This is a genomic window from Porphyromonas gingivicanis JCM 15907, assembly GCF_000614585.1.
GTDB lineage: Bacteria > Bacteroidota > Bacteroidia > Bacteroidales > Porphyromonadaceae > Porphyromonas > Porphyromonas gingivicanis.
The window spans coordinates 230,686-346,028 of sequence record NZ_BAKX01000003.1; the positions used below are offsets into that span (position 1 = coordinate 230,686).

104 protein-coding genes, 1 tRNA gene, 10 pseudogenes and 1 riboswitch (2 of these 116 only partly in view) are annotated in these 115,343 nt (G+C 41.6%); of the genes and pseudogenes, 53 read left to right on the plus strand and 62 right to left on the minus strand.

The genetic code is table 11. The features are described 5' to 3' along the window. From rfbD to JCM15907_RS04795, 9 genes and pseudogenes are all read left to right on the plus strand, one after another. Nucleotides 1–23, plus strand: the end of a protein-coding gene (rfbD, locus tag JCM15907_RS04755) for a dTDP-4-dehydrorhamnose reductase (protein WP_025842920.1). It extends 907 nt beyond the left edge of the window; 23 of the gene's 930 nt are visible here — the last part of the coding sequence; the start codon falls outside the window, past its left edge; the stop codon is at nt 21–23. A gap of 212 nt (nt 24–235) precedes the next feature. Beyond that, a complete protein-coding gene (locus tag JCM15907_RS04760; protein WP_025842921.1) occupies nt 236–673 on the plus strand; it encodes a SoxR reducing system RseC family protein in 438 nt (145 codons plus the stop codon). Further along, a complete protein-coding gene (locus JCM15907_RS04765; RefSeq protein WP_025842922.1) occupies nt 670–1,581 on the plus strand; it encodes a Fe-S cluster domain-containing protein in 912 nt (303 codons plus the stop codon). The genes JCM15907_RS04760 and JCM15907_RS04765 overlap by 4 nt, the downstream gene beginning before the upstream one ends. Nucleotides 1,582–1,624: 43 nt before the next feature. Then, complete coding sequence (rsxC, locus tag JCM15907_RS04770) at nt 1,625–2,956, plus strand: electron transport complex subunit RsxC (protein ID WP_025842923.1); 1,332 nt, start codon at nt 1,625–1,627, stop codon at nt 2,954–2,956. A 27-nt stretch (nt 2,957–2,983) separates the two neighbouring features. Continuing rightward, nucleotides 2,984–3,988 (plus strand): RnfABCDGE type electron transport complex subunit D, encoded by a 1,005-nt coding sequence (locus JCM15907_RS04775; protein WP_025842924.1) that lies wholly within the window; start codon nt 2,984–2,986, stop codon nt 3,986–3,988. Further along, nucleotides 3,985–4,668, plus strand: coding sequence for an RnfABCDGE type electron transport complex subunit G (locus tag JCM15907_RS04780; RefSeq protein ID WP_025842925.1), 684 nt, complete (start codon nt 3,985–3,987; stop codon nt 4,666–4,668). The genes JCM15907_RS04775 and JCM15907_RS04780 overlap by 4 nt, the downstream gene beginning before the upstream one ends. Then, nucleotides 4,665–5,255 (plus strand): RnfABCDGE type electron transport complex subunit E, encoded by a 591-nt coding sequence (locus JCM15907_RS04785; RefSeq protein WP_025842926.1) that lies wholly within the window; start codon nt 4,665–4,667, stop codon nt 5,253–5,255. The genes JCM15907_RS04780 and JCM15907_RS04785 overlap by 4 nt, the downstream gene beginning before the upstream one ends. Before the next feature lie 27 nt (nt 5,256–5,282). Beyond that, nucleotides 5,283–5,854, plus strand: a pseudogene (rsxA, locus tag JCM15907_RS10785) (electron transport complex subunit RsxA). Nucleotides 5,855–6,635: 781 nt separating this feature from the next. Then, nucleotides 6,636–6,709: transfer RNA gene (locus tag JCM15907_RS04795), tRNA-Arg, on the plus strand. Nucleotides 6,710–6,973: 264 nt separating this feature from the next. Here JCM15907_RS04795 and JCM15907_RS12990 read toward each other — a convergent pair. The 21 genes and pseudogenes from JCM15907_RS12990 to murI form a co-directional block, all read right to left on the minus strand. Then, nucleotides 6,974–7,135, minus strand: a complete 162-nt coding sequence (locus JCM15907_RS12990; protein WP_159099914.1) for a hypothetical protein — start codon at nt 7,133–7,135, stop codon at nt 6,974–6,976. Nucleotides 7,136–7,253: 118 nt separating this feature from the next. Further along, nucleotides 7,254–8,855, minus strand: a complete 1,602-nt coding sequence (gene mutL / locus JCM15907_RS10795; protein ID WP_051522385.1) for a DNA mismatch repair endonuclease MutL — start codon at nt 8,853–8,855, stop codon at nt 7,254–7,256. 4 nt (nt 8,856–8,859) lie between these two features. Beyond that, the gene (locus JCM15907_RS04805; RefSeq protein ID WP_025842927.1) at nt 8,860–9,111 is read right to left on the minus strand and encodes a hypothetical protein; all 252 of its coding nucleotides are present in this window, start codon (nt 9,109–9,111) and stop codon (nt 8,860–8,862) included. Then, entirely contained in the window at nt 9,108–11,105 is a 1,998-nt protein-coding gene (locus tag JCM15907_RS10800; protein WP_081773798.1) for an OstA-like protein, read from the minus strand. The genes JCM15907_RS04805 and JCM15907_RS10800 overlap by 4 nt, the downstream gene beginning before the upstream one ends. A 118-nt stretch (nt 11,106–11,223) precedes the next feature. Then, on the minus strand, nt 11,224–12,615 hold the full coding sequence (locus JCM15907_RS04815) for a peptidylprolyl isomerase (RefSeq protein ID WP_081773799.1): 1,392 nt from the start codon (nt 12,613–12,615) through the stop codon (nt 11,224–11,226). Between the two features lie 37 nt (nt 12,616–12,652). Then, on the minus strand, nt 12,653–14,821 hold the full coding sequence (gene recQ / locus JCM15907_RS04820; RefSeq protein WP_025842930.1) for a DNA helicase RecQ: 2,169 nt from the start codon (nt 14,819–14,821) through the stop codon (nt 12,653–12,655). A gap of 32 nt (nt 14,822–14,853) precedes the next feature. Beyond that, nucleotides 14,854–16,107 (minus strand): ATP-dependent Clp protease ATP-binding subunit ClpX, encoded by a 1,254-nt coding sequence (gene clpX, locus JCM15907_RS04825; protein WP_025842931.1) that lies wholly within the window; start codon nt 16,105–16,107, stop codon nt 14,854–14,856. A gap of 21 nt (nt 16,108–16,128) precedes the next feature. Continuing rightward, nucleotides 16,129–16,820: pseudogene (clpP, locus tag JCM15907_RS10805) on the minus strand (ATP-dependent Clp endopeptidase proteolytic subunit ClpP). Nucleotides 16,821–17,255: 435 nt separating this feature from the next. Next, nucleotides 17,256–18,514: pseudogene (locus JCM15907_RS10810) on the minus strand (hemolysin family protein). Between the two features lie 48 nt (nt 18,515–18,562). Then, complete coding sequence (lptC, locus tag JCM15907_RS12215) at nt 18,563–18,853, minus strand: LPS export ABC transporter periplasmic protein LptC (protein ID WP_051522386.1); 291 nt, start codon at nt 18,851–18,853, stop codon at nt 18,563–18,565. Nucleotides 18,854–18,870: 17 nt separating this feature from the next. After that, nucleotides 18,871–19,167 (minus strand): hypothetical protein, encoded by a 297-nt coding sequence (locus JCM15907_RS12995; protein ID WP_051522387.1) that lies wholly within the window; start codon nt 19,165–19,167, stop codon nt 18,871–18,873. 54 nt (nt 19,168–19,221) lie between these two features. Next, on the minus strand, nt 19,222–20,589 hold the full coding sequence (locus tag JCM15907_RS04845; RefSeq protein ID WP_025842932.1) for a tetratricopeptide repeat protein: 1,368 nt from the start codon (nt 20,587–20,589) through the stop codon (nt 19,222–19,224). A gap of 58 nt (nt 20,590–20,647) precedes the next feature. Next, on the minus strand, nt 20,648–21,352 hold the full coding sequence (locus JCM15907_RS12225; protein ID WP_051522388.1) for a BamG-related protein: 705 nt from the start codon (nt 21,350–21,352) through the stop codon (nt 20,648–20,650). Continuing rightward, nucleotides 21,349–21,951: a BamG-related protein gene (locus tag JCM15907_RS12230; protein WP_051522389.1), complete on the minus strand. Its 603-nt coding sequence runs from the start codon at nt 21,949–21,951 to the stop codon at nt 21,349–21,351. The genes JCM15907_RS12225 and JCM15907_RS12230 overlap by 4 nt, the downstream gene beginning before the upstream one ends. Further along, entirely contained in the window at nt 21,923–22,396 is a 474-nt protein-coding gene (locus JCM15907_RS13655; protein WP_081773801.1) for a type III pantothenate kinase, read from the minus strand. The genes JCM15907_RS12230 and JCM15907_RS13655 overlap by 29 nt, the downstream gene beginning before the upstream one ends. Beyond that, nucleotides 22,351–22,686 (minus strand): type III pantothenate kinase, encoded by a 336-nt coding sequence (locus JCM15907_RS13660; RefSeq protein WP_025842934.1) that lies wholly within the window; start codon nt 22,684–22,686, stop codon nt 22,351–22,353. Before JCM15907_RS13660 ends, JCM15907_RS13655 begins: the two co-directional genes overlap by 46 nt. Before the next feature lie 35 nt (nt 22,687–22,721). Continuing rightward, a complete protein-coding gene (gene lipA, locus JCM15907_RS04865; protein WP_025842935.1) occupies nt 22,722–23,579 on the minus strand; it encodes a lipoyl synthase in 858 nt (285 codons plus the stop codon). 56 nt (nt 23,580–23,635) lie between these two features. Next, nucleotides 23,636–25,462, minus strand: a complete 1,827-nt coding sequence (locus tag JCM15907_RS10830; protein ID WP_306305476.1) for a S9 family peptidase — start codon at nt 25,460–25,462, stop codon at nt 23,636–23,638. A 50-nt stretch (nt 25,463–25,512) separates the two neighbouring features. Then, complete coding sequence (locus JCM15907_RS13845; protein ID WP_306305477.1) at nt 25,513–25,809, minus strand: hypothetical protein; 297 nt, start codon at nt 25,807–25,809, stop codon at nt 25,513–25,515. A 67-nt stretch (nt 25,810–25,876) separates the two neighbouring features. Next, entirely contained in the window at nt 25,877–26,314 is a 438-nt protein-coding gene (locus tag JCM15907_RS04875) for an META domain-containing protein (protein WP_025842936.1), read from the minus strand. 50 nt (nt 26,315–26,364) lie between these two features. Beyond that, nucleotides 26,365–27,198 carry a glutamate racemase gene (murI, locus tag JCM15907_RS04880; protein ID WP_036885501.1) on the minus strand — a complete coding sequence of 278 codons (834 nt, stop codon included), beginning with the start codon at nt 27,196–27,198 and terminating at the stop codon, nt 26,365–26,367. Between the two features lie 676 nt (nt 27,199–27,874). Between murI and gap the strand changes: the two genes are divergently transcribed. The 3 genes from gap to cdd all read left to right on the plus strand — a co-directional run bounded on the left by gap (nt 27,875) and on the right by cdd (nt 30,674). Beyond that, nucleotides 27,875–28,879: a type I glyceraldehyde-3-phosphate dehydrogenase gene (gap, locus tag JCM15907_RS04890; protein WP_025842938.1), complete on the plus strand. Its 1,005-nt coding sequence runs from the start codon at nt 27,875–27,877 to the stop codon at nt 28,877–28,879. A 220-nt stretch (nt 28,880–29,099) separates the two neighbouring features. Then, nucleotides 29,100–30,122, plus strand: coding sequence for a phenylalanine--tRNA ligase subunit alpha (gene pheS, locus JCM15907_RS04895; RefSeq protein WP_025842939.1), 1,023 nt, complete (start codon nt 29,100–29,102; stop codon nt 30,120–30,122). 69 nt (nt 30,123–30,191) lie between these two features. Next, nucleotides 30,192–30,674: a cytidine deaminase gene (gene cdd / locus JCM15907_RS04900; protein WP_025842940.1), complete on the plus strand. Its 483-nt coding sequence runs from the start codon at nt 30,192–30,194 to the stop codon at nt 30,672–30,674. Between the two features lie 174 nt (nt 30,675–30,848). On the opposite strand, the pseudogene rsmA reads toward cdd, so the two are convergent. Continuing rightward, nucleotides 30,849–31,673 (minus strand): annotated as a pseudogene (rsmA, locus tag JCM15907_RS10835) (16S rRNA (adenine(1518)-N(6)/adenine(1519)-N(6))-dimethyltransferase RsmA). A gap of 153 nt (nt 31,674–31,826) precedes the next feature. On the opposite strand from rsmA, the gene JCM15907_RS10840 reads away from it, so the two are divergent. From JCM15907_RS10840 to JCM15907_RS05010, 21 genes and pseudogenes are all read left to right on the plus strand, one after another. Then, complete coding sequence (locus JCM15907_RS10840) at nt 31,827–32,846, plus strand: lysylphosphatidylglycerol synthase transmembrane domain-containing protein (RefSeq protein ID WP_051522390.1); 1,020 nt, start codon at nt 31,827–31,829, stop codon at nt 32,844–32,846. A 12-nt stretch (nt 32,847–32,858) separates the two neighbouring features. After that, entirely contained in the window at nt 32,859–34,313 is a 1,455-nt protein-coding gene (locus JCM15907_RS04915; protein WP_025843006.1) for an aminoacyl-histidine dipeptidase, read from the plus strand. Nucleotides 34,314–34,338: 25 nt separating this feature from the next. After that, a pseudogene (gene fabD, locus JCM15907_RS10845) lies at nt 34,339–35,225 on the plus strand (ACP S-malonyltransferase). Between the two features lie 25 nt (nt 35,226–35,250). Next, entirely contained in the window at nt 35,251–36,201 is a 951-nt protein-coding gene (trxB, locus tag JCM15907_RS04925; protein ID WP_025842941.1) for a thioredoxin-disulfide reductase, read from the plus strand. Nucleotides 36,202–36,300: 99 nt separating this feature from the next. Next, complete coding sequence (locus JCM15907_RS04930) at nt 36,301–37,368, plus strand: tetratricopeptide repeat protein (protein WP_025842942.1); 1,068 nt, start codon at nt 36,301–36,303, stop codon at nt 37,366–37,368. Nucleotides 37,369–37,409: 41 nt separating this feature from the next. Next, the gene (locus JCM15907_RS04935; RefSeq protein WP_025842943.1) at nt 37,410–38,291 is read left to right on the plus strand and encodes a nucleoside phosphorylase; all 882 of its coding nucleotides are present in this window, start codon (nt 37,410–37,412) and stop codon (nt 38,289–38,291) included. Nucleotides 38,292–38,405: 114 nt separating this feature from the next. Further along, nucleotides 38,406–38,675 (plus strand): 30S ribosomal protein S15, encoded by a 270-nt coding sequence (gene rpsO / locus JCM15907_RS04940; RefSeq protein ID WP_025842944.1) that lies wholly within the window; start codon nt 38,406–38,408, stop codon nt 38,673–38,675. A 524-nt stretch (nt 38,676–39,199) separates the two neighbouring features. Next, nucleotides 39,200–40,441 carry an S-adenosylmethionine:tRNA ribosyltransferase-isomerase gene (locus tag JCM15907_RS04950; protein WP_242396799.1) on the plus strand — a complete coding sequence of 414 codons (1,242 nt, stop codon included), beginning with the start codon at nt 39,200–39,202 and terminating at the stop codon, nt 40,439–40,441. Between the two features lie 22 nt (nt 40,442–40,463). Next, complete coding sequence (locus JCM15907_RS04955; protein ID WP_025842946.1) at nt 40,464–40,676, plus strand: heavy-metal-associated domain-containing protein; 213 nt, start codon at nt 40,464–40,466, stop codon at nt 40,674–40,676. A gap of 2 nt (nt 40,677–40,678) precedes the next feature. Beyond that, nucleotides 40,679–41,526: pseudogene (panC, locus tag JCM15907_RS10850) on the plus strand (pantoate--beta-alanine ligase). Further along, nucleotides 41,523–42,617: a glycoside hydrolase family 10-like protein gene (locus tag JCM15907_RS12245; protein WP_051522391.1), complete on the plus strand. Its 1,095-nt coding sequence runs from the start codon at nt 41,523–41,525 to the stop codon at nt 42,615–42,617. Before panC ends, JCM15907_RS12245 begins: the two are co-directional and overlap by 4 nt. Further along, entirely contained in the window at nt 42,605–43,111 is a 507-nt protein-coding gene (locus tag JCM15907_RS12250) for a hypothetical protein (protein ID WP_148297463.1), read from the plus strand. Before JCM15907_RS12245 ends, JCM15907_RS12250 begins: the two co-directional genes overlap by 13 nt. A gap of 16 nt (nt 43,112–43,127) precedes the next feature. Continuing rightward, nucleotides 43,128–44,261, plus strand: coding sequence for a radical SAM family heme chaperone HemW (gene hemW, locus JCM15907_RS04970; protein ID WP_025842947.1), 1,134 nt, complete (start codon nt 43,128–43,130; stop codon nt 44,259–44,261). 40 nt (nt 44,262–44,301) lie between these two features. Continuing rightward, nucleotides 44,302–44,985, plus strand: a complete 684-nt coding sequence (locus tag JCM15907_RS12255) for a proline and serine-rich protein 1 family protein (protein WP_025842948.1) — start codon at nt 44,302–44,304, stop codon at nt 44,983–44,985. An 86-nt stretch (nt 44,986–45,071) separates the two neighbouring features. Then, on the plus strand, nt 45,072–45,542 hold the full coding sequence (locus tag JCM15907_RS04980; RefSeq protein ID WP_025842949.1) for a thioredoxin family protein: 471 nt from the start codon (nt 45,072–45,074) through the stop codon (nt 45,540–45,542). A 73-nt stretch (nt 45,543–45,615) separates the two neighbouring features. After that, a complete protein-coding gene (gene tpx / locus JCM15907_RS04985; RefSeq protein WP_025842950.1) occupies nt 45,616–46,122 on the plus strand; it encodes a thiol peroxidase in 507 nt (168 codons plus the stop codon). Nucleotides 46,123–46,301: 179 nt separating this feature from the next. Next, nucleotides 46,302–47,318 (plus strand): M28 family peptidase, encoded by a 1,017-nt coding sequence (locus JCM15907_RS04990; protein WP_051522393.1) that lies wholly within the window; start codon nt 46,302–46,304, stop codon nt 47,316–47,318. A gap of 2 nt (nt 47,319–47,320) precedes the next feature. Next, complete coding sequence (locus JCM15907_RS04995; protein WP_025842952.1) at nt 47,321–47,752, plus strand: SufE family protein; 432 nt, start codon at nt 47,321–47,323, stop codon at nt 47,750–47,752. A gap of 3 nt (nt 47,753–47,755) precedes the next feature. Beyond that, nucleotides 47,756–48,658, plus strand: a complete 903-nt coding sequence (locus JCM15907_RS05000) for a DUF2156 domain-containing protein (protein WP_025842953.1) — start codon at nt 47,756–47,758, stop codon at nt 48,656–48,658. A gap of 16 nt (nt 48,659–48,674) precedes the next feature. Continuing rightward, complete coding sequence (locus JCM15907_RS12260; RefSeq protein WP_025842954.1) at nt 48,675–49,298, plus strand: GNAT family N-acetyltransferase; 624 nt, start codon at nt 48,675–48,677, stop codon at nt 49,296–49,298. A gap of 128 nt (nt 49,299–49,426) precedes the next feature. After that, nucleotides 49,427–49,678: a hypothetical protein gene (locus JCM15907_RS05010; RefSeq protein ID WP_025842955.1), complete on the plus strand. Its 252-nt coding sequence runs from the start codon at nt 49,427–49,429 to the stop codon at nt 49,676–49,678. A 244-nt stretch (nt 49,679–49,922) separates the two neighbouring features. Here the strand turns inward: JCM15907_RS05010 and JCM15907_RS05015 are convergent, their stop codons facing one another. The 16 genes from JCM15907_RS05015 to thiS all read right to left on the minus strand — a co-directional run bounded on the left by JCM15907_RS05015 (nt 49,923) and on the right by thiS (nt 66,366). Beyond that, a complete protein-coding gene (locus tag JCM15907_RS05015; RefSeq protein WP_025842956.1) occupies nt 49,923–50,627 on the minus strand; it encodes a phosphatase PAP2 family protein in 705 nt (234 codons plus the stop codon). Between the two features lie 7 nt (nt 50,628–50,634). Further along, nucleotides 50,635–51,366 (minus strand): SH3 domain-containing protein, encoded by a 732-nt coding sequence (locus JCM15907_RS05020; RefSeq protein WP_159099915.1) that lies wholly within the window; start codon nt 51,364–51,366, stop codon nt 50,635–50,637. A 50-nt stretch (nt 51,367–51,416) separates the two neighbouring features. Beyond that, nucleotides 51,417–53,150, minus strand: coding sequence for a BatD family protein (locus JCM15907_RS05025; RefSeq protein ID WP_159099916.1), 1,734 nt, complete (start codon nt 53,148–53,150; stop codon nt 51,417–51,419). Between the two features lie 113 nt (nt 53,151–53,263). Further along, nucleotides 53,264–53,950, minus strand: coding sequence for a tetratricopeptide repeat protein (locus JCM15907_RS05030; protein ID WP_025842959.1), 687 nt, complete (start codon nt 53,948–53,950; stop codon nt 53,264–53,266). Next, a complete protein-coding gene (locus JCM15907_RS05035; RefSeq protein ID WP_025842960.1) occupies nt 53,950–54,966 on the minus strand; it encodes a vWA domain-containing protein in 1,017 nt (338 codons plus the stop codon). Before JCM15907_RS05035 ends, JCM15907_RS05030 begins: the two co-directional genes overlap by 1 nt. Nucleotides 54,967–54,978: 12 nt before the next feature. Beyond that, a complete protein-coding gene (locus JCM15907_RS05040) occupies nt 54,979–55,956 on the minus strand; it encodes a vWA domain-containing protein (protein ID WP_025842961.1) in 978 nt (325 codons plus the stop codon). Next, complete coding sequence (locus JCM15907_RS05045; protein WP_025842962.1) at nt 55,953–56,240, minus strand: hypothetical protein; 288 nt, start codon at nt 56,238–56,240, stop codon at nt 55,953–55,955. Before JCM15907_RS05045 ends, JCM15907_RS05040 begins: the two co-directional genes overlap by 4 nt. A gap of 23 nt (nt 56,241–56,263) precedes the next feature. Then, nucleotides 56,264–56,929 (minus strand): hypothetical protein, encoded by a 666-nt coding sequence (locus JCM15907_RS05050; protein WP_025842963.1) that lies wholly within the window; start codon nt 56,927–56,929, stop codon nt 56,264–56,266. Nucleotides 56,930–56,934: 5 nt separating this feature from the next. Beyond that, the gene (locus tag JCM15907_RS05055; RefSeq protein ID WP_025842964.1) at nt 56,935–57,816 is read right to left on the minus strand and encodes a DUF58 domain-containing protein; all 882 of its coding nucleotides are present in this window, start codon (nt 57,814–57,816) and stop codon (nt 56,935–56,937) included. A 33-nt stretch (nt 57,817–57,849) separates the two neighbouring features. Next, nucleotides 57,850–58,845: an AAA family ATPase gene (locus tag JCM15907_RS05060; RefSeq protein WP_025842965.1), complete on the minus strand. Its 996-nt coding sequence runs from the start codon at nt 58,843–58,845 to the stop codon at nt 57,850–57,852. 373 nt (nt 58,846–59,218) lie between these two features. Next, nucleotides 59,219–60,379, minus strand: coding sequence for a dicarboxylate/amino acid:cation symporter (locus tag JCM15907_RS10870; RefSeq protein ID WP_036883401.1), 1,161 nt, complete (start codon nt 60,377–60,379; stop codon nt 59,219–59,221). A gap of 14 nt (nt 60,380–60,393) precedes the next feature. Beyond that, complete coding sequence (gene thiH / locus JCM15907_RS05075; protein WP_025842967.1) at nt 60,394–61,503, minus strand: 2-iminoacetate synthase ThiH; 1,110 nt, start codon at nt 61,501–61,503, stop codon at nt 60,394–60,396. 39 nt (nt 61,504–61,542) lie between these two features. Then, the gene (locus tag JCM15907_RS05080) at nt 61,543–62,313 is read right to left on the minus strand and encodes a thiazole synthase (RefSeq protein WP_025842968.1); all 771 of its coding nucleotides are present in this window, start codon (nt 62,311–62,313) and stop codon (nt 61,543–61,545) included. Nucleotides 62,314–62,338: 25 nt separating this feature from the next. Continuing rightward, nucleotides 62,339–64,321, minus strand: coding sequence for a thiamine phosphate synthase (gene thiE, locus JCM15907_RS05085; protein WP_025842969.1), 1,983 nt, complete (start codon nt 64,319–64,321; stop codon nt 62,339–62,341). A 20-nt stretch (nt 64,322–64,341) separates the two neighbouring features. Beyond that, entirely contained in the window at nt 64,342–66,111 is a 1,770-nt protein-coding gene (thiC, locus tag JCM15907_RS05090; protein ID WP_025842970.1) for a phosphomethylpyrimidine synthase ThiC, read from the minus strand. Nucleotides 66,112–66,165: 54 nt separating this feature from the next. Then, nucleotides 66,166–66,366, minus strand: coding sequence for a sulfur carrier protein ThiS (thiS, locus tag JCM15907_RS05095; RefSeq protein ID WP_025842971.1), 201 nt, complete (start codon nt 66,364–66,366; stop codon nt 66,166–66,168). Between the two features lie 111 nt (nt 66,367–66,477). Continuing rightward, nucleotides 66,478–66,587: riboswitch (TPP riboswitch) on the minus strand. A gap of 302 nt (nt 66,588–66,889) precedes the next feature. On the opposite strand from thiS, the gene JCM15907_RS05105 reads away from it, so the two are divergent. Together JCM15907_RS05105 and JCM15907_RS05110 are read left to right on the plus strand one after the other, a co-directional pair. After that, nucleotides 66,890–67,855, plus strand: a complete 966-nt coding sequence (locus JCM15907_RS05105; RefSeq protein WP_025842973.1) for an ROK family protein — start codon at nt 66,890–66,892, stop codon at nt 67,853–67,855. A gap of 45 nt (nt 67,856–67,900) precedes the next feature. Next, nucleotides 67,901–68,662: an SDR family oxidoreductase gene (locus JCM15907_RS05110; RefSeq protein ID WP_025842974.1), complete on the plus strand. Its 762-nt coding sequence runs from the start codon at nt 67,901–67,903 to the stop codon at nt 68,660–68,662. A 109-nt stretch (nt 68,663–68,771) separates the two neighbouring features. Here JCM15907_RS05110 and JCM15907_RS13665 read toward each other — a convergent pair whose 3' ends face one another. Beyond that, entirely contained in the window at nt 68,772–68,906 is a 135-nt protein-coding gene (locus JCM15907_RS13665; RefSeq protein ID WP_277906961.1) for a hypothetical protein, read from the minus strand. Between the two features lie 258 nt (nt 68,907–69,164). On the opposite strand from JCM15907_RS13665, the gene JCM15907_RS05120 reads away from it, so the two are divergent. Then, a complete protein-coding gene (locus tag JCM15907_RS05120; RefSeq protein WP_025842975.1) occupies nt 69,165–71,531 on the plus strand; it encodes an ATP-dependent helicase in 2,367 nt (788 codons plus the stop codon). Between the two features lie 31 nt (nt 71,532–71,562). Here JCM15907_RS05120 and JCM15907_RS05125 read toward each other — a convergent pair whose 3' ends face one another. From JCM15907_RS05125 to aspS, 15 genes and pseudogenes are all read right to left on the minus strand, one after another. Then, nucleotides 71,563–72,171, minus strand: a complete 609-nt coding sequence (locus JCM15907_RS05125; protein ID WP_025842976.1) for a 4'-phosphopantetheinyl transferase family protein — start codon at nt 72,169–72,171, stop codon at nt 71,563–71,565. Nucleotides 72,172–72,179: 8 nt separating this feature from the next. Further along, nucleotides 72,180–73,529: a gliding motility-associated protein GldE gene (gene gldE, locus JCM15907_RS05130; RefSeq protein WP_025842977.1), complete on the minus strand. Its 1,350-nt coding sequence runs from the start codon at nt 73,527–73,529 to the stop codon at nt 72,180–72,182. Between the two features lie 20 nt (nt 73,530–73,549). Beyond that, nucleotides 73,550–73,915 carry a single-stranded DNA-binding protein gene (locus JCM15907_RS10875; RefSeq protein WP_036883932.1) on the minus strand — a complete coding sequence of 122 codons (366 nt, stop codon included), beginning with the start codon at nt 73,913–73,915 and terminating at the stop codon, nt 73,550–73,552. 86 nt (nt 73,916–74,001) lie between these two features. Then, nucleotides 74,002–74,712 carry a DNA alkylation repair protein gene (locus JCM15907_RS12265; protein WP_025842978.1) on the minus strand — a complete coding sequence of 237 codons (711 nt, stop codon included), beginning with the start codon at nt 74,710–74,712 and terminating at the stop codon, nt 74,002–74,004. 22 nt (nt 74,713–74,734) lie between these two features. After that, nucleotides 74,735–75,550 (minus strand): purine nucleoside phosphorylase I, inosine and guanosine-specific, encoded by an 816-nt coding sequence (locus JCM15907_RS05145; protein ID WP_370664411.1) that lies wholly within the window; start codon nt 75,548–75,550, stop codon nt 74,735–74,737. 10 nt (nt 75,551–75,560) lie between these two features. Next, nucleotides 75,561–76,841: an amidohydrolase family protein gene (locus tag JCM15907_RS05150; protein WP_025842980.1), complete on the minus strand. Its 1,281-nt coding sequence runs from the start codon at nt 76,839–76,841 to the stop codon at nt 75,561–75,563. 4 nt (nt 76,842–76,845) lie between these two features. Beyond that, a pseudogene (locus tag JCM15907_RS10885) lies at nt 76,846–78,198 on the minus strand (dipeptidase). A gap of 57 nt (nt 78,199–78,255) precedes the next feature. Then, on the minus strand, nt 78,256–79,152 hold the full coding sequence (locus JCM15907_RS05160) for a hypothetical protein (RefSeq protein WP_148297465.1): 897 nt from the start codon (nt 79,150–79,152) through the stop codon (nt 78,256–78,258). Continuing rightward, nucleotides 79,071–81,491 (minus strand): UvrD-helicase domain-containing protein, encoded by a 2,421-nt coding sequence (locus JCM15907_RS05165; RefSeq protein WP_025842982.1) that lies wholly within the window; start codon nt 81,489–81,491, stop codon nt 79,071–79,073. Before JCM15907_RS05165 ends, JCM15907_RS05160 begins: the two co-directional genes overlap by 82 nt. A gap of 11 nt (nt 81,492–81,502) precedes the next feature. After that, nucleotides 81,503–82,615, minus strand: coding sequence for a 4-hydroxythreonine-4-phosphate dehydrogenase PdxA (gene pdxA, locus JCM15907_RS05170; protein ID WP_025842983.1), 1,113 nt, complete (start codon nt 82,613–82,615; stop codon nt 81,503–81,505). A 17-nt stretch (nt 82,616–82,632) separates the two neighbouring features. Beyond that, entirely contained in the window at nt 82,633–83,706 is a 1,074-nt protein-coding gene (locus JCM15907_RS05175; protein ID WP_025842984.1) for a DUF4837 family protein, read from the minus strand. A 22-nt stretch (nt 83,707–83,728) separates the two neighbouring features. Then, nucleotides 83,729–85,177, minus strand: coding sequence for a tRNA lysidine(34) synthetase TilS (tilS, locus tag JCM15907_RS10890; RefSeq protein WP_051522395.1), 1,449 nt, complete (start codon nt 85,175–85,177; stop codon nt 83,729–83,731). A 106-nt stretch (nt 85,178–85,283) separates the two neighbouring features. Further along, complete coding sequence (locus JCM15907_RS05185; protein ID WP_025842986.1) at nt 85,284–86,051, minus strand: zinc ribbon domain-containing protein; 768 nt, start codon at nt 86,049–86,051, stop codon at nt 85,284–85,286. A 10-nt stretch (nt 86,052–86,061) separates the two neighbouring features. Continuing rightward, nucleotides 86,062–87,159 carry a Nif3-like dinuclear metal center hexameric protein gene (locus tag JCM15907_RS05190; protein ID WP_025842987.1) on the minus strand — a complete coding sequence of 366 codons (1,098 nt, stop codon included), beginning with the start codon at nt 87,157–87,159 and terminating at the stop codon, nt 86,062–86,064. Between the two features lie 15 nt (nt 87,160–87,174). Beyond that, nucleotides 87,175–88,924, minus strand: a pseudogene (gene aspS / locus JCM15907_RS10895) (aspartate--tRNA ligase). 554 nt (nt 88,925–89,478) lie between these two features. On the opposite strand from aspS, the gene metK reads away from it, so the two are divergent. After that, a complete protein-coding gene (gene metK / locus JCM15907_RS05205) occupies nt 89,479–90,771 on the plus strand; it encodes a methionine adenosyltransferase (RefSeq protein ID WP_025842989.1) in 1,293 nt (430 codons plus the stop codon). Between the two features lie 288 nt (nt 90,772–91,059). On the opposite strand, the gene JCM15907_RS05210 is transcribed toward metK, so the two are convergent. The 7 genes from JCM15907_RS05210 to JCM15907_RS05235 form a co-directional block, all read right to left on the minus strand. After that, nucleotides 91,060–93,186 carry a M3 family metallopeptidase gene (locus JCM15907_RS05210; protein ID WP_025842990.1) on the minus strand — a complete coding sequence of 709 codons (2,127 nt, stop codon included), beginning with the start codon at nt 93,184–93,186 and terminating at the stop codon, nt 91,060–91,062. Nucleotides 93,187–93,213: 27 nt separating this feature from the next. Continuing rightward, nucleotides 93,214–93,453: an exodeoxyribonuclease VII small subunit gene (gene xseB / locus JCM15907_RS05215; RefSeq protein ID WP_025842991.1), complete on the minus strand. Its 240-nt coding sequence runs from the start codon at nt 93,451–93,453 to the stop codon at nt 93,214–93,216. Nucleotides 93,454–93,494: 41 nt separating this feature from the next. Beyond that, nucleotides 93,495–94,205, minus strand: a complete 711-nt coding sequence (gene mnmC2 / locus JCM15907_RS05220; protein WP_036885504.1) for a tRNA (5-methylaminomethyl-2-thiouridine)(34)-methyltransferase MnmC2 — start codon at nt 94,203–94,205, stop codon at nt 93,495–93,497. A gap of 4 nt (nt 94,206–94,209) precedes the next feature. After that, a complete protein-coding gene (locus tag JCM15907_RS12270) occupies nt 94,210–94,407 on the minus strand; it encodes a hypothetical protein (protein WP_051522396.1) in 198 nt (65 codons plus the stop codon). Beyond that, on the minus strand, nt 94,404–95,711 hold the full coding sequence (locus tag JCM15907_RS10900; RefSeq protein ID WP_051522397.1) for a hypothetical protein: 1,308 nt from the start codon (nt 95,709–95,711) through the stop codon (nt 94,404–94,406). The genes JCM15907_RS12270 and JCM15907_RS10900 overlap by 4 nt, the downstream gene beginning before the upstream one ends. Nucleotides 95,712–96,014: 303 nt before the next feature. Beyond that, nucleotides 96,015–97,325, minus strand: coding sequence for a DUF2851 family protein (locus tag JCM15907_RS05230; RefSeq protein WP_081773802.1), 1,311 nt, complete (start codon nt 97,323–97,325; stop codon nt 96,015–96,017). 29 nt (nt 97,326–97,354) lie between these two features. Next, nucleotides 97,355–98,440 (minus strand): mannose-1-phosphate guanylyltransferase, encoded by a 1,086-nt coding sequence (locus tag JCM15907_RS05235; RefSeq protein WP_025842994.1) that lies wholly within the window; start codon nt 98,438–98,440, stop codon nt 97,355–97,357. A 449-nt stretch (nt 98,441–98,889) separates the two neighbouring features. Here JCM15907_RS05235 and dnaK point away from each other — a divergent pair. The 4 genes and pseudogenes from dnaK to JCM15907_RS13355 all read left to right on the plus strand — a co-directional run bounded on the left by dnaK (nt 98,890) and on the right by JCM15907_RS13355 (nt 103,582). Continuing rightward, a pseudogene (gene dnaK / locus JCM15907_RS10905) lies at nt 98,890–100,793 on the plus strand (molecular chaperone DnaK). Nucleotides 100,794–101,003: 210 nt separating this feature from the next. Beyond that, nucleotides 101,004–101,558 (plus strand): helix-turn-helix domain-containing protein, encoded by a 555-nt coding sequence (locus JCM15907_RS05245; protein ID WP_025842995.1) that lies wholly within the window; start codon nt 101,004–101,006, stop codon nt 101,556–101,558. 12 nt (nt 101,559–101,570) lie between these two features. Further along, nucleotides 101,571–102,832: pseudogene (locus tag JCM15907_RS10910) on the plus strand (tyrosine-type recombinase/integrase). Between the two features lie 327 nt (nt 102,833–103,159). Next, on the plus strand, nt 103,160–103,582 hold the full coding sequence (locus JCM15907_RS13355) for a hypothetical protein (protein ID WP_242396801.1): 423 nt from the start codon (nt 103,160–103,162) through the stop codon (nt 103,580–103,582). 82 nt (nt 103,583–103,664) lie between these two features. Here the strand turns inward: JCM15907_RS13355 and JCM15907_RS05260 are convergent, their stop codons facing one another. Then, nucleotides 103,665–104,135, minus strand: coding sequence for an HU family DNA-binding protein (locus JCM15907_RS05260; RefSeq protein WP_025842996.1), 471 nt, complete (start codon nt 104,133–104,135; stop codon nt 103,665–103,667). 412 nt (nt 104,136–104,547) lie between these two features. Between JCM15907_RS05260 and JCM15907_RS05265 the strand changes: the two genes are divergently transcribed. The 12 genes from JCM15907_RS05265 to JCM15907_RS05310 all read left to right on the plus strand — a co-directional run. After that, complete coding sequence (locus JCM15907_RS05265; RefSeq protein ID WP_025842997.1) at nt 104,548–104,904, plus strand: helix-turn-helix domain-containing protein; 357 nt, start codon at nt 104,548–104,550, stop codon at nt 104,902–104,904. Nucleotides 104,905–104,918: 14 nt separating this feature from the next. Next, a complete protein-coding gene (locus tag JCM15907_RS05270) occupies nt 104,919–106,124 on the plus strand; it encodes a virulence-associated E family protein (RefSeq protein WP_370664409.1) in 1,206 nt (401 codons plus the stop codon). A 296-nt stretch (nt 106,125–106,420) separates the two neighbouring features. Continuing rightward, nucleotides 106,421–107,242, plus strand: a complete 822-nt coding sequence (locus JCM15907_RS05275) for a DUF8464 domain-containing protein (RefSeq protein ID WP_242396803.1) — start codon at nt 106,421–106,423, stop codon at nt 107,240–107,242. Between the two features lie 128 nt (nt 107,243–107,370). Next, entirely contained in the window at nt 107,371–107,733 is a 363-nt protein-coding gene (locus tag JCM15907_RS05280; protein WP_025843000.1) for a MobC family plasmid mobilization relaxosome protein, read from the plus strand. After that, entirely contained in the window at nt 107,723–108,559 is an 837-nt protein-coding gene (locus JCM15907_RS05285; protein WP_025843001.1) for a relaxase/mobilization nuclease domain-containing protein, read from the plus strand. The genes JCM15907_RS05280 and JCM15907_RS05285 overlap by 11 nt, the downstream gene beginning before the upstream one ends. Nucleotides 108,560–108,687: 128 nt before the next feature. Further along, on the plus strand, nt 108,688–109,410 hold the full coding sequence (locus tag JCM15907_RS05290; RefSeq protein ID WP_025843002.1) for a hypothetical protein: 723 nt from the start codon (nt 108,688–108,690) through the stop codon (nt 109,408–109,410). Nucleotides 109,411–109,529: 119 nt separating this feature from the next. Then, nucleotides 109,530–109,724 carry a helix-turn-helix domain-containing protein gene (locus tag JCM15907_RS05295; RefSeq protein ID WP_025843003.1) on the plus strand — a complete coding sequence of 65 codons (195 nt, stop codon included), beginning with the start codon at nt 109,530–109,532 and terminating at the stop codon, nt 109,722–109,724. A 42-nt stretch (nt 109,725–109,766) separates the two neighbouring features. After that, nucleotides 109,767–110,921 carry a hypothetical protein gene (locus JCM15907_RS13360; RefSeq protein WP_242396805.1) on the plus strand — a complete coding sequence of 385 codons (1,155 nt, stop codon included), beginning with the start codon at nt 109,767–109,769 and terminating at the stop codon, nt 110,919–110,921. Beyond that, entirely contained in the window at nt 110,897–111,769 is an 873-nt protein-coding gene (locus JCM15907_RS13365; protein WP_242396806.1) for a hypothetical protein, read from the plus strand. The genes JCM15907_RS13360 and JCM15907_RS13365 overlap by 25 nt, the downstream gene beginning before the upstream one ends. 26 nt (nt 111,770–111,795) lie before the next feature. Next, on the plus strand, nt 111,796–112,947 hold the full coding sequence (locus JCM15907_RS13370) for a hypothetical protein (RefSeq protein WP_242396808.1): 1,152 nt from the start codon (nt 111,796–111,798) through the stop codon (nt 112,945–112,947). A gap of 188 nt (nt 112,948–113,135) precedes the next feature. After that, on the plus strand, nt 113,136–114,602 hold the full coding sequence (locus tag JCM15907_RS05305) for an RNA-binding domain-containing protein (protein WP_025843004.1): 1,467 nt from the start codon (nt 113,136–113,138) through the stop codon (nt 114,600–114,602). A gap of 42 nt (nt 114,603–114,644) precedes the next feature. Then, on the plus strand, nt 114,645–115,343 hold the beginning of the coding sequence (locus JCM15907_RS05310; protein ID WP_025843005.1) for an RNA-directed DNA polymerase. 816 nt of this gene lie beyond the right edge of the window; the window shows 699 of its 1,515 coding nt (coding positions 1–699); the start codon lies at nt 114,645–114,647; the stop codon falls past the right edge of the window.

Consider the following 115,343-nt stretch of genomic DNA (forward strand, 5'->3'; position numbering starts at 1 on the left):
TCTCATTGTTGGATGATATCTAATAAAAATGAGGGTTAAGAGAGGTGAATACCTACTAATATTTATCTCTTTGGTGTAACTTTCTTCATAATCCTTAGGTATTTTTTGTTTTCATGTATGGGTGGTTATGCTGTGAAGTTGGGATTTTTTCTTTGATAGGTGTATTCTAAATAGATATTTATACCTACTTTTGTGGAGTCTAAGAGTTATTATTGTAAAAAGCTTTGTATAAGCGATGAGTCAAGACGTTTTAGAACAGAGGGCTATCGTCTCTCGTGTGCGTGATGCTTACGTAGTTGTTACTGTTCAGCAGAAGAGTGCTTGTAGTGGTTGTCATGCAGCAAGTGCGTGTTCTTCGGCAGACTGTAAAGAACGAGAGATAACGGTCTACTCTCCCCAAGGAAACTTTGAGATTGGCGAGCCCGTTATTCTTAAAGGGCAGTATGCTATGGGTCGCTTGGCTGTTTTTTTGAGCTTTGTAGTTCCTTTGATTATAACTCTCGTAGTTGCCCTTTTGGCAAATTATGCTTTCCATTATTCTGAACTTAACACCGCTTTCTTGACCCTTGCCAGTGTGGGGGTTTATTATGGTGTGCTATCTATGTTTCGGTCTGTATTGAAGCGTAAGTTTGTTTTCACAATAGAGAAAATTCATTCAAACGATAATATATGATACTAACTGCGATTGTGCTGGGCGTGATAGCCATTGTCAGTGCACTACTTCTTTATTTCGTATCGAAGAAATTCGAAGTGTATGAAGACCCTCGTATTGGAGCCGTATCCGAAGTTCTCCCTCAGGCCAACTGTGGGGGATGTGGTTATCCAGGATGTAGCGGTTTTGCTGCTGCATGCGTTGGAGCTTCCTCTTTAGATGGTCTCTTCTGTCCCGTGGGAGGAGCGGCTGTTATGGGGCAAGTAGCAGATATTTTAGGAATGTCTGCTGGGGCTGCCGAACCTATGGTAGCTGTTGTACGCTGTAATGGTACTTGTGAGGCTCGTCCCAAAGTTAACGAGTATCAGGGTGCTAAGAGTTGTAAGATTGCTTCTGTACTCTATTCAGGAGAAACAGGCTGTTCTTTTGGTTGCTTAGGATTAGGAGACTGTGCGCTTTCTTGTGATTTCGATGCTTTGCATATGAATCCTGTTACAGGACTGCCTGAAATTGACGAAGAGAAATGTACCTCTTGTGGAGCTTGTGTAAAGGCTTGTCCTAAGATGATTATAGAGCTTCGCAAGAAAGGACCTAAAGGACGTCGTGTGTTCGTCTCTTGTGTGAATAAGGATAAGGGTGGAGTAGCGATGAAAGCATGTAAGAGTGCTTGTATCGGTTGTGGAAAGTGTCAGAAGACATGTCCGTTTGAAGCGATCACTGTAGAGAACAATGTTGCATACATCGACTTTAACAAGTGTCGTTTGTGTCGTAAATGTGTGGCTGTTTGTCCTACTGGAGCTATTCATGAGACTAACTTCCCTCCTCGTAAACCTGAAGTACCTGCTGAGCCTAAAGCAGAGGCTCCAGCTCCTCAGGTGCCAGTAACTCCTCCAGCGCAACCATCAGATGCGCCTGTAGCTAATGCGTGATAACAGTAAATAATCAAAAAACGATCATATTAGTATAAATACTATGCAGAGGACTTTTCGTATAGGGGGAATTCATCCTCCCGAAAGTAAAATGTCAGCAGGCCGTCCTATCGAGGTATTGCCTATTCCTAAGGTGGCAGTTATTCCTTTAGGACAGCATATCGGTGCTCCTGCACAGGCTGTTGTTGCAAAAGGAGATGAGGTTAAGGTGGGAACGCTTGTTGCCAAAGCTGGGGGATTTGTTTCTGCCAATATCCACTCTCCAGTATCTGGTAAGGTTGCTAAGATTGACACCATCTTTGACTCAAGTGGTTACAAGAAACCTGCTATATTCATAAATGTAGAGGGCGACGAATGGGAAGAATCTATTGACCGCTCTACTACTATAAAGAAGGAGTGCGCTTTAAGCCCAAAAGAAATTGTAGATAAGATTGCCGAAATGGGTATCGTTGGTATGGGGGGAGCTACATTCCCAACCCATGTCAAACTTTCTCCTCCTCCAGGTCAAAAGGCAACTGTTCTCATCATAAACGCCGTAGAGTGTGAGCCGTTCCTTACCAGTGACGATGCTTTAATGAGAGAGCATGCAGAGGAAATCATGATAGGTTGTTCTATTATCATGAAAGCCATTGGTGTTCAAGAAACACTCATTGGTATTGAGGTGAATAAGCCTGAAGCTATCCAAGAAATGGAGCGTGTGGCAAGTGCTTACTCTGGCATCAAAATTATTCCTTTGAAGAAGAGGTATCCTCAAGGAGGAGAAAAACAATTGATAGATGCTGTTATACGTCGCCAAGTTTCCAGTGGAGCTCTTCCCATATCTACAGGAGCGGTGGTGCAGAATGTCGGTACTGTTTACGCTGTTTATGAGGCTGTTCAAAAGAATAAACCTCTTGTTGAGCGTATTGTAACTGTTACAGGAGATACTTTGGCTAATCCTTCTAACCTCTTGGTACGTATGGGGACTCCTATGATTGACTTAATCAACCATGCGGGGGGAATGCCTGAAGATACGGGTAAAGTAATAGGAGGTGGTCCTATGATGGGACGTGCCTTGGTCAATACAGATGTCCCTGTAACCAAGGGCTCTTCTGGTCTATTGCTCTTAAGCCGTAAGGCTACTGCTCGTAATGAGATGAGAGACTGTGTGCGTTGTGGTAAGTGTGTGGGTGTATGCCCTATGGGACTTAATCCTGCTTTCCTTATGCGAGACACAGTTCTTAAAAATTGGGATGGCTGTGAGAGTATGAATGTAGTGGATTGTATCGAGTGTGGGTCTTGTAGTTTTACTTGCCCCGCAGATCGTCCTCTCCTGGACTATATTCGTATCGGGAAACAGACTGTTATGGGTATTATGCGTGCTCGTAAACAATAAGCAACTCTACAAATAAATTTTCTCACAATGGAAAATAGAATGATAGTATCGCCTTCACCGCATATTCATAGTGGTGATAGCATCAGTAAAAATATGTACGGAGTGCTTATTGCACTGGTACCAGCGTTTTTGTTTTCGGTATACCAATTTGGATGGAACTCCCTTTTAGTTACCGCTATTTGTGTGCTCACTTGCTGTTTCTCGGAGTATTTTATTACAACCTTTATGCTCCGTCGTAAGAACTATATTTTCGATGGTTCTGCTATTCTAACAGCTGTACTTTTGGCCTTCAATCTTCCAAGTACTTTGCCTTGGTGGATTGTGATAATAGGTTCTTTTATCGCTATTGCTATTGGTAAGATGGCTTTTGGAGGTTTGGGGAACAATATCTTCAACCCAGCTTTGGTAGGTCGTGTATTTCTTTTGATAGCTTTTCCTGCTCAAATGACTACTTGGCCTGTAGCATCTCACCTCGCTAAGGTAGTAGACGGAGAGACTATGGCTACTCCTCTCTCTTTTATGAAAGAGGCTATTAAGGGGACTGAAGGTGCTTTGGAGCAAATCCCAAGTTCGTTAGATCTTTTCTTGGGGCTTAACCCTGGTTCTATGGGAGAAATTTCTGCCATAGCTCTTTTGATAGGTCTTGTGTATATGTTGGTGCGTAAGATTATCACTTGGCACACTCCTATATCCATTTTGTTAACGGTATTTGTGTTTAGTGGCATTCTTTACTTAGTCAATCCATCTATATATCCCTCTCCTGTTACTCATTTGCTTACTGGAGGTCTTATGTTAGGTGCTATTTTTATGGCTACTGACTATGTGTCATCTCCTATTACTCATAGTGGACAACTTGTTTATGGGGTATGTATTGGCTTGCTGACTGTGATTATTCGTACTTGGGGTGCTTATCCAGAGGGTATGTCTTTTGCCATTCTTATAATGAATGCCTTTACCCCAATTATCAACCTATATTGCAAGCCCAAGCATTTTGGAGAAAAAGTTAAGAAAGTAAAGGAGGCAACGAAATGAAAAAGTTAGCATCTACATTCCCTAATATGCTTCTTTCACTCACTCTTATATGTCTTATAGTGGGTGCGATACTTGGAGTTATGAATGAGGTTACTAAAGACCCCATAGCTGCCACAGAGTTAAAAAACAAAACAGAAGCTATCAAACAGGTTGTTCCTGAGTTTGACAATGCCCCTCTTGATGAAAAAGTTGAAGTAGAGTTAGAGGGCGAAACTGAAAAACTCACCGTTTATCCAGCCAAAAAGGGTGGTACAGTAGTGGGATATGCAGTACAGTCTTACTCTGGTAATGGTTTTTCTGGTCGTATTGATGTAATGGTAGGTTTCGATGCTGCTGGTATTATTAAAGATTTTTCTGTCTTAAAGCATTCCGAAACTCCAGGTCTTGGTGCTAAGATGCAAGAATGGTTTCATTTGGACAATCTCTCTGCTACTTCTATCCGCAAGATATCTGGGGTAGATATGAGTGCAGAAGCCCCTCTTGTGGTTAGTAAAGATGGAGGTAAGGTCGATGCTATTACTGCTTCTACCATAAGTAGTCGTGCTTTTCTTGATGCTATCAATAGGGCTTATAAGACTTACCAAAAGGTTAGTGGGGGAGTTACAACCACTTCTGCAGAAGAAGCTATTATGGAACAAACCACTACAACTACACTTGTAGAGAAAGGAGCTGAACAATGAATAAGTATATACAAACCCTTACAAATGGGATTATTAAGGAGAATCCGACTTTTGTCCTTCTCCTCGGTTTATGTCCTACATTAGCCACTACAACTTCTGGAATAAACGGGATGAGTATGGGATTGGCTACAACGTTTGTTTTGATTTTTGCCAACTTGGTAATCTCATTGCTTAAAAAGTTAATTCCAGATGCGGTACGTATCCCAGCTTTTATTGTGGTAATTGCGGGCTTCGTAACGGTTCTCCAGTTACTTATTAAGGCTTTTTTACCCTCGTTAGATGCGAGCTTAGGGCTTTTTATCCCATTAATTGTTGTTAACTGTATTGTATTAGGACGTGCAGAGTCTGTTGCATCAAAGCAGAATCCAATTATTTCTATCCTTGATGGTATTAGTATTGGTTTGGGCTTTACATTGGCTCTTACAGTGTTGGGTGCTATTCGTGAGTTATTAGGCTCGGGTAAAGTATTCGATATGGTACTCTTCCCCGATTCTTATGGAGCTTTAACTTTCATTCTTCCTCCGGGAGCTTTCTTGGTATTGGGATGTCTGATTGCTCTCTTCAATGTGGTAACAAAGAAATCTTGATGTTGCACTTTTAATTGATATTCTATTATGCATTATATAATGATTGTCATAGCAGCGATATTTGTTAATAACGTTGTACTGTCTCAGTTCTTGGGGATTTGCCCTTTCTTTGGGGTTTCTAAGAAGATAGACACCGCTGCTGGTATGGGGGCTGCCGTAACTTTTGTTTTGGCAATAGCACTATGGTAACCTTTTTGATTAACAATTACGTATTGGTTCCTTTCAATATAGGTTTCCTCCAAACTATTTCGTTCATCTTGGTTATTGCCTCTCTTGTACAGATGTTGGAAATGGTTTTGAAAAAAGTTTCTCCTCCTTTATATCAAGCATTAGGGGTTTTCTTACCCCTTATTACCACTAACTGTTGCGTATTGGGGGTAGCGATATTAGTTATCCAGAAGGATTATAATTTCGTTGAAAGTCTTGTTTATTCGATTGCTACGGGATTAGGGTTCTTTTTGGCAATGGTTGTATTTGCGGGGATGCGTGAACAACTCTCCTCTGCCAATCTTCCTAAGGCAATGAAGAATGTTCCTATTGCTATGATCTCTGCAAGTATATTGGCTATGGCGTTTATGGGCTTTAGCGGAGTTGCATAAGTAGCATTTTACGTTAATAATTGTACGAAGGCGACTTCTCATCCGTGCAAGGATGGGGAGTCGTCTTTTTCTTTTCCCAAAAAACTTTCTCTTGGCTTTTGAGTGAAGAGTATTTCTTCTAAGGAGGTTGATGGATTTTTTGTGAAAACTATCGTCTGAAAAGAGTATAAGAGGAAGCCCTAAAAACTTCGATAAGGTTCGGAAAGGAGGGGATATATTGCTTCCCTTTCTATAAGGCTTGTATACCTATCGCAGCACATTTCTAAAGATAGTAGTAAAAAGCATTACTCTAATGGTATAGGTAATTGGAATGAAAAGGTATAATCCTTTTGAGAGTTTGCTCGGATGGTTTCAAAAGTTTGCACGGAAGGTTCGGGGAGTTTACAAGGATGGTTGGAGAAGTTTGTACGGAGGGTTTTGCGGGTCTATATGGAGGATTTAAGAGGACAACGTATTACAACAGCAGGAAGATAACACTACCTTGCCAGTACTTATATCTCTTTCCTTGTATTTTTTCTTGTCAAAAAACTTTGGTGAAAAATAATGATTCTGAGAGTTCTCCTATGCAGTGTGTTCAATCAGCAAGCAGTTTTACGAGGGAAAAAAATAATCGTTCTGTGGATTCTTCCAATGAGGATTCTTTCGTTGTCTTTTGGATACTCTGAGAAAGGAGGACTTTTGATAAGAGGGAAGAAAGAGTAAAAAGAGCGAGATATAGCGGTGTATGCTGTTTTTTGTTTAACAAAAAAGTCTTACCTTTGCAAGCGGATTTGGAAATCTTGGTCAGGTAGCTCAGCTGGATAGAGCAACTGCCTTCTAAGCAGTCGGTCTCGGGTTCGAATCCCGACCTGATCACTTTTCCTCCAAAAGATTTCTTCCTATTTTTCTTTCCCCTTTAGTTGGGGATTTTTTTGTATGCAGACTCTGGTTGGGATAGTGTCGTTAGATTGGGAGAGAGAGTTATGAAAATCTCGCACATTACATACTCACTACGTTATCATTTAGGTTTCCCATCTGTGTATACCCTTCTTCCTACCATTTCAAAGGCTTTTAATGCAGGCTTTCTACTTATTGTTCTGTACGACTGTTGTGGTTACTATATTCTGTATAGTTTTTCTGTTAGAAGAGTTTTTTGATTTCTTCTTCGGAGAAAAGATGAATAATCTTTTGCCCCGTAGGGGTATAGGTATTCTCTATACAAGAGAAGAGTTGAGCTATAATCTCCTCAGCTTCTTCCGTTGAGCGTAAAGGCTTAAAAGCTCCTCTCTTTTCTTGTGCCATGCAGAAGCCATAACATCTATTAGTTCATCCGTAGAAAAATCTTGCTTGCCGAGCATGGAAGAGATAGCTTGCTCGATAATATCTCTAGCATGGTTCTCTACAGATAGAGGAGCGGTATTTATGGAGTATTCGCCTTTTCCCAAAGGCTGATTTCGAAACCCAAAGAGTCTAATTGAGGGATTATTTTCTCTATCTGTGCTTCCTCTCGAATAGGAAAACTACACACCTCTGGGGTCAATAGCTGAGAGGTTTGTAGAGATTGATTTTTATCTTTTAATTGGCGTAATATATCCTCATAGACAATGCGTAGCTTGGCTCTGTGTGCATCGATAAACACCACCCCTCTCAGTAAAGAAGTAACTATGTAACGCTCTCCATACAGAAAACAATTCTGCTTTTTAGAAGCATAATTAGGTTTCAAAGATTCACTGTTGGACTCCAAAGCCGTTTGTTGGTCTTGAGAAAATAGAGGGGAAGAGAGAGGGGGTGTTCCAGAAGTGCTTCTATTGCTCTCGAAGGAGCGAAACATATCTTGCCAACTTATTCGAGAAGAGTTCCCTTTCGGTTTATAACTTGCAGATGTTTCTTGAGGTAAATTGCTGCTCTCTAAAAATGGATCATAGCTGGGGTCAATCGTGGTATCTGGGGCGGGTAGTATCTCTTCAGAGTGCCCTTCATAGATAGGTATATCCACTACATTTTGAGGATTGAAGTCAATCATTGGAGTTTCCATTTTTAGATTGAGCGTTTGTCGGATAACGATAGCTAAAATCTTAAAGATAGCTTGCTCATCTAAAAACTTTATCTCCGTTTTGGTTGGGTGTATATTGACATCTATTCGAGAGGGGTCTATGGTAAAGTTTATGAAGTAGTTGGGATATGTGTTAGGAGGTAGTAATTGATCATACACAGAGCTTACCGCCTTATGGAAGTAAGGGTGCTTCATAAACCGTCCATTGACAAAGAAGTATTGTTCGGGATTGCGCTTTTTAGCACCCGAAGGATGACAAACAAAGCCATCAATCGTTGCTAATTCGTTTTTAAAAGTAATGGGGATAAGAGTCTTTTCTAAATGCTTCCCCAAGGCATCTGCCAAACGCCTTAATTGGGTTGTTTTGGGCAAATCTAAAATAGGGACTCCATCCGAAAGGAAAGAGAAAGAAATAGAAGGGTATATAAGTGCTATTCGTTCAAACTGCTCCTGTAAGTGTCTTAATTCAGTGGCATTGGTTTTGAGAAAGCGACGGCGTGCAGGCACATTAAAGAAGAGATTACGCACGGTAAACGTACTTCCCACAGGGGCTACCGTTGGTTTGGACGATACAACTTCAGAGCCATTGATGCAGAGTAAAGTACCCATTTCATCAGAGTCTCGGCGGGTGAGTAATTCCACCTGTGCTACGGAGGCAATAGAAGCTAATGCCTCTCCTCTAAAACCCATGGAGTGGAGCGAAAAAAGGTCTTCTACTGAAGCTATCTTACTGGTAGCATGTCGCTCAAAAGCCATACGAGCATCCATTGGAGACATACCGCATCCGTTGTCGCTGACGCGTAACAAAGCTCGTCCTGCTTCCTCTACCTCTACTCGTATCTGAGTAGCTCCAGCATCGATAGCATTTTCTACTAATTCTTTGAGAACCGATGCTGGGCGTTGGATTACCTCTCCTGCCGCTATTTGGTTGGCAATGCTCTCGGGGAGCACTCGTATGATTTCGCTCATAGACTTATCGATAAAATAGATACCAAATGAGAACTCCCAAGAGGAGGAGTACGACGAGTATTTTCAAAACTTCATTCCAACGATTCAGTCCCGATATACCTTTTTCCTCTTGTCGTGAGAGGTGGGTCATATTTTGGGTTAGCGCATCGTGGATTTCTTCTGCAAATCGCTCTTTACGAGAAGAGGTATCCTCCTCATCCATTTCTGTAACATCTGTCTCTTCCTCATCGGGGGGGAGCTCTCCGTTTCGAATCATTTCCCGTCGGATGGCTTCGATACGCTTTTTTCGTGCCTCCTTAGAGGGATTCCAGTAGATGGGAGTGTGCTGAAATTGTCTCGGTTTTCGATTGCCGTAGAAGAAAAAGAGTCCCATAGTTTTGATAAAGGATTATTTTTTAGTAACTGTTCGTAAGAGGGTGCTTGCCAAGGCTGGTTTTGCTCTTCGAGTCTACGAACATAAATAGGAAGAGTAGAGGGAAGAGGTTCTTTCTCCCCAGGTGAGGAAGAGAGAGAAGAGATAGAATCATTGGGGATTGTAGTGTACAAAGCAATTTGATTTTCCAACATTTCATAGGCATTCTTCGCTGCATGTGCCCCGCTGAAACGACTTAAATCACTTAAACTTTTAGGAGTGTAGGGGATAGGAGTACCCAAAGAATCTCTCTCTATTTGGAAAATATCTTCAGAAGATTGAGGGCGCAGAGAAGATTTCCATGACAAGCCTGAGAGAAGAGCAATATCGGGAGTAACCTGTTCGATAGGATATATTTTCCCCTCTACAGCACCATTCCAGATAGTCTTTCGAAGTGTGTCTTGATCTATGTAGGAGATAATTTGGGGTGCTTTGATATGTCCAAGTGCGTAATAACGCTTAAGAGCTTCTTGCTGGGCATAGTAGATCATTTCTGCGTTACCATGTACTTGCACCTCTCGAACGGTGCTATCAGCAAAAAAGGTTAGAAGAGAATCCCCCTTTAGTTGCTCGTATTTATCCTTTTCTATCTCTCGCATCACTTTCGCATTGGGAGAGGCCAAACTTCTATCCAAAGAGTCGGCGATGAAATATATTTTTATCGTATCTCCTTCTACTTGTGTTTGCTCTTGCCAGAGTATGGGTGTTTTATATAAAGTTAATGTAGAGTCGAGCGTGAAATAGCGTGCCGAGTCTGCCACAGCTTGAATATCTCTTCGGAAAAGGCGTACATTATGGTAAGCTCTACTGAGTCGAATATCCTCTTTCCCTCTCTTTACTTGGATGCTTTCCAACGTATCTGCCCCCATATAGAGTGTGTCGGGGCGAGAGTAGTCGGTTAGAGATGCTCGTTGAGTGGTAAAAGCATACTCTTTCTTTTCATCATAATAGCCATACTCCCCTTGTAGAATCGCTTTGTTTATAGTATCAGTCAAAACCATATTACCAAAAGACTCTGCAAACTTTTCCTTTCGGTCGTAAAGAAGAGAATCTCCTGTTATAGTTCCTCTTTTTTGATATACAACGGAGCGATCTAAAAGAATACCAACATCTTTATCTGTATCGTAAACTCCTCGAGTACTTTCTATGTGTCCTGAGTCAGACTGTATAGTAGTAGGCCCTTGAAAGTAGGCAATTTTAGAATTAGTATTATATCGAAGATAATCTGTATTGAGAGTAAAGTCGGGATGCGTTAGCTCTACCATATTTCTAAATATGGCTTCATTGAGTCGAGGTGTATATTCTCCGTAGATAGAAGTGAGAGTATTGAGAGAGTCTACTATAGTTCCCGTATCAAAATAGTAACCAACATTAAGATTTCGATCGTAGTCGAGACTATCTGTATATAGTACTGCTGTCGAATTTCTTAATTCGACGGTATTCCGAAGCTGGGCTATTTTGGTATTCCCATCATAGAAAAGATACTTTGCTGTAATAGAAATCGTATCTCCCTCTGTTATCCTAATTGTTCCGAATGCTTCAAATTGATTTTCTTCTTCTTTCAAATAGGCACTGTCGCACTTCATAATCCAGCTTTGATGGCTCAGCTGGACATTGCCAAGCAGTTTCTGAATCCCGGGGGCATTCGCAGCATCATATTCCAAGACATCGGAATAGTCAAGAGCAATGCGATGCTCCTCTTGCTGCTTTTGAATAGGGGGAGGAGTAGATGCTAAGAGAAGTGAAAAAAAAATCAACGATAGGCACAGAAAGATGACACCTCTGTGAAAAGCTGTGGGGAGGGTAGCAGACGAAGATGACGATTTATTTTTCCCCATGGGCAAATTTGGACTTTGGATCTTGTCGGATAAGAACCTTACTTATAATAATATGCCTTTGTTTGTTGTACTCAAGAGGGTATTCATCTCTGTTGAGAGAGACACATTTTTCATCTTCTTATTTATTCTCATGTACCCATCCTGGATATTTGAAAGTACAATTACGATATTTTTCGTTTACTTCAACGAAAGTTTTTTTCTGTTGAGTTTTCACCCACTCGTCAAGCACTTTATTTCTTTTGCTTTCCAATGCCATGGCCTTGATAGCTTGAAAGTCCATTTGCAAATTAGCTCTGTGTGCTTCGTCGCGATTTTTGAGCTTAACGAGTACAACCTCCTTATTCCCTTTATCATTAATCATTATAAAGGGGCGAGAGATTTCACCTACACGCAAATTAGCTATCTGCCTACTGATATCTTGAGGTAAGTCTTCCATAGAGAAGAGAGAACTTCCTGCAAGGGTACTCTGATAGTTTTCGTTTATGAGAAGACCATTATTGTTGATTGTCTTCTCATCTTGTGAATATTCATCCACAGCCTTCTCGAAAGAGATTTCGGACTTAGTTATCAAAGAACCTATGCTATCAAGTTTCATAACCTCTCTTTCGAGTGCTTCATTAGCTACTTCAGGACGTAGGAGAATATGACGGAAGTTAATTAAGTCGCCTCTTTTCTCAATGAGTTGTACAATGTGATATCCTTCTTCTGTTTTGATAACTTGAGAAACCCTATTAGGGTCATTTAGTTCGAATACTACTCTTGCAAACTCCGTTTCAAGACTGGTCTTGGGAACAAAACCATATTCTCCACCTTGTGTCGCTGTTCTATTGTCTTGAGAATAGAGCCTTGCTAATGAGGAAAAGGTACTTTTCCCACTGCTGATATCGGCACTAAAGGCTCTTAAGCGCTCCTTGATACGGTCTATTTCTGAGAGGGAAACATTCGGCATTCGTGCTATTTTTTGTACCTCTACCTGTGTGGGAACAAAAGGAATAGAATCGGCAGGAAGAGAGTTAAAGTAACTCCTTATCTCGGAGGGAGAAACTGTCAGATTGGAGGCTATCTTTTGTTGCATAGAGCGTACAATCTCGTTGTTCCGCACCATACGTTTTCTATCCTCTCGTATCTGTGCCAAGTTTTTCCCGAAATACTCCTCGAGCTTTTCTTTAGAGCCTATCTGCCCAATCATCCCTTGTATATCCGACTCTACAAAGCGAGTAACAGAAGACTCATCTACCGTTATGCTATCAATCTTCGCTTGATTGAGAAAAAGCATCTGTACTGCCAACTGCTCGGAAATAAGACAATCGAGATCATCTTGCACTCGCATACCCTCAGATAACATACGCATCTTCTGATACTCTACATCGGAGTGCAAAATGGGTTCATCGCCCACCATCCATACTACTTCATCAACGATATTGCTTTGAGCTTGTAGGCTAAAGCAAGAAGCTATGGTAAGTAGGCCACCCATTGCAATACTTATCACTTTTTTGTAGCTGTTACTCATAATAGGGTACGAATGTTTGTTACTTTTTTCGAGTTGTTTAGTTAGCCTGCTCGGAGATAAATTTGATGCGGATGAGCCTTAGTTCTTCTAAAGAATATACATCTCCGAATTCATCGGCTACGGCATCAATTTGATCGGATTCTGAACTTTTGAGGAAGTCATATACCTCTTTGACATCATCATCGCTCATAAGCTCGTAGATGATATAATCAATGTTTATGCGAGTGCCAGAGTAAACAATCTGTTCTATTTCGGTCAAAAGCTCCTCAATATCAAGATTGTTAGAAAATCCAATCTCTTCCAAAGGAATACGTCTATCTAACTGCTGAATAATAGAGATTTTTACCTTGGACTTATTAGCCACAGTACGCACTCTAAAGTCCATAGGACGCTCTATCTCATTATCCTCTACGTGCTGTCTGATGAGACGCAAAAACTCCTCTCCATAACGGCTTGCTTTGCCTGCACTTACTCCGGGAATGTTTTGCAATTCCTCTTCGGTGATAGGATATAGCGTAGCCATTGCCTTGAGTGTAGCATCTTGAAAGACCACATAGGTGGGTACTTTGTGCTGAGCGGCTACATTTTTACGAAGGTCTTTCATCATAGAGAAAAGCTCTGGGTCTGCTGCTTCGCCAGAAGCGTCCTCTTTTGCCACAAGCTCTTCTTCTTCGTCTGAGTCTATTACTATCTCAAACTTTGTAGGTTTTTTGATAAACTTCTTTCCCTTGGCGGTAACTCCGAGTAAGCCATAATTTTCGACTCCTTTCTCTATAAACCCACCTATAAGAGCTTGGTTGATGATATTCTCCCATGTTTCGGCATCGGTTTCCTCACCTTGCCCAAAACACTCTAATTGGTCGTGCCCAAACATTTCAACATCGGCAGTGGTAACACCTCTTAGGACGTTGATTACATGATCTCCCTTACATTTCTCCTTTAGAGCGAGTATAACCTCTAAGGCACTTTGTAATAATTCGGTTGCTTCAATTTTCTTTTTTGGCATTGTACAATTATCGCAATTTCCACAATTATCTTTATCATACTCTTCTCCGAAGTAGTGTAGTAGCAATCGTCTACGACACACTGCAGACTCTGCAAATGTAGAGGTTTCAGAGAGAAGTTGCTTACCTATTTCTTGCTCCGATACAGGTTTATTTTGCATAAACTTCTCAAGTCGCTGCATATCTTTGGTACAATAGTAAGCTATGCAAAGCCCCTCACCTCCATCTCGTCCTGCACGCCCTGTCTCTTGGTAATACCCTTCGAGACTCTTGGGCATATCATAGTGTATTACATAGCGTACATCGGGTTTATCAATGCCCATACCAAAGGCTATAGTAGCTACAATTACTTTACACTCTTCGCTCAGGAAAGCATCCTGATTGACCGCCCTTTCTCGAGCATCCATACCCGCATGGTACGGAAGGGCTTTAATCCCATTGGTCTGAAGAAGCTCGGCAAAAGTAGTTACTTTATTTCGGCTCATGCAATAGACAATACCACTTTTTTCGGGATTTGATAGAATAAATTTTATGATGTCCCTATCAATGTTCTCTGTTTTAGGGCTTATCTGATAAAAAAGATTCGGTCTATTAAAGGAAGACCTAAATATTGTAGCCCCGTGTATATTGAGAGTTTTGATAATATCATGCTCTACTTTGGGGGTTGCCGTGGCTGTGAGAGCTATAATAGGGCGTTTGCCAATTACTTCTATAATAGGGCGTATTTTTCGGTATTCGGGACGGAAGTCATGCCCCCACTCTGAAATACAGTGAGCCTCATCAATAGCGTAGAATGATATGGGGATGCTTTGTAGGAAAGTAGTATTCTCCTCTTTGTGCAAACTCTCTGGCGCAACGTAGAGTAACTTAGTAGTTCCTCGGCTAATATCTCTGCGCACAGCCTCTAACTGAGCCTTAGAAAGTGATGAGTTGAGGAAGTGTGCAATACTATCATTTTTACAATAGCTTCGTATAGCATCGACTTGATTTTTCATCAGAGCTATCAGAGGAGAGATGATAATAGCTGTCCCTGATGATATGAGTGCAGGGAGTTGGTAGCAAAGACTTTTCCCTCCACCTGTGGGCATCAAGACAAAAGAGTCCTTACCCTCCAGTAAGTTGGTAATTATGGCTTGTTGATTGCTTTTAAAAGTATCAAAGCCAAAATGATCTTTTAACTGAGTAAGCAACTCTTGATTCATGATTCTTCTCGGGGTAGGATGAATATAAAGTCTTAATTACGAATGTGTAAAACAGTACTATGTTTTTCGGCATAGTCTCGAGTGATGACCAACTCCTTGACATTTCCACCTGGTAGAGAGTACATAGCTTCCATCATAATGGTTTCTACTACGGAGCGTAGTCCACGAGCACCCAACTCCTCTTTGATAGTCTTGTCTACGATATACTCCAAAGCTTCATCTTCGAATGAGAGCTTGATGCCGTCCATCGCAAATAACTTGGTGTACTGACAAATAATAGAGTTCTTAGGCTCGGTAAGGATACGTTTAAGGGTAGAACGCTCCAAGGGATCTAAATAAGTGAGTATAGGAAGTCGTCCTAAAATCTCAGGGATTAATCCGTAAGAACGTAAGTCTTGATGAGAAACGTACTGTAAAAGATTCTTTGTGTCAATTTGGGTACGTTCGCCATCATTTTGAAATCCCACATAGCGTGTGTTGAGACGATTGGCTATTTTTCGTTCTATGCCATCAAAAGCCCCTGCACATATAAAGAGGATATGACGAGTATTGACCTGAATAAATTTTTGGTCAGGATGCTTGCGCCCTCCTGCTGGGGGAACGTTGATAATGGAGCCTTCGAGGAGCTTCAGTAATCCTTGTTGTACCCCTTCGCCACTCACATCTCTCGTAATAGAAGGATTATCACTTTTACGAGCAATTTTATCTATTTCATCAATGAAAACGATGCCTTTCTCGGCCGCTTTCTCGTCATAGTTACAGGCTTGAAGTAGGCGGGTAAGAATGCTCTCAATATCTTCTCCTACATATCCAGCTTCAGTGAGTACCGTTGCATCTGCAATAGCAAAAGGCACATCTAACATACGGGCAATGGTTTGGGCTAAAAGCGTTTTTCCTGTACCCGTAGGTCCTACCATAATGATGTTACTCTTTTCTACTTCTATATCATCTTCTTGAGGAGGCTGTAGAATGCGTTTATAGTGATTGTAAACAGCAACAGAAAGATACTTTTTAGCATCTTCTTGTCCCACCACATATTGGTCTAAAAAGGACTTTATGTTTTGAGGGCGAGGTAGCTGACTGAAATCTAATTTAGCAAGAGCAGGGTGCTCTTCCGTTGTTTGTAACATTTCAGGTCCTAAGGCTTGGCGTATTGCTTTGCCTATTTGTAGCACACAGTCGGAGCAGATGGCAGTAGGCTCGTCTCCCTTGACGAGTATGGGTACCTCCTCTTCGCTTCGACCACAAAAACTACAGTGTGAACCTGTTTTCTTTGATTTTGCCATGTTTGTTGAACGATAGCTTGTTTAAGCCTCTTTTTTCTTAGGAGTTAACACTTGATCTATCATGCCATATTCAAGAGCTTCGGTAGCGGTCATCCATTTGTCACGGTCGCTATCCTTTGCAATTTGCTCAATAGTTTTTCCCGAGTGGTCTGATATAATCTTGTAGAGTTCTTCTTTAACCTTCAATATCTGTCGGGTAGCAATCTCAATATCACTTGCTTGTCCCTGCATTCCACCTAAGGGCTGATGTATCATCACACGAGAGTGGGGTAGAGCATAACGCTTGCCTTTGCTCCCAGCTACGAGCAACACGCTGCCATAGAAGCTGCCATACCTGTACAAATGGTAGAGACATCACATCCGATATATTGCATCGTGTCGTAAATACCGAAACCTGCATATACTGATCCCCCAGGAGAGTTTATATAGATAGAAATATCCTTGCCTGGGTCTGTGCTATCCAAGAAAAGTAGTTGCGCTTGGATAACGTTGGCTGTATAGTCATTTATCTCTGTACCCAAGAAGATGATACGGTCCATCATTAGGCGAGAGAATACATCCATTTGGGCTACGTTGAGCTGGCGTTCTTCAATGATTGTAGGAGAAATGTATCCACCACCTCCTCCGCAAGAAGTTATATATTGATCTACTACACTCTTACTTAAGCCTAACTTTCCAGAGGCAAAGTGTTTGAACTCATTTTGTAGTGTCATAATTGCTATTTTGACTTTAGTTGTTATTCTCTTTTGTCTTTATAAAACAAACAATAGGGCTTTTTAGAACCCCCTTTGGTTTTGATTCATACTATTTATGGTCTATTCCATTCGCTTTTCGATGCTGTTTTCAGAAAGACTCTATAAGCAAAGATAATACTTTATTGTCGTTTTATCTACTCTTTTATAGCCCTTTATTGCTTTGATAAGTGCTAAGAAAAAAGGGGAGGGCAACAACTTCAAAAACGATAGAGTCGTTGTCCTGTAACCCATATAGTAAACAGTTAAAAGGTATAATGGTTTTCGATGAAAGGTATAATGGTTTTCAAGAAAAGGGTTAATGGTTAGCGAGCGTGGTTACTTCGGTGAAGAACAGAAACATCTGAAAAGATATTTATAGAAAGAATTTCGAGGCACCCTCTCTATTTTATAAGGTTACTTATCCTTCTCTAAAATAGAGAGTTTAATTAGTTCTATACGAGTAGAAGTACAACGAAGTATCTTGAAAGAGAAATTGTCTACTACAACGACTTCTTTAGTGTTAGGGATGTCTCGATTATAGTGAAGAATGAGTCCTGCCAAAGTATTGTACTCGTCACTCTCGGGAAGCCCCAACTCAAATCTTTCATTGAGTTCGTCTATTTCGCTACGTCCGCTTATGATATAGGTGTTGTCGTCGATCTTTCGTTCTACGAGCTTTTTTCTGTCGTGTTCATCTTCTATATCTCCGAATATCTCTTCTACCAAATCTTCTAAGGTAATGATACCCGATGTGCCTCCCATTTCATCTATAACGATGGCAATAGACTTTTTGCGCTGCATAAGTTGCTTCATCAGTTTATGCCCATAGGTACTATCGGTACATAAATAGCGGACTGCATTCTCTCCTGCCAATCTTTGCCCTTAAATATTTCCGAACAGTGTATATAGCCCACTACATCGTCTATGCTTTCTTTATAGACGATTACCTTAGAAAGCCCTGTGCTTATAAAGATATTGGTTAATTCTTCGAGACTGGTTTCCAAAGAGCAAGCCACAATTTCATTACGAGGTATCATGCAGTCTCGGGCACGTACATCTGAGAAGTCAATAGCGTTTTGAATGATTTTGACCTCTGTATCCAAAGAACCGAAAGAACCATCGGAGGAGAAACTTTCGCTCAAATAGTGATCCAAGTCGATTGTTGTAAGTTGTGCGTGAGGGATAGACTGGTTCCTTTTACCCATAAGATAGAGGATGCCTTGCGATAGCTTGGTACATAGGATGCTTATAGGATACAGCAAAAAATAGCTAAACACTATTGGCAAGGCGAGGTGGCGCATAACCCCATTAGGGTCTTTTTTGAATTGAGATTTGGGTAAGTATTCGCCAAAAACAATAATAATAAGGGTAGAAAGAATGGAGTTTACTAAAAGAAGAATCCCATCTGAAGTAATAAATCGTTGCAATATCGGATCTAAAACCTGAGACATAAACAGCCCATACATAACGAGAACAATGTTATTACCCACAAGTATCGTAGTTATGTAGTTGTTCGGATTGCGAAATAGGATAGTGAGCATACGCCCCGTCAATCCACCTCTATTTCTATCCAACTCGATACGGAGTTTGTCGCTCGTCAGATAGGCTATCTCCATTCCCGAAAAGAAGGCAGAAAGGATAAGCAGGATAATGATGTAGATTAGAATATATATGTTGTCGGACACCACGGTTCTATTAACTTATTTTCAAAAGTAAGCAACTTATTCGGAACTTTCCTCCTCTTCCTTTAGTTTCATACTTCCTCTACTGTGGTAGAAGGTGTATTTAGAGAAGTCTTGATTGGCAGAAAAATGACTCCCTTTGAGTACTTTGTCTTTTGTGATAATCGTTACAGTATCATCGGAATATATAATGTTATCTCCCTTTTTCCAGTTGAGGGTTCGGGCAAAGAATTGGTCCCCATCCAAATTTATGACAGAGATGTTGCCGATGAGATTCCAAACTTCTTCCTCTGTATAATAGTAGGCGGTGTCCGCTTGTATTTGAGCCAAAAAATTTCTATTGCTATCTATTTTTTCGGATATAAACCCCGATGGGAAGTACCAGTACGGACGAGGAGCTTTACTATAGATGTACACTCTTTAGCCTTGAGTCGATAGCGAGTTTCTCCAGAGTCTGAAACGAGTACATCGACATCTTTTGTAAGCATACTATAGGCAGAATCTACCGAAAATCCATGTTCCGATGTAGTCGCCTTCTTATTGCCACAACTCATAGATGATAGCAATAAAAAAATAGCTAAAGTACCTAACCATTGATGGATAGATACTTTAGCCAAAGAGAAAAATATATTCGTTCTTCTCATCTATAACAGAGGTATTGACTAATGCCTGTAATAACCTCTACAAAATGTTTTTGTTTAACGAATTACGGTGCTTTCGCCAATCCAACCTCCTACATAGAAGCTCTTGCCTGACTCTAACTCTGGGTGCATAAATACGTCTGTAGAGGAGGGGAGTGAGCGACGATAAGAAGCGATAAGCTGTGAAGCTTCAGTTGCTACCTTAGGATCTATGGAGCGAGCTTTTTCCAACTTGTCGATAACTAAGTAGTACACGCAACGCTGTCTAATAGCATCTCCTGGGAAAATGCTTGATGCAGAGGCTGCATACATTTTGGCTATCAAAATGAGAGGACTACCCATAGATGGGTTTTCTGCCATAGCCTTGTTACAGAACTGACGTGCTTGAGAGTAATTGCGTGTATTCATTTGCATAACAGCCATGGTGTAATAGCAACTTGCCTTAATGTTTTTGTCGGAGGTCAAAGAGATAGCTTGCTCAAGGTAATTCATCGCTTCGGTATTACGGTTACTATTCATTGCCTCTTTGGCCAATCCTAATGCTGCGGCAGCTGTAGGCTTGATAGCGAAAAGATATTTACTAGCTTGGAAATAGATAGGGTCTTTTTCACAATCGGCGCTACGGAACATATCTAACATTGCTTGCAAGAAAGAGATATTATCCTTGTTAGCCTCCAAATCTTTACCATAAATCTTTACCAGAGTCTTACAGTCTGCCAATCCGCTCTGAGCGAAAAGAGCATCAAGCTGCCCCTTAAGGCTTCTAAGGTACTCTAATTGTACAGTGTCTCCTCCTTGTTCTGCTCTCTCTACAGCTTTTTCCATGAGATCATTGCCCGCCATATAATCTTTGATATACTGCTGGTGCCAAGACTCGTTGCCAATAGCTTTGTTCAAAGAAGAGAAGACATTGAAGTAAACAGCTTTAGGGTCTGCACTTTCCCCCATTTGTTCTACAATAGGCTTAGTCCAAGAGTAAATCATGTTATAATCTACCTTGTTCTTGTCTACCCAATTGAGATAATCCGTAATCTTACTTGAGGTAATCCAATCTATTCCATACTTGGGATCATTACCAAAGTACTTGGCACGAGTATCGTAAACCTCTAAGAGCTCTTTAAGTAACTGCTCTTTTTGGGTAGCATCTGTTGTATTTTGTAGTTCCCAATTAAGAATCCGTACACCATAGATATAGATATTCTTGGTAGAAGCAGGACATTCCTTGTAAGCCGACTGCCAGTAAGAGCGAGCCTCTTTGAAGTTGCCTTCTTTGGCGTAAGAGGTGAAAAGGCTTATGTTCTCTCGGCATTTGATACTGTCTTGTCCTGTACCAAAAGGAGTATTTGTTTCTACTCCTGTTTGAGCATATCCCATTAATGAATAAGCCAACAATGTGGCGGAAAAAAGCATTTTAATACGTTTCATTAGTATTATTCCTTTCTTATTGTTTTTTTGAACCATCTGCCTTTTGAGGGCAGTCCTTTTAATCTAACTTAATCTTACGGAACCAGCCTTCGTTAAAGCGAAGTCCCACGGTAAAACGGATATAGTTCTCGTGAACCCATTCCTTAGTCAAAGGCATGAGATGACCATAATCGAGGGTTAAATCCAAGAAAGATCTTCTATCTACCATAGGGATTCCCACTCCCAATGATATCCCTCCTTTGTAGTATCCGCTCAAACTCTTTCCCGTGGGTAGTTGAAGATAAGAATTTTCAGCAGAAAAACCTCCTCTATACTCGATTTTTTTCCAAAAAGAACGATCCGAAGCATCGGGGGTATAGGCTATTCCCATGCCAGCTTGCCATTGATTTTGCACTTTATAGGTTTCTTTTTCGAGAATCGCTCCCTGCCAAAAGTTGTATTGTAAATCTGCAGTGAACAGTAACTTCTGATTGACCTCATAGGCAACACCTGCTCCTAACTGCATAGGTACTTTATAGTCACTGTTAGAACTAACAGAGTCAGAACTAATGATATTCTTTGGCACACCTGACTGTAATACACTTTCTTGATGTATAGCTACGCTTTTCAAAGGAAGCGAAGGTGTGTAAGTAATGCCCAATGTTAGTTTGTCAGACTTTGCGATTGGCATAGTGTACTGCATCCCCACAGAGCCCTTGAATCCAGAAAGTCTCAATGCATCGAAGAAAAGTGTGTTATAAGACGATGAGGTGTTGTAACTCACTGTTTGTATATGCTTGAGTCTCCGAGAAGAAAAGAGGCATTTATTCCAATAGAAAAGCCCTTGAAAGGAGCGAAAGCTGTACCTAAATAAAATTCGTTGATAGTTCCATTCCCACTATAATCAACGGAATATTTTTGTTTGGCATTAGTTCCAATTGGTTGAGTACTACCGAAACGATATCCTACAGAAGAGTAGGGCATAACTCCTGCACTCACTGCCATCCATTTGGTTACGGGGAAAAGCATGCTGAGATACTCAAAGTTACCTAAAAGACGACTATCGCTCTTATTATTCTCGGCAAACCAAGAGAAGCCAATGCTCGAAGAGAAGTCCATAATGAACGTTTGGGAGTCGACAGCAATATACGAAGCTGGATTTTTGGGGTTAATATGTCCTTTGGAACTAAGAGCAATACCTGTGTTACCTAAGCTACGAGAAGTGTTGGAAGCTGATTGCGATAGAGAACCAATTCCAAATCTTGTATAGGGAGACTCGGTACTATTGTTTTGAGCCTTGATAAGAGGCGAGAAAAGCAACGCCACCGCCCAAAAAGAGAGTATATACGAGAGCTTAGTGCTCAAACTGTGCTTTTTGTACATTGTATTCTAATAATTTATCTAACCCTTTCATTACAAGGTTTGGTTCTACAAAGGTCACACTTTTTAGTTTATCAGCAAAATAGGGGGCATAACCTCCTGTTAGCAATACTGTATACAATGGATGTTGATCTTTTATTTTACGGCAATATCCTTCGATTTCAAATAGAATTCCATCCATAATGCCTGCTAAGATAGCTTCTTCGGTGGTGTTACCGAGGTCTTTGTAGGCGATAGCTAACTCTACCTGTGGCAGTTTAGCTGTTGCCTGATGTAACGATATACTCCTAGTTAAAGGTCCAGGAGAGATATTTCCTCCGAGGTAGACCCCAGCCGAAGAGATGCGTTCGTAAGTGATAGCTGTGCCTATATCTATAACTAATATCTCATGCCCTTTAGGAGCTATCTCGTAGCTCCTACAGCTAAGGCAATGCGATCTGCTCCTAATTGTCTTCGATGATAGCGAATCTCCTTTAGCGGGATTTCGGTTTTCTCATCAAGATATAGAAAGAAGGAGCAACGCTCTCGAAGAAATTCAATAACTCGACTTTCAGAAGTCCCTACTGCACTATACAGAGCCCTGAGAGAAACATTGGATGGCACATCGCATAGAGAAGCCAAATCAGACTGCGAAAGCTCTCGAAACAGTATTTGTTCCGACAACTTTCCATCATCCGAAAGAGTAACCTTACAGTAGGTGTTGCCCCTATCTATCAGTATGTTTCGAGTGCGAAGCATATTGTACCGATTATTGATACTCTTAACAGAAGGTTTTACTTCTTGATAATGTGCTGCTCAGCATGATAGGAAGAGCGTACCAAAGGAGCACTTTCTACATGGGTAAACCCTTTACTCATAGCTATCTCTTTGAGGTAGTCGAAATACTCAGGTGTAAGATATTCTACTACAGGGATGTTCTTTCGACTCGGTCTAAGATATTGTCCTATCGTGAGGATGCTAACTCCTTTTTCTCGAACATCGTCCATCAGTTGTATAATCTCTTCTTCTTCTTCTCCCAAGCCTAACATAAGTCCAGTTTTAGCAGGGATGCCTGACAGGGCTATGCGCTGCAAAACAGCAAGACTTGTATCATAAGTCGCTACACTGCGAACAGATGGAGTTAGTCTACGTACAGTTTCCATATTATGCGATATAACCTCTGGTTGAGCTGCTATAATCTTGTCGACCATAACTAAATCTCCTCTAAAGTCTGGAATTAAAACTTCGCATGTTACTCCTGGGTTCAGCTTCTTGATAGCAAGAATAGTTTGTACCCAATGCTCAGCCCCTCCATCAGGGAGATCGTCTCTATCTACACTGGTAATGACGGCATGTTTTAGCTTAAGCGTTTTCACACTCTCGGCAACGGCTTGAGGTTCGTTGGGATCTAAAGGAAGAGGACGTCCTGACTCGGTGTTACAAAAGCGACAGCTACGAGTGCAGATATTACCACCAATCATAAAAGTAGCAGTACCTCGACTCCAACACTCTCCTTGGTTGGGACAACGACCACTACTGCAAATAGTGTGTAGACAGTGACCTTCTATAACTTGGCGCGTAGTACCATACGTGACACTACCGCCCATTTTGATGCGAAGCCACTCTGGTTTTTTTACAAAGTTACTGGGCATAATACCTTATAGTGTAGAAAAGATGTTTGGTTATTATAGGTTTTTCTTTAAGAAGTCTATTTTCTTCTTGTAAAGATGTTGGCGTGTGTTTCCGCCATAGATACTATGGTCTTTGTCGGTATAAATAGCATTTCAAAAGGAATATCATGCTGTACCAATACTTCTACAAAATCCATGGCGTTTTGAAGATGCACATTGTCATCCGCACCTCCATGTACGATGAGAAGATTCCCTTTTAAGTTCTTAGCCATGTGCAGAGGAGCTCCCTTGGTATAGCCATCAGGGTTTTCTTGAGGAGTACGTAGATAACGCTCAGTATAGATAGTATCATAATAACGCCAATCGGTTACAGGAGCTACCGATATACCTGCTTTGAAAACGCCTTCACCTCGACACATCGTGAGAAGTGTCATATAACCTCCAAAGCTCCATCCCCATATACCAATTCGAGAAGCATCGACAAAAGGTAGTTTCCCAAAGGCTTTGGCTGCTGCTATTTGGTCATCGGATTCAAGAATGCCCAGTTGCATATAGGTACACTTCCTCCATTCCCTACCTCTTGAACCTGTACCTCGACCATCTACACAAGCCACAAGATATCCCTCTTGGGCGAGGTAGTACTCCCAGCCCATACTGAAACGATCTAAAACTTCTTGAGAGTCGGGACCGCTGTACTGTACCATAAGAAGAGGGTACTGTTTGTTAGGGTCAAAGTCTTTGGGCTTCTGCATCCAACCATTGAGAGTAATGCCTCCGCCAATTTCTAACTGAATGAATTCTTTAGGAGCGAAGCGATACTCTTTGATACGCTTTGCCAAATCTTGGTTTTCTTCAAGCATACGGAGTTGTTTGCCATCTTTACTGCTGTGGATAGAGTATTGATGGGGGGTATCTGTGTTGCTAAAAACGTTGAGGAAATGGGTAAAGTCGCTACTAAAAGTAGCATCATTTATTCCGCTCTTACCTGCTAAAACCTGTATTTTACCCGAAGGAGTAACCTTCAAAATTCGGCGTTGTGTAGCTTTTACATCTGCTGCTTGGTAGTAGATATTGCCTTGCTTGTCGGCTCCATAAAGAGTCAAAACATCGTAAGCCCCCTTGGTAAGTTGCGCTTTCTTTTCGCCAATGGGAGAGTACTGATAGATATGCGCATAGCCATCCTTTTCGCTAACCATGGTAAAGCCTTGTTGAGAGATAATAAGGCTACGCACCCACTCGGTCTTTATGTAAGCCTCGTCAGTGTCTCTTAAGGCTTGTTGCGCTACAAGAGTAGCAGGGTTAACCATAAAGAGTTTGAAGTCGTTTTGATGTCTATTGAGAGTGAAAACTGCTAACCCATTCTTGATAGGTGTAAACTCAATACGAGGCAGATAAGTTTCCTTATCAACAGGTAAAACTACTTGGCGAGCTACCTTTTGATTGATATTATAAACAAAGAGAGAGACATCGGAGTTTTTTTCACCAGCCTTAGGATATTTGTAGGTATAGTTTACGGGATACAATCGCTTTCCATAGAGAGGCATATCGTAGGCTTTTACTGCCGACTCATCAAAGCGTACATAGGCAAGATAATTATTGTCAGCACTCCAAGAGAGTAACTTGGTGGAGCCCAACTCCTCTTCATATACCCAATCGGTAGCTCCATATATAATTTCATTCTTTTTACCATCAGTAGTAACCTGTATCTCACTATCGAAGTCAAACTTGTGGATAAAGATGTTATTATCTCGAACAAAGGCTACCATACGACCATCTGGACTGAAGGTCGGAATCATAATCAACCCCTCTTTAGAACTGAGAGGCGATAAACGATTTCTACGAACATCATAATGGTACACCTTAGAGCGAGAAGAGTGACGATATATCTGCTCTGTCTCGGTCATGAGCAACATGTGGTTCCCCCCCGGAGCTATGATATAGTCATCAATATGCTTTATGGAGCATCCGTTTGTTGGGCGAGGTCGAACAAAACCCTTACCTCCCTGCCGGTAGCAAACTCAGACTGGGTTATCCTTGTCCTTTCGTAATTCAACTCTGTATAGTAACGTCCATCATCCATAGAGCGGAAGCCTCTACCTGCATGCTTGTACGCAAAATGCCAATTCGTAATCTCCTCAATAGAAAAAGGTTTACTGCCATTTTGAGCTGTAGCTGTTTGAGGCAACCATGTTCCCAAAGAGAGTATAAAAATAGAGACAAGTGAAGTAAAAAAGTTTCTGGACTTTAACATAATGTTTTTCTGATGCTAATATGGATGATTCCAATAACGTTACTAAAAGTTTATCCCCGAATTGTTATTAGCGCTTTAGTACAATAACAGGTTGTTTATCATTCTTATCCTTGTAAAGAAATGCCTCTTGTCCTTTTACATAAATATAGGTAATAGACTCAAGCAAAGCGTAGTATTCGGTTTCAAATCCATTACCAGGGCATCCGACTAGGGTAGAAAATACATCTTTAATTTTTATAGTCCCTGATGTTTTGAGTGTAAAAGGAGCACCATAGCTATTACAGATTGCTTTTCCTCCTATACGCATCTCTTTAATATCAAAGTTTATAGTCATAGGCTCTTCGCCCAAAAATTTGTTTCCATTGATATGGGTTACTTGCCAATCTCCTGCTATTTCTTCCAGAGAAGCTCCATTATGATTCATTTTACAAGCGCAGGAAGTTAGTAGTACAAATGTTGCGACAGTGGCAAGTAGTAAAAAAAACACTTTCTTATTAGTTTTCATAGTTGATGGATATTATTTAGTGAATGATTTTAGTGTAATAACATACAGAGTTAGTCTATGATGATTTGCTCAGCGAGGATAGACTCTTGTAGAAAAACAGAGGCTTTTTCGACGAATTTACTTTCTTGCTCGGTACTAAGATAACGTGTAGTACCTTCTTTAGAGAGTCTCTGTTCCATATCACGGTGTCTTAATAAATAATCTTTCAGAGAGGTTGCTACGTATTCTCCCTGTGCTACAATATGAACGAAAGAGGGAAGATATTGTTGTATTTTCTCTCGCAAAAGAGGGTAGTGTGTACAACCTAATACGATTGTGTCAATAGCTCTATCTTTAGATAAAAGAGCCTCCAAATGTTTGCGAACAAAGAAGTCTGCACCAAGGCTATTATACTCTCCATTTTCAACAAGAGGCACCCACATAGGACAAGCCTCTTCATGCACTACGAGAGAGGGGAATAGCTTGCCTATCTCTATGGGATAGCTATGACTCCCCACGGTACCTTCTGTAGCCAAAATACCTACATGCTTGGTACTACTTAATTGATCTATAATCTCTATGGTAGGACGTATAACCCCCAATACTCTTCGAGTAGGATCTTCCATGAGAGGCAAATCTTGTTGCTGTATAGAACGAAGAGCTTTGGCAGAGGCTGTATTGCATGCCAAAATAACCAAGGGACAACCGAAAGAGAATAATTTCTTTACCGCTTGGAGGGTAAACTTATAGACAATTTCAAAAGAACGACTTCCATAAGGCGAACGAGCATTATCTCCCAAATAGAGATAGTCATACTGAGGCATCACTTTACGTATTTCGTTAAGGATGGTAAGTCCGCCATAACCTGAGTCAAATATGCCAATAGGGGCCTTCTGTGATAACATTCTATTGATGCCTGCTCTTTTTCGGCTCTCAAAGTTACTATTTTTCTTGAGAGCGGAGTAGTTTCTTAGTAGCGATTTATCTCTGATTGTCTGAAAAGAGGGCTGTTATTTTGCTTAAGAGAGTTCATTATTAAGTAGCTATTAATCTTTGAAAGGGAACTCATATTTCCTTTCGACTCTAACATTTATTCTCCTCAAGTGCAATATTCCACTTTTGACAAAACATCTGGGAACTATTGTATTAGCTTCAAAAACACTTTTGTAACAAACTTCTTCTGTGAAGTATTTGAAAGGTATAATGGTTGAGTGAGAAACCATTATACCTTTTGTCATTAACCTTTAACCCTTACACTTGTAACCATTAACCCTTTTGAAAAAATCCATTTGACTTTTTTGTTATGTGAAGGAGGTGTTAGCCTTTCTTCTCTTCGATATGCTCTTCAGAAAAGAATCTTTCTAACGAAAGTATGGTCAATTCAATATTGTTGGCTACCTTTGCGGTAGCTTCACGGGGAGGGTATTTACAAAACTTCTTTTGTAAGATGTAAAGCAACTTTTATACCTCTCTTTTATCCATTGTAGGTGGGTAGAGTGGTGGCTTGTGAGAGTTCTTTTCCGTGTAGTCAGCACACTATGCTTATTAAACAATTCAAAATAGTAAATATAAGGTATCGCTATGATTAAAGTAGGGATTAATGGATTTGGCCGTATTGGCCGTTTAGTTTTTAGAGCTTCTCTTCTTAGAGATGACGTAGAGGTGGTAGCAATCAACGACTTGATTGATGTAGACTACATGGCTTACATGCTTAAATACGATTCTGTACATGGACGTTTCCAAGGTACTGTACGTGTAGAAGATGGAGTCTTGGTTGTAAATGATAGAAAAATTCGCGTTACAGCTCAGACAGACCCTGCTTTGATTAATTGGGGAGCTGCTGGTGTCGAGTATGTAGTTGAGTCTACAGGGCGTTTCCTTACTAAAGAGCTAAGTGAAGGCCATATTAAAGCAGGGGCTAAATATGTAGTGATGTCTGCGCCTTCTAAAGACGATACTCCTATGTTCGTAACAGGAGTAAACTTGGATACCTATAAAAAAGGTACTCAATTTGTTTCTAACGCTTCTTGTACAACCAACTGCTTGGCTCCTTTGGCCAAGGTGTTGAATGATAACTTTGGTATTGAAATGGGATTGATGACTACCGTACACGCTGCTACAGCTACACAGAAGACTGTAGATGCTCCCAGTCAAAAAGACTGGCGTGGTGGTCGCTCTGCTATTGGCAACATTATCCCTTCTTCTACGGGGGCTGCTAAGGCTGTAGGTAAAGTTATTCCTGAACTCAATGGAAAACTTACGGGGATGTCTTTCCGTGTACCTACCATGGATGTCTCGGTAGTAGACCTTACCGTGGCTTTGAAAAAGCCTGCTACCTATGCGGAGATTTGTGCTGCTGTGAAGAAAGCATCAGAAAACGAACTCAAGGGCATCTTAGGCTATACAGAAGAAGAAGTGGTTTCTACCGATTTCACTTCTGACCCTCGCACTTCTATCTTCGATGCTAAGGCTGGTATCGCTCTTAACGATAAGTTTGTAAAGCTTGTTTCTTGGTACGATAATGAGTGGGGATATTCTAACAAAGTTCTCTGCCTCATTGCCCACATGGCAGAAGTAAACAAATAATATATAACATCAAGAGGGGGCTTACCGAAGTGTAATACATAGGGCAAGCTCCCTCTTTTCCTTTTATAGACTCTTCTTTTATAGGAGAGAGAAAAAGCCTTCTTATGACTCCTTTGGGGAAAAACTTTTATTAAGAGATATGCAGTGAGGTGTTAGCCAGCATTGTAGAAAAGGAGCTGGGAGGGATTAATGTAGAATTTTGCAAGCAAAATAGGAACTCGTGTCTTTAATAGAAAAAGTACGTGGCGTTATCGCCGAAGTGGAAAATTTGAAAGCACAACGCTTAGATGAGGTTGAGGCTTTACGGATTCAGTTTCTCAGTAAAAAGGGAAAAATACAAGCTCTTGTAGAGGAGTTTAGAGATGTACCCAGAGAGGAGAAACCTGTAATTGGTGCTCTCCTAAATGAGCTAAAACAGAAAGCTTTAGAGCGAATAAACTCCTTGAGAGATAGTTTGTCCGTAAAAACCGATACGGAAAGAGAAGACCTCTCTCGTTCTCCCTATCCAATTCCTTTAGGTAGTCGGCATCCTCTCTCTATCGTACGCCAAGAGATAACGCAGATATTTTCCAAATTAGGCTTTAGCATAGCCCTCGGACCCGAGATAGAGGATGACTATCACGTCTATTCAGCCTTGAACTTTGCTCCAGACCACCCTGCTCGAGATATGCAGGACACTTTCTTTGTACAGCAACACCCTGATATTGTACTACGCTCCCACACCTCTTCTGTCCAAGTACGGGTTATGGAGACTTCTAAGCCTCCTATTCGAGTATTATGTCCAGGGCGAGTTTATCGAAATGAGGCTATTTCCGCACGAGCACACTGCTTTTTTCACCAAGTAGAGGGGTTGTATATTGATAAGAACGTATCTTTTTCAGATTTGAGAGAGGTGCTTTTCTATTTTGCTCGAGAGCTTTTCGGTCCCGATACAAAAATTAGGCTTCGCCCAAGCTACTTCCCCTTTACAGAACCTTCTGCCGAGATGGATATTTCTTGTAACATCTGTGGGGGAGAGGGTTGCTCTTTCTGTAAGCATACAGGTTGGGTAGAGATATTAGGGTGTGGAATGGTAGACCCCAACGTGTTGGAGGCTTCTGGTATAGACTCCTCTGTGTATAGTGGCTATGCTTTTGGCTTGGGTATAGAGCGTATCACCAACTTGAAGTATAGAGCTAAAGATTTACGCCTATTTTCCGAAAATGACAAGCGTTTCTTAGAGCAGTTCGAGGGGGTACACTAATGCCCTTGAGACTTTTCTTGGTAGCCTCTTTGAACCTCAAAATGTAGAGACTTTTTAGATACTATCCTGATGAAGAGCAATCAAGTAACAATCCCTTATAGGGAGATAGGTAGAGAGGAGTTTTCGGATGACTTGCTCCTTTTAGAGCAACATGCGGTTGAGGCGGCCCAAAAGGCGTATGCTCCTTATAGTCACTTTTATGTAGGTGCAGCTGTACGCCTTTCGAGTGGTACAATTGTTACAGGTAGTAATCAAGAAAATGCGGCTTATCCTTCAGGCTTATGTGCAGAGAGAACAGCGCTTTTTTCGGCTGGGGCTTTGTATCCCAACGACCCTGTTGAGGCTCTTCTTATCGTTGCTTTCTCTCAAGATGAGCGAGTAGAGACCATTACCCCTTGTGGTGCTTGTCGTCAAGTATTGATGGAGGTAAGTAGTCGTTTCAATCGTCCTTTCCAAGTGATTATGGCGGGAGAAAAGAGAGCCATCGTTTTGGACGATAATAAAGGGTTGCTTCCTTTTGCTTTCGATGGTAGCGATTTGCCTAAAGAATGAGGGCTATACTTCCAAAAAGACAATACTTTTATAGAGAAAAAGAGCCTTCTTTTCTCTTCCCATAATGGAAGATATTTTACAAAGAAGAGAGAGGAATAGACAAAACCCAGTATCAGTTCCGAGAGAGCTAATGCTGGGTTATTTTTTGTAGAGAAGAGAAGTCGAGACTTTCTGTTATTCTTTTGTTGATTCTTCTTTTACACAATCTTCTTGTAGGAGTTTTTCATACTCTTGTGTGAGCCAAATATACTCTTCGACATCCAAGCGTTCGGCTCGTAGAGAGAATATAGGAAGAGAGTAATCGTAGCTATCTCCGAATAGACTTTTAAGGGCATTGCGCAGGGTTTTGCGCCTTTGTCCAAAGGCAGTCTTAACCACTTTCTTGAAGAGAGCTTCATCGCAAGGTAGGGAAGTTCTTTGGTTACGCACCAGTCGGAGTACTCCTCCTTTAACTTTTGGAGGTGGATCAAAGTCCAGTTCGCTCACAGTAAAGAGATATTCAGCATCGTACCAGCATCGGAGCAGTACGGTCAAGATACCATAATCTCGCCCTCCGGGAGAGGCACACAGGCGCTCGGCAACTTCTTTTTGTAGCATTCCAGCACAGCAGGGCACTCTATCTCTTAAATCGAGCAAGCGAAAGAAAATTTGACTTGATATGTTGTAAGGATAGTTTCCAATCATAACAAAAGGAGTATCGGGCTTTTCGGGGATAAGTTTTTCCTCGGGCAGGTGTAGCACATCGCCTCTGTTAAGCATCGTCCGTCGGCAAAGTAGGGAAAGTTCTTTTGGAGGTATTCCACAGATTCATGGTCTATCTCCAATAGATAAAGCTCAAAGTCCAAATCGAGCAACACTTGCGTGAGTACCCCCATACCGTCCTATTTCTAAAACGGGTATTCCTTTCCAAGGCAATATACTCTCTCCGATGGATTGGGCAGCCGATAGATTGGTGAGAAAATGTTGCCCTAAGGCCTTTTTTGCACGTACTTTATTCATAGATTCTTTCAAATATGGAGTATATTTGCATTGTTTATAGTGCGAAGTTAGATATTCATCTCCTATTATGGGATAGCCCATTTGCAGATGCTGGATGGCAATGTGAAAAAGGAGTGGTGATATAAGACTTGCACTTAATATAAGAGTATTAAAATGAGTAGCTTACACTCCTTCTTTCAAAAGAAAAATTTATTTCGCTTCTTCTTTTCATTGTTCATCGGCATAGGGTTGCTACTCTTTGTATATCGCTCCATTGATATTACTGACCTCTCCTCGTTTCTTTTGGATAAAAGTATTCGTTGGGAGATTATAATTGTCTCTGTTTTTGTGGGAGTTTTGGCTAACCTTTTTCGAGGTTTGAGGTGGAGGTTGCTCATACAACCTTTTAGTACTCCATCCCCCAAACGAAGTAACGTTATTTTAGTTTCTTGGGGATGTTTTTCTATCAATATGCTTTTTCCCAGAGCTGGGGAAGTATGGCGTTGTACAACTTTAGCGCGCCGAGAGCAGCTCCCTTTTTCTAAACTTTTGGGCTCTCTTTTTATGGATAGAGTTATGGATATGTTGGTTATCCTGCTCCTATTTATTGCCTGTGTACTCTCTTTTAGAACCCAATTGATGCTCTTTTTTGTGGGGCAGAATAGTTGGAGAGAGCGCTTCCATGTATGGCTTTCGTCTTCTCAATTTTGGCTTTTGATAGCAGTAGTTGTTGTGTCTATTACTTTCGGATTTGTCTGGATGTACAAGAGGAACTTGTGGCAAAAAATAAAAAAAGAGATGAGAATGGTCTTAGAAGGCTTTCGCTCTATCCGTTCCTTGGCATCCCCTTGGCTTTTCCTACTCTATACGATAGCTATGTGGCTTTGCTATTACTATGCTTTTCAGATAACGTTTGAGGCTTTCTCTTTTACCGAGAGTTTGAGTTGGGATATTGCTTTCCTATCGTTTGTAATGGGCACAATAGGAGTGGTCGTGCCCGTTCAGTCGGGTATAGGAGCGTGGCACTTTATGATTATAACCACGTTGGGTCTCTTTGGGATTGTGCAACAAGATGCAGGTGTATTTGCTCTTGTGGTACATACTTTTCAAACACTGGGTAATGCCCTTGTTGGTTTTTTTGCTATCTTAGTGTTACCTTTACTGAACAAAAACTATAATAGAACAGCTAAATAAATAAAACAGCTTATGGCAAAAGAAATTTTGAATTTGCAACCAGCTTCCGTGTGGAAGTATTTTTATGATTTTACACAGATACCTCGCCCGACAGGACAGATGGAAGAGGTTACAAATTATGTATATGAGTGTGGCAAAAAAATGGGGCTTGAGACGTTGCGCGATGAGGTAGGCAATATTTTAATTCGCAAGCCTGCAACAAAAGGTTATGAGAGTAGACCCATTGTTACTTTACAGTCGCATGTCGATATGGTGCCTCAGAAAAATTCAGACGTCAACCACGATTTTTCAAAAGACCCTATCGATGCCTACATAGATGGAGAGTGGGTAAAAGCAAGAGGTACTACCTTGGGCGCAGATAATGCCATTGGAGCTTCTATGGCTTTAGCCATTATGGAAGATAATTCTTTGGAACATGGTCCTCTTGAAGCTCTCTTCACAATTAATGAAGAGGTCGGAATGGATGGAGCTAATGGTCTAAAACCAGGTTTTTTGAAGGGCGATATCTTACTCAATATAGACTCTGAGGTTGAGGGTAAACTTTTCATCGGTTGTGCTGGAGGGGTTGATGTGAATGTTTCTTTGGAATATAAAGATCAGGAGACTTCTTCGGAAGACGATTGTGCAGTGCGCCTCTCGCTTGTGGGCTTGAAAGGAGGTCACTCCGGTGTAGATATTCACGTAGGAAGGGCCAACGCTAACAAGTTGATGGCTCGCCTCTTAAAGGCTGCCATAGAAGAGTTCGGTATTCGTCTAAGCTCTTTCGAAGGGGGTACGATGCGCAATGCTATCCCTCGTGAGGCTTTCGCAACACTCACTTTGGCTCCAGAGGACAGTGAAAACTTCAATAAGTTTATCGCTGACTTCGAAGCGCTCTTTACCAAAGAGTTTGCAGGTATTGAGGATAGAATTGCACTTAAAATAGAGAAGTGCGAGTTGCCCAAGTACCTAATCCCCGAAGATGTTCAAGACAATTTGATTAATGCCTTGGAGGCTTGTCAAAATGGTCCTATCTCTATGTTACAGAGCTTTCCTGACACAGTAGAGGCTTCTACGAACCTGTCTATTGTTCGTGCTGGCGAGGGTAAGGTTACCGTTAACTTCCTCGTAAGAAGTTCTTCTGATAGTCGTAAGATGTGGGTGGCTTCGAGCATTGAAAGTACCTTCCTTCTCATAGGGGCAAAAGTAGAGTTCGATGCTTCTTACACAGGATGGCAGCCCAATGCTCAGTCTCATATTATGAATGTAATGAGTAAAGCCTTCGAAGATTTCTATAACGAGAAACCCGATATAAAGGTTATGCATGCAGGTTTGGAGTGTGGTATCATTCAGGGAGTTATGCCCAATATGGATATGATTTCATTCGGTCCTGAAATTCGTCACCCTCACTCTCCAGATGAGAAAGTACATATCGAGTCAGTAGCACGCTCTTATCAAGTGCTTTTGAATACGCTGAAGTTAGTTTAATACAGATTTATATATAGCAATTGTTATGAAAAAGGCTTATGTATTCCCAGGTCAAGGGGCACAGTTCGTAGGCATGGGACTTCCTCTCTATGAGAGCAACGACACCGCAAAACAGCTCTTTGAAGAGGCTAATGATATTTTGGGCTTCTCAATTACAGATATAATGTTTAAGGGTACAGATGAAGATCTCAAACAAACTAAGGTTACGCAACCCGCTGTTTTTCTTCATTCGGTAATTTTAGCTCGTTGCTTGGGAGAAGATTTTCGCCCCGATATGTTAGCAGGGCACTCTCTGGGAGAATTCTCTGCTTTGGTAGCTGGAAATGCTCTTTCTTTTGCAGATGGCTTGCGTTTAGTATCTAAGCGCGCCCAAGCTATGCAAAAGGCTTGCGAAAAAACTTCCTCTACTATGCTGCTGTATTAGGCTTGCCCGATGAAAAAGTAGCTGAGATTTGCGCCTCTATCACTGACGAAATTGTCGTTGCTGCCAACTATAACTGCCCTGGACAAATCGTTATATCGGGTACTATGTCTGGTGTGGAGAAGGCTTGTGAGTTGATGAAAGCGGCTGGAGCAAAGAGAGCATTGCCTTTAAAGGTGGGCGGAGCTTTCCATTCTCCTTTGATGGAACCTGCTCGTGAAGAGTTGGCAGAGGCTATTTCTAATACCTCTTTCAATATGCCTATGGCTCCTATTTATCAAAATGTAGTGGCAAAGGCTGTGACGAATCCTATTGAAATCAAAGAAAACCTCATCAAGCAACTTACTTCTCCTGTACGCTGGACAGAGTCTGTTACCCAAATGGTCGCTGATGGTGCTACTCATTTCGTAGAGTTAGGTCCTGGTAATGTATTGCAAGGACTGGTGCGTAAAATAGCTTCGACAGTAGAGATAGAGGGAAGAGAGCAATAACTTATTTTCAGAATATATAGAACTAATGAACAATACAAACGAACACGTACGTTGCCTGATTTTAGGTTCTGGCCCAGCAGGTTATACGGCTGCTATCTATGCCTCTCGTGCAAATTTACGCCCTCTCTTATTTTCGGGTCTTCAACCTGGAGGACAGTTAACGACTACAACAGATGTTGAAAACTTCCCAGGTTATCCAGATGGGATTACAGGACCAGAAATGATGAATCAGTTAAAAGAGCAAGCTCTTCGTTTCGGAGCAGATATCCGTTCGGGAATGGCAACCGAAGTTGATTTGTCAAAGAAACCCTATACCATAACCATCGATGGAGAGAAGAAGATTACTGCTGACTCTCTTATCATTGCAACAGGGGCTGCTGCCAAATACCTTGGCTTGCCCGATGAAGAGAAGTATGCAGGTATGGGAGTTTCGGCTTGTGCTACCTGTGATGGTTTCTTCTATAGAGGTCGCACTGTAGCAGTAGTTGGAGGAGGAGATACGGCTTGCGAAGAAGCTACTTACTTGGCTGGCTTGGCTAAGAAAGTGTACTTAATAGTGCGCAAAAACTATTTAAGAGCGTCTCAGGTTATGCAAGATCGAGTGCTGAATAACCCTAAGATTGAGGTGCTTTTTGAGCATAATACCGTTGGTCTCTTTGGAGAAGATGGCGTAGAAGGTGCTCATTTAGTAAAGCGTAAGGGAGAGCCTGATGAGTCTATGGTAGATATTGCAATAGATGGTTTCTTCTTAGCGATTGGTCATAAGCCTAATACAGACATTTTCAAAGGACAGATTGATTTGGATGAGGCTGGATATATACTAACTCGCAATGGTACTCCTTTGACTAATGTACCTGGGGTATTTGCCGCAGGAGACGTCGCAGACTCACGTTACCGTCAGGCGATTACATCAGCAGGTTCTGGATGTAAGGCTGCATTGGAAGCAGAGAAATATCTTGTAGAGAACAATCTGTAAAAATGCATGAAGAGCCCTTTTCTCTTTCGGGAGAGAGGGCTCTTTTTATTGTCCTATAGGTTTAATAAATAGCTCTCAAATACTCTTAGCCCAAATAGAATGAGAAAAAAACAATTTTTCGGCTTTATAGGAGGACTTTTCTTCTCTCTTTTTCTCTTTAATCTGGAGGCTCAAACATTAGAGGAGGCAGAAACTTTTGCCGAACAAGGTTTGTTTGTGGAAGCAAATAGTATATATGAACACTTGATAGAGAAGAGTCCTAACAATATTGCTGTTCGAGATTCTTGGAGTAAAGTGCTCTTGAAAATGTACGATTATGATAGAGTAATAGAGTTATTATCTACCATAAAGGGCAAGAAAAAAGATGCCTCTTTGGCTCTGTTGGCAGAGGCTTATTACCATTCTTATCGTTTTCCAGAGGCTATCCAAACGATTAACCTTATGGGGGGGAAAAAGAAGATAATCTCCGAAGAGATGAAACTTTTAAACTCTATGGCACAACGAGCCTCGAAGATGTTGGAGTATTCTGAATGGATAGAAGTAATCGATAGCGTTCAAATAGATTTATCTCATTTGGAGAACTTTCCACAAGGACATTTATCCAAAGAGTGGGGGACTTTCTTAAAGAATAGAGAGATAATTAGCAAGGCTCCTGCTTATCATCCTGTTTATCAAACCAGTTTGGGGCATGAACGCTTCTTCTCTATGCAGGGAGAGCAGGATGATATGGAGCTTTTTTATACCCGAAAAGTCGGAGCAAAGTGGACAGAAACTCTTCCTTTAAACTCTTTGAATACTTCTTTCGAAGAGATTTATCCCATACTAAGGCAAGATGGTATAACGCTTATATTTTCTCGGAAAAGTCCTGATGGTATAGGGGGATACGACCTCTATCTAACGCGTAAAAATATTGACACCAACGAGTTTTTATCTCCAACTCTCCTGGGTATGCCTTTTAATTCTCCTTTTAATGACTACTTCCTTATCTATGATGACCTATATAAGATCGGAGTCTTGGCATCCGATCGTTACTGTCCCGAAGGAAAAGTGCATATCTATACGTTTCGTTTGAGCGAACAATCAACGAAAATAACAACGAACGACTTAGACTCTAAACGCCCTCTTGCTGCTTGGTATCCTTGGAGAACAACGATAAACAGAGAGTAAATAGCAAACGTATTAAATCAGTAGAATAAATATTTAATGGTATGGAAAAGCGTATAATCCCTTCTTCAGAACTCATTATAAATGCAGATGGCTCTGTGTTTCATTTGCACCTTAAGCCAGAAAACTTGTCAGATAAAATTCTTTTGTGTGGAGACCCTGATAGAGTCGGTATGATTGCTTCTCGTTTTGATTCTATAGAATGCGACGTTTCTAACAGAGAGTTCCGTACTATAACAGGTTTTTATAAAGGAAAACGTCTCACTGTTCAGAGTCATGGTATTGGAGGAGACAATATAGAGATTGTAGTTAACGAGTTGGATATACTTGCCAACTTTGACTTTGAGAAGCGTTGTGTAAAGGACGATTTTCGTCAGCTAACGATGGTACGCATCGGTACCTCTGGAGGAATACAACCCGAGGCTCCCATCGGCACCTATGTTGCTGCAGAAAAGGCTATTGGCTTCGATGGCGTAATAAATTTCTATGCCAATACTCGTTCCATACGAGATTTGGAGTACGAGAAGGCTCTAATCGAACAGCTTGAATGGAAAATAGAGGGACTAACCCCTTATGTGGTTACAGCCGATAAGGAGTTGCTTGAGCAGATAGCAGGCAAAGATGCACGTGTGTTACGAGGCTCAACGATAGCTTGTAATGGCTTCTATGCTCCTCAGGGCAGAAAGTTGCGACTCCCTTTGGCAGATGAAGAACTCAACAAGAAGATAGAGGATTTCCGCTACAAAGACTTCAAGATAACCAATTTTGAGATGGAGTCTTCGGCTCTTTCGGGCATGGCAAGTCTCTTAGGACATAAGGCTCTCACGATTTGCTGTATCATAGCGGGAAGGCAAAATTTGAACATGAATACAGACTACAAGGGGAGTATCGAGGGGCTAATAGACCTTGTTTTAGATAGAATCTAATTTATTTAGCACTCTGTTATTGCCTTTTTAGGTAAAAGTGTTACCTTTGCTGGCGATCTGCAACCGTAGTGCGGGTGCAGCACCCTTTGTTTAACTCGTTAATTATAAAACGAAATGTATTTAGATTCAGCTAAGAAGAAAGAGATCTTCGGACAGTATGGACAGTCGTCTAACGACACAGGTAGCGTAGAAAGCCAAGTAGCACTTTTTACCTATCGTATTGCTCACCTTACAGAGCACCTCAAATCTAATAAGAAAGACTTCGCAACAGCGCGTGCCCTTAAGATGTTGGTAGGTAAGCGTCGTCGTCTTTTGGATTATGTAGCTAAGAAAGATATTGAGCGCTATCGTGCTCTTATTGCTAAGTTGGGTATCCGTCGCTAAAAAGACACGATCCCCTAAGAATGTTATCCTTAGGGATACTTTCTAAACACTTTACAAATCATTTATAACTCTCGGTTGTTCTACAAAAGAACTTCCGAGAGTTCTTTTGTAGGGATTATATTTTTCTTGAACTAACTTTTTTTTGAGTGCATCATTAGACGCACTCGTACTCTTCCCAGTCATAAATCTGATAGGACAAAACCATAGAACCTTTTACCCGAAAGCATGGAACCTTTTAACTTCAACCATTAAGGGTTTGTAAGGAAAGCATTAACCCTTCAAAATGCTACGTTATATGTTGCCTATTTTCTTTTTTGTACAACATTGCTACCTATCTTCACCGAAACTGCTCGAAAGAGAAAATAGCATTGTTGGGTTTGAGGGTACTTCACTTTCATTCTGAAAAAACGAACCCTATCTTTTCAAGCTCTTTTTGGGAGCTTGTGTAGAGCTATTTATTGAAAAATCTTGGTTGCACGGTCTAAAAGTTCTACTTTTGTGCTTGATTTACGGATGGATAATCTATGCAGTCCATTAGCGCAATGAAAAGAGAGATAGAATCTATTTCAATGAAGGAGTATGATTATCTCCTCCCCGATGAAGCAATTGCTCGCTATCCTTTAGAGGATCGCTCTTCTTGCCAGTTGCTACACTATAATCGTGGAAACCTATCGACGCATCTCTTCTCCGAAATAGCCTCTTTGCTTCCGACTAATAGTTTATTGGTTAGAAACAATACAAGAGTTATAAGGGCTCGCATCTATTTGCACAAAAGTACAGGCGCACAGATAGAACTACTCTGTTTAGAGCCTGTTAGCCCCTCGCAATATGAATGCTCTTTGACGGCAACTGAGAGTTGTGTGTGGCGTTGTATGGTAGGCAATGCTCGTAAGTGGAAAGAGGGGGCACTCGAGCGAGAGGTCTGTTTTGAAGGAGAGAATTCTTTTACTTTCAGAGCCGAACGTATCGAGAAAGACCTCATCCGCTTCTCTTGGGATAATCCATCTTTTTCCTTTGGACACATCTTGGAGCAGGTAGGTATATTACCTATTCCCCCTTACCTCAATAGAGCGACCGAAGAGCGAGACAATAGAGACTACCAAACTGTCTATGCCGTGAATAAAGGTTCGGTGGCAGCTCCCACGGCAGGATTGCACTTTACGGATAGAGAGTTTGAGCAAATTACCCAGAGGGGAATACCCGTTGCCGATGTTACTCTACACGTTGGGGCGGGAACCTTTCTCCCTGTTAAGTCAGACAGCATTGCAGAACACTCTATGCATCAGGAGTTGTGCATCGTAGAGCGTGCTACCATAGAGCAACTGCTCGATCACACCGACCAAATCATAGCGATAGGCACAACAAGCGTTCGCACGTTGGAAAGTCTTTATTATGTTGCACTCAATCATCTGGATGAACTGACAACATCTGAAGAAGGGGCTTCTCTCCCAGTAGTAGATCAGTGGGAGCCCTACACAACTCCAGATAGCGAAGAGACTACAAGAGACCTTTTGCAAAGGTTGCTATTTAGAATGCAAGAGTTAGAGCTTTCTTCTGTCGTATTTGCTACTACTTTGTTGATTATACCAGGCTATCGTTTCCATATTGTAAAAGGGCTTGTAACTAATTTTCATCAGCCCAAGAGTACACTTTTACTCATGATAGCAGCACTGTTAGGCGAGAATTGGAAAGCAATGTACGACTATGCTCTTGCGCATAACTACCGTTTTTTGAGTTATGGTGATGCCTCTCTTTTACTACCTTGAACTTTTTATAAAATGAAATAGTATGACAACTAAACATTATATCGTTGAGGGAATGCATTGTCCCCATTGTAAACAAACCGTGCAAAACGTGGCAGAGACCACCAAAGGAGTTCTAAAGGCAGAAGTCTCTTTAGAAGAAAAAACATTAGTATTAGAAGTAGAAGAGTCCGTTTTCAATGAAACTTTTTTGATAGAGTCCATCGGAGAAGAAGGATTTAAGACCATTCGTAAGTAAAGATGAAAATCGTAGCTACTAAGAAGGAGCTTACAGCTCTCCTTGATGCCGAGAGAGTACAGGGCAAAAGTATAGGTTTAGTACCCACTATGGGAGCTCTTCATGAGGGCCATTTGAGCCTGGTAGAACAGGCTGTAAAGGACTATGATATCTGTGTGGTGAGCATTTTTGTTAATCCAAAACAATTCAATAATCCTCAAGATCTTGTTACCTATCCTCGTCAGCCTGAGCAAGATATTCAACTCTTAGAAAAGGCTGGATGTAACTACCTTTTTATGCCCACCGAAGAAGAGGTATATGAGCAGGGGGCTGTAGAAAGAGAGTTTCACTTTGGTCCCATTGCAGAGGTAATGGAGGGTATTAAGCGTCCTGGACATTTCGAGGGAGTAGCCTTATTGTAAGTAAGCTTTTCGAATTGGTAAAACCTGATGGGGCTTTCTTTGGAGAGAAAGATTATCAACAAATAGCCATTATCCGCTCTATGGTAGCCCAGTGCGGATTTGAACTCGATATTATAGCTATGCCTATTGTACGTGAAGCCTCTGGTTTAGCTTTAAGTAGTCGTAATCAGCGTTTAACAGAGCAAACTCGCCCCAATGCTCCAAAGATTTACCAAAAGCTCCGTGAGAGTTTGGACTGGAAGAACAATGGAAAAACACCTCGGGATGTAGAGAAACAAGTTACCGAAGAGCTCAATGCAGAGCCTCACTTAGAGGTTGAATATTATACGATAGTAGATGCTACTTCTCTGCAACCTATTGAATCTTGGAACGATGCCACCCAAACTATTGGTTGCATCGCTTGTTACTGTGGAGAGGTGCGCCTCATAGATAATATCTTTTATACATGATTAGAATAACCACTCATAGAGGGAGAGGAGAGGTTAGAGCCATTTTGCTCTCTCTACTATGTTCACTTTTTTTGTTGCAAGGGTGCGCTACTCGTAAATCTAAAGAGAGTGAGCCAAGGAGAGCAACGTCTGCTCCTTTGAGAGAGGTACTTTCTCCTATTGCTCAGAAAAGTGTGGTTATTCCTTTCAAATACAGCAAAGAACCCGAAATACGAGGAGTATGGCTCACAACTATTTATGGATTAGATTGGCCTCATGCTCCCGCCACAACACGAAATGCGATGAGAAAGCAGAGGGAGGAATTGTGTCAAATTTTAGACCGTTTAGCCTCTGCCAATTTTAACACAGTCTTTTTTCAGGTTCGTCTAAGAGGAGATTTACTTTACTCTTCAGACATAGAACCAATGGCTTCAATACTAACAGGCAAGAGTGGTTTCACTCACTTGGATTATGATCCATTGGCTTTTGCCGTAGAGGAGTGTCACAAGCGAGGTTTAACGCTCCATGCTTGGATTGTTACATTACCCATTGGTACTGATAAGCATGTAAAGTCTTTGGGCAATAGAGGTGTATGGGGGCGACATCGCTCTTGGTGTATTTCTCACAAAGGGGAGTGGTATTTAGATCCTGGACTGCCAGAAGTGCGCCAATATATCGCCTCTCTTTCGAAAGATTTGGTGAAGCGGTACGATGTAGATGGTATTCATTTTGACTACATTCGTTATCCAGAACATGCCTCTTCTTTTAAAGATCAAGCCTCTTATCTAAAGTATGGAAAGGGAAAAGAGAAGAATGTTTGGCGAGTAGAGAACATTTCTTCTCTGCTTCGAGAAGTAGCACAAGACATCCGAGCACTCAAACCACATGTGCTGATTAGTGCTGCTACACTGGGTAAATTTCGCACCTTGCCTGATTATCCCAAAGTGGGATGGACTTGTCGAGAAAGCGTATTTCAAGACCCTATACGATGGCATAAAGAGGGAAGTATAGACTTCATTGTTCCGATGATGTATTATAAGGATCATCTCTTCGACCCTTTCCTCTTTGATTGGAAAAAGCAGATACCCTCTCTACCATTGTGGCGGGATTAGGGGTGTATCGAGTGGATGATAATAGCCGCTGGCATCCTACTACCATAGCCCAGCAAATAAAACTTTCGACCGAGCAAAAAATGGCAGGGGTTTGCTTCTATCGAGAAGAGAATATTCGCCCTCGAAGAAAAGGAGTAGACCAAATTATTGCTCGTCATTTTGCTTCTCCTGTTCGTATGTACCCTTTTAAGAGTAGGGCTTTAGAAACACCTCCTGCTCCGACTAATTTGCTTCTAACTCGACTAAATGAAAAAAAAGTGCAAATATCTTGGGAGATAGCAGATCAATTTAAGTCTGCTACCATTTACAATCTATTTTTACGCAAAAAGAGTACTACGTCATCCACGGAAGAGGATGTATTATTGGTCCCCCTTATCTATGGGAACAAGGTGATAGTCTCTTCCGAAATGCTCCAAGATGCTGATTTTCTTCGTGTCGAAGCACTGGATAGAGCGTTTAATATAGGAGGGGTTTCTCAGCCTTTGTATCTCTAAACAGAGTAGGGAATAGATGGCAGGACTTTATATTCACGTTCCTTTTTGTGCCTCTCGTTGTATTTACTGTGATTTCTATTCGCAGACCAATGCGCAACTAAAAAAAGATTTTGTCGTTGCTCTCTGTCGAGAAATAGAGCTATTAAAGGACTCCTTAACGGAATTTGCGCCTTTTAGTACAGTTTATTTTGGAGGAGGTACTCCCTCTCTGCTTTCTATACACGAGTTAGCGACGATTATAGAATGTTTGCTTTCTAATGTCTCTATTCTGCCAAGTGCGGAATGGACTCTTGAGGCTAATCCCGATGATGTGCGTCTTGATTATGCTCATGGGTTAAAAGGGCTTGGAGTCAATCGAGTTAGCTTGGGAGTGCAGAGTTTTTCAGACAGAGAACTCGCATTCTTGGGAAGGAGACATTCTGGAGAACAGGTCTATCAAGCAATAGATGCTCTGCGAAGGGAGTCTATAAATAACATTAGTGTAGATCTCATTTATGCCCTACCCAATCAAACAAAAGAGCAGTGGCATAAAAATGTACAGAATGCCATTGAGTTGGAAGTGCCTCATATATCATCGTATCATCTGATTTGTGAAGAGAATACCCCCCTATACAAATTAGTGGATCGAGGGGCAATAGTTCTTCCTAAGGAGGAACAGGGAATCGAAGCCTACTACTATTTAATACAGGAGTTAGAACGAGTCGGATTTAAGCATTATGAAATCTCTAATTTTGCCAAGGAGGGATACATCTCTTGTCACAACTCTGCCTATTGGAATAGAACTCCTTATTTCGGATTAGGACCTTCGGCGCATAGTTACATTCCAGAGAGGCGTTGGTCTAATGTTGCTGATTTGCGCTCTTACATAGACAGAGTTGGCTTAAACGAACTCCCAAAAGATTTCGAAGAGAGACTCTCTCTTAAAGATCAGTATAATGAATGGATTATGTTGGGGCTACGTACCCGTGAGGGAATTGACACGAAATTATTACAAGAGAGCTTGGGACAAGAATATTATACTTTGTTAAAGAGGCAGGCAGCTCCATTTTGTCAAAAAGGTTGGCTTGAATGGAAAGGTAACTATTTGCAATCTACCTCACAAGGTTTTATATTTGTGGATGGTATCATTAGAGATATATTTAGCCTTTAGTGTTTTGTAGAATATAAATCTTCTTTTGAGGTATTTAGTTATGAAAAGATTCTTTGCAGTAGCTATTACTATTGTAGCACAAATTCTTTTTTTCTCCTCTTTTGCTCAAAATCTGCGTGGATTGCGTATTACATCTGAGGAATATCCTATTATTGTTTACATTGACCAACAGGAGATTTCCATGCCTACCATGAGCTGTTTTGTCGCCAATTTGGAACGAAGCTACTATCATATTAAGATTTACCGCTCCTCTCGTTTCGGAGGCAAAGAGAGATGTGTTTATAACCAAAAAGTGTATTACAACGGAAGAGGAGTTGTAAATATCGTGGTAGGTTCTGACTATGGCGATTCTTTCCCCTGGCCTCCTCAAGATAGCGAAGACAACTGGGACAATGGGAATGGGTGGAATAATTATGGTAAGGAAATGTCCTCCGACCAGTTTGAGACCTTTTATAAGAAGTACAAAAAGCTCTCTTTTGAAAGTGAACGAGAGGAGCTATTGAGCTATGTACTATCTTACTCCATGCTTTATTCGGCACAAGCCCTGCGCTTGGTAAAGGATTGTTCATTCAATAGCGAAAAAAAGAAACTAATCGAAAAAGTTTATCCCAATATAATTGACAAACACAACTTTTATCAAGTGATAGAGGAACTCGACTTTTCTTCGGACAAAGAGGAGATGTACAAGAAGTTGAGTAAACTCAATCAAGATGCTAAATGGTAACTTTTTATAATATTTCCGAGAGGAGTGAACTTTTTCTTTTGTATAACTATTCTGTAGTTGACAATACAAAGTAACTAATTCGTATTATGAAACGTCTATTGATTAATCTATTTTCCATAGGAGTACTCCTCTCAGGAAGTGCTTTGCAGGTCTCCTGTCAAAATAACACAAAAACAGACAAAAAGGAAGTTTCTTACATAAAGGAAATAGATGCCGCTTTTATGAAAGAGCATATTTTCGATTATGAAAAGAATCCTACGAAATTTGTGTATAAGGGAAACAAACCTGCTGTTATTGATTTCTATGCTAATTGGTGTGGTCCATGTCGTCAATTGGCTCCTAAGTTGGAGCGTGTAATTCATTCATATAATGGAGAGGTAATTCTCTACAAAGTAAATGTGGATAACAATAGAGAGCTTGCCAGACAATTTGCCGTAGAAAGCATTCCCATGGTATTATTTATACCTGTTAAAGACACTCCTTATCAAACTATGGGTAACCTTCCCGAAGCCTCTATAAAGGAGTATATCGAGAAAATTCTACCTAAGAAGAAGTAACTATTTGCACAATACAGCAGTTATCACTAACTTAGCTGTGTAAAATGAACAGACTATAATTTTACAGAATAAAATGACAACAATCAAACTAAAAGGGACAATAGATATAAACCTCTCTGGTAATATGCCTGAGGTTGGAGCTATCGCACCAGACTTTACTGCTGTAAAGCAAGATCTTAGCGAGGTAAAGTTGAGCGATTATAAGGGAAAGAAGGTAATTATCAACGTTTTCCCAAGTGTAGATACGGCTGTTTGCGCTGCCAGTGTGCGCCGCTTTAATGAAGAAGCCGCTAAGTTGGATAATTGTGCAGTACTTTGTGTATCAAAGGATTTGCCTTTTGCACTGGGACGTTTCTGTGGAGCAGAAGGTATCACGGGGGTAGAAACGGTTTCAATGTTCCGTTGTGATTGCTTCGAAAAAGGGTATGGACTCCTTATGGAAACAGGACCCTTGAAAGGGCTTTTGGCGCGTGCCGTTATTGTGGTAGACGAAGAAGGAAAAGTTATATACACTCAATTGGTGCCAGAGGTTACTCAAGAGCCCGATTACGAAAAGACAATTGTAGCCATAAAGGGATAAATACCTATCCCATAGAGATATAAAGGAAATGATTATACTCTTTCCTTTCCCTTTATAGGGGTATATGTTTCATGTGTTGGTGTGTTGGGCCACTGTTGTTACTGTTTTAGGTACGCAGTGGCCTTTTCGTAAGTTTAGACTAAGCTTTTTAGTAGCATATTGCTTAATATTTATCGTTTATGAAGCATCTTTCCATAGTGCAAATGGTAGGTTCTCTATTGATTGCTCCTGCCCTCCTTCTTACCTCTTGCTCAAATGAGCGCTCCTCTTCTAAAGACTCTTCTGCCGAACAGGGTAGTGCCACAACTAATCGTACCGAGAAAGAGGATAAATTATTTTCTGCCGACAGTGCTTATAGCTATATTGCCCATCAAGTTTCTTTTGGACCAAGAGTACCTAATACAGAAGGCCATAAGGCTTGTAGAGAGTGGTTGGTGCAGAAACTGTCTTCGTTCGGAGCTCAAGTGGTGCGCCAAGAAACTACTGTTACAGCCCATGATGGGAAGAAGTTAGATATAACCAATATAATAGGCTCTTTTAATCCGGATAATCCTAATCGAATATTGTTATTAGCGCATTGGGATACTCGTCCTATCGCCGACCATGACCCTAACGAAAATTTGCGTAGTGAACCCATATTGGGTGCAGACGATGGAGGAAGTGGAGTGGCGGTTCTTTTAGAGATAGCTCGTCAGTTACAAAAGTCCAATACATCATTGGGTATTGATATTCTTTTGGCAGATGCCGAAGATTATGGAGTCTCTAACGACGAAGAGTCTTGGTGTTTAGGCTCTACTTACTGGAGCAAAAATCCTCATGTGGCTAATTATAGAGCCGATTGGGGTATACTTCTTGATATGGTAGGCGCTAAGGGGGCAAAGTTTAGATGGGAGATTTTCTCTAAAATCCATGCACCTTATCTGCTGACGGCTATTTGGGATATTGCTTATCGCTTGGGATATGGTTCACTCTTTATTCAGGCAGATGGTGCAGCCCTTACAGATGACCATGTTCCTGTAATTAAGAACTTGGGCATTCCTACTATCAATATTGTTAATTATGATCCTGATAGGCCCAATGGTTTCGGAGGGCATTGGCATACCCATAAGGATGACTTAGATAACATAGACCCAACTGTTTTAGAAGCAGTAGGACACACTGTAATGACCTTTTTGAAACAACAAGAGAAGAAATAACTATGAGCCAAAACGTATTACAAGAGGTCCAAAATGAAATTATTGAGGAGTTTGCGCCCTTCGATGATTGGATGGATCGTTATGCTTTATTGATAGATATGGGCAACTCTTTGGAGCCTTTGCCTGAAGAGTATAAGATACCCCAAAATATAATTGAGGGATGCCAAAGCAGGGTTTGGATAAAGGCTTCTTTGACTCAAGAGGGAAAATTACATCTATTGGCAGATAGTGATGCTCTCATTGTGAAAGGTATTGCCGCCTTACTTCTTCGTGTTTTTAACAATCAAGACCCTAAAGAGATACTCTCAACAGAGCTTTTCTTTTTGGAGGAATTGGGGCTAAAAGAACATCTCTCTCCAACGAGAAGCAATGGGCTACTCTCGATGATTGGGCGTATCCTACAATATGCAAGAGAGTTTACAGCAAAGGAGTGAACAATGCACTTTAGACAAATAGAATTAGAGGATAGGGGCAAGATATATCCAGACCTTTACAATGCAGAGAAAGCTATTTGCGATCTCTCTTTTACCAACCTTTACGGCTGGGCTTCTCATTATAATACTTCGTGGGCAAAGACGGAAGAAGGCATTTTGGTAATACGTTTTCAGTCTCCTTTGTACAATCATCCTGTTTTTTTATTGCCATATTGCCCAGATATGCACATTTGGGAGGCAACTATTTTGCAGATTAAAGAGACCACTGAGAGAACAGCAACCCCGCTTGTTTTTATGGGAGTAACCCCAATTTGTGCAGAAAACTTAGAAATACTTTTTCCTAATGCTTTTTCTTTTTCTTGGAATAATAATCTTGCGGATTATGTTTATCTAAGAGAACGCTTGGTAACATTAAGTGGCAAAAAGTTGCAATCAAAGCGCAATCACATTAACAGATTTAAGAAGCTCTATCCGAACTATTCTTTCCGTTTACTCTCTTCAGAAGATATCCCTTTATATAAGGACTTTGCCGATCATTGGTTTGAGAAAGAGCAACTCAGAGAAGGAGTTGATGCAGAGAACCGGATGATTCATCGCATTTTAGATGCGCATAAAGAGTTAGAACTCTCTGGAGGGGCTCTTTTTGTTGATGATAAACTTGTGGGCATAACATTGGGTTCTCCTATTAATTATGATACCTTTGATGTTCATGTCGAGAAGGCAGACACATCTATCGAGGGGGCTTATACCATTATCAACAATGAGTTTGCCAAGGTAATCCCAGAAAACTACCTATATATCAATCGAGAAGAAGATTTAGGCATTCCTGGTCTTCGTTTTGCCAAAGAGTCTTATCAACCTGAAAAAAGACTCTTAAAGGGCATGGCTCTCTTGAAGAACAGTTGATTTCTTTACTCTCTATATGTCTTGCCGTAATCCTCGTAGAGAGATCGCCTTTAGCATTTGGAAAGAGGTGTTCCATGATTCTGATTCTTTCATGAGTCTATACTTTCAAGAGGTATATAGCCCTGAACAAACCCATCTTATAGTTGATTATAAGCACAATAAGGGCATCGCTCATATCCAGCTATTGCCCTATCGAATAGTCGTATGGGGGACTCGTTGTGGAGCAGGTTATATATCGGGTGCTGCTACGAACCAAGAATATAGAGCTTCAGGGATAATGCCTCAACTGATGCGACGAGCTCTTGTAAGTATGTTTCAGAGGGGCGATATATTTTCCTTTTTAATCCCTGCTGAGGAATGGCTTTATGCTTATTACACGCGTAAGGCAGGCTATGCCTCGGTAACTTGCCGAGCTATTATATCTCCCTCTCAAAAAGAAAACACCTCGAAATTAGAGGTGAATAGAATCTCCCTTTCGACAGATGTATCGGTAGAGAACTATAAAAATTTTATTCGTTTTCGCAGAAGGATTGGTTTTTTCCTCATGTTGAGCACTCCTATGCACAGTGGAGAACTATTGTCAAAGATGCGGCTCTATCGGATGGAGGTCATCAAGAAGATTATATCATTCGTTATTTAGGCGATGTTACACAGGGTGTTTTTACAGGGGCTACTTCCAAATCCATACGCTCCAACCCAAGAGAAAAGGCTATACAAATCATAGCCCCTTCAAACTTTTACCCCAATGCCCCTATACAGAAGCATGGAATGCTACGGATAGTACGGGCAGAAGATGCATTACGTCTATATGCAAAAACACATCCCAGAGAGATGCGTACTTTAGATCTTATAGACTACGAAATCCCCAAAAACACGGGGCGTTATCGCATCTCTTCGGGCAAAGTCTTGTACCAATCATTGCCCTCTAATCGACTCTCTCAAAGAGCTTTTACCCCCTCTCAACTCGCTGAAGAACTCTTTCAACAAACTCCTTTCTACATAGATCTAATGTTAGACTAATCTTTTCTTAGAGGAGCTTATATCGAACTATCTTTTCCTTTTTCATTCCGAAAACCCTACGCTTAGCAAATAAAGTCGTAAAGAAAGAGAGGTAAGTAAAAGGTTATACCAATCTTTCGATAGCTATAAAGACAACTTTCAAAACCCTCTGTGTGAACCCTCGCAAGGTATAATCATTTTGATTAAAAGGTACCTAATCTTTTAATCAAAGCATTATACCTTTTGAGTAGCTTGGATGCTCCCTTTAATAGTACCCGATTCTTATAAGTACTTTGCTCATCTCTAAAGAAAAAGCTATCATAAAGAAAAGGTAACCCAAAAGAATAGTGCGCCAAACAACGATGTTGTTTTGGAAAACTTTGTAGGGAAGATTAGCCTTGGACTTTCCGAAAAACTTAGAACGACATAGCACATAAAGTCGATAGAATAGGTAGCCCAACAAAACTCCCAATAGTGATCCCGGTATAATGTCAGAAAGGAAATGAACTCCCAAGTAAATCCTACTGTAAGCTACAAGAGTAGCGAGTGAGAAGACCAAAACAGAATAGAAACGGTTTCTAAAAGAGAGAGAGGTAAACATCGCAATGGCGAAGAAATTAGCTGCGTGCCCTGATACAAAACTAAAGCCCCACCCAAGGTTATTGTAGACATTCATAACCATATCTTTGGTATAGGGATGATAAGCAGGGCGCAATCGTCCGAAGAAGGGTTTTATAAGCGATGAGGTAAGTTGGTCGCATGCTACATGCATAAGTACAGCTATAACGATAAATAGAATAGCTTCTTTGGGAGAACGCTTGTAGAATACCCACAGGATAAGTGCTATGACGACCGCTGTCCAAGTCCATCGGGCAGAGATGAGATACATAAAAGCATCTAAAAATGGTGTGTGGAGATGATTGAGAGCCAAGAAAAGTTCACGCTCCCACAGGATTAATTGATCTAACATATAGAGGCTATTTAGTAGTGCTAAAAGGATAAATGGTTGCAATTGAGTTTCTTTCGAGCCAACCTAATTTGTTATCAGGTAGCTCTATCGCAACCCATTGCTTATCTGTAGAAGAATCTACAATAGTGATTTTGCTCCCTTCATAAAGAGTTATTAGAGAGGTACTACCTATTTCGGGCGAGCTTTTCACAGCTACTTTACCTTCTAAAACAATCGCTTCGTGAGGATTTTTATATTGTTGATGTAGAGAGTAGAGTAAAACTTGTGCCACAATAAAGAGAAAGAACGAAACTAAGGCTGTATAGAACCCAATCTGTCGTTCAACTCTTCGAGACCCTAAAAGGAAAAAGAGTATGCCTATCAAAAGGAGCGCAAAGAGGAGAAATGCGATGATGATTATCACTCGTGTAGATATTCTTTGAAATAGTAGGCTCTTGATAGAAGAAAGGTAGGAAATAGGATACTCTATCGGATTGGTTATTTCATTGTTAGCTATCATTAGGTTGTGTCGGATAGCTTTATTTTGTGGCACTATGCGCAAGGCTCTTTCATAGTTGAGTATGGCAAGCCCCAATTGCCCATGGCGGTAGTAGGCATTCCCCAAATTGTAATAGAGTGTGGCATTCTCTCGCTGTGATGGGTCATCAAGCATCTCACAGTAGCTTTCGATAGCCAAGGCATATTCCTTTTGCTCGTAATGCTTTTGTGCTTTCTGTATTTTACTGTTCTCTCCTTTCATAATATTGAGTGAGAGAGATAACAGAAGCGATAGGAGTAAGATTGTATGCTTCATTGTTTCGATTCTATCCTTTGTACGACATTTAGAGTACGTTCTATCAAAGAGAGGGGAGACGTAGCTATTTCCCCACTGGCATAACGAGCATATTCCGCTTGTTGCAAGATTTTCAGAAGCTCCTCTACAATATCTTGCGTATAGTTATTTTGGAGGGTCTCTCGAATTAAGGTAGAGCTTAACTGACTGGTAGATAAGTGGAATTTATTGGAGAGATAGCCATAAATAGCAGAGAGAAGTAAGGCATAGAAATTGCCCTTATCTCCTTTTTCGATTGTCGCTTGTAAAGATTTTAATTCTTGTGTGATTATTTTGCCCGCTTTCTTATACTTTCTGCCAACTACATCGTTAAGAGATTGTCGATGCAGATTGTAGCCCCAACCAGCAGCTAAGACTATCAAAAGAAGTAGGAGATAGAAACTCCAGTAAAGGGGAGAATAGAAAAATTGGGTTAAACTCTTATTATAAAGCTCTTTTTCTTGTAAGCCTGCAATATCATTGTCATATAGATTGAGATCGTTGGAGGCTTTTGCTTCGTAACCCGCAGCAGAACCTTTGATTACGGAGAAGGAGATTTCTTGGGTTTGCTTAGAGAGATAACTCTTCTTTTCAGGGTCAAAATAGACCAACGAAAGAGAAGGAATAGAAAATGTTCCCACGTTGTGAGGAATAATTTGATATTCTATTATCCTCGAACCTTTTATCCCCTCGGTCGTCGTAGTTATGGCAAAATCAGTGGATTGATCAAAGATTTCGAAGCTCTCAGGCAGTACAAAGGATGGGGGAGTTAATAGCTTCAAATTGCCCTCTCCCGATATGGTTACTCGTAGCAGAAATGGTTCGTCAGTTTTTATCGTATTCTTATCAGAGAGCTCTGCCTTGATGTCGAATGAGCCAACAGCCCCATCAAACCCCGAGGGAGCTGGTTGAGGGAGTTCGAGTACATTGATTTTGACTGCTGGAGTAAGGAGCTTCTTGGCAATCGTAGGGGTAGAAGAAGACTCAAAGAACTCTTCTTCGTTGTCGACAGTTCTCTCCAAAGCTACTGTCAGATTAATTTCTCCTTGAGGAATAACAAGCTCTCCACTTTGTTGAGGGATAATGATAGATTGGCGAATTATGCCTGTGTAGTAGTTCTGACCATTATAACGTTCCATGGCAAGCTGACTTTGTGAGGAGTTATTGATTTCCTCTTCGACAAAACCATCATATTCTGGAAATTTTGATTGCTCAAACTGAAAGCGACTACTTCGAGCATATATTTTGTAGGAGACAAGCATTCCTTCCTGTCTGTAAACAGTTCTTTTGGACGGGATAGTACGGATGAAAAAGGTAGACGAAGAGGAGGATGACGCCGTTTTTTCGTTCTTCTCCTGGGGTAATACCTTTATGGAAATAGGTTTGGTTTTATACACTTTTCCCTTTACTTGTATCTCTGCGCTACCGATACGTATGATGCCTGCTTTCTCGGCAAGATAGGTACCCGTATAGATAGTAGAGGGTTTACCGTTAAACTCCCCTTTTGCTGTCGCTTTTGAGGGAGGGAAAAGGGTAGATACACCTTCGACTTCGGGATTTTTGAAATTCATTCCCTCACCATTGGTAAGGATAAAGCGCACCACAATCTTGTCCGAAAGTGTTACTGATGTAGGGGCTTCTATTTTGAAGCTAACTTGTGCCGATGTATTGACACTCCCAACAAAGAGAAAGAGAGTTGTAAGTAGAGGCAAAAAAAGATGTTGCCATCCCCTCTTTTTACAGAGAGAGCTAGTTGATTCCGTATGTATAAATGCCTTTTGATACATAATGATGGGGCTTTTTCTCCTAACAGTTAAGGGGGCGATTACCAGCGTTTTTTATCTTTAGAAGACTCGGCTTCTTGTTGAGAGCGTTGCATCTCTTCATATTTACGACGAGTGTTTTCTTCGTCATGCTTGTAGGAGTCGAGTATTTTTTTAGCTGTCTCGGGGTCTATCTTCTCTCCATTTTTAGGAGCATCATCCGATTTCTCTTGCTCTTTCTGTTGATTTTGCTGTTCGTTGTTGGGGGAGTTATTAGGCTGTAAAGCGTTGTTTTGAGGAGTAGGGGGCTGATCTTTGGGAAGTTGCTTTAGAGCCAAAGCCAAGTTATAACGAGTTTCATCGTCCATCGGGTTGAGTCGGAGCGACTGTTTGAAGCTCTCCACGGCAGGGGCATATTGCTTTAGTTTGAGCTGAGCATTACCGATGTTGTGAAAGAGTTGAGAGGCCTCTTCTTGGCTTTCTATGCTCTCGGGGGCGATGTTGCCATATACCTCCAAGGCATCTTTGTATTTGCCCTGCTCATATAGTGCATTCCCCAAGCCGTATCGGGCTGCGACTTCTGTAGAGTCTTGCATAAGGGCTTTGCGAAAAAGGCTCTCTGCGTGTGCATACTCTTTCCTCTCGATAGCTTTATTCCCCTTTTTGAGGAGGATGCGAGAGGTCCCTTGAGCTGCGAGACCCAAAGGAAGTAGCAGAAGGATAGCAATGAAGTAACTTTTGATAGACATTAGTTAAAGAGCTTAATCCGAGCGAAGAAATGATTCTTTCGAGGCAATACTACCTCCATAATGATAAGGAAGAGGATAGCAGAGAAAGCAAACCAGCCAAAGAGTTCGTGCTTATTCTCTGCATAATTGGTAACGACAGCTTGGGGGAGTTTCTTTAGCTCATCGTTAAGCTTTGAAGCGAGTGTCGAAGAATTGGTCCCTTGAATAAACGCACCACCCCCTATAGTGGCCAATTGTTGACACACCTCCGTATTGACACGAGTAATGACTTTTTCCCCATTTTCATCCAACATATACTCTCCCTCTTTCGATAGGGGTATTGCTGCCCCTTGCTCAGAACCGATGGAAGATATATATATTTTAATTCCTTGCTCTCGTGCTTTTTGTGCCATTTCGAGAGCATTGGTATCGTGAGTTTCACCATCGGTGAAGATTATAATAGCCTTACCAACATCCTTTCGAGAAGAGAAGGAGGGGATAGCCATATCTATCGCTGTACCTATGGCACTACCTTGATTGGATATCATCTGTGGGTCTGCCTCTTGGATAAAGGTCTTTACCATGTTCAAATCTGAGGTAATGGGAAGTTGCGTATGCGCCGAGCCTGCGAAGACTATGATGCCAATCTTGCTTTTATGCAATTTTTCAACCAATTTTATACTACTTATCTTAGCAAAAGAGAGGCGGTTAGGCGAGAAGTCTTCTGCCAACATCGAGTTGGAAATATCCAAAGCAATAATGGCTTCGATACCCTTTTCTTCTGTAGGTTTATCACTCTTCTGAATTTGTTGCGGACGCGCCAACATTATAACGATAGAAGTTACAGATAGTAGTAGTAAAAAATGGTGTACCCAACGTCGCTTATGAGAGGCATCAGGTTGCAAAAGTCTCCAAAAGGCATTTTCTGCGAAGAGCTTTTGTTGTTTTTTGCGTACATAGCTCTCCACAATCCCAAGTCCTAAGATGGGGATAAAAAGTAACAAAAGCCATAGGTATTGAGGAGAGGCAAAGTACATACGCTACAAAGATTAGGGTTGTATTCTCAATAAGGTGTTGCGCAAAACGAAAGAAAGTATAAGTGTTATGAGTGCCAGTATGCCCCATATTTGGTATAACTCTTCGTATGCCGTAAAGCTCTTAGTCATCAATCGACTCTTTTCGAGGCGGTCTATCTCGTCATAAATCTTTTCAAGGCTTTCGTTGTCTTGCGCTCTAAAGAAGTTTCCCCCTGTGGTTTCGGCAATTTCCTTGAGAGAGTTTTCGTCAATATCTACTTTCACATAGTCGGTAACAGTGCCGAAGTTAGTTTGACGAGGGTAGGGAGCTTCACCTCGTGTACCTACCGCTACAGTATATATACGTATCCCCAATGTTTGGGCTATAGATGCTGCCATATAGGGAGTAATGCCTCCACGATTGTTGGTGCCATCGGTTAGCAGTACTATAATTTTACTTTTGGTGGGGCTTGCCTTAAGACGATTGCAGGCGGTCGATATACCTAAGCCAATGGCAGTACCATCCTCCAGCACTCCCATCTGAACGTTTTCGAGCCTTTTCAATAATGTGGCATGGTCTGTAGTGAGGGGGCATTGGGTAAAACTCTCTCCTGCAAAGACTACCAAGCCTATATTGTCATTAGGGCGATTGGCTATGAATTTCTTGGCAACCTCTATTGCTGCCGTGAAGCGGTTAGGCTCTAAATCCATAGCAAGCATACTGCCCGAAGCATCGATAGAGAGAATGATGTCGATGCCTTCAATAGTATCTTTCTGCCAATTACTCGTATTTTGAGGGCGAGCAAATGCAATGATAAGAAAGCTCAAAGCAAGCATATTGAGCGCAAAGGGTAAATGGCGTAGTGCCGTGATAAAGCCCCCTCGCTCCAATCGGTAACAGGCAGAAAGTCGGAGACTTGCGTACCGCTTCTTATGAGAGAGTACATAAAAGAGGGTGAAGATAGGTACTAAAAGCAGTAGCCAAAGGAGGTGGGGGTATAGAAAGCTCATACCTTCGTCCTCCCTTCTTTTACTTCTTGCTTTGCTTGCACCTCTCTGTTATAGAGTGCATGAACAAAGCGCAACACATTTTCGTAGTCCTCATCACACTCGGAGATCTGAATAGCTTCGTTGGCGAACTTACCCAAATCGCTATGCTCCATAAACTGATATAGTTTAAACTCTTGTAGCCAAGGTATGTAGTCCCTTTCTTCAAGAGCTTTGATAAGCTGTCGAGAAGTCATTTCCAAAGAATTGATGTGTAATAAATTCCATAGAAATGAGCGCAAAAGCATATTCAACTCGGTATAATAGCTCTCTACAAGCCTTTTTCAGGGAGCTGTCGCGTTCGGAGCTCCTCCATCTTGAGACAGAAAAGTTCTATAATCGAAATGGGGGGTGGAGTTACGTTTTTCGCTCTATGTTTGTGGCGATTGTAGAAGTGACGGCATAGGAAAAAGCCGATTATAGCGAGCAGGGCTATTCCAAAGCCTATTAGCCAATAGCGAAGCAATATCCACCAATCATACAGCTTATAGTTCCTTTTCCATATGCTCTTTAACCCAAAAAACTCGTCAGGGTGTTCCATATCAACCTCGGGCAGGTTCACTTTCAGGTACAAGGGCTGAGAATAAACTTCTTGCTCTCCTACTCGTACTCCAAAAGCGGGTAGGGTAACTAAGGTCGAGTCGAAAGAGGTGAGCACCATCTCTGCCGACAATTCTTTGAGTGTTCCCTCCAAATGCACTGTATCTGTAACCCTAAACGAAAGAGCCTCCGCTCTGTGAATAGCTGTATCGGGAGGGATGATAAGAAAGGTATTGTCAATATCGTTGGTACGTATCTTTAAGCGCACCAAAGCCTGTTCTCCTATTTGAATCTCTCCTGGCTCTATACGAGTAGTTATCCCTATGTTTTGCCCCCAAGAGACATAGGAAATGAGGAGGAGAACTACGGAAACTATCAGTCGGAGGTATCGAGCCATAAAGATTAACGATGTGAAAATATTTTGAGAAGAGCCTTGACAAAATCCTCGCCTGTAGAGACCTCAGCGTAGGTTATTCCGTAGAGTTTCATCGCATTACGACGCTCTTCGCGTGCTTTAAGGAATTTCTCTTCATAGGTAGCTCTTACCTTACGAGAGGAGGTATTGACCCAAAACTTCTCGCCCGTCTCGGTATCTCTAAACTGTACCAAGCCCATTGAGGGGAGCGTTTGTTCCCTTCGATCCGATACCACTACTGCTATAAGGTCATGCCTGCGAGCTGTTAGGCGTAATTCGTTGCGGTAGTACTCGCTATCTCCATCGGTCATAAAGTCGCTTATGAGAAAGGTGGTAGCTCTCTTTTTGAGCAACTTATTGAGCACCGATAGAGCCTCTTCTATCTTTGTAGTAGTCCCCACGGGGGTAAAGTGCAGTATCTCTCGGATGATGTAGAGGATATGCTTCTTACCTTTCCCAGGAGGGATGTATTTTTCTACCGTGTCTGTAAAGAGTAAGACCCCCACTTTATCGTTGTTTTCAATGGCAGAGAATGCCAGTGTAGCAGCAATCTCGGCTACTAACTCCTTTTTGGTCTCTCCGATAGTCCCGAAGCCGATACTCCCAGACATATCTATGGCGAGCATCACAGTCAATTCTCTTTCCTCCTCGAAAACCTTGATATAGGGGGCATTGTGCCGTGCTGTTACGTGCCAGTCAATATCTCTAATATCGTCACCTACGGCATACCCACGTACTTCGCTGAAAGTCATCCCCTTACCTTTGAAAGCGGTATGATACTCTCCAGCAAAGAGTTCTTGGCTCAGTCCTCGGGCTTTTATCTCTATGCGCCGTACCTGATGGAGTATGTCACTCGTATTTAGTGGCATCGAATTGGAATGATTTTAGAAAATAGGTTACTCTTAAGGCACTAATACCTTATTGAGGATTTCGGTAATAATCTGATCGGAGGTTAAATCGTTAGCCTCTGCCTCGTAACTTAGACCGATGCGATGGCGTAGTACATCGTAGCATACGGCTCGAATATCTTCGGGTAACACATACCCTCTACCCTCAATAAAGGCATAGGCACGGGCTGCTAAAGTCAAATTGATAGAAGCTCTTGGTGAAGCTCCGCTTTGAATCATCGGTTTCAGATGCTCTAACCCGACCTGTTCGGGGTATCTCGTTGCAAAAACAATATCTACAGCATACTGCAAAATCTTCTTGTCTACATAGATTTTTTGTACCGTTCTTCGGGCTTTCTCTATCTCTTCGACCGAAGTTACAGGCGTAGGTTTGGGCAAAGTTCCCTGCATATTGAGGGAAATAATATCACACTCTTCCTCTTTGGAGGGATAACCTATGCAGACTTTGAGCATAAAACGGTCTACCTGAGCCTCAGGGAGAGGATAAGTCCCCTCCTGTTCGATGGGGTTTTGGGTTGCCATCACCAAGAAGGGAGAGGGGAGGGTATAGGTCGTGTCTCCAATCGTTACTTGATGCTCTTGCATAGCTTCGAGTAGGGCACTCTGCACCTTAGCGGGAGCTCGGTTTATTTCGTCCGCCAGAATGAAATGAGCAAAAATAGGTCCTTTCTTAACCTCAAACTCCTCTTTCTTGAGACTATATATGAGTGTACCAATAACATCGGCAGGGAGCAAGTCGGGGGTAAACTGTATGCGACTATAATCCGACTCAATAAGTTGCGAAAGCGTTTTGATGGCAAGAGTTTTGGCAAGCCCCGGTACTCCCTCCAGAAGGATGTGTCCATCTGCCAGTAACCCAATCAATAAAGAGCGAACTAAATGCTCCTGACCTATAATAGAATGCTTCATGCCAGAGAGTATTTTTTGAACAAATTGACTCTCTCGAGCAATCTCGGCATTGAGTTGTTGAAGGTCTTTATGTAGTTCCATTATCTTCTAAATTCTTCTTCTACTTCTCACAAAAGTACGAATAATCGCCGATTGATTTCATAGACCTACAAGTTATTCATTTGAGAAGCCCTACAAACGCCTCTTTGACCCTCCATAAAAGGGTTAATGGTTCGGGGCAAAAGGGTTATACCTTTCGAGAGTTTGCACGGAAGGTTTCGAGAGTTTACTCGGATGGGTAGAACTAAGGTGATTAAAGGGGAAAAAAGAGAGGCTTCTGCAACGGGACACTCCCCAAGAGTATCAAAAAAAGAGAAGCAACCTTATCGGGCTACTTCTCTTTTATTCTTGTAAAGAGTGTTAGGGAGGAAACTTTCCCTCCAAATACTACTTTTATACTTTATCAGAGTGCTTTTTACAGCTTGACTAACTTATTTACAATTAGAGCAATAGCGCCATCTCCTGTTACATTGCAAGCTGTTCCAAAGCTATCCATAGCGATATAGAGCGCAATCATTAGAGCTTGGGAACTTTCGTCAAAGCCTAAGATGGAACTTAATATACCCAAGCAAGCCATAATAGCTCCCCCAGGCACTCCCGGAGCTGCTACCATGGTTATACCTAACATTAGTATAAAACCAACGAATTGCAGTGTGTCTATCGGCATTCCCAACATCATCATAAGTGCCACCGCACAGGAAACAATCTTTAGGGTACTGCCCGATAGGTGGATAGTAGCACAAAGAGGGACAACAAAGCCTGCGACATGAGGAGCTACTCCATTGCGTTGTGTCTGCTCTAAAGTAACAGGGATAGTAGCAGCCGACGATTGCGTTCCTAAAGCAGTGAAATAGGCAGGAAGCATAGTCCAAAGTAGACGGAACGGATTGCGGCGAGCAATAAGCCCTGCAATGGTATATTGTAGTACCAATAGCCCAATGTGCAGCAGGAAAATCACACCGATTATCTTGATGAATACCATCATTATGCTCCAAGCCTTTCCCGTAAAAGTCATTTCCAAAAAGATACCGAATATATATATCGGTAAGGCGGGAATAATAACGGAAGTAATAACCTTAGTAATGATTTGCTCAAAATCTTCACAGCTCTTTTTGAGTGCATTAGAAGTCAGGGATGCCATACCTAAGCCTAAAAGAAATGCCAAAACTAAGGCTGTCATAACGTTAAGTAAAGGCGGTATTTTTATGGAAAAATAGGGTAGCGGTGTAATGCTACTCTCCGTAATACTTTGTAGAGATTGACTCGTATCTATCAGAGAGGGAAAGGTAAATATACTGGTAATGTATGCCAAGCCTCCAGAGAAAATAGTTGCACCGTAGGCTATCGCGACTGTAATAAAGAGCATTCTTCCTGCTCCCTTGCCAATACCTGCAATAGCTACACTAACGAGTCCAAGTATAATAAGAGGAATACAGAAACTCAGAAACTCGCCAAAAAGCCCATTAAAAGTGGTAAAGATACGCACCACAGATAGGGGAAGAAACTGTCCGAAGAGTACCCCTAAGACAATAGCAATAATGATACGAGGCAATAAGCCTATGCGAAAACTTTTCATCTATCTTTTTTCTATTATAACCATTCGTCCCAATCTTTCCAAACAGGTTCGTAGCCTTGTGCTCGTACGGCTGCTGCCATCTCTTCGACCGAACGGGAATCATTAATTTCGAACTGCTCTAACTCTTTGTGCTTTGTAGCATATCCTCCTGGCTCGGTACTCGAAGCAGCACTCATAGTCGTTACACCAATGCGCATAGCCATATCTCTAAAGGATGCACTTTCTCGAGTAGAGAGCGAAATATCCACCTCGGGATCGAAGAGGCGATAGGCACAGATGAGTTGAGCCATTTGTCGGTCGTTGATGGGATCGGTAGGCATAAAGCTCCCAACATGAGGACGTAGGCGAGGTAGAGAAATAGAGTATTTGGTTTTCCAATGGGTACGCTCAAGGTAATGCAGATGAAGAGCTGTAAAGAAAGAGTCAGTTCTCCAATTTTGCAATCCGAGCAAAGCACCTATTCCTATCTTTTGTATCCCTGCGGTTCCGCAACGGTCAGGCGTTTCCAATCGATAGCGAAAGTTTGCTTTCTCGCCCCGGGGGTGAAACTCTGGATAGGTTTTCTCATTGTAAGTCTCTTGATACACACATACATAACTAATACCTGCCTCGTACATTCGTCTATACTCTTCGGTGGTTAGAGGTTGTACTTCAAGAGATATTTGTGCAAAGTGAGGACGTACAGCTCTTATGACCTCTTCGTAATAAGCTGCATCTGTTAGCTTAGGTGCCTCGCCAGATACCAATAATAGATGGCGAAAGCCCCATTTCTTTAGAACAGCTATCTCTTCTAAAATCTGAGGAATGTCAAGTTTTACGCGATGTATCTGATTATGACAACTAAACCCACAATAAACACAGGAGTTGGTACAGTAATTCGAGACATAAAGTGGCACATACATCTGTATAGTACGCCCATAACGTTTGATGGTCAGTTGTTCTGCTTTAGTTGCCATCTCTCGAAGAAATGGCTCAGCAGCAGGTGAGATGAGTGCTTTGAAGTCTTCCAAATTGCATCTTTCCTTTTGAAGCGCTCTCTGTACATCCGAGGCAGTCTTTTTGAAGATAGACCCCTCTACGGCATCCCAGTCGTACTTTTTAAGTTCGTCGTAAAACGTGGTCATTGTATCAGAATAGTTGTTGTTGAGTTGTGCATTAAGTGATTACATACCAAAAAAGGTATCTATAGGCGATGTAGCAGAGGCAGATTGCCCCATAGAGGGTAAACCAGCTTCATAAGCTCTGCGACCTGCTATGACTGCTTCCTTAAAAGCTCGAGCCATCTCTACAGGATCTCCAGCAGCTGCTATGGCAGTATTGACCAAAACAGCGTCTGCTCCCATCTCCATTGCCTCTGCTGCATGAGAGGGAGCCCCCAAGCCCGCATCGATAACCACAGGCACGCGACTCTGCTCGATGATTATCTGTAATAAGTCTTTGGTTTTAAGTCCTTTGTTTGTACCAATAGGAGCTCCCAAGGGCATTACGGCTGCTGCGCCAGCATCTTCGAGGTATTTACAAAGTATAGGGTCTGCCTGAATGTAGGGCATCACTATAAATCCCTCTTTTGCCAATACTTCAGTAGCCTTCAGAGTTTCAAAAGGGTCGGGCAGAAGATACTTGGGGTCGGGATGAATTTCTACTTTTACAATCTTAGAACCGAAAGCCTCATATGCTAAACGAGAGGCAAATATAGCCTCCTCGGCATTGTGGGTACCCGAGGTGTTGGGCATGAGTTTTACTCCAGATTGAGTTATGGAAGCGATGAGTTTATCGTGTTCATTGTTCATCTCGACTCTTTTGAGAGCTACTGTTACCAACTCGCTTTCGGAAGCAAGGATAGCGTTATACATTAAATCATTGGATGCAAACTTGCCCGTACCTAAAAAAAGACGAGAAGTAAATTTCTCTCCCGATAAAATAAGAGGTTGCATAGTATAGTTTGTTTAATGGGTCTTTTTACTTTGTAAATAGTTGCTGTAAGGTCTCTACCATAGCGGTAGTGGTAGCGAAAATATCGTCTACATGATTGATAGCCCCAGATAACGCAATTCCTTGTATATCTAATGATGCAAGGTCAGCAAAATCAGAAGGCGTAATCCCTCCGATAGCAAATAAAGGAATAGGGTGGGGGAGTTGCTGATTATACTTACTCAAAACGTCCATTCCCTTCTTTCCTAATATAGGGCTAAGTACTTTTTTGGTGGAGGTGGCTCGATAGGGTCCTATACCAATGTAGTCTACTCCCTCAAGAGCTCTTTGACTTATATCTTGACACGTGTTGCAAGTACCTCCTATTATTTTACTTGTTCCTAAGACTTTTCGAGCTGTGGCTGGAGAGACATCCCCCAAGCCCAAATGCACTCCATGAGCATCGCAAGCTAAGGCGGTTTCCAAGTCGTCGTTTATAATCAGCGTTGCTCCGAGATAGTTTTGCATCAGCTTTTTTAGAGCAAATGCTGCTTCAAGTCTCTGAGCTGAAGACACCTCTTTCATGCGTAACTGTACCCATCGGACACCTGCCTCTAAGGCAAATTCTGCTTTGGAAAGTAATTCTGTCAAGTCCGTCGAGTCGGTAATATATTGGAGGTGGCAGGTCTTTAAGCGCAGCTTTTTCTCGATCAATTCAACAGGTTTATGCCCTCCTAAGAGCTGACTATTTGAACGTCGGAAAGCATCTGTTCGCCATTGTCCCCATCTACAAGCAGAGGGTAGGTCATACCCATGAGCAAGAAATGAAACAATAGAGGCAGAGAGGGTACACCCCGTACCATGTTTGTCGTGCGGAGTGCGTGGCACTGTATATCGAGCCATCTGCCCATCAGGCGAAAAAAGCAAATCTGTCGAAACATTTTTGTGGCTGTTTTCGTGTCCTCCCTTTAATAAGATATAGGTTTGATATTCAGAGGCCAACAGAGAAAGGTCGAATGCTTCGGTAGAGCCAAAAAGTTGTTGCGCTTCGGGATAATTAGGAGTAACCAACGTTATTAGAGAAAGAAACTCCTTGATTTCATTGGCAGAAAAAGCATTGTGTATGCTATTTTCCGAAGCAGAGGCTTTGAGAATTGGGTCCCAAACAACATAGCGTACTCCCTTTTGACGGAGTTTTTGAGCGATTCTGATACCTTGTCGGAGTGAAGAAATCAATCCTATTTTACAAGCAACAGGGGTATGATGTGCCAAAAGTACCTCTAAGGGGTGCTCTTCTTCAAGTGGCGATAAGGAGACAAAGTCATATTCGTTTTGAGCTGTTATCGAGCTACATACCGAAAGAGGATAGGTGTCATTGCTTTCAAAAACTCTTATATCTCCCCCTATTCCTGCTCCTGACGTGGGGTCATGCCCTGCTACGGTTAAGACTTCGGGCTGAGGGTAGCGCAAGAAAGCCTCTTCGATATACTCTCCCGAAACGGCTAAATCCCCTAAAACAGCTACTCCCGAAAAACCATACTCCAAAGCCTTCCTATATCTTTCGTGGGTTATACCACCTAAGGCGACTACAGGAAAGGGTAACTGAGGCAGATATTTTTGGCATTCCTTTACGTTCAACTGTGCTGGATAGTTAGTTTTGGAAATGCTATCGAATAGTGGACTGAGCAAGGCATAAGTCGGTACAAAGGGAAGCTGTCGCAACTCTTCTATCGAATGAGCAGAAACAGATACTCTGCCTCGATTTATACCCTGCCAGTCTCGCCACTGGTCAATATATTCTTTACGCAAATGAATACCCCCTGTACCTGCTATATCTCCTAACTCAAAGTAATCACACAAAACAACTCTATGCCTAAAAGCAGGCTCGATAGCTTGAATGCAAGCCTTGTATTGCTCTCGAGAAGCATTAGGTAGTCGCAAGTGCAATGAGTGCAACCCAAGTGAAAAAAGACGGTTGTAACGAACTATATCTCTTGGAGTAGCATCGGGGGGAGTAATAGCGATAAACATAGGTATTCTTTCGATAAAGATTATTCCTCTTTGATACGATTATGAAGTTTTTTAGAAGCCCTCATAGAACAGAAATGTTCTCCACACATAGAACAGAAATGAGCTGTTTTATGTCCCTCTGAAGGAAGCGTTTCATCGTGAAATTTGAGTGCCGTCTCACTATCTAAAGCCAAGTGGAATTGATCTCTCCAGCGGAACTCATAACGCGCCTTACTCATAGCGAAGTCTCTAAAATAGGCAGCAGGGTGTCCCTTCGCTAAATCGGCTGCATGAGCTGCTAACTTATAGGTTATAACGCCCTCTTTTACGTCGTCTCTATTGGGAAGACCGAGGTGTTCCTTACGTGTTACGTAGCAAAGCATAGAGGTACCATACCACCCGATAAGAGTTGCTCCGATGGCGGAGGTAATATGGTCATAACCGGGAGCAATATCAGTAACCAACGGACCTAAGGTATAGAAAGGAGCTTCGTTGCATAGGCTAAGCTGGAGATCCATGTTCTCCTTAATCTTGTGCATAGGTACGTGTCCAGGTCCTTCAATGATAACCTGTACGTTATGCTTGTCAGCTATAGCCGCCAGCTCTCCTAAGGTGCGTAATTCCGCAAATTGAGCTTCGTCATTTGCATCGGCAATAGAACCAGGACGGAGACCATCTCCAATAGATACTGCCACATCATATCTAGCCAAAATCTCGCAAATCTCTTCGAAATGTTCGTAAAGAAAGCTCTCTCTCTTGTGCGTAGTACACCAGCTCGCCATGATAGCCCCTCCACGAGATACGATACCCGTTAGTCGGTTCATAGTAAGAGGTATAAACTGCCAGCGAAGTCCCGCATGAATAGTAAAATAGTCCACACCCTGTTCTGCCTGTTCGATGAGAGTATCTTTGTAAATTTCCCAAGTAAGATCTTCCACTTTACCCTTAACTTTCTCCAAGGCTTGGTAGAGAGGCACTGTACCTACAGGTACGGGTGAGTTGCGAACAATCCATTCACGAGTTTCGTGTATGTTACGCCCCGTAGAGAGATCCATAATGGTATCGGCTCCCCATCGAGTAGCCCAAACCGCTTTTTCCACCTCTTCTTGGATAGAACTTGTTACGGGAGAGTTGCCAATATTGGCATTGATTTTTACCAAGAAGTTGCGCCCTATAATCATTGGTTCGCATTCAGGGTGGTTAATGTTGGCGGGAAGAATAGCACGCCCGGCAGCAATCTCTGAACGGACAAACTCGGGGGTAATAAGATCGGGGAGATGTGCTCCAAAAGATTCTCCTCGCTCCTTTTTGTAGTGTTCTTTTATTTGATCGCAGAGTTGATTCTCACGGATAGCCACATACTCCATCTCGGGAGTAATAATCCCTGCTCGTGCATAAGCGAGTTGGGTAACACATTTACCTTCTTTTGCTACGAGAGGATGGTCTTCGATGTGTTCAAAGCGTAAGTGATCCAGCGAAGCATCGGCACGGCGTATACGCCCATATTCCGAAGAGAGTTGCTCCAACCTTTGGGTATCTTCGCGCTTTTCTATCCAAGATTGACGTAGTTTAGGTAATCCTTTGTGAGGATTGGTGGTATAGTTAGGGTCTGTATAAGGACCAGAGGTGTCGTACACCACCACAGATTCATTGTCTCTTTTTACTCCATTTTCATCAATAGTGGGTGAGAGGTCTATACGTCTCATTGCCACTTGTATATCATGCATCGAACCAGGAACATATATTTTGGTACTCCCAGGTAGAGGTCCTGTTGATATAGATAAGTTTTCTGTTTGGTCTTTTGCTCTCATATAATTCTTTTAGACTGTTATTTACTGTTTTGAAAATCTTTATTCTTGTTGGGCTTATCCTCCTCTTACAGCTCCGATAATGAGTATCTTATCTCCTTCTTTAAGATAGGTTATTTCCCAGTTTTCTCGCTTTATAATTTCTTGATTGACTGCCACGGCAATGTATCCACCTTCTATCTGCTCCAAGGCAATAAGAGAGGTTATAGTACACTCATCAGGCACTATTTTTATCTTTTGATTAAGTTCGATTTGCATTATTCTTAATGGGTTACATTCTCTCCATCCTTTTCAAACAGGGATTTTTAGAAGAGTAATTCCATCAAACTTGGGAATAAATGGGAGGTAACCATGGCCAGAACAAGCCACTTCAAAGATTGTTTCTTTGCCTACGCCAGTATTATCTGGATCAGGTCACGGGTATCCTCTCAGCCAAAAAGGAGATATTACAACTCTTATTGGCACCCCCAAGAAAGATTAGACTCTTCATTCTAATCCTCGGCAAAGGTATCATTATATATGTAGAGAACAAAATTTCTGTTCTCTTTTTGCCAACTTTTAGACCTCGATGAATATGAAAAACGATAAAAAATATCGAGCAAAACTCATCTTTTACTTAATAAAATATATTAGATGTTTACTTCTCTCTGCCCAAATATATATTTTATTGAGGAGATTTTCATTCTCTTACTCTTCAACTTATTGTGATAGTAGAAAAAATCTATAATAATCGCTATTAATACTTACCTTTGTCCTCCGTCTTGATTTGTGAATGTTAGATATGACTAAATCGTACGTTATAGGAGTTGATATCGGCGGTACAAATACTGTCTTCGGTATTGTTGATGCCCGTGGTACTATCGTTGCAACAAACTCCTTAAAAACTCAGGAATATGGAGACAATGCAGAGAAGTTTGTAGACCATTTGGCTGACAAAATTTCTCTATTAATTGAGGAGAATAACCTAAGAGATAGTGTACGCTCCGTTGGAATAGGAGCTCCTAATGGCAATTACTATACAGGTACTATTGACTTTGCCACCAATATGGCATGGAAAAAATCCCTCCCGATTGTAACGATGCTTTCGGAGCGTTTGAACCTACCTACAATATTAACTAATGATGCCAAGGCTGCAGCTATAGGAGAGATGACATACGGTGTAGCCAAAGGGCTCAAAGATTTTATTATGATTACTTTGGGTACAGGAGTCGGTAGCGGTATCGTCGTTAATGAAAAGGTACTCTACGGCACCGATAGCTTGGCAGGAGAGTTGGGGCACTTCATAGTGCGACGCAACGGGCGCAAGTGTGGTTGTGGGAGAAATGGTTGCTTGGAAACCTACTGTTCGGCATCGGGTATTGTCCGTTCTGCCCATGAATTCTTGGATGCACGCACAGAGCCAAGTTTACTCCGAAGTATAGATAGAGACAAATTGACCTCCAAGGATATTTACGAGGCTGCCTCTCGGGGAGATGCTATTGCAATAGATATTTTCAATTTTACAGGAAAGATATTGGGGGAAACGTTGGCAGACTTTGTCACTTTCTCCAGTCCTGAAGCCTTTGTCCTCTTTGGGGGATTGGCAGCTGCTGGAGACCTATTGATGAATCCCGTTAAAGAGGCTTTCCAAACCAACTTGCTTAAAGTTTACAACCCACCTAAACTTCTATTCTCTTCCTTGCCTGCAGCGGACTCTGCTGTATTGGGAGCTGCCGCCATTGCATGGGAAGCTAAGAGCGAAAAATAGTAGAATGTAATCGAAATTAAGTATAGAATTATAGATATGAGTGTTATGAAAAATCCTGTCGCTCTCGTTACGGGAGCTACGTCGGGTATAGGAAAAGCTACCGCTTGTAAGTTGGCTAAAATGGGCTATAAGGTTATCATAACGGGACGCAGAAAAGAACGCTTAGAAGAGGTAGCTCAAACACTTCGAGACGAATGCAAAATAGAAGTACTTCCTCTACACTTTGATGTGCGCAACAATAGGGAGGTAGAAGAGCATTTGGGCAACCTCCCCAAGGAATGGAAAGATATAGAGGTGCTGGTCAATAATGCTGGCTTAGCCGCTGGCTTAGAACCCATTCAAGAGGGACTTCTGGAGGATTGGGAACAGATGATTGATACCAACATCAAGGGCTTACTCTATGTAACCCGAGTGGTAGCTCCCTCTATGATAGCACGTAAAAAAGGGCATATTTTCAATATCGGTTCTATTGCTGGGCGTGAAGTATACCCCAATGGTAACGTTTACTGTGCGACCAAACATGCGGTAGATGCTATCTCTAAAGCGATGCGCATCGATATGCACAAGTATGGTATCAAGGTTACTCAAGTTGCTCCAGGGGCGGTAGAAACAGAATTTTCGCTGGTACGCTTCCACCAAGATGCAGACCGTGCCGAAAATGTGTATAAGGGCTACACTCCGCTAACAGGGGAGGATATAGCTGATTGCATTGCTGCTGCTTTGAATCTACCCGAGCATGTTTGCTTGGCAGATATGTTGGTACTTCCCAAAGCACAAGGCTCCAGTAGAGACTTTTTCAAAGAGTAAAGCGAAAAACTACAAATAAATTTCTCGATAGGTTCCACTATACGGAGCGTAACAATAGAGGGGGAGGCTCTTAGTCTTCCCCTTTCTTTTTGAAATTGTTATACTCCTTTCATAGGTTACCTCCTGTTAGAGGAGAAGATAGAGGAAAGCGTTTTTGTTCAAAGTATTGTCCCTTGCCAGCGAACTCCCCATCTGTGGTGGAGTATAAAGCCCATAGGATTATGTACTTTTCGGTATAGTACATAGCCCTATGGGCTTTTTTTGTTTGTTTTTCCGAGTATTCTTCTTTTCCAAACTCCAGAACTAACGTTCAAAAGGGCTAATCCTTTTTAAGATAAGGACTAATGGTTTCTTCTCAAACCATCAGTGCTTTTCGATGAAAGGGTTATAGGTTGGAGACTTGGATGTATTCCTTCTAAATCAGAGAGTATATACGCTATGCGTGTAGCTATCTGTATCTTTGTAGTGCCATTGGTCCTGTTGATATGGCATACCGTTTCGAATGATTGATTACAAACAAGAATTAAATTCCGCTCAGGCAGAAGCTGTACTTTACGATGGGGGACCTGCCCTCGTGATTGCAGGAGCTGGTTCGGGGAAGACCCGTGTTTTAACCTATAAATTGGCGCATCTGATAGAGTGTGGTTATGCGCCCGAGAAGCTAATGGCTCTCACATTTACCAACAAAGCTGCTCAAGAGATGCAACAGCGTGTGGCTCAAATGGTCTCTGCCCACGCCGCCTCTAAAATGAGGGTGGGTACGTTCCACTCCGTTTTTGCTCGCATCCTAAGGCGATACGCTCCGCTATTAGGCTTTACGCCTAATTTCTCTATCTACGACACTTCGGATTCTAAGAGCTTGGTGAAAAAAATAGTCAAGGAACTCAACTTAGATAATCGGCTCTACACCCCCAAGCTCATACTCAACCGTATCTCAACCTCCAAAAACAGGCTTATAACCCCACAAGCCTACAATTCGCAGGTCGATATGGTGTCGTACGATAAATCCAACGGTATTACACTCATCAACTCCATCTATGAACTTTATACGCAACGCTGTAAGGAGGCCAATGCGATGGACTTTGATGATTTGCTCTTCCTTTTCAACGTTCTGCTTCGAGATTTTCCCGAAGTGTTGCAGGAGATTCAAGAAAGTATCGACTATCTGCTGATTGATGAGTTCCAAGATACGAACCCCTCTCAATACCTTATTGTACGCCGATTAGTCGAAAGTAAGCAACGAATATTTGCCGTAGGAGACGATGCGCAGAGTATCTACTCGTTTCGAGGGGCAAGTATGCAAAACATTCTATCCTTTACACAACTTTTCCCCGAGGCACGCCTTTTCAAATTGGAGGAGAACTATCGCTCTTCGCAAAACATTGTCAATCTTGCCAATAGCCTCATAGAACACAATAGGGAGCGCATACCGAAGAAAGTTTTTTCTCGCCGTCCTAAGGGAACAAAAACAATACTAAATGGGGCAGATAGTGGATATGAAGAGGCACAAAATGTAACCACCTCAATAGCCCATTACAAAAGGGAAAATCCGCTTCTCCCTTATAACTCCTTTGCCATTCTGTACCGAACCAATGCGCAAAGTCGCCTTTTCGAAGAGCAGTTACGCACCGCAGGCATTCCCTACAAGATATATGGAGGACTTGCTTTCTATGGTAGAGCCGAAATCAAAAATATACTCGCTTACCTCCAACTAATCCTAAATAAGGACAATAATGAGGCTTTTGAACGAGCCGCCAAATATCCCAAAAAGGGCATAGGAGACAAGACATTGCAGGCTATCTACGACAGAGCACGTGGAGAAGGTATATCGCTCTATCGAGCCTCTCAAAAGCTATTGTTAGAGCAGGCTCCTCTGCCAAGAGCTGGAGCCAAAAACTTGGCACTTTATTTGGAGCTATTGGGCGATATTTCCACCCCTGTAGAGGGCAATTTTGTAGATTGGATTAAGTACATTGTAGTGCGGTCGGGCATTGTAGAAGCACTTCGATTGGACAATACCGAAGAGAGCGAAACACGCCTTGAAAATGTGGAAGAGTTCGTATCGAGTGTACAAGAATTCTTGACAGCTACGATAGAGAGCGATTTGCTCTTTGACCCCAATTACTCCACACCGCAAGATCTTTTAGCCCTCTTTCTACAGGGTATCTCTCTCGCTTCTGATAGAGACGATGAAGAGCAGGAGGAAGACCGAGATGCTGTACATCTGATGACGGTTCACGCCTCTAAGGGATTGGAGTATGACTATATATATATTGTAGGTTTGGAGGAGGGCTTGTTCCCCTCTCAACGAAGCGAAATGGACGACAATCTCGAGGAAGAACGTCGTCTGCTCTACGTGGCAATAACAAGAGCGAAAGAGCAGTGTAACCTTTATTTTGCTCGTTATCGTATCATTAACGGTAATGGTGCTCCTATGTTACCGAGCCGATTTTTGAAGGAGTTAGATGCTTCTCTCTTAGCGCAAGAGGGTATTCGCCCCGAAGAGCATAGATTCTTGTCACTCACCTCTGCACCAGTACCAAAAAGGGGGATACCTGCCCCAAAAGCACAAAAAGAGGAACGCAAAGGGGTACCTATTTTAGGAGGTCCTATGAGGCAAGAAATACATTCTTCTCCTTTTACTACTTCTCGCAAAAATATAGAAATAGAGAGCCATCAAGCTACTGTTAGCATCAAAAGCGCCGAAGACCTATCCTTAGGAGATAGAGTGTTTCATAAACTTTTTGGAGAGGGAATTGTAAAAGAGATTGAGGGAATCAAAGAGAATGCCATTGCAACAATAGACTTTGGTAGAGCTGGAGAAAAGCAGATATTCTTGCGCTTCGCAGCACTGAAAAAGTTTGTGTAAGAGTTGGGAAATAGGGTTGGGAGGATTAGCCTTATAGGGCAGTTGAGGCTTGAGTGTCCGACAGGTAAGCCAAGGTGTAGAGCTCTTTTTGCTCTACCGTTATAGAGAGCCTTGCCGAAGAAGTGGTAGGATGGCTGTAATGAAGTTGGAGGGTTTGTTTGCTCTCCTCTTTGTGAAAGGGAATGATACTATCCAAAAAAAGAGTGTGGTAATAGGCTCGAAAATCGGGATGAGCAGAGCGAAAGTATTTGAACGTAGCCTCCTTGGCACTCCAAATAATAGTGGCAAATCGCTCTTGCTCACAGTGTGTGCGGAGCTTCGACAATGCCTTCAACTCCTTATCATTCATAAATCGAGGAGCAACCCGCAATACTTTGGCATATTTACTCTCAATATCTATCCCAATATGACGAGCCGTAGAGGAGAGGAAGAGAGCTACAAAATCGGTCGAATGACTGATGCTAATTGTCCCCGAACACCCCTCTATGTAGGGTGCTCCTTCGGCTGTATGCGATAGTTTTCCGTGGGGTAGAAGTTGTTCTAAAAGCCGTTTAACCGCTTCTTGCTCTTGTGTACGTCGGGGGAGGGTAGTTGCCCCCTCTACGAGGTCTGCTACACGGGCTACAAAAACTCCTTCCATTGAGGCGTTTATTGAGGGTTGTCTGTGTATTCTTTAGGGAGGGTAATACGCATCTGCATGATGCGATATTTCTCTAATTTCGTTACCTCAAAGCGAAATCCAGCATACTCTGCAAAAGCTCCCACTCGGGGCAACTCCTGCTTAACTTCTAAGTAGATGCCACTAAGTGTATCGACCTCTTGAGAAATCTCTTCGAATACTTTAGGGTCTATATCGAGCAGTCTGCAAAAATCGTTTATGGGAGTTTTGCCCTCAAAAAGTAGAGAGCCGTCAGGTAAGCGGGTATAGAGTAACTCTTCCTCATCATATTCATCGGTAATCTCTCCGACTATTTCTTCCAAAATATCTTCCAGCGTAATCAATCCCGAAGTACCTCCATACTCATCTACAACGATAGAGATATGGATACGTTGTGAACGGAACTCCTCCAAAAGGTCGTCTATTTTCTTGTTTTCTGGTACAAAATAGGCCTCTCTGATTAAACGATGCCAATTAAACTCATCAGTCTCTTGGGCATAGGGAATACAATCTTTAATGTAGAGAATACCCTTGATGTCGTCTTGTGTACCCTGAAAAACGGGGATGCGCGAGTAACCTGCCTCTAAGATAAAAGCGAGTACTTCGGTAAAAGTCCAACTATAATCCACACTCACCATATCCACTCGAGGGAGCATAATCTCATTGGCTGTTTTGGCATGAAACTTGATGATTTCTCCGATCAATTTGCTCTCCTCTTCTGTTTGGTCTATGGTAAGCTCCACTGCTTTAGAGAGGTCATCTACCGAGAGGCTGTACTGTTTGCTTGTTTTCTTGTCCAAGGAGGAAGAAATTTTTATGAGAAGTTTTGATAGAGGCGAAAGCAAACGATGCAGGGGATACATAATCTTCGTAGAAAATCTACTGAAAGCTAAAGGATTGTTCTGAGCATAGACCTTAGGAATAATTTCTCCAAAAAGTAGCAGAATAAAGGTCAGGGCTATGGTCTGCACTATGAAACGCATCGACTCTGCCTCTCCAAAGTCAAAAGTCAGACGTACCCAGTAGTTACTTAATAGTACTATGCTAATATTGACGATGTTATTACCGATGAGTATTGTAGCCAACAACTTTTCAGACTCGCTGAGTAGTGTTAAAAGTTTTTGGTCTGTTGGAGTATTGCTATTACGCACCTCATGGATATTCTGAGGAGAAAGCGAAAAAAAAGCTACTTCCGAAGAGGACATATAGCCCGATAACACCAGCAAGACCACTATCAATAGTAAAGCAATAGCAGCCCCAAAAGTGAAGGGAAGCACCTGTATCTCGGGAAAATATAAGGGGAAAAGTGAAGCAAGGAAAGATGATACAATGGTATCCATCAAGATAAGATGTTTATAGATTAACTTCCAATGTTTTTGTTTTGCTCTTGGGCATGATTACCCACATAGCCAACTCGCTCAGCTACAATCTCTGTTACGGAGTGCATCACATTGTTTTTGTCTGAATACTTGCGGTAACTTACTCTGCCTTCTACCATAAGAAGGTGTCCTTTTCGGACAAATTTTTCGCAAAAGAGAGCCTGTTCTCCATAGGTAACTATACGATGCCAATCCGTATGTTCGGGGCTCATAGCTCCAGAACGTAAGCGGTAACTGGGCTGTGTAGTAGCTAAAGAAAAAGTCGCCGTAGCCATATTTTCTTTTATGTAACGTACTTCGGGATCCATCCCGACATATCCAACCAAGATAACCTTATTTAGAAACATAGCTTTGCATTAAAATAATCTAACAGATAGGCAAAGGTACTTACCAAAATTCAATATAGCGATAAGTCAAGACCTTTTTATTCCTTTTATTTCTTCTCTCCCTCTTGGGCAAGAATTAGTGCATCAGAAAGATAAGAAGCTACCCCCCTTAGCTCTTCATCTTGGTGTTCTTGCCATTGGGTTATATAAGTGTTTAGTAAAGTAGAAAAATCGGGATGGAGGGCAAGACGCTCTAAAAAGGAAATCTCGATTGAGGTAAAAGGAAGCGAGATGCTATGAGTTTTTACAATTTCTTGTAATACAGTTTGAACAAAAGTTGGCTCTATGGGTAGTTGTAACAATAGCTTACGGGTTAGAGCGGCAATAATCTCTGGACGAGCAGCTCCCTCTTGCCATAGAGTTGTCCAAATAGGAGAGTGGGGTTCTAAAGAACTTAGAAAGTGATGAGCGTATATATCTTTTAACTCTTGAGTAGGGAGTTCTTCGAGTAGAGCCATAGCCCTCTCCTTGGTTAACTCCTCGGTTGGGTATAAAATGAGCCCTATTATTTTCAGTTCTCTAGAACGTGTCGCTAAAAGATGCTCTGCAAAAGAGAGGGTAGTAGGCAAGCCCTCAGCTAATTCCCTTATTTGTGGGATAGAGAGTCCCAAGTTATAGGAGTAATCAATCCCCTTATCTCTCATAGAAGATGCCATAACACCATCCATTCGTGAGCGAATCCTTTTTCTTAGTTGGAGTAGTATTTCTTGCTCTTCTTGAGTAAGAGGATAGCTGTTAGATGGGGCTATGGCATCCATTAGTAAAAAGTGTTATCGAATTTTATTCGGCAATTTCTTTAATCAGTCGTGTAAAGATTTTGCCCATTCTTTCAGAAGCTTGGTTGGCAGCATCTATTACCTCTTGGGCATCATTGGTATAGTCTCCCTCAAAATGCCACCCTTCGTTGGTGATAACAGACATTCCGAAAACTCTTATTCCTGCATGACGAGCCACCAACACTTCGGGTACAGTACTCATGCCGATAGCATCTCCTCCACCTAATTGGTAGAAGCGATACTCTGCAGGTGTTTCATACGAAGGTCCTGTAAGCCCTACATAAACACCCTTTTTGAGTTCAATCTTCTCCTCTTGGGCTATACGCTCCGCCTTTGCTATCAGTTCTCTATCATAAGCACGTGTCATATCAGGAAAACGCACTCCGAACTCCTCTTTGTTGGGACCAATGAGCGGATTGGGAAGATTATTTATGTGATCTCGAATAATCATCAGGTCTCCTACCCTAAAAGTACTATTGATACCTCCTGCAGCATTAGATACAAAAAGAGTTTCTACACCAATAAGCTTCATCACTCGCACTGGAAACGTTACTTGTTCCATAGAGTAGCCTTCGTAGTAGTGAAAGCGTCCCTGCATGGCTATCACAGGTACTCCACCCAAGTTACCACAAATAAAGTTCCCTTTATGACCAATGGCAGTAGAGTGAGCAAAGTGTGGAATTTCACTGTAAGGGATTACAGTGGCGTCTTCAATTTTATCGGCCAAAGCCCCCAAACCACTACCCAGAATAATGCCTATTTTAGCTTGAAAGGGAAGTCGTTGGAGTAGAAAATCTGCCGACTCTCGATACATTTTCATTTCCATAATCTTACTTTTGTTTTATGCCATAGTTGGCTATTAGTTTATAGGCTTTTTGAGCTGCTTTCATAATAACCTCTTCCTCTCCGGGGATGACACCCTCTCGCATCAAGATGCGTCCGTCTACAATCGTGGTATCCACCACAGAACCATCTGCCGAGTAGACCAAATTGGAGATAAGGTTATGCATTGGAACCATAGTAGGAACATTAGTTTTTAGCAAACACAAGTCTGCCAAAGCTCCTTCTTTGAGTACACCTCCCTCTAAACCTAATATGTGATAACCTGTTTCAGTTGCTGCTTGGTAGACATCTTGTGCAGAAGTCGCGGTCGAATCATAACGCCATACTTTGCCTAAGAGAGCCGCCATGCGCATCGCAATAAACATATCTAAGTTGTTCGACGAAGAGCAACCATCCGTACCTATACCTACACGGATGCCTCGCTGCTTCATCTCTTCAAATCGGAAAGAGAAGCCCGATGCCAACTTCATATTAGAAGCGGGATTGTGTACTGTGGCAGCACCAGCTCGAGCTATAATGTCTAATTCGTTATCTTCCAACCAAAGGCTATGAGCCAAAACAAAACGGTCGCTAATAGCCCCTATTTTTTCAAGATACTCTGCAGGGCGCATACCATATTGTTGTATAGCATCTGACACTTCTTTTTGTGTTTCAGACAGGTGAAGGTGTACCAAAACACCCGTTTCATCAGCAAAATTTCGGCAAAATTGCAATTGCTTTTCGCTCACTGTATAGATAGCATGGGGAGCTATGGAATAAATAACTCTATCAGAATACTGCTCAAAATCTTTGAGGTATTGGTAGCAATTATCTCGGTCTAACTTGGCCCTCGCCTCATCTCCTCTATCAAAAAGTGTACACCCCACTACGGCTCTAATCCCAGAGTCTTCCACAGCCTGTGCGGTAGCCAAGGGGGAGGCATACATATCAAGGAAAAGAGTTGTACCAGTACGAATCATTTCAAGACAAGCCAAACGTACGCCCCAATAAATATCTTCCTCCGTTAGATGTGCCTCTACGGGCCAAATATAATCTTCTAACCAAGGCATAAGAGGAAGGTCGTCGCCATAACCTCTAAAAAGGGTCATAGCTGCATGGGTATGAGTATTAGCCATACCTGGTACAACTACTCGATGGGCTCCTTCTAAAACATCATACTCTTCTTTTTGAGGGATAAAAGGAGCAATACGCGCAATCCTATTCTCCTCAATAAGAAGATCTTGTACGATACCGTTTATCAGAGCCCCAGAGATTAAAATAGGTTTCATAGACTTATCGATAGAAACGATAGAATTCAGCCACAGCCTCTATACCAATGCGGAATAGATCCAATGGGAAATTTTCATTAGGAGAGTGAATAGCGTTACTTTCCAATCCAAAGCCCATCAACACGCTTTTTACCCCCAATATCTTTTCAAATTGGGCTATGATGGGAATACTACCTCCGCGGCGAATAGCAAAGGACGTTTGCCAAAAGCTACTTCACAGGCTTGCTCTGCCGCCTTATAGGCAGGTAAATCGATGGGACAAAGGTAGGCTTCTCCACCATGCATAGGAGTTACTTCAACACGCACATAGGGAGGAGCAATTTGTTTTACATAATCAACAAATTGCTGGGATATTTTGGAATGATCTTGATTGGCCACTAAACGAGTAGAGACTTTAGCATACGCCTTTGAGGGGAGTACCGTTTTAGCTCCTTCTCCTGTATAACCGCCCCAAATACCGCATACATCAAAACTTGGACGACAACTGTTGCGTTCCAAAGTACTATAGCCTTCCTCTCCAAAAAGGGCATTAACATCAATAGCCTTCTTGTATTTCTCTTCAGAAAAAGGTATTTGAGCAATCATATCTCGCTCCTCTTGGCTTAGAGGTACTATGTCGTCATAGAAATGGGGTATTGTGATGCGTCCCTTCTCATCCACCATTTGGGCAATAATCTTGGACAACTCATTGATAGGATTGGCAACAGCTCCTCCAAAATGCCCAGAGTGAAGATCTCTATTAGGTCCTGTAACCTCTATCTCCCAATAGGCTAACCCCCGTAGCCCTGTAGTAAGAGTAGGTGTTTCTTTACTTACCATACTGGTATCAGATACCAAAATAGCATCCGCCTTAAGCATATCTTTGTATTTTTCGCAAAAAGCTCCTAAGTGTGTAGAGCCTATCTCTTCTTCTCCTTCAAAGATGATTTTGACGTTGCATTTTACCAGGTCAAGAGCCAAGGCTGTTTGTAAACCAGCTACCTGTATCATAGTTTGCCCCTTGTCATCATCTGCCCCACGTGCCCAGATATGACCATCTCGAATAACAGGTTCAAATGGTTCGCTTTTCCAAAGCTCGAGAGGTTCAGCCGGCATTACATCATAATGTCCATAAATAAGAATCGTTTTAGCCGAAGGTCGATAATACGTTCTGCATATACTACAGGGTTGCCCATAGTGGGATAAACCTCCGAACGATTCATCCCTATTTTTTTTAGGTACTGGCACCAGTGTTCAGCCATACGCACCATGTCGGCTTATGTTCCGTCTTAGAGCTAATACTGGGAATGCGTATGATTTCGAACAAATCATCCAAAAATCTCTCTTCGTTGGTTTGGATATATTCTTTAATTGTCATTTTATATAGATATTTTAGTACTGCTTCTTTGCCAAAGATAACACATTCTATTGGCTCTTAGTTCCTTTTCACGGGAGAGATCAAGGAGGTTTCCTCTCTGAAATACCATAAGTATCCTTTTACATTTTTATATCCCATGCTTTCCAGTAGAGATACATAGTGCGCCACTTGTTTGTTGTACTTTTTCTGTTCCTCTCCAAATTTATAGTCTACCACCACAACTTCTCCATCAGGACAAAGAATAATTCTATCAGGACGATAGAAGTTATTTTTTTGAGGAAGCAATATATCTTGCTCATTAAGAACCACAACCTCGGATGCAAACCATTTTTGAGTGAGAGGGAAAGACAACTCTTTTCTTAATCTATCTTCCAATTTTTCTCTCTCTCTCTCTAATAGTTTGCCATCACGTACAGCTTTCTTAACCACTCGTTCTATATCATCCATTGTGACTACCTCACTAAGAATTTCATGCATTACTGCTCCATGTTGGATAGCTTCTGTATCTTGAAAAGCCCTCTTGGCTTTGAGTTGTATAGTGATATTATTGGAACTTTCTTGCCGAGCTATTCGAGGAGAATACGTTAGTCCACTTTTCTGTGAAGTTGTTGCATATTTCTTTTCTTGAGGGGGGATAGGTGCTAAGTACTCTTCAAGGTTATAATGTTTGAAAATATGATTCAGTAGACTGTCCAAAGAGTCTGTAACGTATTCTTTTTCCACTTTTGGCAACCAAAGTAAGAGACCTTTTTTAGCCCGAGTCATAGCCACATAGAAAAGGTTGAGTCTATCAATTATCTCATCTGTTAGCTCTTGAAAGTACTTGGAAGCAAAGAGACTATCGGACATTTGCGTAGAGCTTTTCTCTAAAGCTACGAGAGATAAGTCAATACCCAACTCGTGGCGAGTATCTTCGGGTATAGAAGTCCAAATAAAGGAAAAAGCATTGCGCATCCCCGAAAGGACCATGTAGGATAGGGGAGTAAAACGATAGGAAAGCCGAGACCTTTAGATTGATGGATGGTGAGAAGCGTAATAGCAGAGGCACCTTGCTCTTCGGGCAATTGGCTTTTGTTCCCTTTGGTATCCCACCAAGTTATAAAGCCAGCAATATCTGTAGGCTGTTCGCAATGAAAATTATAAACAAGGTCTAAAAAATGAGTGATATAGGGATCTTCTTCGGGAGAAGTAACAGGTTGTAATAAGTCTATAATACTTACTACAAGTTCGTACATCGCTAAGTAGGGCAAACGTCCTACCAACTCGTGTATTATCTCTTGGAAAGAAATGCATTTGTTATCATCTTTTTGGGAAAGACAAAGAGAAACATAGTGTTGTTCTGTAAGATTGTGCTGTTCTTCATCCTTCGGATTAGCTAAAGAACGAAGTAGGTTAATAACCAGTCGAACTGTATTGGAGTTCGTTGTCAATAGAGCCCTTGCCGATATGAACTTGAGGCTTTGTGCTTTCTCTGGATGTTGGTCTACATACTTTAATAAGCACTCTGCTATCTCTGCTACTTCATCGTTTTTATTCGCCAAAATGGCAATATCTTCGGGAGCATACCCTTTATCCTCTATGAGAGATAGGAGTATCTCGGGAAGGTTTTTCTCCCCATTGATATCGATGGGAGACTCTTCCTCCGGATTATAAAATAAAACCTCTACTCCTCCTTTCAGAATTTCATTTTTTGGGGGTACTAACTGCCGAGCGGTAGCATAGCACTCTACAACATCTTCCGCAACATCAGAAGAAGGGATATAATCGCTATAACCAGAACGCTGGAAGATTAATTTGCTGCGTTCTATTTTCTCCTTTAATAAGTCCGTAACTACCTGAGGCAAGAGAGAGAAGAGTTGATTGTTAAAAAGAACTATCTCTTGACAACTTCTCCAATTGTACTCAAGTATATGATCTTGAAAATAAGGGTCAAAGTCTCGCTCTAAATCTTGTCCTAAAATGGAGCGATCACAATTGCGGAACTTGTATATACTCTGCTTTATATCACCAACAATAAGACTGCTATAACCCGAAGAAAGAGTATCTTCAAGTAATGGACGCAAATTTTCATATTGCAAACGAGCCGTATCTTGAAACTCATCAAGCATCAAGTGATGTAGTGTACCCCCTAAACGCTCGTAGATAAAAGGAGCTGGTGCTCCCTCTATGATACGATGGATAAAATGTTGAGAATTGCCCAAAAGCATAGTATTTTGCTCTTGCCCTAATTGATACATCGTTGTATTTATATCGCTTAGGGTACCAAGCTTGGAGAGATGCTTTAGAATGATACTTGCCGTCCTACGCTGTACATGAAGCCTTACAAGTTTTTTATTACACTCTTTTAGTCCTCCCTCTATAACACGCAGATAAGAGGCATAGAGAGCTTCATTCTTGCGAATAGCATCGGTAAGGTATTCGGAATAATCGTCCGAAGAATCAATTTTTAGAAAAGAATCAGTAAGAGATGGAACTTCTTCTGGGTAGGCTACTATCTTCGTATATACCGACAATGGGGAACGCCCTTTTCCCTTAAAAGAGGCAGGCTCTAAACCTTCTTGACTCATTAGAGCAATCGCATTTTGGGCTACATGAAGACGTTCCTCATCACATTGTTTGAGAAATAAGGAGAGGACTCTTCGAGAGGAGCGTATCTCTTCTTTGGTCGGAAAGTCCTCCGTATTGATAGCTCTAAGAGGGATTTCTTTGAAGAGTTCTCTTCCCAAACGCATCAACGTTTTGGTTAAGTCGTGTCCTTGTCCTTCGTCAATAGTTTCTTCCGAAAGTTCCGTTATCCAATGCCTTAAATCTTCATAACCGGGAGTGTGTAAGCTGTGAAGTAACAATAGTATGGACTGATAGAGCCAAAGCTCAGCATCCATTTCTATTTTGTAGTTGCCTGCATAATTTAACTCATAGGCAAACGTGCGAATAATCTCTTGAAAAAAAGAGTCTATGGTTTTTACCTTAAAAGAAGAATAGTCGCCCAGCAAGGCTAAAAGCATTTTCCAACACTTGCTACGTATTTCCTCCATTGTAAAACCTAACTCGGAGGACAATTCCTGTAAGAGTCCCTCTTCTCCCAAATTAAAACAAAGTCTATAGAGCGCTTCGACAATACGCTCTTTCATCTCATTGGTAGCTTTGTTGGTGAAGGTCATAGCAATAATGCGCCTGAACTCTTCTTCGGGTGCTACAAGGGCCAAGGCGAGGTATTCACGTGTTAGTGTGTACGTCTTTCCAGCTCCAGCAGAAGCTGTGTACACATGCAACAGAGGATGCTCGTTAGACACTGTGGATTACTTTAATCTTGCTGAATTGTAATAGCTTCGATATTTTCATTGTCGTGCCCACGCTCTGAGTAAAGCTTGCGCAAAGGATTACGACGTGCATAATCAAATCTGTGGCGATTTCGTATTGTATCTATTGCTACATAAATTGCCTGTCTTAGAGACTCTTCCGAGGCCTTACCTTGCCCAGCAATATCGAATCCCGTACCATGGTCGGGAGAGGTGCGCACTATAGGTAAGCCTGCTGTAAAGTTTATCCCTTCGTCCATAAACAAAGCTTTGAAAGGAGCTAACCCCTGATCATGATATAGAGAGAGTATGGCATCATATTTTGTCAACTCTGAAGAACCCCAAAAACCATCAGCAGCGAATGGACCAAAGGCAAGCAATCCCTCCTCCTCTAAGGCAACTCTAATAGCAGGAGCTATAATCTCCTCTTCCTCCTTACCAATAAGCCCATTGTCTCCACAGTGAGGATTAAGCCCCAATACTGCAATTCTTGGCTTCGCGATATTGAAATCTCTTTGCAAAGCCTGTTCAATGTCTTTTAGCTTTGAAATTATCAGAGCCTGATTGATGCTCTCTGGTACCTCTCTAATGGGAAGATGGGTAGTAGCTAAAGCGACTTTTACCTCCCCTTTCATCAAAATCATAAGGGGCTTTTTGCCCTCTTCGAGTCCACATCGAGTTCCTAAAAAGTCTGTATGTCCTTTGTAGGGAAAGAGCTCTTGAGGCATAACTGATTTGTTTATAGGAGCTGTTACAAGAGCATCTATCTTTCTCTCCAAGGCATGTTGTGTAGCCAAATCCAATGCCTGATAGGCTGCAAGGCCTGCTATTTCGGAGGGTATTCCTATCTCTACCTTGACTTCGTCTGCAATACAAGATAATATATTAACCTCTCCTTCGAGTGCTTCGTCAGGATGATTAATGCGATTCCATGGAGTAGTATCTACTTTTAATACCTTACGCCAATAGCTGGCCACTTTAGGAGAGCCATATATAATAGGAGTGTAAAACTCGCAAATATCATTGTTAGCAAAAATGCGGAGCAACAACTCGTAGTTAATTCCATTGATATCCCCGTGGGTGATACCAATGCGTGGTTTATAGGTTTTCTTTTCCATTGTATGTAAAATCTCTATTACTCCTCTTCCGACCACCATATACCCTTGATAGAAGCAATGTCGAAATCTTGTTCTCTTTCGGGTCTGAAAGAGAAAAGTGTAGCTTGTAAACGACGGATGAGTTCTCTTTTATATTCATTCGGGTGGTAGACAAAGCCCTCGATATAATACATCATTCCCTCCTCGGGTACTGCAAAGGCATGAGCAACAAAAGGGCCTGCCATAGCAGAAGATCCACTTGTCTCCCACAAACCTTTTAATTCACTAATAATAGCCCCATTAGGTTTTTTGATAAAACGATGCTTTGTACTCCCTTCTGTGGTAGTCATATAACTATCGGGGGTGGCTCCAGGAATATTTTTTCCAAGGATACTATCTCTCAAAGCAAGCAATCTCTCTTTGGAAAGGTCTTCTTTATCAGAATAGGGATGCCTGTATATCACCACATCCATACGCTTGGAGTAAGCGTTGTTGGAGACCCAAAGGAAGTTGTCGCCCTTCTTGTAAGATTGAAAATCTTCTGGTAGATTAATACGGTATCCAAACATCTCTTGGCTGTATGTATCGGCTTTTGTGCTGAACGATTTCTCCCACATCTCAGCATATCTGTATAGCTCGTGTCGGAGTAAAAGATTACGTATCATCTCTCCTTTCTGCTCTGCCAAAGCTTGTAGAGAATCTTTGGAGGGCACTTGTAGCACGACAACCAGCTGTCCCTTAGCCCACTCATCGTAGCTGTACTTTACGGCATTGTGCGTGTAGACACTGCCATCGTTTTGCACGATTACTATATTTCGAGTATTACGCAAGAAATCTTCAAAGTTACGGGTAGCTACTGTCTGTACCTTCATCCAAGGCTCTATCTGAGGTAGAGCAGTAACCTCTGTTTGAAGCATACCTTTTACAATCTCGCCTGATGGAGAGGAAAGTAAATCTTCATCCATAACAAGCAATAACTCTCCGGGACTACCGCTGGCAGAATTGAATGTATTGCTTCCGCCTTTACAAGATAAAAAAGCCACAGAAAAAATAGCAATAATCACAATAGAGAGAGCCTTTACTACTCCCTTTATATTCGATGAAGTATTCATACAATATGTTTTTAAGAAAAACTTATTCTCCTCCCTCAAAGTTAGTACTTTTATCCATTGTAGGTTTAGCAACGGTAGGGGGTATCAATTCCAACATTAGAACTTGCGTAGTACTCTCTTTGACTAACAACGCATCTGTACGTGTATAGGGCATGAGCCATATAGGGGTAGTTTCTAAAGAAAGAAGAGGCACAGAAGTTCTCTCTTCGGCAGAGAGTCTATGCTCTCGGAGTATTTTCTTTATTTCTTTTTGTCCATGCAGTCCTAAAGGTTTTATCTTAGTATTACCCTTTGGTATAGCAAGTTCTAAATGGAGTGTCTCCTCGGGAGGCAAGGGGTAACTACTCACATCAATAAGTATGATATTTTTACCCATCTGCATGGGAGTTTTTTCAAAAAATGTATAGAGAAGTTCTCCATAAGGTGTTATGATTTTTCCCGCACGCTGGTCTAATTCTAATTTTATAGTAGTAAGAACAGAAGGAGATTTCTCCCGGTTCGAGATGGAGATTTTGCCGAAAGAACGTGTTACTCTATGAGTTGAGGAATAGATGGTAGCAGGCTCTCTGTCGCAAAGATGAAGGGCAAACTTTTCCAGTTCATTGCGATGAAAACCTCTTGAGGAGAGTAATTCGTATAATAGTGTAAGAGAGGCTTGCGAAGAAGCTATAGGAGTACATAGATATTCTTCTTTGGAAACATCGTTAGTATCTATATGTGCTTTCTGCAATGTCTGTTGTACACCCTGCTGATAGAGACATTGAGCCTCTCTTAGATTTTCAAACAGGCGCTGAACCGTCTCTAAAAAATTAGGATTAAGCTGTTGAAAAAGGGGTAGGATATTATGTCTAATATAATTTCTACGAATAGAGGTATCTTGATTAGTATGATCGGTACGATAATTCTCTCCAACAACATTCAAGAAATTATAGATGTATTTGGGGTCTACTTCAAGAAAGGGGCGTATAATATTACCTCTTCGAATGGGGATACCTTTAAGTCCTCTAAGTCCTGTGCCTAATGCAATATTTCCCAACAAAGTTTCTACATTATCTTGTAGATGGTGAGCTACAGCTATATTTTTTATAGCGAGGCAATGTGCCTGCTCTTCAAAAGCTCTGTACCTAAGGTCTCGAGCTACCATTTCGATAGATACTTTAGCCTGTTTTGCTTCTTGCTCGGTGTCAAATTCTCGTACAGAAAAAGGGATAGAGTAGCGACTACAAAGGTCGCGACAGAAGGCTTCATCTGCGTTACTATCCTCTCCGCGTAAATGAAAATTGCAGTGTAAAGCTATACACTCGTAGTCGAGTAGAGAAAGAGCAATTAGAAGCGCAACCGAATCAGCTCCACCGCTCAGACCGACCAGTACCTTTTGCTGGGGCACAAGTAAGGCATATTTTTCTATAGCCCTTTGTACCGCCGTAAGCAGAGGGTGATGATAAATGTTAGGAGGCAACCTGCGTGCCATAGTTTAATAATTATAGAATCCCCTAAAAAAGAAAAATTCTCTGCGGTTGAGTTGCCCCAACGCACAAAGAATTTTATGTTGTACAACAGCAGATGGCAACACTTCTTTAAGCGTTTTCCATCAGCTCTGGATCAATGATAATACGACCACAATACTCACAAATAGTAATCTTCTTGCAGAGCTTAATCTCTAATTGGTGCTGAGGAGGAATGCGGTTGAAGCAACCGCCACAAGCATCTCTATCAATAGGTACTACTGCAAGGCCATTGCGAGCTCCACTACGAATGCGCATAAAGCCCGAGAGTAGGCGAGGGTCATCGATAGCTTTTTCGAGTTCACTCGCTTTGGCACGAAGTCTTTCTTCCTCTTCGTGTGTCTCCTTGATGATGTCATCAAGCTCACCTTTCTTGGCTTTTAAATCCTCCGACCGCAAGTCGTATAGTTCTTTAAGAGCCGTAATATCCGCCTTGCGAGTCTGTAACTCGGCGGTGTACTCTCGTATCTTTTTCTCTGAATACTCTACCTCAAGTTCTTGGTACTCGATTTCCTTAGACAGGTTATCGTACTCTCTATTATTACGCACTCTATCTAATTGCGCTCTGTACTTCTCAAGGAGTTCACGAGATTGAGCAATCTTGGTTTTTTCTGCCGTAACAGATTGCGTCAAATTCTTGGCAGAAGCTGTATAATTTTCGAGCCTTGTATGGATACCTACCAATTCATCTTCGATGTGTTGTACCTCTATAGGAAGCTCTCCGCGCAAGGTTTCTATTTTATCTATACGTGAGAGCGCCATTTGTAAACGGGCTACTGCTTTCAATCTTTCTGCAATTTGTTGCTCTTCGCTTTGAGGTGTCGTCTGTTGATTAGGCATATCTAAATGGTTATAAGTAATTAACCGGATTAAAATCACTCTTTGCTATTTGAACTACAAAGTTAGCAAAATTCGACAATATGTGTTCTTTACAAAGAGAGCAAAATATCGCTTCACTCTCGAAGTGCCCTATAGTGGCAAGGAGGATATGCCCCTGAGCGTCGAGAAAATCGTTGTATTTGGCCTCTCCTGTGATATAGATATCAGCTCCTGAAGCAATGGCATTGGACAGGAAACTCCCTCCACTCCCTCCACAGAGAGCCACTTTTCGGATGGGCTTGCCGAGAGGGCGAGAGTAGGCTACTCGCTCTACTTTATCAAAACCTCTTAACAAGGCAAACATCTCTTCCTCTGTAATAGGCGTTGCAAGCTCTCCTACAATACCGGTCCCTATGTGTGGGTCTTTGTTCGCCAAAGGGATTATGTCGAAAGCGGGCTCTTCGTAGGGGTGAGCATTATACAGTGCTTTAAGTACATTAGAGAGAATGGGTTGAGGTACTAATACTTGTAGAGCCACTTCTTCGGTTCGATGTATTTCTCCCCTCTTTCCTGAGTAAGGATTAGCCCCCTCTAAAGGACGAAAGCTACCAACCCCCTCTGTCCTAAAGAAACAATGGTCATAATTACCTAAACGACCAGCTCCCGATAGAACCAACGCTTGCTCTACCTCTTCTAAAGCCTCTGGGGGAAGCATAACGACCAATTTGTATAATTGTCCCAAAAGGGGTACTAACGATCGCGTATTTTGTAGGTTGAGTCGGTCAGCAAGTCGCTTATTAATACCCAAGGTAGCATTGTCTACATTGGTGTGAGCCGCATAGATAGCTATGTCGTTTTTAATAGCCAGAGCTACAGATCGTTCCTGATAGGAATAGGTAGAGATCTTCTTTAGAGGATGAAAGAGGATAGGGTGGTGGGTAATCAAAAGATTAGCTCCACACGCTATAGCCTCTTGAATAGTAGCCTCGGTAGCTTCTACCGCCAACAATACCCCTTTGCACTCCTGTGAAGGATCTCCCACCTGCCAACCGCTATTGTCCCACTTTTCTTGGAGGGAAAGAGGGGCTATACACTCTATAGAAGCAACTATATCACTATGCAACGGCATACTCGTAGAGAAAGACTATTGAATGGGTTTAACGAGTATGTTGAGTTCGTCTAATTGTTCTTGGTCCAGCTTAGAAGGAGCATCTATCATTACATCTCTACCTGCATTGTTTTTAGGGAAAGCGATGCAATCACGGATAGAATCTAAACCAGCCATAATAGCGACCCATCTATCCAACCCGAAAGCAACTCCTCCATGGGGAGGTGCTCCATATTTGAAAGCATTCATCAAGAAGCCGAATTGCTCCTCTGCCTTTTCGGGAGTGAAGCCTAACACCTCAAACATTTTGTGTTGTAGATTAGCATCGTGGATGCGGATAGAACCTCCTCCCACTTCGACACCATTGATAACCATATCATAAGCGTTGGCACGCACCGACTTGGGATCTGTATCCAAGAGGGCAATATCTTCTTTCTTAGGAGAAGTAAAGGGATGGTGCATAGCGTAGAAGCGTTGCGTCTCCTCGTCCCACTCCAGTAAAGGGAAGTCTACCACCCATAGACATTCAAATCTATTGGGGTCTTTTAGTTGTAGTTCGTCTCCCATGTGCAGACGTAGCGTGCCGAGTTGTTTTTGGGTAGCTTCTCGTTCGCCCATCAATACGAGGAGTAAATCACCTGCCACAGCCTTTGTTTCGAGAGCAATAGCTTGCAAATCTTCTTGAGAGAAGAATTTATCAATACTACTCTTAAAAGTCCCATCAGTATTGTATTTAATCCAAACCAACCCTTTGGCTCCTACTTGAGGGCGTTTAACGAAGTCCGTAAGAGCATCAATTTGTTTACGGGTATATTCGCTCGCTTGAGGCACTACGATAGCTCCCACATAAGGGGCAGCATCCATCAAAGACATTCCTTTGCCTTGGCATAGGGTTGTTATTTCATTAATCTCCATTCCGAAGCGAATATCAGGCTTATCAGACCCGTATTTACTCATCGCTTCATGCCAACTCATTCTACGGAAAGGGGTTGAAATGGAGACGTTTCTAATCTTACTGAATAGCTCTACGGCAAGCCCCTCGAATACCTTAAGTACATCCTCTTGCTCTACGAAGCTCATCTCGCAATCTATTTGGGTAAATTCGGGCTGTCTGTCAGCTCTTAAATCTTCGTCACGGAAGCACTTTACGATTTGGAAGTATCTATCCATACCTGCCACCATAAGAAGTTGCTTGAAGGTCTGTGGCGACTGAGGAAGAGCGTAAAACTCGCCTTGATTCATACGAGAGGGTACCACAAAGTCACGTGCCCCTTCGGGAGTAGACTTGATGAGCATGGGGGTCTCTATCTCTAAGAAGTTCAAACTATCGAGATAGTTGCGAGTGATCAATGCCATGCGATGGCGCAACTCTATATTGCGTTTAACGGGTTCTCTACGCAAGTCTAAATAACGGTACTTCATACGGAGTTCATCACCACCATCGGAAACCTCTTCGATCGTAAAAGGAGGAGTCTCCGAAGAGTTGAGCAAACAGCACTCAGTTACCTCTATTTCTATATCTCCCGTAGATACGACTATTTTTTGAAGAGCGCTCTCTTACAATTCCCGTAGCTTGGAGCACGCATTCACGGCCCAATTGGTCTACTTGCTTCTCTAACTCTGGATGATTAGAGGCAAAAACAAGCTGAGTGATACCATATCTGTCACGAAGATCCACGAAGGTCATAGCCCCCATACGACGAATTTTACTCACCCATCCTGCAAGGGTTACCTTTTTGTCAATATCTTCTTTACGGAGTTCTCCGCATGTAATTGATCTGTACATTATTAGTCTATTTTGATTTTATAGTTGCAAAAGTACACAAAGAATAACTACATAGAAAAGTCCAAGGGATATTATTTCTCTCTTTCCTGTGTACAATACTTGTGCTTTGATACCATTATTCCTTTTCTTCAAAAGGTATAATGGTTTTGTTCATAAGGATTATACCTTTTGCCCATTACCTATAATGCTTTTGTCAGTAAAGTGTATAGGCATATTGCATCAGGGATTAAAACAATTGTTTTTGCTAACAACGCCTTGCATTTCTCAAAATAATAGCTACCTTTGCCACGAACAGTTCAGAGAAGGATTGTTTACTGTGGATGGATTTGTAAAGCTTGCAACCACAAGAAAAAATGCTAAAACTTTCTCCCTAACAGAAGAAAGCAATGCACATGCCTTTTCCATAATACAAAAGGCTCTATTCTTGGACAGGTGCTCTTGACCCAATAGTTGCTTTTCTCCCTTCCCTTAAATATATCTCTGAGTTTCTTCTCTTTTCGATAGCGCAAAAGAGAGTTTGTTCCTTGATATAAACATTAGATTGATAAAACTTTATGAGTTATTTATTTACATCTGAGTCCGTTTCGGAAGGACATCCCGATAAAGTATGCGATCAAATATCCGATGCCGTGGTAGATTACCTCTTGGCGGCAGACCCTCGTTCAAAGGTAGCTTGTGAATCTTTGGTTACTCGTGGGCAAGTCGTAGTGGCTGGAGAGGTTAGAAGCAATGCTTTTGTAGATATAGATTCGGTAGTGCGTGGTGTGATACGCAATATAGGGTATGTAAAGTCGGACTATGGTTTTGATGCCGAAAGTTGTGGTATTCTATCGGCTATCCATGACCAGAGCCAAGATATTAATAGAGGGGTAGATCGCACCTCGCCCGAAGAGCAGGGAGCAGGAGATCAAGGTATGATGTTTGGCTATGCTACCAATGAGACACCAGATTATATGCCTCTGCCCGTAGCGCTCTCACACTCTATCCTGAAAGAGTTGTCCTATGTTCGCAAGATGTCGCCCTCTCCAATGCCTTACCTCCGTCCCGATGCCAAAAGCCAAGTAACCGTTGAATATAGCGACGACCACAAACCTCTTAAGGTACACACTATCGTGGTTTCTACTCAGCACGATGAGTTTATTACTCCCTCTGGTAACTCTCCCGAAGCACAAGCGGAAGCAGACGAAACAATGCGATGTAAAATCGAAGAAGATATTCGTAAGATTGTGTTGCCTCGAATGGAGGCAATGTACGGAGAGCAATATAAAACGCTCTTTGCTGAAGGATATCGTCTCTTGGTCAATCCGACAGGTAAATTCGTTATTGGAGGTCCTGCCGGAGATACAGGTCTCACTGGGCGTAAGATTATAGTAGATACTTACGGAGGGCGTAGTAGTCATGGTGGGGGAGCATTCTCGGGCAAAGACCCATCAAAAGTAGACCGTTCGGCTGCTTATGCCGCTCGTCATATAGCGAAAAACTTAGTAGCTGCAGGAGTAGCTGACGAAGTAAAGGTACAAATAGCTTATGCCATTGGAGTAGCACAACCTGTTAGTGTTAATATAGATACGAATGGTACATCCCATCTATCGCTTTCCGATGGAGCCATCGCCGAAAAGGTATCTGAGATTTTCGACCTTCGCCCCTATGCCATTGAACAACGCTTAGGATTGCGCCAACCAATCTATCAAGAAACTGCCTCCTATGGGCATTTTGGACGTAATCCAGAGAAAGTAACCAAGCATTTCGACTACTTCCATAATAAGTCTATCGAAGTAGAGGTAGAACTCTTTACTTGGGAAAAACTAGACTATGTAGATCGCGTTAAAGTGGCCTTTGGTTTGTAAGGCAAAGAACAATAAAAAATAGAGACTTATTCGGTCTCTCGAAGGAACTCATACTAAGAAGCTGTAGTATGAGTTCTTTTTCTAATGGTTGCATACTTACTATATTCACACCTTTTCGGACAGTGTCTTTACTTGTGCTTCAATACTGCTTGTAAGGCAATAAAAATAACCGTTGTACCACTCCGATAGGAGCTATACAACGGTTAGTGAATAGAGCAAGCTAGTTGTCTTACTTACAAAGAGTTTTTAAGTAAGCTGTTTTGCAGGAGTGTCTCAAATGTTATGCGCTTAAAGCAAGCCTCTCGCTTTCAATAAAGGCTTAAGATCTACTTCTTTATGACCTGTGAACTCGCTGAAGAGCTTCATCAAGTCTTCCGTATTACCCTTCGAGAGAATCATCGAACGCAAACGATTACCATTTTCGGGAATAAAGCCTCCATTATTGGTAAACCATGCGTAGATGTCGTTGTCCAATGCTTCGGACCACAGGTAAGCATAATAACCTGCCGAATATCCATTACTCCAAATGTGACGGAAGTATGAAGAGCCATAACGGGGAGGAATACACTTGTTGAGCAATCCCACCTTAGCCAACTGTTCTTCTTGGAAAACTTTCACGTCGGCTACATTAGCATTTTCCACGCTTAGCCCATGCCATGCTTGGTCCAAAAGACAAGCCGCAACGTTTTCAATCATTGGATAAGACTGATTGAAAGTTTGTGCCTTTTGGAGTTTTTCTACCAACTCGTTGGGCATAGCCTCTCCTGTTTTGTAGTGCTTGGCATAGTTGGCAAAGACCTCTGGTTCTGCCGCCCAATGCTCATTGAACTGTGAGGGCATCTCTACAAAGTCGCGAGGGACACTAGTTCCAGAGAGGGAAGGATACTTTTGTGCTGCAAACAAGCCATGAAGAGCATGACCAAACTCATGGAAAAGAGTAGTTACTTCGTCCCAAGAAAGTAGGCAAGGCTCTCCCTTAGATGGTTTGGTATAGTTACATACATTATAAATAACGGGTTTCTTGTCCAATAGATAAGATTGGTCTACAAAATTGCTCATCCAAGCTCCACCACTTTTAGAAGCACGTGCATAAGGGTCGAAGTAAAAGAGGGCAAAGATGTTGCCATCCTTATCGATTACATCCCAAACACGAACATCTTCGTGGTAAACAGAAACATCTGTACGAGGTTTGAAAGAGATACCATAGAGTTTATTGGCAGAGTAAAATACCCCATTGTTGAGAACGTTATCCAAAACAAAATAACGACGTATAGTAGTTTCATCGACACCATACTTCTCAAGACGAAGTTTTTCAGCAAAGTAGCTCCAATCCCACGCTTCCAGATCAAAATCTGTACCCTCAGTTTGACGAGCAAAGTTTTCTAACTCAGTTTCATCAGCTAAGGCACGAGGCGTTGCCAACTTTGCTAAGTTAGAGAGGAAGTTAGTAACATTCTCAGGAGTCGCAGCCAGTTGATCTTGCAATTTCCATGCTGCAAAAGAGTTAAATCCAAGGAGAGTAGCCTTTTCCGCACGAAGCTGTGCGAGGCGTTTCACGATAGCTTGGGTATCGAACTCATCCCCCTTCATACAGCGATTGATACTTGCCTCGAAGAAGAGCTTACGAGTGTCTCGCACCGACAACTTCGCCATAATGCTTTGCTGGGTTGTATTGTCTAAACTAAAGGCATACTCTCCCGAGCGTTTTGCCTCTGTCGCTCTCTCGGCTGCGGCTTGCAGTTCCTCTTCTGTAAGACCTAAAAGTTGCTCCTTATCTTTAATGAAGAGAAGAGCATTGGTTGCCTTAGTAAGTTTGTTACCAAAGTCTGTTAGCAGAGAAGCCTCCTCTTGATTAATCTTTTTCAAAACCTCCTTTTGCTCTTTGTCTAATAAAGCTCCCTTTTGAACGAACTGGTCATAGTAGAACTTTATGAGACGCTTGTCCTCATTGTCGAGAGCAGATTGATCGGCTTCATATATAGTTTTGATACGGGCAAATAGCTTATCATTAAGATACATAGCATCGCTATGCTCTGCCAATTTAGGGGCTATTTCCTCTTCAATGGCTATCAAATCATCATTAGTGTCTGCCGAAGAGAGAGCAAAGAACACCGAAGAAACTCTACTCAGTACTTGTCCGCTTTTCTCCAAAGCTACAAGAGTGTTCTCAAAAGTAGGGGCTTCGGGATTATTACTAATAGCTTCAATTTCTTCTGTATGGAGACGCATACCCTCTTCAAAGGCAGGTCGGAAGTGTTCTGTCTTGATCTTTGTAAAGTCTGGGGCAGACATATAGGTATCCGTAGGATTAACAAACGGATTGGAGGAAAGATCTTTTTGAGAAGCATCTTTCCCTCCATTACAAGCTGTCATCATAGTTACTGCTGCAATTACTGGGATAAATCTTTTAAACATAAAAACCGCTTTAATTTATTGTACTTGTTAGTTGGACACGTTGGTGGCTTGCTCTTCGCCAGAGAGCTTAGCCAAAAGAGCCTCTATCTGCTTGTCGGTAGTCTTTAACTTCTCTCGACAAAAAGCGATGAGTTGCACCGCCTCGTCGGTTAGCACCATAAGGTCATCTACATCGGGACTCTCATGCTCTATAGTGTTGAGTATAGTTGTCAGGCGAGCTATCGCTTGCGAATAATTCTCTATATGTATCTTTTTTGCCTCTTCCATGCCACAAATGTACAATCAAAAAGTGAAGCTACTGCGCTGAACTATAGAGCAACTTCAGAAGAGTAAGGTTTAGAGGCTCGTAATACTTCTCTTTTTCCAATAGGTCCCGACAAACGCTCCACAACATATCCAGCCTCTTGCAAGGCTCTGCGTACACTCCCTTTGGCACAATAGGTCGTAAGTATACCTCCTGGGGATTGAAGGTTGTAAAGTTTGGCAAAGACTTCTGGTGTCCATAAAAGAGGTTCTACATTGGGAGAAAAAGCATCGAAAAAGACAACATCAACACACTTCGGAAGCGAAGCATCTACAAAATCGATATGATGCTTATATAGTAAGAATGATGGTTCTACAAGGTGAGGTTCATCCCAAGAGAGAGTGTGTAGCTCTTGCAGATATCTATCGGTCAAAGTAGAATAATAATCGTTCAAAAAAGGATAAGAAAGAGAGGAGTATTCCCCTTGTTCTAAAGGATAGAGTTCGTACGTGTGATACAAGATTTCCAATCCCATACGTTGTGCCTCATAAAGGGCAAGAAGCGCATTAAGTCCCGTACCAAACCCCATTTCGAGAATGGTCATTCGCCTCTTATCGGAGTGTTGCTCAATCCAATGGTGAAGGCCATACTGAATATAGATATGTAGACTTTCATTAACAGCTCCATGGAGGGAATGATAAGTCTCGCCCGTTCGATTATCTTGCACAGTAAAGGATCCATCTTCTGTCTTGAGTAGAGTACGTTGCATTGCCATTTTTCTATTCCTTTGGTAGTTCTGCAGGTTCGTAAGCACCTATCGTTGGGGCAAAGGCACGAGGTCTACCAAGTAAATCCGTCGCAAGAGCACCTACTGCTTTCTCCACAAAAGGAGCATTGGGAAGAGGGCGGTAATCATACATAAAGTTGTAGGTGTTGTCCTTTTGGTCTCGTCCTGTACTGTGATAAACTTTATTCAATGGCAGAGTTGCTCTATGGGGTTGTGAAAAAAATCCCACAACTCAAGAGGAGCTCTTAGGTAACTATTTCTAATTTGTACCCACTGAGTATTTCCTTCTTCTATTTGGAGCTCTCCTCCCGAGGGTGTTCTCCCCTTTGGGCGTTGTACTGAGTAAGAACCGTCGATAATCGTATTAGAGATTTCGAGCGATGAGTTATTTCGGTTTTCCTCTACCGAATAGCGAACAGCAGGACCCTGTCGATTATCCCAAGGGTATAGGTTGATGAGTGTGCAGTGATTCAAACTATAGCTACCACTATTTAGGTCGAGAGTGCTCAATAGCGTATTAGAACATTCACTATTCTCCATCAAGATAGTTCCATATTTTGCATAAAGAGCATTCCCCTTCATATTGGTTATGACTGCCCCTTTCATGTCCAAAGAAACTCCTGCTTTGTCAGGCTCTGCATAGAGCTTAACACCTCCTCGTCCATTGCGTATTGTAATGTAATATAGTTGGTTATCATGGCTGGATTGGGCAAAACGAAGGTATTCCCACTGCCCTGGCAGTAAACGGTAATTGACTTTGGGAATGAGATTATCTCTGCGGACACCCTCAATCATTATACGCTGTTGGGCAGTACCTAATGCTCGTAAGGCTCCATATACGGAAATATGAGCTTTATCTCCCATAAGAATGTGTACGCCTGCCTCCAGAGTAAGAGCCCCCCCCTCTTCTACTACGAGACTATCTACTATATAGAGAGGTCTCTCAGATGTAATCGTAGTGTCTTTTTTGATAATAAGTTCGCTGTATTGATAGATGTTCTGCCGATAGGCTTCGAGGTGTATCTTTTGTTCCTTCGTTCCCAATTTGAAGACAATATCATCTTCTTGTGGTTCAGGAAGATTGGAGGCTCCCTCTGGAAAAGTTGCCTCTATGAAGATGAAAATACTATCCTTGCCGGGCAAGGTTATGTTTTGAAAATGGTTGCCACTACGACCATCTACATTGATGCGAAAACCACTCTCCATGGCTCCGCTTAGACGCACGTCTTGCAACTTTATCGCCAGAGGATTGTGATTGTAGACCATAACTCCGCGAGTGGAAGAAGAGAGCCGAGAGTAGAGTGTATCTAAGCGCACCGTATCTGTCGAGAAATGTAGGCTAACCGATGAGTCTGGAGCAAATCGGTTGTATCGGTCTGTACATTGTAGATTACTAAAAAGAAAAGCTACCCCACATACTGTATAGAGTAGAGAGAGGAGCTTTTTTCGGTTGAAACCTCTCTTATAGCGAATTACTTTTTTTCCTAACAACATTGTTCTATGTATAAAATACAAGGGAGAAGTGGAGGCAAAGAGAAATGTAACCCATAATCACATACCCCTCTCTTATTGGAGAAGTGTTTAATAGGTTCTCCTTTTTCTCCTATTTCGTAAGTCAATACGATGTCTTCCCTTTGTCAAAAGTATAATAACCTTTCGTGTAAACAACGATTGAAGCCTCTCTTTTGTTGTTTTAATCGAAAACCTTTCTATAAAAACACATTCATACATTTTCATTCGAATGGAGGCTGGAAAAGGAAAGCATTCCATCTATAACACGAAAGGGATATGACTCTTTTATCTTTCTATGCTCTGTTTTTTCCACGGACAAATATCACATTTTTGAACAGAGCAATAGTTTTCCCATAATTCTATCATAGCTTGCCCTTCGAAGGCATTTTCGATACTTATCCCCTCGGCAGAGAAAAGCCTCGTTATGCTATTGCTTTCGGGGCGTATCTTTTCGAGACTTCTTTGGATAGTCTCCATGGAGATGGGGGAGGTATTCTGCTGACTCAAAAATAGACGATAGGGGAGTAGCACATTGATGAGCATAATATCGCTGGAAGAGCGAGAGGGTTTCCCAATAGCACGTGCCGAAAGTTTCCCAAATCGGTAGTGCCTTCGCCAATATTCCGAGGGTTCAAGAGAAAATATTTCCAATACTCTTTTACTATCGTCAAGCTCGGCAAAAACACTTTCTAACAAGGGATATTGATGACGCAACATAGCCATCTGTGCCAAGCGTCTGTGAGGAAAAACACTTGGGCGTAGTCGTAGCAAACGTAATCGATGCGAAGCGAGGGGTGTTAGTTGGTATTTAGCTTGCAAAAAAGTATACTCCTCCTGCAAATGGGCAAAGTATTCATCGGTAGGCTCTCCCTCTAAAAGCCCCCCTTGCCCCAAGTAGAGAGCTTCCAGCTGATCCAAGCGATCAGTATGTTTACGAATAACGCGCATAGGAAGAGAGCGAGCTATAGCCTCAAAAGCATCATTATTGACCTTCGTACCCCAGTAGCGCATGATGAGTATATGTAATGTCTCGGAAATATCCTGATGCGTTGAGGCATATATCTCCCCTATTCTTAGCATTTTTCCCTCCATGCGCTCTTTGAAAAGCGTCTCTTTCCAGCCTTTTTCTAAGTGAGAAGGTATTGATTGTAAGCCCCCAGCACACCTTAAAGGTGAATGCTTTTGAGAAGAAACAAGAGATAGGGCTTCGATTTGAGAGTCGGATACTTTCATAACGCAAGAGAATATGGGAAGTCCACTAAGTCGTCCTAAAACAGGTCGATCATTTTCGAGAATTACGTGCAGAATGGTATTATCATAGAGAGGATCTTTATGATGCCCATGCTTATACCAATCGGAGGCATAGCGGTGTATCTCCACATTGCCCGCCCAAATAATAGCTCCTATACGTACACGAGCATTGAAAAAGTCAGGACCCGCATTCGGATTCGGAGAACCAGGGTTGAGAATCTCTATAGGGTGGGGATGCACGTACTCTTCGGTATTAAAGAACGAGAGCGACTCGTAGAGCCTTTGATGCCAAACGAATTGAAGCAGTTGTTCGCTCTGTTGCATCTGCTGGGATTCTTTGAACATAAGTATCAAAGGTTCTCAACGACGAATGGTTAGATGTATTCTTCTCCGAACTGCAACTGCGCAGAGGTCATAAGAGCTTTTACTCGCTGCTCATCATCTTTGTCGCAAACCATAAGCACATTGTCGTGTTCGGCTATAATACAATTCGAAACACCATGTACCACTACAATGCGGTCTTTATTGGAGAGGCTTACCACATTGTTACTTGCTTTGGAAAAAATGCAACGAGTGTTGAGTGCAGCATTACCCTCGGTGTCCTTTTCTGCAAGTTCGTGTATTGCTCCCCATGTACCCAAGTCAGCCCATCCAAAGTCTCCTGGTAACACTCGTACATTATTTGCCTTCTCCATAATAGCATAGTCAATAGAGATGTTGGGGCAGTTGGGGAAGTTTTCTTGGATGAATTCTTTCTCCTGCTCAGTACCATAAACCTTTTCTCCTGCTGCGAATATCTCTGCTATTTCGGGCGCATGCATTTCAAAGGCGGAAAGTATGGTCTGCATATTCCAAGCAAACATACCACTATTCCAAAGGAAATCGCCACTTTTCACAAAGATTTCTGCCATTTCGATATTGGGTTTCTCGGTAAAGAGCTTAACCTTTATGAAGTCATCCTCTTGGTTTTCACTATCCATCTGAATGTAGCCATAGCCTGTCTCTGCACGGTGGGGCATGATGCCAAGGGTTACCAACGAGTCGTGCCCCTGTACATATTGGAGCGATTTCAAAGCTAACTCCTTAAAGCGGGCATTGTTTAAAATCACATGGTCCGAGGGAGTAACGAACACGCTCGCATCAGCACAGCGTGATCGTATACGATGCAAGGCATAAGCTATACAGGGAGCGGTATTGCGACGCATCGGTTCGGCTAAAATCTGCTCTTGTGTCAAGTCTGGTAATTGGTGCAAAGTCTCCTCTATATAGACCTCATTGGTAACTACATAGACATTTTCTTTCGGCACAAAAGAGGTTACTCTTTGGTAGGTTTGCTGTAAAAGCGTTTGCCCCGTGCCAAAGAAATCCAAAAACTGTTTGGGTTTATCTTTTCTACTCACAGGCCAGAAACGACTGCCTATACCTCCTCCCATAATAATGCAGAAAAACTTATTAGCCATAGTCTTTGTTTTTTGTTTATTTTTATAATGTTACAAAGATACAGGAATAATTGGGGTAGCGGGCTACAGACAAGGGAGTAAAAGCGAGTTTTAATACCTGTTTTTTCTCCTATTTTATTGCATCGCTCTGTCTCAATCTGACAAAATGACCTATACCTTTTGTCTAAGTAACGAAAAGGTATAATAGTTTCGTCTAAAACCTATAATCCTTTTTCCAAAAAGGGTTAATGCTTACTCAAGTTTGGACTATACCTTTTGAAGATACCATAGAGACCCTATATAATTAAAGTGTGGGAGAAGGCAAAGTAAACGTAAGCCTCCTTTAACCATATGGGTAAATCTTCTTTGGCACGGTAGTTGTATTTTCCAAGGCGTAAGTTCTTCTCGAACTCTAAACAGCAATAGAGTAGGGAAGTGGAAAAGGAAAATAAAAGAAAGGAAAATATATTATGTCAAAGATTATTGGAATCGATTTAGGTACAACTAACTCTTGCGTTTCTGTACTCGAAGGGAACGAACCTATTGTTATTGCTAACAGCGAAGGTAAGCGTACCACTCCCTCTATCGTAGCTTTCGTTGAGGGTGGAGAGCGTAAGGTGGGCGACCCCGCCAAGCGTCAAGCTATTACCAATCCTACTAAAACGATTTACTCGATTAAGCGTTTCATGGGAGAGACCTATGACCAAGCTGCCAAGGAGATAGACCGTGTGCCTTTCAAAATTGCAAAGGGAGACAACAATACTCCTCGTGTAGATATTGATGGTCGTCTATACACTCCACAAGAAATTTCGGCAATGATTCTCCAAAAGATGAAGAAAACAGCCGAAGACTATTTAGGTCAAGAAGTAACCGAAGCGGTTATTACCGTACCTGCCTACTTTAACGACTCTCAACGTCAGGCAACAAAAGAAGCGGGCGAAATTGCAGGTCTCAAGGTACGTCGTATCGTAAACGAACCTACTGCCGCCTCTTTGGCTTACGGTCTTGACAAGTCTAACAAGGATATGAAGATTGCCGTATTTGACTTGGGTGGGGGTACCTTCGATATCTCTATCTTGGAGTTGGGCGATGGAGTTTTCGAAGTAAAGTCTACCAATGGAGATACTCACTTGGGTGGTGACGACTTCGACCACGTGATTATCGACTGGTTGGCAGAAGAGTTCAAGGCTGATGAGGTATAGACCTCCGCCAAGACCCTATGGCTCTCCAACGTTTGAAAGAGGCTGCCGAAAAGGCAAAGATTGAGCTTTCAAGTTCTAACAGCACAGACATCAACTTGCCTTACATTATGCCTGTTAATGGTATTCCTAAGCACTTGGTAAAAACCCTTACGAAGGCTAAGTTTGAGCAGTTGGCAGATAGCCTCATCCAAGCGTGCGAAGCTCCTTGTATGCAGGCTCTCAAAGATGCAGGTCTTTCGGCTTCTCAAATCGACGAAGTAATCCTCGTAGGTGGTTCTACTCGTATCCCTGCCATCCAAGAGAAGGTACAAAAGATATTCGGAAAGGCTCCTTCTAAGGGCGTTAACCCAGACGAAGTTGTGGCTATCGGTGCAGCTATCCAAGGTGGAGTATTGACCGGCGAAGTGAAGGATGTATTGCTCCTTGACGTTACTCCTCTATCTCTTGGTTTGGAAACTTTGGGTGGTGTGATGACGCACCTCATCGAAGCAAATACAACCATTCCTACCAAGAAGAGTCAAGTGTTTAGTACAGCGGCAGACAATCAGCCTTCGGTAGAAATCCACGTGTTGCAGGGCGAGCGCTCTATGGCTAAGGATAATAAGAGTATCGGCCGCTTCAACCTCGATGGTATTACTCCTGCGCCTCGTGGAGTACCTCAAATCGAAGTAACATTCGATATCGATGCCAACGGTATTCTCAACGTTTCGGCAGTTGATAAGGCTACGGGTAAGGAACAAAAGATTCGTATCGAGGCTTCCAGCGGTTTGAGTGAAGAAGAAATTGCTCGCATGAAAGCCGATGCTCAGGCCAATGCTGATGCCGACAAGCAGACCAAAGAGCGCATCGAGAAGATAAACCAAGCCGATAGCATGATTTTCCAAACCGAAAAACAGCTCAACGATCTTGGCGATAAGCTCCCAGCCGACAAGAAAGCGCCTATCGAAGCTGCTCTCCAGAAGCTCAAAGAAGCTCACAAGAGCGAAGATATTGCAGCTATCGACAAAGCTATGGAAGAGTTGAACACAGCTTTCCATGCTGCTAGCGAAGAGATGTACAAAAACACTGGTGCAGGTCCCGAAGCAGGTGCCGCAGGTCCTAACCCAGGAGCCAACACCTCCGCTAATAAGGGCGAAGATATCTCGGATGCAGACTTCGAAGAAGTGAAATAATTACGCTCACAAACGAGCATCAAATAAACAGTAAATAGCAGTAAGATAATAACTTGCTGCTATTTTTATTTTCTAGAGTTTCTCGTATTTCTTCGTTTTCTATCGATTTTAGTCGTATATTTGTACCATATTTGTGCCGCGACTTATTAGTGTATAAAGTGCGACTTAAATAAAAATATAAATTGATTATCAGATAGATAAGAAAAGCGTATGCCAGCTGCAAAATTTCAGATTGAGCGAAAGTGCGAATTGTGTGGGAAGACCTTTCTAGCCAAGACAATCACATCAAGGTATTGTTCTATACAATGCTCAAGGTCTGCGTATTCACAAAAGAAGCGAGAGGAAAAGTTAGAAGAGCTACGGAGAGAGAAGGCTGCAAAGGTTCCCAAGGATCAACCTTACCTCTCTATCTCTGATGCTATTGCTTTATATGACGTTTGCAGAGATACACTATATCGACTCGTCAGAAGTAAGGCTCTCCGAAGTTATAACTTGGGAAAAAGGATGACTCGTATCTGTAAAGAAGATTTAGAACGCAACTTTAATCTGAGGCCTATTGATGAGCAAAAGGCGAGAAGAAGAAATGAGGCTAAGCTTTACAACCTTGAACCCGAGTATTGTTACACAATTGGTGAAATAACAGCCAAGTTTGGTGTCACGGAAGGGACGGTATATAAGCATATCAGAAAGTTTTCCATCCCCATAAGGCAGATTGGCAATTATGTCTATGCCCCAAAGTCAGAGATAGACCAACTCTACAAATAACCTTAGATACACATGAGAAAGGAATTACACAACACGAAAGTAACTGTGCGACTTCGCAAGAGTGCATATAGAAATGAGTGGTATCTCTACATTGAGAGTTACCCAGTCTACACTGCGGGTAAATCCGAGCACAACGTGTCCGTGAGTATCTCAACCGCATAGTAACTACGGTAGTCTGGGATAAAACTCGGACTGCACGCACAACATCTTCGAGCAAATCGTACAAACCCAAGCGAGATTTGAATGGAGTGATACAGTGCAAAAGTGAGGTCGATCAAGAAGCTTGTATCTATGCCGATGAGGTGAGAAAGCTCCGTCAAAGAGAATACGACAATGCAGACTTGTACAGTGATGCAGATACGGCTCAGGCGGAGCAAAAGGAACGTTTGCAACAAAATTTCATTGCTTATTTTCGAGAGGCGATGTACAAGCGACACCAAAATAGCTCCACTTCTATTCTTGTCAATTGGAAGAGAGCTCTGGATTTTCTTAAAATGTATGCGGGAGAAAATTTGCCGTTTTTCAAAATCGACAATGCTTTTGCCGAAGAGTACAAACGTTTCCTTTTGACAGCTCCTCGTGGAGGGAATAAATGTGGTACTATTTCTCACAATACGGCATCCACTTATTTTTCTATTTTCAAGGCAGCTCTCAAGCAGGCATTTATAGATGGTTATCTAACTGTTGATATATCCGCCAAAATAAAAGGTATTCAGGAACAGGAGTCTCGCCGTGAATACCTTACCGTAGAGGAGTTAAATACGCTTGCTTCAACCCCTTGTGATCGTGAGGTGATGAAACGGGCAGCTCTTTTCTCTGCTCTGACAGGATTACGCCACTGTGATATTCAGAAACTAAAGTGGAAAGAGATTAACATGGATGGAGAACAGCCGAGATTGCATTTTACTCAAAAGAAGACCAAGGGAGTGGAGTATATGCCTATTTCGGAACAAGCCTTACAACTATGTGGAGAACGAAGATTGCCAGAGCAATTGGTTTTTGAAGACCTGCCTAATCCATCATGGATTTCTAAACCTCTAAAGCGTTGGATAGAGGCTGCTGGCATCAAAAAGTCCATAAGCTTTCATTGCTTCCGCCACTCCTACGCGACTCTACAACTTGCCAGCGGTACAGACATTTATACCGTAAGTAAGATGCTGGGACATACGAATGTGAAGACAACGCAAATCTATGCAAAGGTGGTCGATGAAAAGAAAAACAAGGCGGCACAAGCCATAAAATTGGATACGATAGAGACAAAGACTCAGGAATAACCTCACAAAAATGAATAAAGATGCAGTCTAAGTACTTTGAATATATAATTGTTTATTTATCCGTCCTGCTGGCGTGTGCCTTAATTGGCATAATTGTGAGATTTGTTTTTATCTCGGCTGGAGTTGATGAATTTACTGCAACTGTAATTTTCTGCATTGTTACAGGTGTAGGCATCATTCTCTATTCAGCCTAATGCTTCTGATTGACGGCTTGTTCACAGCTATTGTGAAGAAGTTTTTCCCTCACAAGCATTCTCCATCATCACTTCAAAAGAAGAAAGAAGTTGAGCAGGATTTGGACCCAAGAAGAAAGAAGTTGAGCAGGATTTGGACCCAAATAGTATAGAGCCCGAATTCATTCAGGAGATACGAGTTAATCAGCAGCGTAAACAAAGCGATAAATCAAAAGAGAAGTTGGAGATAGCCATCTCCTATACACAGCAAGAATTTGCCCCTTATGTCTCTGATGACGATTTGATACAACTTTGTCAACACATTACAGCTTATTCAGAAGGAAACGTCTTACAAAACCCTCAACCTGTCAGGGTAGCAAAGCTTGCTTCTTTAGACCTGTATCATTTCGGCTGGAATATTTGGAAACATTTCAGTATCGGCAAACAAGACGAGGTTGCTCTTTTCCTCAAGCTTGTTTTTGCCGATGCATTAAAAGACGTTGAGCCCGACACCATCAAAAGCCACCTCAAAGACGATGAACAAAAAGGGCTAATCAAGATTCAGAAAAACCTATAAAGAAAGAGTTTGCTCAAACAAAAAGCAAACTCTCTACTCTATTGCAAAAATTTCTGCAGTTGGGTGTACCCTTGTTTAACCATTATATGCCCTCACCGCTATCCTCTCCACTCCCTGCATCAGGCTTTGGGGCAGGTTTTGCTCCCTTCTTTGGCTTGGCAGTTGTCTGTTCATAGCTTACATCGGTGAGCGTAAAGTACTTTTTTGAAGGGCTGAGGCGAACAACAGGCTTCTCAATGTGTACATTCGCGTTAAATTTTTCACCTTGTGGAACAGCTCTACTCTTGAATGAAGGTTTCAATGTTCCCAAATCGCCAAAATCCACAATATCACCATTAGATACTATGTCTTTTGCTATCTCGGTAGCATAGTTTAATACAGCCTCCACTTCCTGACGATTAAAAGTTGTAGACTTAGCTACACGCTCACAGAAATTGCGGAAACTTACACGACTCCTACCTGTAGGTTGAGCGATTTGAACTATCTTTCCTGCATTCTTACCAACATTTAGTTTACGCTCTACAAGAACGAATTGTAACGGTTTATTTGTCATAATTCCTACATTCTCCTCCTTATATTTCCTCTGTCAGAGCTGGAGGTGTTAGCTTCAGTCAAAGGCTTTTTAGTTCTCCGCTGCAAAGATATTTAATTTATAAAATAAAACATTGGAATTTTACAAAAAAAAGCTTTGTAGGTTTTAGAGGAAAACTCCTAAGCTTTAAATTAAAAGCTTTATACCTTTCCTTGATAAGCGTTGGCTTAAAGCAGAAATGAATATCTCCCTCTTATTCATAATCTCGTATTCTCGTTCAATTGCTCATTAGATGATTTTATAGTTTTGTTGGTTTAAGAAGATTATTAAAACGCACGAATCATAGTGTTTTTGTAGTGTTTTCTCCGTGTTTTGAATCACAGGGAAAACACTTTATTCATTTGTGCCATGTTAAACTCAAAATAGTATAAACATGGACAACAACGAAATTTCTTTTGAGAATCTACCTAAGGCGGTAGCTCACTTAGTGAACGAAGTAGCTGAGATCAAAGCCTTGGTCGAGAAAGGGCAAGATGCGGTTATTTCTCCAAAACGTATTCCTATCGGGATAGATGAAGCGTGTAAAATCATCGGGAAGGCCAAACCTACAATTTATACACTTGTGCGCAAGCGTTTACTCCCTTGCTACAAGAATGGAAAGCAACTCTACTTCTTCGAGGATGAGTTGCTCGAATGGATAGCCAATGGTCGTAGAAAAAGTGTGCGAGAACTTGCCGAAGACTCAAAGCTCTTTATCTCTGAAGGGAAGGCCAAGCGCTCTCATTTCTAAATATCTATTCAACGATGAAAGAAGAAATGGATGAACGACCTGAAGGGAAGCAATCCAAGAATGAACGGATAGAGTCCTTTCTAAGAGAGCACTATGACTTTCGATTCAATACCGTAAAAAGTCGCACGGAGTTTCGATACTCGAATAAAGAAGCACCTTTCTACCCACTCGGTAAATTCGATATCAACTCCATGCGACGGCTGTTGGATTCTTCACAAGGTATCAGTACTTCGGCAGAGAATATACGAGCGATATTGGAAAGTGATTTCTGCCCGCGTATCAATCCTGTACAGGAGTATTTCCAAAAACTATCGAAGTGGAACGAGGGAGAAGATTCGGAGATTATTCACTTGGCTTCGTGCGTAACGGTTCGGAATCCTGAGAAGTGGCAAACTTATCTGACCAAATGGCTTATTGCAGTGGTGGCGAATGCGATGGATGATTTGTTCTGTCGCAATCACACCTGTTTGGTTTTGACTGGAGAGCAGGGTAAGTTCAAGACAACTTTCTTAGACTTGCTTTGTCCTGTGGAGCTAAAAGCATATTTGTTTACAGGTACTATTGACCCTCAAAACAAGGATACGCAGACCCTTATAGCTGAATACCTGTTTATCAATATCGACGACCAACTCAAAGCCCTCAACAAAAGAGACGAAAATGAGTTGAAGAATCTCATCACTACTCCACGGGTTAAGTATCGCAGACCATACGATACGTACATTGAAGAGTATCCTCACTTAGCCAGTTTTATGGCTTCGGTAAACGGTAATGACTTCCTTACAGATCCGACGGGTAGCCGCCGATTTCTTCCTTTTGAGGTAGAAGCTATTGACATAGAAGCTGCTAAACAGGTTGATATCAATAAGGTTTATTCGGAGGCTTGGTGGTATTGTAAAAGTGGGTATCGGTACTGGTTTGATGATGCTGAGATTGCAGAGTTGCACCGAGAGAGCGAAGGCTTTCATGTGCAGACAGTCGAATACGAAATGTTACTCAAAGGCTTTGAGAAACCAAGTCCTACGGAAGAATCTTATATGACCACTTCGGAAGTTCTGAATTATTTGCGTGGATACACTACGCTGAACCTATCTGAAAAACGAATGGGAGAAGCTCTGCGCAAAGCAGGATTTGAACGAAAGTCCCGACGGATAGGAGGTAACCCTATGTATGTTTATCATATCAGGAAAGTCTTCCCGAATCCGTTCGTGAGTCCTTTTTGACTTATTGATGAATTACAGTTACTACTTACTACAAGAGAGGATAATCCAGTGAAAGAAAAAAGATTGAGCGTGTAGTATGGTTTTATAATCTGTCTTACAACAGAATTACTACTCGCACCAATGATACTACTACGAGAAAACAGGTTACGACTCTTTTTCTTTTCACGGTGAATGAGTTATTCATCCATATTCATGTAGTAAGGAGAATCTCCAAAACTTAGAAAAACATGATGAATATTGAACATATAAAATCCTTATCTCTGAAGGATTATTTGGCTAATAAAGGCCATTACCCAGTGAAGGAATATACAAGTTATGGAATGTATAGAAGTCCTTTTCGGGAAGAGAGTTGCCCAAGTTTCAAGGTTGATTATAGGGCAAACCTCTGGTATGACTTTGGAGGAGGAGAAGGTGGCAGCATAATTGATTTGGTAATGAAACTACATGGCTGCACACTGTCTCAAGCAATTGGACTGTTAGAAGACCGTGTAGAGATTAGTCCTCTTACGCAGAACGACTTTGACCGACAGGCCGAGAGTGGCGAAGAGATGAAAATAATCGAAGCCGTCTCTTTGCATCATCCTAATTTGCTGAGATATCTGCAAGACCGTAAGATTGATTGTTCTGTGGCGAAACGGTACTGTCGTGAGATTCACTATCAAGTAAAAGGGCGTACTTATTACGCTATCGGAATGCCCAACGACTTGGGAGGTTATGCCATTCGTAATCTCTATTTCAAAGGCTGTTTACCTCCTTCCAGTATCTCCTCCTTTGATCGAAATACGGATACTATCAATCTCTTTGAAGGATTTATGGATTACTTGAGTTTTTGCACTCTTTATCCTGACAGAAATACTGAATCTGCGATTGTACTGAACTCTGTAAACAATCTCCAAAAGGCTCATTCCTTGCTCTCGAAATATGCCATTGTTAACGCTTATCTCGATAGCGATGCAGCAGGAAAGAAAACGCTTGAAGTGCTTTGGAGAATGAATCTTCCCGTTAATGATTGCTCCACCCTTTATGAGGGACATAAAGACTTGAATGATTTTCTCTGTCGAAAAAATCAAGAACTCATTTCTCCTCCGAGAATGAAAAGTCGGGGACTCAAACGATGAATGGGTATGGAGTCAAGTCCTTTGATTATTAGGGGAGCAAGTTTGTGTTTTGGTCAGACCAAAACCTTGCTCTTCGAGGATTGACTCATCCCGTTGGTCTATTCATAAATCAAAAAACAAATACAGCAATGAAAACAATAGAAAATCGCAATACGAATGGTCGCCCACCCAAACGACCAGTAGAAAAGAAGAAATATAAGGTTACACTGAAAATGGCAACCGAGGAGTTCTACTCTCTCAAAGCTAAAGCGCGGCTTGCAGGGATTACTCGAAGTGAATACATCCGTCGTTGTATTGCTACGAGTATAGTCAGGCAGAGACTATCTCCCGAATTGATGAATCACCTTCGCCAGCTAAGTGGTATGGCCAATAATGTCAATCAGATTGCCCACAAAGCCAATGCTATGGGATACGCACGAGTCTATCAAGACAACCTTGCGATGACTGAGAGATTGGACAATATCATAAAACGAATCGAAGATGATTGCTAAGATTGTTCAAGGGAGAGGATTTCGAGGGGTGATAAACTATGTTTTGGGAAAAGAGCGTGCCCAACTCTTGCAGGCAGAAGGTATTCGTCTGAAAGATAGCGAAGCTATAATCCGAAGCTTTATTACTCAAAGCAAACTCAATCCCAAGATTACGAAACCTGTAGCCCATATATCTTTGGATTTCTCAGCTCAAGATAAAGGGCGTTTAACGGATGCTTTTATGGTCAAGGTGGCACAGGAGTATTTACAGAAAATGGGCTACTCCAACACACAGTATCTTATTGCTCGCCATCACGATACAGACCATCCACACATACACATGGTAATCAATCGTATTGATAACGATGGTCGAAGAATTTCAGATCAAAATGAAAAACTACGTAGCACAAAGGTCTGCATGGAACTGACTAAGAAATACGGATTATATATTGCTTCTGGAAAAGAGAATGTCAAGCGTGAACGGCTGAAAGGGAACGACAAAACCAAATATGAGATTTACGACGCTCTCAAAAAAGCTATTCCTCAAAGTTTGACGTGGGGCCAGTTTCAAGCGACCCTAAAGCAATCAGGTATAGGCTTGGAATTCAAAATGAATGGCAATACGTATAAGATTCAGGGCATCATTTTTGAGAAAGACGGCAATCGGATTTCAGGCTCCCATGTAGATAGAGAATGTAGCTTCTCAAAGATTGACAGGCAGATTAAAGATAATGCTTATCAAGCACTTCAAGTGGCAGAAAAACAAGAGTTCAAAACATCGGAAACTGGAGGTGTGATGGATGCTCTTGATTCTCTTATCGGGCAACTCAACATTTTCTCTCTTTAATAGTCCTCATTATGATGCGACACTTGCCGAATACATTCAGACTCTGAAAGCCAGAAAGTTGGCAGCTAAAAGCAAAATAAGGATACGCAGAGTACTGCACTAATGTTTAATCATAAAAGAAAAAGTATATGAATACAGATAGAATGGATACTTCGGCCGTATATGGCCTATTTGAGGAATTGAAGCAAAGTCTTACGGAAATGGCTTCCTTCTTAAAGGGAAGATCTGAACAACAAACAATCGATTTGAGTAAAATCGAAGAACTTTTTGAGAGGATGAATACACTTTCAAAGCAAGAGGTATTTTCTCCCGAACAAATCAGGGTCTTGGAAGAAATACTTACCAAGAGTGTAGTGGCAGGACTAGAAGTAGCCTTTGAGAAGCTGGATGGATGGGGCTCAGAGAAAAAAGAGACTCTACAAGCCATCGAGGCAAAAATTGATGAGATGGGCAAAGAGAGTCGTAATGTCATCCGTAAAGAACATATTCTTAGTCTTGACTTTAAGAATAGTAAAACGGTTATCTCTCTTTGCAGTATGGGGCTTGTTCTTTTGTTTTCACTGCTTGGAAACTTCTGGCAGATGCGACAAAACAGTCAACTATCGGATAATGACTTGAAGTATCGCCACATCAAAATGTATGGAGAAGCCAATCAGGAAAAGCTAATGGATTTGGAAACGGTTTTTACTTATCAGAGAGACGAAGAGCAGATTGCTCTTATCCGAGAACAAGTGGAAACCTACGAACGATTAGTCAAAGAGCAAGCTGAAAAGACAGAGCGAGCCCGTCTGAACACATCTCAAGCAAATGAACTTCGGAAGCAGGCTGAATCTATAAAACAACGGAAATAAATGCTTCTCTTCTACACCCATTAAAAGGTTTAAGGGGATGAGAAAAAAATTCTCATTCCCTTTTTCTATGCTATTTCATTTCATATCTTTACGCTATCAAACAGAGAATATTGAAAGAGATGGATAAACCCATGAATCGAATAAAAGAAGTGCTTGAGGAGAAAGGAATTAAGCAAACATGGCTTGCTGAAAAACTCGGCAAAAGCTTCAGCATTGTCAATTCCTACGTCTGCAACCGCCGTCAACCAAGCCTCGAAACCCTCTTCCAAATAGCGGAGATACTAGGGGTAAAACCAAGAGACCTTATAGAATAATGATTAGAGATAATAAGATAACACTATCTGCTAGAATCTAAAATGGAACAACAGTCAAATACAATTACAACAGTGCATGAACTCGTCGCATATTATCGTGAATTAAGACCTGAGAAATTCTCTGACTCAAAAATTGAGTATGAAATTCCTCTAACAAAAGAATTATTTGAAAAACAGCTCGAAATACTATCTACTAAAAAGATGCAGAGCAATTTTGAGAACTTCATCGTGAGATGTGCCGAAAGGCTTATTACACCTAACATAAAGCCTCAAACGGGCCCTGATGGAGGTGGTGATGGAAAGGTGGATGCTGAAACCTACGAAGTAACAACCGATATTTCAGACAAATGGTATGTGGCTGATGGTGGTGCATCAGAAAAAGAGAAATGGGCTTTTGCTATTAGCTGTAAGAAACAATGGAAACCAAAGGTTACAACAGATATAGAAAAGATTGCAAATACCAAACGAGGATATACGAGAGCTCTTTTTTTCTCTAATCAATTCATAAAGTCCAGTATAAGAGCTGATATTGAAAAAGATTTATCAAATAAATTCAATATTGAAGTTTCGATTTTCGATGCACTTTGGTGTACAAATGCAGTCTTTCATCATGGATGCAAAGATATAGCCTTGGATTGTTTGAATTTTTCCGATGAGTACAAAAAGAAAAGGGAGAAAATAGGAATCTTAGATAAACAGAGGCAGGAGCGATTGGATGAAATCGAAAAGAGTATTTTATCACGTCAAATAAATGATGTTGATACTGGCTATATAGATGAATTGCAAGAGGCTTGTATTCTCAGCAGAGGTTTAGAGCGTCCACGTATTGAAACTGAAGGTCGTTTTAGTCGGGCGTTACGTGAGTGTGAATATTATGGTTCCACTCAACAAAAGTTCAATATAATCTATGATCATGCTTGGACTAGTTTCTTCTGGTTTGAGGATATTGATGCAGTTCACAAGGATCTTTTGAAACTTAAAGAGTTCGTAAATGACAACTGTTCTGTTATCCGCATAGAGAAGATGACAAACATACTAACTAATTTGATTAATGCAGAGCGAGCAGGGCTAATTGATTCAAAAAAGGTAGAATCGGAAATTAAGTACATAAAAGAACTGTGTAATACATTAGAAAAGAGAGGAGATAAGCCTCTAGTCTCTTATTTTTACGTTTGTATATTGTCGAGCAAAGATTAATAAGTCGTTTATTATCTAAAGATCCAATAGATGAGGACATTGATGCAATCAGGCCGCTATTATTAGAAGCTCCCTCCCATCTTGAAATTGGTTTTAAGGCACAGTATAAAATAATGAATATTTTAAACAAAGTAATTGATGATAATCCAAAATATGAAGACCTTGTTGATGAACTTACGTCAATAGTGAAGAAAAGAGACTCAGAGCAAGCAGCTGCAAGAATAGAAATGGATCGTGCCATAGCTTTAATGAATAAAAAAAGGTTTAAGCAAGCAATTCGTCATTTCAGTTTTTGCATACATCCTTTTGAAAAAGAAGAATGTATGGAGGAGTTAATCAAAACTTCTGGCATGATGGGTATTGCATTGTATGAGATCGGTTTACCTTTTAGTGCGATGGCTTATCTGGTAAAAGCAGCTTCCATGTTGCTTAAAACATTTTACACTTCTGGCAATGTTTCGTATCTTTTAATAACCGTTTTGCAGAAACTTTGTGAGATTGAGTTAATGCTTGGGAGATTTGTTATGTATTTGAACTGGCATGAACTAATGATAATAGTTTCGCAGAATGGTCAGTTTGCAGAAGACGAACATTTTAATAAGATTAATGCACTTCATGATGGAACTTGGGCATGTCGTTTTGCAGCATCAGATTTGAAAGATCCAGTGATAAGTTCTCTACCAGATATACTAGAAAGAATAGGAATGTATCAATCTTCAGAATATTTAAAGTTTTCCCTAGGGTATGCAGATGAATTAGATGAAGAAATTAAAAATATTTTGTTCAAGATGGCTGGCAGGATAAAATGCTTAATCAGCCCGTATTCGAGCAGTTCTTGTGTGATTTGAATATTTCTACTAATGGACGGGCAGAGTTGCAAACAACCGTAAATAACTGCACCTTACATGTTAATTATAAAAATGTTTGTCAAAATCAAATTGTTGCAGAAATATTCTTAGGAGCGATCGAATCAATGCTTGCAACAATGGAAATATTCGAATTATTAATCATTACTCCCAGAGTGTATATTGAAATTACTGAAACAACGGGCAAGTCAGAATTAAGACTATTAGAAAGATCTAATGAATATGAGCTCTGTATTAATTTGAATTATAGTGACAAGGATTTGTGGGAATGTATTTCTATGTTTATAGCATCTTTCTTTAGTAGAAATTCTATGTCAAAAGAAGATTTGATGAAGATGCTTCAGAGTAAACAAGACGGTGAGAAACTTATGGATAGAGTAAGCAACTTATTGCAAGCAAAGCAATCGATATCTAATGTTCTTGGAAATACATTTAAGAGCAAAATAGAGGATTGGAAAAAGGAATCAGATAAGACTTACCCTTTACGGAACAAGGACTTCAAATATAACCCTAAAAATTACAGTAATAAGAAACAAAAAAAAATATCTTTTTATAGTATTAATAATGAGATGGATATATGGGAAGATGCTGGTTGGAGCGGTTGTGGATTTGTATTTGATAAACTTAAATCTACACCTCCAATATTTGGGCTTACCTTTGAGAATTTAGAGCGTGGGAAGCAAATCATTGCTGAGTGGAGGGCTAAATTAGAAAAAGGAGAACATTCCGTAATCATTTACATCATTAGAGGTGTTGATCGGAACCATCCAACATCTTATCGAGTTTGTGTAGCACCAGATGTAAAAAAAGACGAAACTAAAGAGGATCGCTATTTTACCCCCATGTGTCGCAAGTGCACTATGTCTCCCAATACGAACAGGAATCTTGACACTTTTGAAAATTTGTACAAGCAATTTGGAGGCTGTTGGTTTATGGCATTTCAAGTTAAAAGCAATGAGCAGATTATAATACCAGAGAATTTTGAAGGTGCATTTAAGTTTACTAATATCGAATTTAGAAATGCTTGGGAAATAGGACTGGATGATATGGCGATATTAGCACTAGAGCCTGATGATGAACCTTTTATACCAGAAAGTAAAAAGGATATAGCACCTATATTGGAAGTAATGGATATGTTTCGAAAGTTAAGAGCTAATTAGACATGAAAGATGACTTATAAGAGAAAAGAATTTGATGGCTCTGCTATTATGACTTTGGATATAAACAATCAAAATGAGAACTCATGAGCATTTTATGCGTAAGCGTACTTTAAAAATTATTAGACATTCTCCCAAAATGGGATGGGTAAAGATTGCTCAATATTACACATGAAGATAAAGGGAAAATTATGATAACAAAAAAGGAACTTCTACAAATGCTTTCAGACACGGAGAGCTATAATATTGAGAGAACAGAATCGACTGGCAATATGGATAAGTTTTGTCAGGCTATATGTGCTTTCTCAAATGATATTTCGGGTAGTGGTAAGAATGGCTATCTCATTATTGGAGCAAAGGATAATGGAGAGTTGTCAGGTTTGCAGGTTGATGATAAACTCTTATTGCAGATTGCCAATATTCGGACGGATGGCAACATTCTCCCTCAGCCCATCATGACAATAGAAAAGTTCCATTTTGATGAAGGGGATGTATTGGTGGCAGAAGTCCAGCCTTCAGAATTTCCTCCTGTACGTTATCGGGGGCGCGTTTGGGTACGTGTGGGGCCTCGAAAGAGTACTGCAACAGAGGCAGAAGAAAAGATACTCACAGAAAGGCGACTTTCCAATGTTCGTACCTTTGATGCCATGCCTTGTTTGGGAACGAGCATTGATGACTTGGATGTAGCTCTCATTCATAAGGAGTTTTTGCCCAAAGCTGTGGCTGAGGATATTCTCGCTGAAGATAAACGAGATATCACGGATCAACTTTCCTCCCTTGGCTTATATGATTTGCGCTATAACTGTCCGACTAATGGGGCTATTGTCCTATTTGGAAAGAATCCTGAGCGACACGTACATGGAGCGTATATTCAATATGTCCGCTTCAAGGGTAAGGATCGTGCGGGTGATATTCTCAACGAACATAAGTTTAGCGGTAATCTTTGCAAGGTATTGCCTAAGATTGATGCTTTTGTCGAGACAAGTATCTCACAAAAGCGTCCCATTCCCGTAAGTGTACTTCGGGAAGAAACGGTGTCCAAGTACCCATACTGGGCTACTCGAGAGTTGTTGATGAATGCCATTATGCACAGGGATTACGAAGGAAACGCTCCTATTCAGTTTTATGAGTATGATGATCGCATTGAGATCCAAAACCCTGGAGGATTGTACGGCAAGGTCAGTCCCGACAATTTCCCCAATGTTAGCGATTATCGGAACCCCTTTATTGCCGAAGCAATGAAAGTCTTGGGCTATGTAAACCGATTCAGCCGTGGAGTCTATCGAGTTCAGAAGGAGTTGGAAGAAAACGGTAACGGGCAAGCCTCTTTTGATTTTTCATTGATTACAGCTTTTCGAGTAGTTGAGAACGTCTCTCAAAAGTATTTTGAAGAAGGCTTTGGAGGAGATACATCCAAGAAACATCCAAGAAAAGCCCAAGAAACTACCCAAGAAACTACCCAAGAAACTACCCAAGAAACTACCCAAGAAAGGATTTTAGCAGCTATTCAGGCAAAGCCTGAAATTACTCAAAAGGAGTTGGCTCAATCTATCGGTATCACTCTTGATGGCATTAAATATCATATTAAGAATATGACTAAGCAAGGGCTAATCAAACACGAAGGCCCTACAAAGTTAGGTAAGTGGATAATACTCTAAATTCTCCACGATTAAATATTAAATAGCTATTATGATTTGTGTATGAAAACCGTTTTGGAACTAACACCTCAAAAAGCTTTGAAATTTTTTATGGATGCAGAAAATTATTGTAGTTTGTCTCTTCCTGTATATTTAAATTTTCAACCAGTATTAGATTATGTACAAAAAATGGTCGGTAAATCTGACTTGGACAGTTGTTTAAAAACGGCAAAGGTGTATCCGTCCAATTTTGATGGGGTAAATTATAAAATGCTCATCAATAAAGATGGGAGATATGCTTTCAGACCCTTACAGATAGCGAATCCTTTTTTGTACTATTTGCTGGTTCGCAGTATAACAACAAAATCTAATTGGAATACAATAAAGAGGAGATTTCAAGACTTTAAGGATGATCATATTGAAGTCTCTAGTATTCCTGGATTGAAAGAGGAGGAAGATAAAACACTTGTAGGTGCAACAATATCAAATTGGTGGGAAAATGTTGAACAGCGAACAATAGAACTTTCCATACAGTACAAATATATGTTCATTACCGACATAACAAACTGTTATAGTAGCATTTATACTCATGCTATAGGTTGGGCTATTGAGGGGAAAAATGTTGCAAAAGCAAAAAGAGGAAAAGTCTCCTCCTTGGGGAATACAATTGACACGTATATTCAAGGAATGCAATATGGTCAAACTAATGGCCTTCCTCAAGGGAGTGCCCTTTTTGATTTTATAGCTGAAATTATACTTGGA

Excerpts from the sequence above, each read along its gene's own strand:
- JCM15907_RS05015 (WP_025842956.1), bottom strand. The coding sequence starts at position 50,627 with ATGTTAGATCAATTAATCCTGTGGGAGCGTGAACTTTTCTTGGCTCTC.
- recQ (WP_025842930.1), bottom strand. The coding sequence starts at position 14,821 with ATGAATCAAGAGTTGCTTACTCAGTTAAAAGATCATTTTGGCTTTGAT.
- JCM15907_RS05105 (WP_025842973.1), top strand. The coding sequence starts at position 66,890 with ATGACTAAATCGTACGTTATAGGAGTTGATATCGGCGGTACAAATACT.
- JCM15907_RS05160 (WP_148297465.1), bottom strand. The coding sequence starts at position 79,152 with ATGCGCAATGCTTTTTCCTTTATTTGGACTTCTATACCCGAAGATACT.
- JCM15907_RS05175 (WP_025842984.1), bottom strand. The coding sequence starts at position 83,706 with ATGAATACTTCATCGAATATAAAGGGAGTAGTAAAGGCTCTCTCTATT.
- thiC (WP_025842970.1), bottom strand. The coding sequence starts at position 66,111 with ATGAGAGCAAAAGACCAAACAGAAAACTTATCTATATCAACAGGACCT.
- JCM15907_RS05055 (WP_025842964.1), bottom strand. The coding sequence starts at position 57,816 with ATGCCACTAAATACGAGTGACATACTCCATCAGGTACGGCGCATAGAG.
- mnmC2 (WP_036885504.1), bottom strand. The coding sequence starts at position 94,205 with ATGGCAATGCAACGTACTCTACTCAAGACAGAAGATGGATCCTTTACT.
- JCM15907_RS13665 (WP_277906961.1), bottom strand. The coding sequence starts at position 68,906 with ATGTACTATACCGAAAAGTACATAATCCTATGGGCTTTATACTCCACC.
- JCM15907_RS05020 (WP_159099915.1), bottom strand. The coding sequence starts at position 51,366 with ATGAAAGGAGAGAACAGTAAAATACAGAAAGCACAAAAGCATTACGAG.
- thiE (WP_025842969.1), bottom strand. The coding sequence starts at position 64,321 with ATGTTTATCGCTATTACTCCCCCCGATGCTACTCCAAGAGATATAGTT.
- JCM15907_RS05260 (WP_025842996.1), bottom strand. The coding sequence starts at position 104,135 with ATGACAAATAAACCGTTACAATTCGTTCTTGTAGAGCGTAAACTAAAT.
- JCM15907_RS05125 (WP_025842976.1), bottom strand. The coding sequence starts at position 72,171 with ATGGAAGGAGTTTTTGTAGCCCGTGTAGCAGACCTCGTAGAGGGGGCA.
- JCM15907_RS04775 (WP_025842924.1), top strand. The coding sequence starts at position 2,984 with ATGGAAAATAGAATGATAGTATCGCCTTCACCGCATATTCATAGTGGT.
- JCM15907_RS10840 (WP_051522390.1), top strand. The coding sequence starts at position 31,827 with ATGAGTAGCTTACACTCCTTCTTTCAAAAGAAAAATTTATTTCGCTTC.
- JCM15907_RS04935 (WP_025842943.1), top strand. The coding sequence starts at position 37,410 with ATGGAAAAGCGTATAATCCCTTCTTCAGAACTCATTATAAATGCAGAT.
- JCM15907_RS04805 (WP_025842927.1), bottom strand. The coding sequence starts at position 9,111 with ATGATTCGAAACGGAGAGCTCCCCCCCGATGAGGAAGAGACAGATGTT.
- tilS (WP_051522395.1), bottom strand. The coding sequence starts at position 85,177 with ATGGCACGCAGGTTGCCTCCTAACATTTATCATCACCCTCTGCTTACG.
- JCM15907_RS12265 (WP_025842978.1), bottom strand. The coding sequence starts at position 74,712 with ATGGATGCCATAGCCCCATCTAACAGCTATCCTCTTACTCAAGAAGAG.
- JCM15907_RS05270 (WP_370664409.1), top strand. The coding sequence starts at position 104,919 with ATGAAAGAAGAAATGGATGAACGACCTGAAGGGAAGCAATCCAAGAAT.
- thiS (WP_025842971.1), bottom strand. The coding sequence starts at position 66,366 with ATGCAAATCGAACTTAATCAAAAGATAAAAATAGTGCCTGATGAGTGT.
- JCM15907_RS05185 (WP_025842986.1), bottom strand. The coding sequence starts at position 86,051 with ATGCCTAATCAACAGACGACACCTCAAAGCGAAGAGCAACAAATTGCA.
- rsxC (WP_025842923.1), top strand. The coding sequence starts at position 1,625 with ATGCAGAGGACTTTTCGTATAGGGGGAATTCATCCTCCCGAAAGTAAA.
- JCM15907_RS05000 (WP_025842953.1), top strand. The coding sequence starts at position 47,756 with ATGCACTTTAGACAAATAGAATTAGAGGATAGGGGCAAGATATATCCA.
- JCM15907_RS05150 (WP_025842980.1), bottom strand. The coding sequence starts at position 76,841 with ATGAAACCTATTTTAATCTCTGGGGCTCTGATAAACGGTATCGTACAA.
- JCM15907_RS05080 (WP_025842968.1), bottom strand. The coding sequence starts at position 62,313 with ATGCAACCTCTTATTTTATCGGGAGAGAAATTTACTTCTCGTCTTTTT.
- JCM15907_RS12255 (WP_025842948.1), top strand. The coding sequence starts at position 44,302 with ATGAAAAGATTCTTTGCAGTAGCTATTACTATTGTAGCACAAATTCTT.
- clpX (WP_025842931.1), bottom strand. The coding sequence starts at position 16,107 with ATGGCAAAATCAAAGAAAACAGGTTCACACTGTAGTTTTTGTGGTCGA.
- pdxA (WP_025842983.1), bottom strand. The coding sequence starts at position 82,615 with ATGGAAAAGAAAACCTATAAACCACGCATTGGTATCACCCACGGGGAT.
- JCM15907_RS12230 (WP_051522389.1), bottom strand. The coding sequence starts at position 21,951 with ATGTACAAAAAGCACAGTTTGAGCACTAAGCTCTCGTATATACTCTCT.
- JCM15907_RS05035 (WP_025842960.1), bottom strand. The coding sequence starts at position 54,966 with ATGTACTTTGCCTCTCCTCAATACCTATGGCTTTTGTTACTTTTTATC.
- JCM15907_RS05030 (WP_025842959.1), bottom strand. The coding sequence starts at position 53,950 with ATGTCTATCAAAAGTTACTTCATTGCTATCCTTCTGCTACTTCCTTTG.
- JCM15907_RS10900 (WP_051522397.1), bottom strand. The coding sequence starts at position 95,711 with ATGTTGTTAGGAAAAAAAGTAATTCGCTATAAGAGAGGTTTCAACCGA.
- JCM15907_RS05145 (WP_370664411.1), bottom strand. The coding sequence starts at position 75,550 with ATGAAAATGTATCGAGAGTCGGCAGATTTTCTACTCCAACGACTTCCC.
- JCM15907_RS05110 (WP_025842974.1), top strand. The coding sequence starts at position 67,901 with ATGAAAAATCCTGTCGCTCTCGTTACGGGAGCTACGTCGGGTATAGGA.
- JCM15907_RS05120 (WP_025842975.1), top strand. The coding sequence starts at position 69,165 with ATGATTGATTACAAACAAGAATTAAATTCCGCTCAGGCAGAAGCTGTA.
- JCM15907_RS04995 (WP_025842952.1), top strand. The coding sequence starts at position 47,321 with ATGAGCCAAAACGTATTACAAGAGGTCCAAAATGAAATTATTGAGGAG.
- trxB (WP_025842941.1), top strand. The coding sequence starts at position 35,251 with ATGAACAATACAAACGAACACGTACGTTGCCTGATTTTAGGTTCTGGC.
- JCM15907_RS13845 (WP_306305477.1), bottom strand. The coding sequence starts at position 25,809 with ATGTTAAAGTCCAGAAACTTTTTTACTTCACTTGTCTCTATTTTTATA.
- JCM15907_RS05050 (WP_025842963.1), bottom strand. The coding sequence starts at position 56,929 with ATGGCTCGATACCTCCGACTGATAGTTTCCGTAGTTCTCCTCCTCATT.
- JCM15907_RS05245 (WP_025842995.1), top strand. The coding sequence starts at position 101,004 with ATGCCAGCTGCAAAATTTCAGATTGAGCGAAAGTGCGAATTGTGTGGG.
- JCM15907_RS04990 (WP_051522393.1), top strand. The coding sequence starts at position 46,302 with ATGAAGCATCTTTCCATAGTGCAAATGGTAGGTTCTCTATTGATTGCT.
- JCM15907_RS05210 (WP_025842990.1), bottom strand. The coding sequence starts at position 93,186 with ATGTTTAAAAGATTTATCCCAGTAATTGCAGCAGTAACTATGATGACA.
- JCM15907_RS13360 (WP_242396805.1), top strand. The coding sequence starts at position 109,767 with ATGGAACAACAGTCAAATACAATTACAACAGTGCATGAACTCGTCGCA.
- JCM15907_RS05285 (WP_025843001.1), top strand. The coding sequence starts at position 107,723 with ATGATTGCTAAGATTGTTCAAGGGAGAGGATTTCGAGGGGTGATAAAC.
- JCM15907_RS12260 (WP_025842954.1), top strand. The coding sequence starts at position 48,675 with ATGTCTTGCCGTAATCCTCGTAGAGAGATCGCCTTTAGCATTTGGAAA.
- metK (WP_025842989.1), top strand. The coding sequence starts at position 89,479 with ATGAGTTATTTATTTACATCTGAGTCCGTTTCGGAAGGACATCCCGAT.
- JCM15907_RS05230 (WP_081773802.1), bottom strand. The coding sequence starts at position 97,325 with ATGTTCAAAGAATCCCAGCAGATGCAACAGAGCGAACAACTGCTTCAA.
- JCM15907_RS04875 (WP_025842936.1), bottom strand. The coding sequence starts at position 26,314 with ATGAAAACTAATAAGAAAGTGTTTTTTTTACTACTTGCCACTGTCGCA.
- JCM15907_RS13660 (WP_025842934.1), bottom strand. The coding sequence starts at position 22,686 with ATGCTTCGCACTCGAAACATACTGATAGATAGGGGCAACACCTACTGT.
- JCM15907_RS05280 (WP_025843000.1), top strand. The coding sequence starts at position 107,371 with ATGAAAACAATAGAAAATCGCAATACGAATGGTCGCCCACCCAAACGA.
- JCM15907_RS04785 (WP_025842926.1), top strand. The coding sequence starts at position 4,665 with ATGAATAAGTATATACAAACCCTTACAAATGGGATTATTAAGGAGAAT.
- JCM15907_RS10800 (WP_081773798.1), bottom strand. The coding sequence starts at position 11,105 with ATGGGGAAAAATAAATCGTCATCTTCGTCTGCTACCCTCCCCACAGCT.
- JCM15907_RS12990 (WP_159099914.1), bottom strand. The coding sequence starts at position 7,135 with ATGGCACAAGAAAAGAGAGGAGCTTTTAAGCCTTTACGCTCAACGGAA.
- JCM15907_RS04955 (WP_025842946.1), top strand. The coding sequence starts at position 40,464 with ATGACAACTAAACATTATATCGTTGAGGGAATGCATTGTCCCCATTGT.
- tpx (WP_025842950.1), top strand. The coding sequence starts at position 45,616 with ATGACAACAATCAAACTAAAAGGGACAATAGATATAAACCTCTCTGGT.
- JCM15907_RS04780 (WP_025842925.1), top strand. The coding sequence starts at position 3,985 with ATGAAAAAGTTAGCATCTACATTCCCTAATATGCTTCTTTCACTCACT.
- JCM15907_RS04845 (WP_025842932.1), bottom strand. The coding sequence starts at position 20,589 with ATGAAACGTATTAAAATGCTTTTTTCCGCCACATTGTTGGCTTATTCA.
- JCM15907_RS05040 (WP_025842961.1), bottom strand. The coding sequence starts at position 55,956 with ATGAGCTTTCTATACCCCCACCTCCTTTGGCTACTGCTTTTAGTACCT.
- JCM15907_RS05305 (WP_025843004.1), top strand. The coding sequence starts at position 113,136 with ATGATAACAAAAAAGGAACTTCTACAAATGCTTTCAGACACGGAGAGC.
- JCM15907_RS10870 (WP_036883401.1), bottom strand. The coding sequence starts at position 60,379 with ATGAAAAGTTTTCGCATAGGCTTATTGCCTCGTATCATTATTGCTATT.
- JCM15907_RS05045 (WP_025842962.1), bottom strand. The coding sequence starts at position 56,240 with ATGCTTTTGCGCTCATTTCTATGGAATTTATTACACATCAATTCTTTG.
- mutL (WP_051522385.1), bottom strand. The coding sequence starts at position 8,855 with ATGAGCGAAATCATACGAGTGCTCCCCGAGAGCATTGCCAACCAAATA.
- JCM15907_RS04760 (WP_025842921.1), top strand. The coding sequence starts at position 236 with ATGAGTCAAGACGTTTTAGAACAGAGGGCTATCGTCTCTCGTGTGCGT.
- JCM15907_RS05295 (WP_025843003.1), top strand. The coding sequence starts at position 109,530 with ATGGATAAACCCATGAATCGAATAAAAGAAGTGCTTGAGGAGAAAGGA.
- JCM15907_RS05190 (WP_025842987.1), bottom strand. The coding sequence starts at position 87,159 with ATGCCGTTGCATAGTGATATAGTTGCTTCTATAGAGTGTATAGCCCCT.
- gldE (WP_025842977.1), bottom strand. The coding sequence starts at position 73,529 with ATGGATACCATTGTATCATCTTTCCTTGCTTCACTTTTCCCCTTATAT.
- JCM15907_RS05265 (WP_025842997.1), top strand. The coding sequence starts at position 104,548 with ATGGACAACAACGAAATTTCTTTTGAGAATCTACCTAAGGCGGTAGCT.
- JCM15907_RS04815 (WP_081773799.1), bottom strand. The coding sequence starts at position 12,615 with ATGAGTAACAGCTACAAAAAAGTGATAAGTATTGCAATGGGTGGCCTA.
- JCM15907_RS04980 (WP_025842949.1), top strand. The coding sequence starts at position 45,072 with ATGAAACGTCTATTGATTAATCTATTTTCCATAGGAGTACTCCTCTCA.
- lipA (WP_025842935.1), bottom strand. The coding sequence starts at position 23,579 with ATGCCCAGTAACTTTGTAAAAAAACCAGAGTGGCTTCGCATCAAAATG.
- xseB (WP_025842991.1), bottom strand. The coding sequence starts at position 93,453 with ATGGAAGAGGCAAAAAAGATACATATAGAGAATTATTCGCAAGCGATA.
- rpsO (WP_025842944.1), top strand. The coding sequence starts at position 38,406 with ATGTATTTAGATTCAGCTAAGAAGAAAGAGATCTTCGGACAGTATGGA.
- JCM15907_RS04915 (WP_025843006.1), top strand. The coding sequence starts at position 32,859 with ATGGCAAAAGAAATTTTGAATTTGCAACCAGCTTCCGTGTGGAAGTAT.
- hemW (WP_025842947.1), top strand. The coding sequence starts at position 43,128 with ATGGCAGGACTTTATATTCACGTTCCTTTTTGTGCCTCTCGTTGTATT.
- JCM15907_RS04950 (WP_242396799.1), top strand. The coding sequence starts at position 39,200 with ATGCAGTCCATTAGCGCAATGAAAAGAGAGATAGAATCTATTTCAATG.
- JCM15907_RS05010 (WP_025842955.1), top strand. The coding sequence starts at position 49,427 with ATGCTACGGATAGTACGGGCAGAAGATGCATTACGTCTATATGCAAAA.
- JCM15907_RS05290 (WP_025843002.1), top strand. The coding sequence starts at position 108,688 with ATGAATACAGATAGAATGGATACTTCGGCCGTATATGGCCTATTTGAG.
- JCM15907_RS05060 (WP_025842965.1), bottom strand. The coding sequence starts at position 58,845 with ATGGAACTACATAAAGACCTTCAACAACTCAATGCCGAGATTGCTCGA.
- cdd (WP_025842940.1), top strand. The coding sequence starts at position 30,192 with ATGAAGAGCAATCAAGTAACAATCCCTTATAGGGAGATAGGTAGAGAG.
- JCM15907_RS04765 (WP_025842922.1), top strand. The coding sequence starts at position 670 with ATGATACTAACTGCGATTGTGCTGGGCGTGATAGCCATTGTCAGTGCA.
- thiH (WP_025842967.1), bottom strand. The coding sequence starts at position 61,503 with ATGACCACGTTTTACGACGAACTTAAAAAGTACGACTGGGATGCCGTA.
- JCM15907_RS12995 (WP_051522387.1), bottom strand. The coding sequence starts at position 19,167 with ATGAGAAGAACGAATATATTTTTCTCTTTGGCTAAAGTATCTATCCAT.
- JCM15907_RS12245 (WP_051522391.1), top strand. The coding sequence starts at position 41,523 with ATGATTAGAATAACCACTCATAGAGGGAGAGGAGAGGTTAGAGCCATT.
- JCM15907_RS10875 (WP_036883932.1), bottom strand. The coding sequence starts at position 73,915 with ATGTTTCTAAATAAGGTTATCTTGGTTGGATATGTCGGGATGGATCCC.
- JCM15907_RS05235 (WP_025842994.1), bottom strand. The coding sequence starts at position 98,440 with ATGGCTAATAAGTTTTTCTGCATTATTATGGGAGGAGGTATAGGCAGT.
- JCM15907_RS10830 (WP_306305476.1), bottom strand. The coding sequence starts at position 25,462 with ATGACCGAGACAGAGCAGATATATCGTCACTCTTCTCGCTCTAAGGTG.
- JCM15907_RS04930 (WP_025842942.1), top strand. The coding sequence starts at position 36,301 with ATGAGAAAAAAACAATTTTTCGGCTTTATAGGAGGACTTTTCTTCTCT.
- murI (WP_036885501.1), bottom strand. The coding sequence starts at position 27,198 with ATGTTATCACAGAAGGCCCCTATTGGCATATTTGACTCAGGTTATGGC.
- gap (WP_025842938.1), top strand. The coding sequence starts at position 27,875 with ATGATTAAAGTAGGGATTAATGGATTTGGCCGTATTGGCCGTTTAGTT.